The 115,343-nt window shown below is 59.2% G+C and carries 97 protein-coding genes, 3 tRNA genes, 3 pseudogenes and 2 riboswitches (1 of these 105 cut by a window edge); of the genes and pseudogenes, 51 read left to right on the forward strand and 52 right to left on the reverse strand.

The features are described from left to right. Nucleotides 1-58: 58 nt before the first annotated feature. Nucleotides 59-376, reverse strand: coding sequence for an SCP2 sterol-binding domain-containing protein (locus FEE99_RS16390; protein WP_041478695.1), 318 nt, complete (start codon nucleotides 374-376; stop codon nucleotides 59-61). Between the two features lie 63 nt (nucleotides 377-439). Continuing rightward, the gene (locus FEE99_RS16395; protein WP_041478696.1) at nucleotides 440-1,150 is read right to left on the reverse strand and encodes a histidine phosphatase family protein; all 711 of its coding nucleotides are present in this window, start codon (nucleotides 1,148-1,150) and stop codon (nucleotides 440-442) included. A gap of 204 nt (nucleotides 1,151-1,354) precedes the next feature. On the opposite strand from FEE99_RS16395, the gene sohB reads away from it, so the two are divergent. Next, nucleotides 1,355-2,386, forward strand: coding sequence for a protease SohB (sohB, locus tag FEE99_RS16400; RefSeq protein ID WP_016774479.1), 1,032 nt, complete (start codon nucleotides 1,355-1,357; stop codon nucleotides 2,384-2,386). A gap of 65 nt (nucleotides 2,387-2,451) precedes the next feature. On the opposite strand, the gene FEE99_RS16405 is transcribed toward sohB, so the two are convergent. From FEE99_RS16405 to FEE99_RS16415, 3 genes are all read right to left on the reverse strand, one after another. Next, nucleotides 2,452-2,946 (reverse strand): DUF934 domain-containing protein, encoded by a 495-nt coding sequence (locus FEE99_RS16405; protein ID WP_041478697.1) that lies wholly within the window; start codon nucleotides 2,944-2,946, stop codon nucleotides 2,452-2,454. Next, a complete protein-coding gene (locus FEE99_RS16410) occupies nucleotides 2,930-4,588 on the reverse strand; it encodes a nitrite/sulfite reductase (protein ID WP_041478698.1) in 1,659 nt (552 codons plus the stop codon). Before FEE99_RS16410 ends, FEE99_RS16405 begins: the two co-directional genes overlap by 17 nt. A 472-nt stretch (nucleotides 4,589-5,060) precedes the next feature. Next, on the reverse strand, nucleotides 5,061-5,279 hold the full coding sequence (locus FEE99_RS16415) for a DUF2970 domain-containing protein (RefSeq protein WP_041478699.1): 219 nt from the start codon (nucleotides 5,277-5,279) through the stop codon (nucleotides 5,061-5,063). 156 nt (nucleotides 5,280-5,435) lie between these two features. On the opposite strand from FEE99_RS16415, the gene FEE99_RS16420 reads away from it, so the two are divergent. After that, nucleotides 5,436-12,791 (forward strand): NEL-type E3 ubiquitin ligase domain-containing protein, encoded by a 7,356-nt coding sequence (locus FEE99_RS16420; protein ID WP_081932483.1) that lies wholly within the window; start codon nucleotides 5,436-5,438, stop codon nucleotides 12,789-12,791. Nucleotides 12,792-12,837: 46 nt separating this feature from the next. Here FEE99_RS16420 and metH read toward each other — a convergent pair whose 3' ends face one another. Further along, on the reverse strand, nucleotides 12,838-16,548 hold the full coding sequence (gene metH / locus FEE99_RS16425; protein ID WP_041478700.1) for a methionine synthase: 3,711 nt from the start codon (nucleotides 16,546-16,548) through the stop codon (nucleotides 12,838-12,840). 155 nt (nucleotides 16,549-16,703) lie between these two features. On the opposite strand from metH, the gene FEE99_RS16430 reads away from it, so the two are divergent. Together FEE99_RS16430 and nfuA are read left to right on the forward strand one after the other, a co-directional pair. Then, nucleotides 16,704-18,998 carry a fatty acid cis/trans isomerase gene (locus FEE99_RS16430; protein ID WP_041478795.1) on the forward strand — a complete coding sequence of 765 codons (2,295 nt, stop codon included), beginning with the start codon at nucleotides 16,704-16,706 and terminating at the stop codon, nucleotides 18,996-18,998. Between the two features lie 104 nt (nucleotides 18,999-19,102). Beyond that, a complete protein-coding gene (gene nfuA, locus FEE99_RS16435) occupies nucleotides 19,103-19,687 on the forward strand; it encodes a Fe-S biogenesis protein NfuA (protein ID WP_003225494.1) in 585 nt (194 codons plus the stop codon). 143 nt (nucleotides 19,688-19,830) lie between these two features. Here nfuA and cobM read toward each other — a convergent pair whose 3' ends face one another. From cobM to FEE99_RS16455, 4 genes are all read right to left on the reverse strand, one after another. After that, nucleotides 19,831-20,577 (reverse strand): precorrin-4 C(11)-methyltransferase, encoded by a 747-nt coding sequence (gene cobM / locus FEE99_RS16440; protein ID WP_041478701.1) that lies wholly within the window; start codon nucleotides 20,575-20,577, stop codon nucleotides 19,831-19,833. A gap of 78 nt (nucleotides 20,578-20,655) precedes the next feature. After that, on the reverse strand, nucleotides 20,656-21,069 hold the full coding sequence (locus tag FEE99_RS16445) for a cobalamin biosynthesis protein (RefSeq protein WP_041478702.1): 414 nt from the start codon (nucleotides 21,067-21,069) through the stop codon (nucleotides 20,656-20,658). Then, nucleotides 21,066-21,767 (reverse strand): CbtA family protein, encoded by a 702-nt coding sequence (locus FEE99_RS16450; protein ID WP_016774485.1) that lies wholly within the window; start codon nucleotides 21,765-21,767, stop codon nucleotides 21,066-21,068. The genes FEE99_RS16445 and FEE99_RS16450 overlap by 4 nt, the downstream gene beginning before the upstream one ends. 11 nt (nucleotides 21,768-21,778) lie before the next feature. Next, the gene (locus tag FEE99_RS16455) at nucleotides 21,779-21,976 is read right to left on the reverse strand and encodes a CbtB domain-containing protein (RefSeq protein ID WP_041478703.1); all 198 of its coding nucleotides are present in this window, start codon (nucleotides 21,974-21,976) and stop codon (nucleotides 21,779-21,781) included. Between the two features lie 123 nt (nucleotides 21,977-22,099). Further along, a riboswitch (cobalamin riboswitch) is annotated at nucleotides 22,100-22,318 on the reverse strand. Nucleotides 22,319-23,068: 750 nt separating this feature from the next. Next, a riboswitch (cobalamin riboswitch) is annotated at nucleotides 23,069-23,280 on the forward strand. A 101-nt stretch (nucleotides 23,281-23,381) separates the two neighbouring features. Between FEE99_RS16455 and cobW the strand changes: the two genes are divergently transcribed. From cobW to FEE99_RS16480, 5 genes are all read left to right on the forward strand, one after another. Beyond that, nucleotides 23,382-24,452 carry a cobalamin biosynthesis protein CobW gene (cobW, locus tag FEE99_RS16460; RefSeq protein WP_041478704.1) on the forward strand — a complete coding sequence of 357 codons (1,071 nt, stop codon included), beginning with the start codon at nucleotides 23,382-23,384 and terminating at the stop codon, nucleotides 24,450-24,452. Between the two features lie 3 nt (nucleotides 24,453-24,455). Next, nucleotides 24,456-28,304 carry a cobaltochelatase subunit CobN gene (gene cobN, locus FEE99_RS16465; protein WP_041478705.1) on the forward strand — a complete coding sequence of 1,283 codons (3,849 nt, stop codon included), beginning with the start codon at nucleotides 24,456-24,458 and terminating at the stop codon, nucleotides 28,302-28,304. Between the two features lie 143 nt (nucleotides 28,305-28,447). Next, nucleotides 28,448-29,458, forward strand: coding sequence for an ATP-binding protein (locus FEE99_RS16470; RefSeq protein ID WP_041478707.1), 1,011 nt, complete (start codon nucleotides 28,448-28,450; stop codon nucleotides 29,456-29,458). Continuing rightward, entirely contained in the window at nucleotides 29,431-30,123 is a 693-nt protein-coding gene (locus FEE99_RS16475) for a vWA domain-containing protein (protein WP_143979040.1), read from the forward strand. The genes FEE99_RS16470 and FEE99_RS16475 overlap by 28 nt, the downstream gene beginning before the upstream one ends. Before the next feature lie 357 nt (nucleotides 30,124-30,480). Next, nucleotides 30,481-32,040, forward strand: coding sequence for a TerC family protein (locus tag FEE99_RS16480; protein WP_041478708.1), 1,560 nt, complete (start codon nucleotides 30,481-30,483; stop codon nucleotides 32,038-32,040). A gap of 136 nt (nucleotides 32,041-32,176) precedes the next feature. On the opposite strand, the gene FEE99_RS16485 is transcribed toward FEE99_RS16480, so the two are convergent. Further along, complete coding sequence (locus FEE99_RS16485; RefSeq protein WP_041478709.1) at nucleotides 32,177-32,608, reverse strand: thioredoxin family protein; 432 nt, start codon at nucleotides 32,606-32,608, stop codon at nucleotides 32,177-32,179. Between the two features lie 248 nt (nucleotides 32,609-32,856). Between FEE99_RS16485 and FEE99_RS16490 the strand changes: the two are divergent. The 10 genes and pseudogenes from FEE99_RS16490 to FEE99_RS16535 all read left to right on the forward strand — a co-directional run bounded on the left by FEE99_RS16490 (nucleotide 32,857) and on the right by FEE99_RS16535 (nucleotide 40,302). Further along, nucleotides 32,857-33,104: pseudogene (locus FEE99_RS16490) on the forward strand (type II toxin-antitoxin system Phd/YefM family antitoxin). Continuing rightward, on the forward strand, nucleotides 33,094-33,375 hold the full coding sequence (locus FEE99_RS16495) for a type II toxin-antitoxin system RelE family toxin (RefSeq protein WP_039758603.1): 282 nt from the start codon (nucleotides 33,094-33,096) through the stop codon (nucleotides 33,373-33,375). Before FEE99_RS16490 ends, FEE99_RS16495 begins: the two are co-directional and overlap by 11 nt. 280 nt (nucleotides 33,376-33,655) lie before the next feature. Further along, nucleotides 33,656-34,504, forward strand: a complete 849-nt coding sequence (locus tag FEE99_RS16500) for a transporter substrate-binding domain-containing protein (protein WP_041478710.1) — start codon at nucleotides 33,656-33,658, stop codon at nucleotides 34,502-34,504. Between the two features lie 51 nt (nucleotides 34,505-34,555). Continuing rightward, nucleotides 34,556-35,218, forward strand: coding sequence for an amino acid ABC transporter permease (locus FEE99_RS16505; RefSeq protein ID WP_024012746.1), 663 nt, complete (start codon nucleotides 34,556-34,558; stop codon nucleotides 35,216-35,218). A 9-nt stretch (nucleotides 35,219-35,227) separates the two neighbouring features. Continuing rightward, complete coding sequence (locus FEE99_RS16510; protein ID WP_041478712.1) at nucleotides 35,228-35,890, forward strand: amino acid ABC transporter permease; 663 nt, start codon at nucleotides 35,228-35,230, stop codon at nucleotides 35,888-35,890. Next, nucleotides 35,887-36,678, forward strand: coding sequence for an amino acid ABC transporter ATP-binding protein (locus tag FEE99_RS16515; protein WP_041478713.1), 792 nt, complete (start codon nucleotides 35,887-35,889; stop codon nucleotides 36,676-36,678). Before FEE99_RS16510 ends, FEE99_RS16515 begins: the two co-directional genes overlap by 4 nt. A gap of 31 nt (nucleotides 36,679-36,709) precedes the next feature. After that, nucleotides 36,710-37,099: a RidA family protein gene (locus FEE99_RS16520; protein WP_016774497.1), complete on the forward strand. Its 390-nt coding sequence runs from the start codon at nucleotides 36,710-36,712 to the stop codon at nucleotides 37,097-37,099. 129 nt (nucleotides 37,100-37,228) lie between these two features. Further along, nucleotides 37,229-37,993 carry an IclR family transcriptional regulator gene (locus tag FEE99_RS16525; protein WP_041478714.1) on the forward strand — a complete coding sequence of 255 codons (765 nt, stop codon included), beginning with the start codon at nucleotides 37,229-37,231 and terminating at the stop codon, nucleotides 37,991-37,993. Between the two features lie 38 nt (nucleotides 37,994-38,031). After that, nucleotides 38,032-39,246, forward strand: coding sequence for an amino acid deaminase (locus FEE99_RS16530; protein WP_041478715.1), 1,215 nt, complete (start codon nucleotides 38,032-38,034; stop codon nucleotides 39,244-39,246). 132 nt (nucleotides 39,247-39,378) lie between these two features. Further along, entirely contained in the window at nucleotides 39,379-40,302 is a 924-nt protein-coding gene (locus FEE99_RS16535) for a 2-dehydro-3-deoxygluconokinase (protein ID WP_041478716.1), read from the forward strand. Nucleotides 40,303-40,417: 115 nt separating this feature from the next. On the opposite strand, the gene FEE99_RS16540 is transcribed toward FEE99_RS16535, so the two are convergent. Continuing rightward, entirely contained in the window at nucleotides 40,418-40,693 is a 276-nt protein-coding gene (locus FEE99_RS16540; RefSeq protein WP_007912322.1) for a peptidylprolyl isomerase, read from the reverse strand. Between the two features lie 52 nt (nucleotides 40,694-40,745). Continuing rightward, complete coding sequence (locus tag FEE99_RS16545; RefSeq protein ID WP_041478717.1) at nucleotides 40,746-43,283, reverse strand: PAS domain-containing hybrid sensor histidine kinase/response regulator; 2,538 nt, start codon at nucleotides 43,281-43,283, stop codon at nucleotides 40,746-40,748. A gap of 109 nt (nucleotides 43,284-43,392) precedes the next feature. On the opposite strand from FEE99_RS16545, the gene FEE99_RS16550 reads away from it, so the two are divergent. After that, nucleotides 43,393-44,502 (forward strand): PilT/PilU family type 4a pilus ATPase, encoded by a 1,110-nt coding sequence (locus tag FEE99_RS16550; RefSeq protein ID WP_041478719.1) that lies wholly within the window; start codon nucleotides 43,393-43,395, stop codon nucleotides 44,500-44,502. A 141-nt stretch (nucleotides 44,503-44,643) separates the two neighbouring features. Then, entirely contained in the window at nucleotides 44,644-48,333 is a 3,690-nt protein-coding gene (locus FEE99_RS16555) for a hypothetical protein (RefSeq protein WP_143979038.1), read from the forward strand. Nucleotides 48,334-48,351: 18 nt separating this feature from the next. Here the strand turns inward: FEE99_RS16555 and FEE99_RS16560 are convergent, their stop codons facing one another. From FEE99_RS16560 to FEE99_RS16605, 10 genes are all read right to left on the reverse strand, one after another. Next, nucleotides 48,352-50,325 (reverse strand): acetoacetate--CoA ligase, encoded by a 1,974-nt coding sequence (locus FEE99_RS16560; RefSeq protein ID WP_041478721.1) that lies wholly within the window; start codon nucleotides 50,323-50,325, stop codon nucleotides 48,352-48,354. A gap of 150 nt (nucleotides 50,326-50,475) precedes the next feature. Continuing rightward, nucleotides 50,476-51,249, reverse strand: coding sequence for a 3-hydroxybutyrate dehydrogenase (gene hbdH, locus FEE99_RS16565; RefSeq protein ID WP_041478722.1), 774 nt, complete (start codon nucleotides 51,247-51,249; stop codon nucleotides 50,476-50,478). Nucleotides 51,250-51,256: 7 nt separating this feature from the next. Beyond that, entirely contained in the window at nucleotides 51,257-52,648 is a 1,392-nt protein-coding gene (locus FEE99_RS16570) for a GntP family permease (protein WP_041478724.1), read from the reverse strand. A 272-nt stretch (nucleotides 52,649-52,920) separates the two neighbouring features. Then, a complete protein-coding gene (locus FEE99_RS16575; RefSeq protein ID WP_041478726.1) occupies nucleotides 52,921-54,336 on the reverse strand; it encodes a sigma-54 interaction domain-containing protein in 1,416 nt (471 codons plus the stop codon). A gap of 132 nt (nucleotides 54,337-54,468) precedes the next feature. Then, the gene (locus FEE99_RS16580; RefSeq protein ID WP_041478728.1) at nucleotides 54,469-56,043 is read right to left on the reverse strand and encodes an ABC transporter ATP-binding protein; all 1,575 of its coding nucleotides are present in this window, start codon (nucleotides 56,041-56,043) and stop codon (nucleotides 54,469-54,471) included. Between the two features lie 9 nt (nucleotides 56,044-56,052). Further along, nucleotides 56,053-57,075 (reverse strand): ABC transporter permease, encoded by a 1,023-nt coding sequence (locus FEE99_RS16585; RefSeq protein WP_041478730.1) that lies wholly within the window; start codon nucleotides 57,073-57,075, stop codon nucleotides 56,053-56,055. Then, a complete protein-coding gene (locus FEE99_RS16590) occupies nucleotides 57,075-58,136 on the reverse strand; it encodes a microcin C ABC transporter permease YejB (protein WP_041478731.1) in 1,062 nt (353 codons plus the stop codon). Before FEE99_RS16590 ends, FEE99_RS16585 begins: the two co-directional genes overlap by 1 nt. Beyond that, on the reverse strand, nucleotides 58,136-60,004 hold the full coding sequence (locus tag FEE99_RS16595; protein ID WP_041478732.1) for an extracellular solute-binding protein: 1,869 nt from the start codon (nucleotides 60,002-60,004) through the stop codon (nucleotides 58,136-58,138). Before FEE99_RS16595 ends, FEE99_RS16590 begins: the two co-directional genes overlap by 1 nt. A 131-nt stretch (nucleotides 60,005-60,135) precedes the next feature. Continuing rightward, nucleotides 60,136-60,417 (reverse strand): peptidylprolyl isomerase, encoded by a 282-nt coding sequence (locus tag FEE99_RS16600; protein ID WP_041478733.1) that lies wholly within the window; start codon nucleotides 60,415-60,417, stop codon nucleotides 60,136-60,138. Nucleotides 60,418-60,512: 95 nt separating this feature from the next. Further along, nucleotides 60,513-61,382, reverse strand: coding sequence for an esterase/lipase family protein (locus FEE99_RS16605; RefSeq protein WP_041478797.1), 870 nt, complete (start codon nucleotides 61,380-61,382; stop codon nucleotides 60,513-60,515). A gap of 334 nt (nucleotides 61,383-61,716) precedes the next feature. On the opposite strand from FEE99_RS16605, the gene FEE99_RS16610 reads away from it, so the two are divergent. Beyond that, on the forward strand, nucleotides 61,717-62,796 hold the full coding sequence (locus tag FEE99_RS16610) for a hypothetical protein (RefSeq protein ID WP_041478734.1): 1,080 nt from the start codon (nucleotides 61,717-61,719) through the stop codon (nucleotides 62,794-62,796). Nucleotides 62,797-62,850: 54 nt separating this feature from the next. On the opposite strand, the gene FEE99_RS16615 is transcribed toward FEE99_RS16610, so the two are convergent. Further along, a complete protein-coding gene (locus FEE99_RS16615; protein ID WP_041478735.1) occupies nucleotides 62,851-63,924 on the reverse strand; it encodes a 3-deoxy-7-phosphoheptulonate synthase in 1,074 nt (357 codons plus the stop codon). Between the two features lie 605 nt (nucleotides 63,925-64,529). Between FEE99_RS16615 and FEE99_RS16620 the strand changes: the two genes are divergently transcribed. From FEE99_RS16620 to FEE99_RS16645, 6 genes are all read left to right on the forward strand, one after another. Continuing rightward, nucleotides 64,530-64,973, forward strand: coding sequence for a GNAT family N-acetyltransferase (locus FEE99_RS16620; protein ID WP_041478736.1), 444 nt, complete (start codon nucleotides 64,530-64,532; stop codon nucleotides 64,971-64,973). A 127-nt stretch (nucleotides 64,974-65,100) separates the two neighbouring features. After that, nucleotides 65,101-65,742, forward strand: coding sequence for a response regulator transcription factor GacA (gene gacA / locus FEE99_RS16625; RefSeq protein WP_024012761.1), 642 nt, complete (start codon nucleotides 65,101-65,103; stop codon nucleotides 65,740-65,742). Between the two features lie 2 nt (nucleotides 65,743-65,744). Beyond that, nucleotides 65,745-67,568 (forward strand): excinuclease ABC subunit UvrC, encoded by a 1,824-nt coding sequence (gene uvrC / locus FEE99_RS16630; RefSeq protein ID WP_041478737.1) that lies wholly within the window; start codon nucleotides 65,745-65,747, stop codon nucleotides 67,566-67,568. A 32-nt stretch (nucleotides 67,569-67,600) separates the two neighbouring features. Further along, entirely contained in the window at nucleotides 67,601-68,161 is a 561-nt protein-coding gene (gene pgsA, locus FEE99_RS16635; protein ID WP_041478738.1) for a CDP-diacylglycerol--glycerol-3-phosphate 3-phosphatidyltransferase, read from the forward strand. Nucleotides 68,162-68,221: 60 nt separating this feature from the next. Then, nucleotides 68,222-68,297, forward strand: a tRNA-Gly gene (locus FEE99_RS16640). A gap of 46 nt (nucleotides 68,298-68,343) precedes the next feature. Then, a tRNA-Cys gene (locus FEE99_RS16645) sits at nucleotides 68,344-68,417 on the forward strand. A gap of 85 nt (nucleotides 68,418-68,502) precedes the next feature. Here FEE99_RS16645 and FEE99_RS16650 read toward each other — a convergent pair. Next, a complete protein-coding gene (locus FEE99_RS16650) occupies nucleotides 68,503-69,036 on the reverse strand; it encodes a GAF domain-containing protein (RefSeq protein WP_167351314.1) in 534 nt (177 codons plus the stop codon). Nucleotides 69,037-69,526: 490 nt separating this feature from the next. Here FEE99_RS16650 and FEE99_RS16655 point away from each other — a divergent pair. Beyond that, nucleotides 69,527-69,613, forward strand: a tRNA-Leu gene (locus tag FEE99_RS16655). Between the two features lie 82 nt (nucleotides 69,614-69,695). Here the strand turns inward: FEE99_RS16655 and FEE99_RS16660 are convergent. Both FEE99_RS16660 and FEE99_RS16665 read right to left on the reverse strand, forming a co-directional pair. Beyond that, nucleotides 69,696-69,842 (reverse strand): annotated as a pseudogene (locus tag FEE99_RS16660) (integrase); the annotation flags it as partial. 31 nt (nucleotides 69,843-69,873) lie between these two features. Continuing rightward, nucleotides 69,874-70,479, reverse strand: coding sequence for a hypothetical protein (locus FEE99_RS16665; RefSeq protein WP_052392171.1), 606 nt, complete (start codon nucleotides 70,477-70,479; stop codon nucleotides 69,874-69,876). 131 nt (nucleotides 70,480-70,610) lie between these two features. Between FEE99_RS16665 and FEE99_RS16670 the strand changes: the two genes are divergently transcribed. Beyond that, nucleotides 70,611-70,961: a hypothetical protein gene (locus tag FEE99_RS16670; protein ID WP_041478739.1), complete on the forward strand. Its 351-nt coding sequence runs from the start codon at nucleotides 70,611-70,613 to the stop codon at nucleotides 70,959-70,961. A 192-nt stretch (nucleotides 70,962-71,153) separates the two neighbouring features. Here the strand turns inward: FEE99_RS16670 and FEE99_RS16675 are convergent, their stop codons facing one another. The 3 genes from FEE99_RS16675 to FEE99_RS16685 form a co-directional block, all read right to left on the reverse strand. After that, complete coding sequence (locus FEE99_RS16675) at nucleotides 71,154-71,351, reverse strand: hypothetical protein (protein WP_041478740.1); 198 nt, start codon at nucleotides 71,349-71,351, stop codon at nucleotides 71,154-71,156. A gap of 456 nt (nucleotides 71,352-71,807) precedes the next feature. Continuing rightward, the gene (locus tag FEE99_RS16680) at nucleotides 71,808-72,389 is read right to left on the reverse strand and encodes a hypothetical protein (protein WP_041478741.1); all 582 of its coding nucleotides are present in this window, start codon (nucleotides 72,387-72,389) and stop codon (nucleotides 71,808-71,810) included. Between the two features lie 16 nt (nucleotides 72,390-72,405). Continuing rightward, complete coding sequence (locus FEE99_RS16685) at nucleotides 72,406-73,128, reverse strand: XRE family transcriptional regulator (RefSeq protein WP_041478742.1); 723 nt, start codon at nucleotides 73,126-73,128, stop codon at nucleotides 72,406-72,408. A gap of 455 nt (nucleotides 73,129-73,583) precedes the next feature. Here FEE99_RS16685 and FEE99_RS16690 point away from each other — a divergent pair. Beyond that, nucleotides 73,584-73,948: pseudogene (locus tag FEE99_RS16690) on the forward strand (phage tail protein). Nucleotides 73,949-74,731: 783 nt separating this feature from the next. On the opposite strand, the gene FEE99_RS16695 reads toward FEE99_RS16690, so the two are convergent. Next, nucleotides 74,732-75,658 (reverse strand): universal stress protein, encoded by a 927-nt coding sequence (locus FEE99_RS16695; RefSeq protein ID WP_041478744.1) that lies wholly within the window; start codon nucleotides 75,656-75,658, stop codon nucleotides 74,732-74,734. Nucleotides 75,659-75,913: 255 nt separating this feature from the next. Between FEE99_RS16695 and FEE99_RS16700 the strand changes: the two genes are divergently transcribed. The 4 genes from FEE99_RS16700 (at nucleotide 75,914) to FEE99_RS16715 (ending at nucleotide 79,560) form a co-directional block, all read left to right on the forward strand. After that, complete coding sequence (locus FEE99_RS16700) at nucleotides 75,914-76,987, forward strand: NAD(P)-dependent alcohol dehydrogenase (RefSeq protein WP_041478745.1); 1,074 nt, start codon at nucleotides 75,914-75,916, stop codon at nucleotides 76,985-76,987. A gap of 35 nt (nucleotides 76,988-77,022) precedes the next feature. Continuing rightward, a complete protein-coding gene (locus FEE99_RS16705) occupies nucleotides 77,023-77,247 on the forward strand; it encodes a hypothetical protein (protein ID WP_041478746.1) in 225 nt (74 codons plus the stop codon). 47 nt (nucleotides 77,248-77,294) lie between these two features. Then, nucleotides 77,295-78,536, forward strand: coding sequence for an MgtC/SapB family protein (locus FEE99_RS16710; RefSeq protein ID WP_041478747.1), 1,242 nt, complete (start codon nucleotides 77,295-77,297; stop codon nucleotides 78,534-78,536). Between the two features lie 100 nt (nucleotides 78,537-78,636). Further along, nucleotides 78,637-79,560 (forward strand): universal stress protein, encoded by a 924-nt coding sequence (locus FEE99_RS16715; protein WP_041478748.1) that lies wholly within the window; start codon nucleotides 78,637-78,639, stop codon nucleotides 79,558-79,560. 53 nt (nucleotides 79,561-79,613) lie between these two features. On the opposite strand, the gene FEE99_RS16720 is transcribed toward FEE99_RS16715, so the two are convergent. Then, a complete protein-coding gene (locus FEE99_RS16720; RefSeq protein ID WP_041478749.1) occupies nucleotides 79,614-80,177 on the reverse strand; it encodes a GNAT family N-acetyltransferase in 564 nt (187 codons plus the stop codon). Between the two features lie 212 nt (nucleotides 80,178-80,389). On the opposite strand from FEE99_RS16720, the gene FEE99_RS16725 reads away from it, so the two are divergent. Next, nucleotides 80,390-81,301, forward strand: coding sequence for a universal stress protein (locus tag FEE99_RS16725; protein WP_041478750.1), 912 nt, complete (start codon nucleotides 80,390-80,392; stop codon nucleotides 81,299-81,301). A gap of 41 nt (nucleotides 81,302-81,342) precedes the next feature. Here FEE99_RS16725 and FEE99_RS16730 read toward each other — a convergent pair whose 3' ends face one another. From FEE99_RS16730 to fnr, 3 genes are all read right to left on the reverse strand, one after another. Next, on the reverse strand, nucleotides 81,343-82,248 hold the full coding sequence (locus tag FEE99_RS16730; RefSeq protein WP_041478751.1) for an amino acid ABC transporter substrate-binding protein: 906 nt from the start codon (nucleotides 82,246-82,248) through the stop codon (nucleotides 81,343-81,345). 49 nt (nucleotides 82,249-82,297) lie between these two features. Continuing rightward, complete coding sequence (gene potE, locus FEE99_RS16735; RefSeq protein ID WP_041478752.1) at nucleotides 82,298-83,638, reverse strand: putrescine-ornithine antiporter; 1,341 nt, start codon at nucleotides 83,636-83,638, stop codon at nucleotides 82,298-82,300. 202 nt (nucleotides 83,639-83,840) lie between these two features. Then, the gene (gene fnr, locus FEE99_RS16740) at nucleotides 83,841-84,581 is read right to left on the reverse strand and encodes a fumarate/nitrate reduction transcriptional regulator Fnr (RefSeq protein ID WP_041478753.1); all 741 of its coding nucleotides are present in this window, start codon (nucleotides 84,579-84,581) and stop codon (nucleotides 83,841-83,843) included. A 241-nt stretch (nucleotides 84,582-84,822) separates the two neighbouring features. Between fnr and FEE99_RS16745 the strand changes: the two genes are divergently transcribed. Beyond that, nucleotides 84,823-87,192 carry a phosphoketolase family protein gene (locus tag FEE99_RS16745; protein WP_041478754.1) on the forward strand — a complete coding sequence of 790 codons (2,370 nt, stop codon included), beginning with the start codon at nucleotides 84,823-84,825 and terminating at the stop codon, nucleotides 87,190-87,192. A 112-nt stretch (nucleotides 87,193-87,304) separates the two neighbouring features. Here FEE99_RS16745 and FEE99_RS16750 read toward each other — a convergent pair whose 3' ends face one another. Continuing rightward, the gene (locus tag FEE99_RS16750) at nucleotides 87,305-87,952 is read right to left on the reverse strand and encodes a BON domain-containing protein (RefSeq protein ID WP_041478755.1); all 648 of its coding nucleotides are present in this window, start codon (nucleotides 87,950-87,952) and stop codon (nucleotides 87,305-87,307) included. A gap of 225 nt (nucleotides 87,953-88,177) precedes the next feature. On the opposite strand from FEE99_RS16750, the gene FEE99_RS16755 reads away from it, so the two are divergent. Further along, nucleotides 88,178-88,417, forward strand: a complete 240-nt coding sequence (locus tag FEE99_RS16755) for an Lpp/OprI family alanine-zipper lipoprotein (protein ID WP_041478756.1) — start codon at nucleotides 88,178-88,180, stop codon at nucleotides 88,415-88,417. Between the two features lie 74 nt (nucleotides 88,418-88,491). Beyond that, a complete protein-coding gene (locus FEE99_RS16760; protein ID WP_052392172.1) occupies nucleotides 88,492-89,463 on the forward strand; it encodes a universal stress protein in 972 nt (323 codons plus the stop codon). Here the strand turns inward: FEE99_RS16760 and FEE99_RS16765 are convergent. Next, nucleotides 89,457-89,690, reverse strand: coding sequence for a hypothetical protein (locus FEE99_RS16765; protein ID WP_041478757.1), 234 nt, complete (start codon nucleotides 89,688-89,690; stop codon nucleotides 89,457-89,459). The genes FEE99_RS16760 and FEE99_RS16765 overlap by 7 nt on opposite strands. Before the next feature lie 422 nt (nucleotides 89,691-90,112). On the opposite strand from FEE99_RS16765, the gene FEE99_RS16770 reads away from it, so the two are divergent. Next, on the forward strand, nucleotides 90,113-91,000 hold the full coding sequence (locus tag FEE99_RS16770; RefSeq protein ID WP_041478758.1) for a universal stress protein: 888 nt from the start codon (nucleotides 90,113-90,115) through the stop codon (nucleotides 90,998-91,000). An 18-nt stretch (nucleotides 91,001-91,018) separates the two neighbouring features. On the opposite strand, the gene FEE99_RS16775 is transcribed toward FEE99_RS16770, so the two are convergent. Genes FEE99_RS16775 through FEE99_RS16810 form a run of 8 tightly spaced genes read right to left on the reverse strand, consistent with a single transcriptional unit; the run spans nucleotide 91,019 to nucleotide 97,528 of the window. Continuing rightward, entirely contained in the window at nucleotides 91,019-91,222 is a 204-nt protein-coding gene (locus FEE99_RS16775) for a hypothetical protein (protein WP_052392173.1), read from the reverse strand. 8 nt (nucleotides 91,223-91,230) lie between these two features. Continuing rightward, complete coding sequence (locus FEE99_RS16780) at nucleotides 91,231-92,601, reverse strand: ATP-binding protein (RefSeq protein WP_041478759.1); 1,371 nt, start codon at nucleotides 92,599-92,601, stop codon at nucleotides 91,231-91,233. Then, complete coding sequence (locus FEE99_RS16785; RefSeq protein WP_016774538.1) at nucleotides 92,598-93,260, reverse strand: response regulator; 663 nt, start codon at nucleotides 93,258-93,260, stop codon at nucleotides 92,598-92,600. Before FEE99_RS16785 ends, FEE99_RS16780 begins: the two co-directional genes overlap by 4 nt. An 11-nt stretch (nucleotides 93,261-93,271) precedes the next feature. Next, the gene (locus tag FEE99_RS16790) at nucleotides 93,272-93,916 is read right to left on the reverse strand and encodes a tetratricopeptide repeat protein (RefSeq protein WP_041478760.1); all 645 of its coding nucleotides are present in this window, start codon (nucleotides 93,914-93,916) and stop codon (nucleotides 93,272-93,274) included. Continuing rightward, on the reverse strand, nucleotides 93,913-94,722 hold the full coding sequence (locus tag FEE99_RS16795; RefSeq protein WP_041478761.1) for an SDR family oxidoreductase: 810 nt from the start codon (nucleotides 94,720-94,722) through the stop codon (nucleotides 93,913-93,915). Before FEE99_RS16795 ends, FEE99_RS16790 begins: the two co-directional genes overlap by 4 nt. Next, nucleotides 94,709-95,383 carry a TenA family transcriptional regulator gene (locus tag FEE99_RS16800; protein ID WP_041478762.1) on the reverse strand — a complete coding sequence of 225 codons (675 nt, stop codon included), beginning with the start codon at nucleotides 95,381-95,383 and terminating at the stop codon, nucleotides 94,709-94,711. Before FEE99_RS16800 ends, FEE99_RS16795 begins: the two co-directional genes overlap by 14 nt. After that, nucleotides 95,383-96,861, reverse strand: a complete 1,479-nt coding sequence (locus FEE99_RS16805; RefSeq protein ID WP_041478763.1) for an AMP-binding protein — start codon at nucleotides 96,859-96,861, stop codon at nucleotides 95,383-95,385. The genes FEE99_RS16800 and FEE99_RS16805 overlap by 1 nt, the downstream gene beginning before the upstream one ends. After that, nucleotides 96,851-97,528: a thermostable hemolysin gene (locus tag FEE99_RS16810; protein WP_041478764.1), complete on the reverse strand. Its 678-nt coding sequence runs from the start codon at nucleotides 97,526-97,528 to the stop codon at nucleotides 96,851-96,853. Before FEE99_RS16810 ends, FEE99_RS16805 begins: the two co-directional genes overlap by 11 nt. 206 nt (nucleotides 97,529-97,734) lie before the next feature. Between FEE99_RS16810 and FEE99_RS16815 the strand changes: the two genes are divergently transcribed. Both FEE99_RS16815 and FEE99_RS16820 read left to right on the forward strand, forming a co-directional pair. Then, a complete protein-coding gene (locus FEE99_RS16815; RefSeq protein WP_041478765.1) occupies nucleotides 97,735-98,286 on the forward strand; it encodes a cytochrome b in 552 nt (183 codons plus the stop codon). A 132-nt stretch (nucleotides 98,287-98,418) separates the two neighbouring features. Next, on the forward strand, nucleotides 98,419-98,547 hold the full coding sequence (locus FEE99_RS16820; protein WP_024012797.1) for a hypothetical protein: 129 nt from the start codon (nucleotides 98,419-98,421) through the stop codon (nucleotides 98,545-98,547). Between the two features lie 7 nt (nucleotides 98,548-98,554). Here FEE99_RS16820 and FEE99_RS16825 read toward each other — a convergent pair whose 3' ends face one another. From FEE99_RS16825 to FEE99_RS16850, 6 genes are all read right to left on the reverse strand, one after another. Beyond that, nucleotides 98,555-99,913 carry an MFS transporter gene (locus FEE99_RS16825; RefSeq protein ID WP_335340681.1) on the reverse strand — a complete coding sequence of 453 codons (1,359 nt, stop codon included), beginning with the start codon at nucleotides 99,911-99,913 and terminating at the stop codon, nucleotides 98,555-98,557. Nucleotides 99,914-100,178: 265 nt separating this feature from the next. Next, nucleotides 100,179-100,853, reverse strand: coding sequence for a polysaccharide lyase family 7 protein (locus tag FEE99_RS16830; RefSeq protein ID WP_041478767.1), 675 nt, complete (start codon nucleotides 100,851-100,853; stop codon nucleotides 100,179-100,181). 27 nt (nucleotides 100,854-100,880) lie between these two features. Further along, nucleotides 100,881-102,065, reverse strand: coding sequence for an MFS transporter (locus tag FEE99_RS16835; RefSeq protein ID WP_041478768.1), 1,185 nt, complete (start codon nucleotides 102,063-102,065; stop codon nucleotides 100,881-100,883). A gap of 232 nt (nucleotides 102,066-102,297) precedes the next feature. Then, the gene (locus tag FEE99_RS16840; protein ID WP_081932489.1) at nucleotides 102,298-103,128 is read right to left on the reverse strand and encodes a family 16 glycosylhydrolase; all 831 of its coding nucleotides are present in this window, start codon (nucleotides 103,126-103,128) and stop codon (nucleotides 102,298-102,300) included. Between the two features lie 80 nt (nucleotides 103,129-103,208). Then, nucleotides 103,209-103,418 (reverse strand): hypothetical protein, encoded by a 210-nt coding sequence (locus FEE99_RS16845; RefSeq protein WP_041478769.1) that lies wholly within the window; start codon nucleotides 103,416-103,418, stop codon nucleotides 103,209-103,211. Nucleotides 103,419-103,512: 94 nt separating this feature from the next. Beyond that, nucleotides 103,513-104,439: an alpha/beta hydrolase gene (locus tag FEE99_RS16850; protein WP_041478770.1), complete on the reverse strand. Its 927-nt coding sequence runs from the start codon at nucleotides 104,437-104,439 to the stop codon at nucleotides 103,513-103,515. Nucleotides 104,440-104,557: 118 nt separating this feature from the next. On the opposite strand from FEE99_RS16850, the gene FEE99_RS16855 reads away from it, so the two are divergent. From FEE99_RS16855 to FEE99_RS16895, 9 genes are all read left to right on the forward strand, one after another. Next, entirely contained in the window at nucleotides 104,558-105,463 is a 906-nt protein-coding gene (locus FEE99_RS16855; protein WP_041478771.1) for a LysR family transcriptional regulator, read from the forward strand. 202 nt (nucleotides 105,464-105,665) lie between these two features. Continuing rightward, a complete protein-coding gene (locus tag FEE99_RS16860; protein WP_052392174.1) occupies nucleotides 105,666-106,913 on the forward strand; it encodes an ABC transporter substrate-binding protein in 1,248 nt (415 codons plus the stop codon). A gap of 77 nt (nucleotides 106,914-106,990) precedes the next feature. Further along, the gene (locus FEE99_RS16865; RefSeq protein WP_024012825.1) at nucleotides 106,991-107,866 is read left to right on the forward strand and encodes a branched-chain amino acid ABC transporter permease; all 876 of its coding nucleotides are present in this window, start codon (nucleotides 106,991-106,993) and stop codon (nucleotides 107,864-107,866) included. A gap of 11 nt (nucleotides 107,867-107,877) precedes the next feature. Next, on the forward strand, nucleotides 107,878-109,659 hold the full coding sequence (locus tag FEE99_RS16870) for a branched-chain amino acid ABC transporter ATP-binding protein/permease (protein ID WP_208601935.1): 1,782 nt from the start codon (nucleotides 107,878-107,880) through the stop codon (nucleotides 109,657-109,659). After that, the gene (locus FEE99_RS16875; protein ID WP_041478773.1) at nucleotides 109,652-110,356 is read left to right on the forward strand and encodes an ABC transporter ATP-binding protein; all 705 of its coding nucleotides are present in this window, start codon (nucleotides 109,652-109,654) and stop codon (nucleotides 110,354-110,356) included. The genes FEE99_RS16870 and FEE99_RS16875 overlap by 8 nt, the downstream gene beginning before the upstream one ends. A gap of 33 nt (nucleotides 110,357-110,389) precedes the next feature. Continuing rightward, a complete protein-coding gene (locus tag FEE99_RS16880; protein ID WP_041478774.1) occupies nucleotides 110,390-111,160 on the forward strand; it encodes an SDR family oxidoreductase in 771 nt (256 codons plus the stop codon). Nucleotides 111,161-111,184: 24 nt separating this feature from the next. Continuing rightward, the gene (locus FEE99_RS16885) at nucleotides 111,185-112,309 is read left to right on the forward strand and encodes a glycerol dehydrogenase (RefSeq protein WP_041478775.1); all 1,125 of its coding nucleotides are present in this window, start codon (nucleotides 111,185-111,187) and stop codon (nucleotides 112,307-112,309) included. A gap of 130 nt (nucleotides 112,310-112,439) precedes the next feature. Further along, complete coding sequence (locus FEE99_RS16890; protein WP_024012829.1) at nucleotides 112,440-112,976, forward strand: 2,4'-dihydroxyacetophenone dioxygenase family protein; 537 nt, start codon at nucleotides 112,440-112,442, stop codon at nucleotides 112,974-112,976. 87 nt (nucleotides 112,977-113,063) lie between these two features. Beyond that, complete coding sequence (locus FEE99_RS16895) at nucleotides 113,064-113,969, forward strand: LysR family transcriptional regulator (RefSeq protein ID WP_016774575.1); 906 nt, start codon at nucleotides 113,064-113,066, stop codon at nucleotides 113,967-113,969. A gap of 122 nt (nucleotides 113,970-114,091) precedes the next feature. Here the strand turns inward: FEE99_RS16895 and FEE99_RS16900 are convergent, their stop codons facing one another. Further along, nucleotides 114,092-115,343: the 3' portion of a fimbria/pilus outer membrane usher protein gene (locus FEE99_RS16900; RefSeq protein WP_041478804.1), read on the reverse strand. The gene runs 1,208 nt beyond the window's last position; the window shows 1,252 of its 2,460 coding nt (coding positions 1,209-2,460); the start codon falls outside the window, past its right edge — the gene reads right to left on this strand; it ends in the stop codon at nucleotides 114,092-114,094.

The raw sequence follows: 115,343 nt of genomic DNA on the forward strand, positions 1-115,343 counted from the left end.
ATGGTTGAAACGACAAATCCCGCCAATAAGCGGGATTTGTGTTTTACCAAGAAGCTTCTTACGAAGGGAACAGCTCGGACAGTTTCATCGACAGCATCATGTCGCCTTCAACGCGCAGCTTGCCGCTCATGAAGGCCTGCATGCCGTCGGTCTCGCCGCTGACGATACCTTTCAGGGTTTCGCTATCCAGCACCAGCGTGCAGTTGGCGTCCGGGTTTTCGCCTTCCTGAATGTTGCATGTGCCGTCTTTGACGATCAGTGCGTATTGCTTGTCTTCGTCGGTGATGTTGAAACCGAAGACCAGATCCAGACCGGCAGCGGCGGCTGGGTTGAACTTGGCTTGCATTGCTTTTACGGCATCAGCTACGGAGGTCATGGTTCGATCCTTTCTTGGTCATGGGAGCTGGGTGGTTACAGCCAGGGTCACAGTAAGCCGGACTCAGCGAAAAGTGATGAGTTCCGGGGCCTTCAGCAGTTGCAGGTGTGCGTGACTGTTGAAGGAAGCCAGGGCCACCTCGCGACCACGAAACTTCAATTGGTTGAGCGAGGTGTTGACGATTTGCCAGTTCAATTCAAAGGCCTGTCTGGCAGGCATTTGCGTAATCAGGTGGAGCAGGGCAGTGATGGTGCCGCCGGAGGTGAACACGGCAATTTTCTGGTTCTTTTCCGCCAGATCGAGGATGCGGTGCAAACCGGCCTGAACCCTCTCGACGAAGCCCAGCCAGCTTTCCAGTCCGGGTGTGTCGTAGGTGCCGGCAAGCCAGCGCTCGACGATCAGGGCGAAGATTCGCTGGAATTCACCGCGGTTCTGCGCGGCGTTGCGCAGGATGTCGAGGGCTTCCGGCTCTTCCGGCAGCATGGCCGGGAGCAGGGCGCGGATCACCGCGTCGGCGTCAAATTCGTTGAAAGCGGAATCGGTTTCGAGGACTGGAACCGGCAGGCCTCTGGCGCTGAATTGCTCCAGTGCACTGCTGGCGGTGTGCTGTTGGCGGCGCAGATCACCGGCAAGGCAACGATCGAAGCTGATACCAAGGTCGGCGAGGTGCTGGCCGAGAATTTCTGCCTGACGCACACCGGTCGGCGACAGGACGTCGTAATCGTCTGCACCAAAGGAGGCCTGGCCATGTCGTATCAAGTAGATGCTGCCCACGTCCGCGTCGTCCCGGTACGTTGAAGGTCAGGCGAGGTTATGAGGATGGCGTAAGGCTGTCAATGAAAAAACATACGCTTGTTTGAAATGCCCGTTACAGGCGTGTTGCCAGAGGTTTCACGGCTGGCCGACGAGCCGACGCATGGGTATGCTGGAGCCATTCCGCGTGTAATACACCGTCACGCATTGCTTTGAGGAGTCTCTGTGGATTTTTTCACCGAATACGCCAGCTTTCTGGCCAAGACCGTCACACTGGTGATCGCGATTCTGGTGGTGCTCGCCAGTTTCGCCGCGTTGCGCAGCAAAGGCCGGCGCAAATCGGCAGGGCAGTTGCAGGTCAGCAAGCTCAACGATTTCTACAAGGGGCTGCGTGAACGCCTTGAGCAGACCTTGCTCGACAAGGATCAGCTCAAGGCATTGCGCAAGGGCGAAGCGAAAACGGAAAAAAGCGCGAAGAAACAGAAGAACAAGCCTGAGACCAAATCCCGGGTGTTCGTGCTCGACTTCGACGGCGATATCAAGGCTTCCGCCACCGAGAGCCTGCGCCACGAGATCACCGCACTGCTGACCCTGGCCACGCCGAAGGACGAAGTAGTCCTGCGTCTGGAAAGTGGCGGCGGCATGGTGCACAGCTACGGTCTGGCGTCGTCTCAACTGGCGCGAATCCGTGATGCGGGCGTGCCACTGACCGTTTGTATCGACAAGGTCGCAGCCAGTGGCGGTTACATGATGGCCTGCATCGGCGACAAGATCATCAGTGCACCGTTCGCCATCCTTGGTTCGATCGGCGTGGTCGCGCAATTGCCTAACGTCAATCGCCTGCTGAAAAAGCACGATATCGATTTCGAAGTGCTGACCGCTGGTGAGTACAAGCGCACCCTGACCGTGTTTGGCGAAAACACCGAAAAGGGCCGCGAGAAGTTCCAGGAAGACCTCGACATCACCCATCGCTTGTTCAAAAACTTCGTCGCCCGTTATCGCCCGCAACTGGCGATCGATGAGGTGGCGACCGGTGAGGTGTGGCTCGGTATCGCTGCGCTGGAAAACCAATTGGTGGACGAGCTCAAGACCAGCGATGAATACCTGGCGCAGAAAGCCAAACAGGCTGAGGTTTATCACCTGCACTATGCCGAGCGCAAAAGCCTGCAGGAACGCATCGGCATGGCCGCCAGCGGTTCGGTAGACCGCGTGCTGTTGAGCTGGTGGAGTCGTCTTACTCAGCAACGTTTCTGGTAAACACCAGGCATAAAAAAACGCCGGTCAATGACCGGCGTTTTTGTGTCCGCAATAAACCCGCTGGCTTAGCGCCGACGGAACAGCGGCAGCGGTTCGTCACTGGCGGCCTGGTAGGTCACCGAGAAGTCCTTCAGACCTTCCAGTGCTTCGTACGGGTCTTTATCCGCGCGAATGGCAAAAGCGTCGAAGCCACAGCGGTGCATGTAGAACAGCTGGTCCCGCAGCACGTCGCCAATCGCGCGCAGCTCGCCTTTGAAACCATAACGGTCACGCAGCAGACGGGCATTGGAGTAACTGCGGCCATCGGTGAACGCCGGGAAATTCAGCGCGATTACCTGGAACTCACCGACGTCTTCACCGATTTCTTCGGCTTCCTCGTCAGCATCCAGCCACACGCCCAGACCGCCGTCGCGGGCCTTGAGCATGCGGCTGTGCTCGCGCCACAACTGCAGAGGAACGATCAGATCGTCGCAGTTGCTGATCTCATCGATGTTGAAATCCTTCGGCAACAGGTGCCAGGTTTCGTCGACGACTTCGTTGTTCTTAATGATTCGCTGCATAGACGCGTTCCTTGAAGAGGTCGATGCCAATACGCTGATAAGTGTCGATGAAGCGCTCGTCTTCGGTACGTTGTTCAACGTACACGTCGATCAGCTTCGAGATCACGTCAGGCATGGCTTCCTGTGCGAAGGACGGGCCGAGGATCTTGCCCAGGCTCGCATCACGGCTGGCGCTGCCGCCGAGGGAGACCTGGTAGAACTCTTCGCCTTTCTTGTCCACACCGAGGATGCCGATGTGGCCAACGTGGTGGTGACCGCAGGCGTTCATGCAGCCGGAGATGTTCAGGTCCAGTTCGCCAATGTCGAACAGGTAATCCAGGTCATCGAAACGGCGCTGGATCGATTCGGCAATCGGGATCGATTTGGCGTTGGCCAGCGAGCAGAAGTCACCACCGGGGCAGCAGATGATGTCAGTCAGCAGGCCGATGTTCGGCGTGGCGAAACCGCCTTCACGCAACTCGCCCCATAGGGTGAACAACTGGCTCTGCTCGACATCGGCGAGAATGATGTTCTGCTCGTGGGAAGTGCGCAGTTGGCCGAAGCTGTAGCGCTCGGCCAGATCGGCGACGGCGTCGAGCTGCTTGTCGGTAATGTCGCCCGGGGCAACGCCGGTCGGCTTCAAGGACAGCGTCACAGCGACATAGCCCGGTTTTTTGTGCGCCAGGGTGTTGCGGCTGCGCCAGCGGGCGAAACCCGGATGCTCTTTGTCCAGATCGGCCAGTTGCGCGGTCTGGTTGTCGAGGGTCTTGTAGTCCGGATCGACGAAGTGCTTGGCGACGCGATGCAGTTCGGCCTCGGTCAGCGTAGTCTGGCCACCGCGCAGGTGCTCCATTTCCGCGTCGACTTTCTGCGCGAACACCTCAGGCGTGAGCGCCTTGACGAGGATCTTGATCCGCGCCTTGTATTTGTTGTCGCGACGGCCGTAGCGGTTGTACACCCGCAGGATGGCGTCGAGATAGCTCAGCAGGTCTTGCCACGGCAGGAATTCATTGATGAATGCGCCAACCACCGGCGTACGACCGAGGCCACCGCCGACCAGCACTCGGAAGCCCAGCTCGCCGGCAGCGTTATGGACAGGTTCCAGACCGATATCGTGGACTTCAATGGCAGCGCGGTCACTGGTCGAACCGTTGACGGCGATCTTGAATTTGCGCGGCAGGTAGGCGAATTCCGGGTGGAACGTGGTCCACTGACGGACGATTTCGCACCATGGACGCGGGTCGATCACTTCATCGGCGGCGACGCCGGCAAACTGGTCGGTGGTGACGTTGCGCAGGCAGTTGCCGCTGGTCTGGATGGCGTGCATCTGCACGGTCGCGAGTTCAGCAAGGATGTCCGGGATGTCTTCAACCGCCGGCCAGTTGAACTGCACGTTCTGCCGCGTACTGATGTGGGCATAGCCCTTGTCGTAGTCGCGGGCGATCTTCGCCATCATGCGCACCTGGCGCGAAGTCAGCTGGCCGTAAGGCACGGCCACGCGCAACATCGGCGCGAAACGCTGGATATACAGGCCATTTTGCAGGCGCAGGGGGCGGAATTCTTCTTCGCTCAGCTCACCTGCCAGATAGCGTCGGGTCTGATCACGGAACTGCTTGACGCGGTCCTCGATGATCCGCTGATCGTACTCGTCGTATACGTACATATAAGTCCTGTTCTCAGGCTTGGGCTTCTCGGAAAACGCTGCGTTTTCGCTTGCTGGAGTCCGATATTGCCTCTGCAATTCTGCGCGCACGGCCGCGCACTCCGTCACGGAGCCGGGGCAATATACCCGTTTGCAGTTATGCGCAAAAGTGATGTTTGAGTATATGTAAAGAACCAAATCGCCTAACGCGAATGCCGGTCATCTAATCCACATTTGTCGTGCGGACAATCATCGTCTTAACTGTGATCGAGTCTTTGTGCAATCACCGATAAAACCGACAAGAGGCGATGCAATGAGCAACCCGACCAAAGCCAGAAAAAGCGACAGCAGTGTCGACGCGTGGGCCATTTTGTTTCTGATCATACTCGTAGTAGGAACAGCGGTCTTCTGGGTCAGTCACCAGTAACATCCGCGCTTCCGGGCCGTTCTCCCAAGGCCCGGATAACCTGTGGCAGATGCCTGTTCAGTGCCATCACACCCCGGCCAGATACAGCACCAGCTTGACGATGGCAAACAGCGTCAGGCCGAACACCGCCGTGAACAAAACTCCCAGAATCACAAAGTGACTGGGTTTGCCGTGGGTAAAATCCCTTTCCCGGTTCTTGCCGCTCTGCACCCCGAAAGCCGCCGCCATGACGCTGTGCAGCATCTGCCAGAAACTCGGCGGTTTGTTGTCGATTGGATCGTCCATAAATCCCTCTGCGAAAAGTCATCCTCCTGAAGCATAGCCAATCCGCTGGGTCCGGAATGCATCGAAGCAGCCCGGACAAGTTTGAGCGATACCCGGATAACGCAGAAGCACTAACGCGACATGGTTTGCTGACCGCTCCATCAAAAAGGAGTGACCATGAACGTTATCCCGCCCAAACCAGTGTCGGCGCTGCCTGCGTCGACCGCTCAGCCGGCAGACCCCGGTCGGTCAGTAAAGCTCATTGCAACGCAAAGCCTGCACGGCGAGTTTCTCGAGACATCGATCCCGCAATGGTTGACCAGCGCTTTGCCGCATCGGCGCGAAGCGCTCAAGGCGGTCCCGACCGCGTTACCGGCCTGGTATCAGCATGCGACGCCGGCCCAACGTAAAACCCTCGACGAGACTTTCAAGGCCAGCGTTATCGCCCAGAACAGTCTCGACAAGAGCATGGCGAAATTCGTGGATGTCGAAACATTCGCCAGGCCGTTATTGATCAAAGCCTTGAAGGACCAATACGCGCTGGAAATCGATGTAGACAAAACCCTGTTATGTTTACGGCGCCCGGTCGAAATGGGTATTCAGAGAACCGTATTGGCCTCGTTCGAGGTTCTCAAGATCACGCTGCTGGAAGCCTCGCTGCACAACTTCGAAGCTGACGAATGCGAGGGGACCTATCATTCGAGCTCCGGTTTTGTTGTGGCGACGCCTGCTGCGGACACATTCAAGCACGTCGACACAGGCCTCACGGTCAGCCAGTTTTTGCACCTTTGCCGCAATCTGGATATCGGCCAGCAATACCAGACATACCTGGAGGGTTTTTTTCATCCGGGGGACGCGGTGGCAGAGGCGGTGCTCAGCGAACGCTTCATCGCCAGCCAGAAGGCAGCGATGCGCGCCGCAGCCGAACAGGCGCTATTGCGCAATGACATCGAGGCGGCAGATCACGCGATGATCCTCTCGGTCATCGACGGCGAAATGCACCCGTGGATGGGGCGCAAGCAAGTCTGGTTCCAGGACCTCGGCCTGATGAAAAAAAGGCTGACCGGGTGCGTGGCTTTCGTCATCTGCGAAAAATACCGTTACACCGATGAACTGATCCTTTACATCCCCAACGACCCGGAACATCCGCTCAAGCGCTACACGTTCGAGCAAATGCGCGAAGAGCTCAAGCGCTTGCTCACCGCACGTGATGCGTCGCAACAGACCAGCGCAGAGCCCACCACCTACCAGCGTTTTTTCAGTCAGTTCCTGCCCTATGATCAGCGCCCGTACTATTTCAGCCAGTTCAGGCAAAAGGCAGCCGACTCAGCGGGCGATGCTTGGGATCTGCTGCGCTCGCCATGGCTGTCGGTGCTTCAGGGCTTGGCCGGCGGTTCAGCCTTTACCCGGATTCAGCAGGTACCACCCGAACGCCAGGTCAAATGGGAGCCAGTGGCGGATCCTTACATCGCGCCGTCAACCGTTGGACGCAAGGGGCGAGGGCTTTGGGCGCTCAACGAGGACTTGTGGCAATACCTTTATGCGCAGAATCGCGCCAAGGTGTTGGCCGACGCGCGAAGCCACGCGGTACCCACTGCCGATGTCGATGCGAACGCACGAGATGCCAAACTGGCCCATCTGATGCAGATCGGCATGCTGGGCTTGAATCTGGTGTCTATGTTCGTGCCTGTGTTGGGTGAAGTGATGATGGTGGTGATGGCCGGGCAATTGCTCTCTGAAACGCTCGAGGGCGCAATTGAATGGGCCGAGGGCGACCGTCGTGCGGCCAAGGATCATTTGATCGATGTGGCAGAAAACCTCGCGCAGATTGCGCTGATGGCAGGTGTGAGCGCGGGAGTGCGGAAAATCGCCAGCGCCCAAGCCGTGCCGGTCATTGAAAGGCTGCATCCGGTGAAGTTGCCCAACGGCGAAACTCGACTGTGGAAACCCGACCTGAAGGCTTACGAGTCCGCTGTCGCGCTGCCAGTCAGTCCTGGTCCGAACAGTGCCGGCCAGCATGTGCTTGACGGCAAAACCTATATTCGCCAGAGCGGCAAGGTCTACGAGCAGTTTTTCGATGAATCGATCGGCAAATGGCGGCTCAGGCATCCGACCGACATCAACGCCTGGCAGCCGGTGCTCGACAGCAATGGACGCGGAGCCTGGCGTCATTCGCTGGAGCGTCCGCAGGATTGGGATCGTCTGACCCTGCTGCGGCGTATTGGCCATGCAACCGAAGCTTTCTCCGATGAACAGCTGATCAAGGCTGCCGATATCAGCGGTGTCAGTGACGCCGCCCTGCGCAAGATGCACATCGATTCTGCGCTACCGCCACCGGAACTGACCCAGGCCATGCGCATGATGCAAGCAGACGGCGACGCGGCGTTGGTCGTTGAGCAGTTGCGCGGGACAAAACCGATCGATGATCTGTACCTCTATGCATTGCCGCTGATCACCGAAATGCCGCGCTGGCCGGAGAACCGGGTGCTGGAAGTCTTCGACGGCGAGCAATTGTCCGGCAAGTCCGTCAGGTATGGCTCCGCGCGGCGGTTTCGCGACGTCGGCGTCAAGCCACCCATTCAGATATCGCGGGCCGATATCTTCAGCGGTGAACTGCCAGCACGTATTCTCGCAGCGCTGGACGAGGCAGAAATCACTTGGCTTCTCGGCGAGCAGGGAGCACGCGTGGGCGATGCCCGACCTGCAGAGTTTGGCAAGCAGATCGCCGAATACGCAGACACCCGCCAGCCGGCGATTTACGACAGCATTTATCTGGGGAGCGACCCCGTTGATCCGCAGGTTGTGCGTTTGCAGAAGGCCTGCCCCGGACTCAGTGAGCCGGCGGCGCAAACGGTGCTGGCCCATGGTCGCCCCGATGATCTTGAGCGGCTCGGCTCAGGGCAACGAGTACCGTTGCGCCTGCTGGAGGAAGCCCGCTGGTACGCGCATCAGAGTCGACAGGTAGCGGCCTATGCCGGTCTGCGTAGCGAAAACGTCGCTTCTGCGGACAGCCGGCGTCTGGCGTTGCACACGCTCGAGCAATTGGCGGGGTGGCCCGACAGTATTCGCATTGAGGTTCGCGAAGGCCATGGCGCCGGCATGCTGCTTGACAGCATCGGCAGTGAAACAGCCGGCGAGAAAAAATACCTGATCAAAAAAGGCGTTCAGTTTCAAGCATTCAACGAACGCGGCGAGGCACTCAACAGCCTGCCTCGCAACGGCGACAACTTTTACTCGTCGATCATGCATGCCCTGCCTGATCACGCGCGCCGCAGCCTCGGTGTGCCTGAGGTCGGGCAGTCTGCCGGGTTGCAAGCAAAGATCATCGATTACGCCGACCAGCACCAGGCAGACGCACCCGCGCTGCTGGCGCCGCAGGTCAAGTGGATAAAGCCGCCGGTGCGGGTGAACGCTACCTTGATCGGTTATCCCGCCAGTGGACGCGGCGCGGGATCGGCACCGAACCTGCTGGCTCATGTGCAGGATCTCTACCCGCAACTGAGCGACGAACTGGCGCACGGCTTCCTACTTGACCAATACCGGGCAGGAAAAGACAACCGCGCCATTTTCGAGCTGTTGCAATCACGTCGGCGTGAGTGGGAACAACTGAAGGCGACGCTGGATGAATGGGCAGGCGCAGCGGCTGCGGCGCCCTGGGAACGCTCCGGAACAAATTACAGGTTTCTCGCCGCGCAAGCGCTGAAAGCCTGCTGGCGCAACGCTTTGTCCACTGGGCTCGCGGGTGCCGATCAGCTGTCGATTCTCACCTACGATCCTCTGCCAGAGCTGACCGCCGACTTTGCTCATGTGCGTGAACTTTCGATTGGTGGTGGGGGCCTGACCGACGCCAATGCTGACGCCTTCCTGGCGCGATTTGCCAACGTCGAAAAGTTATCGCTGGGAGAGCGAGGCAGTCTGTTTGGCGCGTACATGGAGCAGGAGCAGTCATTGACGACCTTGCCCCTGAGCGTGACGCGCATGTCTGGGTTGAAGAAGCTCAAGTTACGAACCCCAGCCAGGGTGATGGCTGCCGATCTGGCGACAAGATTGCGCAGCTTGACCGCCGTTGAGGAGCTTCATCTTGATTTTCCCGGCGGCGCAGGCAGCCCGCTTGACCTGGATCTGGCTCCCCTTGAACGACTGAAGAAACTCAAGATTGAAGCGCCGGGCCTGACGCAGTGGCCGGCTTATGTGGAGCGACTGCCTGAGCTGGAACGTCTGGATCTGACGCAGACCGCCATCGCTTCCCTTCCACAGACCCTCTATGTCGGGCACGAGAAACTCTGGGCTGGTTTGTCCCTGGACTGGTCGAAGTTTTCCCATGAAGCGTTCAAACCTGCTTACGACTACGTGAAAAGCTACATGGGGGAGTGGGGGCATCTGGTTGATCTGGACTCGATGGTCCGCCGCTACTGCGCCGGGGAACTGCAGTTCCTCACAGGCGAGGCCGGCCGTCTCAATCCATTACCTCAGCGCATCATGAGCCTGTGGAACACCCCGGAAACCCGGCTCAAGGCCGTGGAGATTCTACGAGTGGAGCACAGCGCAATTTTCCGCCAGTTCTACGAGGCCACCGCATCCGGAGGATTGCGTAATGCGACGCCGGCAGCACGCTGGCAGACGCCACCCAATGCCCGGGTGGTTCGTGCCCTGGAAAAAAACTGGCGCGCCGCCATACGCAGGCGTTATCGCTTGAATGACGATGTTCGTCCGTTCAATGCGATGGACTGGACATCCGGCAGCGATCTCGACGACGCAAGTGTGTTTGAGCTGGTCGACACCGCTTGGGCGCAGGGCGCGGAGTCGGTCAGTGAGCTGCCGCAATTGCCGGCCGGTACGTTTGCTCATGTGCAAAACGTACGGCTGGACCGGTTGACTGTGCCGATCGAACAGATTCGCGGCTTTCTCCAGGCATTCAGCGGCATCACAAGCCTGGAAATCACCTCCTGCGGATTGAGCCAAGTGCCGGTCCGGCCAGCCGATTTGCCGCAGCTTGCACAGCTGGACCTGTCTTTCAACCGTATTGTCGTGACCCCTGAGGTTCAAGGCCAATTCGACGCGCTGAGCAGTCTGGAACATCTCAATGCCCGGCTCAATCGGCTCGACACATTGGACGTTTCTCGCCTGACCGGGCTGAAGACACTGAATCTTAGCTCAAGCGGGCTCAATGAATGGCCCAAGGGGGCGGAGAACCTGGCGCATTTGCAGGCCTTGGATTTGCGTCATAACACCATCGGTTCGCTCCCCGAACACGTGCTGGCCAACGACGCGGTGCTGCTCAAGACCCGCCTGTTGAACAACCTCTTCAGTGGCAACGGCGAAGCGAGCTTAAGGGCGGCGCAGACACGTATTGAAAAGGCCCTGGGTTTGCCCGACGGCGCTTTGCAACGGTTCGAATCGCAATCGGCATCGTTACTCGCCAGTTCCAGCAGTGCCACGCCTGACACGGCACTGAATCGCGCCGCTCATCTATTGCCGCTGCCATCTGCCATGGCCATTACGCAAGGCGCCGACATGCGCCGTACCGTGGTGGAAATCTTTCCGTCACTTTCGCTTGAAAATGCCCAGGCCAGCGTTGAGCGTTTACGCAATGAGGGTCTGTCCACTGAGCAGATGGTGGGCAGACTGACCCAGTGGCGAGCGAGTAACGAGACGTTGACGCGTGAGTTGAACGGCTGGATCTTCAATCCGGCGCGAGGGTCTGGTGAAAGGGCATCGCCATCTGCAAGGTTCTTCGACGCGACCAGGATCCGCGCTTGCTGGCGGGACGGGCTTACTGGCCATACCGAATCCGCCGGGCGGACGCTGAGACTTTCTGCGAGCGGCATGGGTGATCTACCCGTGTTGTCAAACGTGTTTTCCCATGTGCGAACGCTGGACCTGACCGGGGCAAAATTTTCCGTCGAGAGTTTCAATCTCTTCTGTCCGGCGTTTCCGGAGTTGACCACTCTGATGCTCAATGGCAATGGACTGGTACATCTGCCGGAAGCTGTCGGCAGTCTGAACCGGCTCGAGCGGCTGGAATTGAGTGGTAACCGCCTGGCCGTGGCGCAAAGCGTGTATCAGCACGCGAGCGGGGCGCGGCTGCGCTGGCTCGACCTCAGCCACAATCAGCTGGAAGAGTTCAGCGCCAGAACCTTCAGCCGTCTGGAAACCCTCAACCTCGCCCAGAACGGTCTGGATTTCTGGCCTGAAGGCGTACTTGAACTGGCCCCTCTGCAAAGGCTGGACCTGTCGGGCAACAACATCATGGTCTTCCCGGACCGGCTATTGGGCGGCAATCACGAGGCGCTTGTGGCGGGCACCGATCTGTCGGAAAACTCGCTGTCACTTAACGCATTTGAGCAGATCAGGGACTACAGCTTCGCGCATGGCGCAGGTGATGTGCTCGGCTACACGCCCGAGTCATTGCAGCGTTTGATCGCCGAGCGTATGAGCGACTCGGAAAGCGATACCAGTTCCGAATCGGATTCGGACTCGGGCTCGGGCTCGGGCGCCGATAGCGAGGACGGCGATGATCCGCGTGGCGGAGGTGGTGGGGCTAGCAGGTCCGTGGATGCGCATGCCGCTGTGGAAGCAGCGGAGGTGATTGCCAATCCGGCGCAGAATGTGGCGGCTCCGGCGATGGAAACCTGGATGACCTATACCCCTGCAGATGCGCGTGCAGCGCGGCAAGCGCTATGGCTGCAATTGGCTCGACAGGCCAATCATGAGGCGTTCTTTCATTTGCTCTCGACCTTGCCCGACACCTTGGAGTTCAGGTTTGCCGGCGCCGAACTGACCCATCGGGTCTGGCAGGTGATCCAGGCTGCCACGCAAAGCGCTGAACTGCGCGAGCTGTTGTTCCTCAACGCCGAAACCCACGGCACGTGCCCCGATGGCCGGATCCTGTCGTTCAGCGAACTGGAAACCCGCGTCTATGAGTTCAACGCCCTGCGCGACATTCCGCGGCATCGTCCGTTGCAACGCGGCAGAGCGTTGCTTGATCTGACTCGACGGCTGTTCCGCCTGGAAAGAGTGGATCGATTGGCCGAAGCCGCCGCCAGGAACAAGGATCGCGCGGAAGTCCGCCTGCAATACCGCATCGGCATGACACGCGACTGGCCGGACGACCTGGAGTTGCCGGCGCAACCCGAACACATGTTGTACGCCTCACCGATTCGCGGGCAGCGATTGCTCGACGCGCGAGCCTCGGTTCTCGCGGACGAGGCATCACCGCTGTTTCTGGAAGATCTGATTGCGCGGGACTACTGGATCCGCTATCTGCAGGATCGCCACGTCGCGGCGTTCGAGGCACTCGAGCGCGACGCCACCCAGCGGCACGAAGCGGTCGAGGATGCCTACCCCGATAAAGAAAACAGCAATTATCTGGACGCGATGAGAGTGCTTGAAATCGAAAGGGCGGAGGCGCGTATCGAGAAGCTCAAGGCTTTGACTCGCACAGAACTGGAGCGCTTGGCGTCGCCGGAGGAGGGGGCGCTGCTATCGGCCCCGTCTTCCCCGAAACCCGGACCTTCGTGGCGCCGCGACTGATTGATCGAGCAGACCTGGGAGCAGGGCGCTCCCAGGTCTGCTCGACTCAGCTGTCGTAACCCAGATTCGGCGCCAGCCAACGCTCGGTCACGCTCAGATCCTGTCCCTTGCGTGCGGTGTAGCTTTGCACCTGATCCTTGTCGATCTTGCCCACCGCAAAGTATTGCGCCTGCGGATGGGCAAAGTACCAGCCGCTGACCGCTGCGGCGGGGAACATTGCGTAGTGTTCGGTGAGGAACACGCCACTGCGCCCGGCGCGCATTTCCGCAGCCTCTGGATCGAGCAGGGTGAACAGCGCGGCTTTCTCGGTGTGATCCGGGCAGGCCGGGTAGCCGGGAGCGGGGCGGATGCCACGGTATTGCTCTTTGATCAGTGCATCGTTGTCGAGGGTTTCATCCTTGGCGTAACCCCAATGTTCTTTACGCACTTGCTGGTGCAGCCATTCGGCGCAGGCCTCGGCCAAGCGGTCGGCGAGGGCCTTGACCATGATCGAGTTGTAGTCGTCGCCAGCGTCCTGATAAGCCTTGGCCACTTCTTCGGCGCCGATACCGGCGGTGGTAATGAAGCCGCCGACGTAGTCGGTGACTTCGCTGTCTTTGGGCGCAACGAAGTCGGCGAGGCAGAAGTTCGGTTTGCCGTCGGTCTTGATGATCTGCTGGCGCAAGTGATGCAGCTTGGCCAATGGCTTGCCGTTATCGTCGTACAGCTCGATGTCGTCTTCGTTGACCTGATTGGCCGGCCAGAAACCGAACACCGCACGGGCGCTGATCAGCTTTTCGTCGATCAGCTTGGTGAGCATTTCCCGGGCGTCCTTGTACAGCGCAGTGGCGGCTTCACCGACCACTTCATCTTCGAGGATGCGCGGGAACTTGCCGGCCAGGTCCCAGGAAATGAAGAAAGGCGTCCAGTCGATGTACTCGGCCAGCACGTTCAAATCGATATTGTCGAGCACCTTGCTGCCGGTGAAGGTCGGTACCACTGGCTGATAATTGGCCCAGTCGAATTGCGGCTTCTTGGCGATGGCGGCGGCATAGCTCAGGCGTTCGGTGCGGGCGCTGCGATTGGAAGTGCGCTCGCGCACGTCGATGTATTCCAGGCGCGTCTTCTCGACGAAACCGGCCTTGAGCTCCTTGGACAGCAACTGGGTTGCCACGCCGACGGCGCGCGAGGCGTCGGTCACGTAGACCACGGCATCGTTGCTGTACTTCGGCTCGATCTTCACCGCAGTGTGCGCCTTGGAGGTGGTCGCGCCACCGATCATCAGCGGCAGATGGAAATCCTGACGCTGCATTTCGCGGGCAACGTGAACCATCTCGTCCAGCGACGGCGTGATCAGGCCGGAAAGGCCGATGATGTCGCACTTTTCTTCTTTGGCGACCTGCAGGATCTTCTCGGCCGGGACCATCACGCCGAGGTCGACGATGTCATAGCCGTTGCAACCGAGCACCACGCCGACGATGTTCTTGCCGATGTCGTGCACGTCGCCCTTGACTGTGGCCATGAGGATCTTGCCCTTGGCTTCCGGCTTGTCGCCTTTCTCCAGTTCGATGAACGGGATCAAGTGCGCCACGGCCTGCTTCATCACGCGCGCGGATTTCACCACTTGCGGGAGGAACATTTTGCCGGCGCCGAACAGGTCGCCGACGATGTTCATGCCGGACATCAACGGGCCTTCGATCACTTCGATCGGCCGCGCAAACGACTGGCGGGATTCTTCGGTGTCTTCGACGATGTGCGTCGTAATGCCCTTGACCAGCGCATGTTCCAGACGCTTGTTGACGTCCCAGTTGCGCCATTCTTCGGTCTCGGCTTCCTTGACGCTGCCGTCGCCCTTGTACTTGTCAGCGATGGCGAGGAGGGCGTCGGTGCCGTCCGGGGTGCGATTGAGGATCACGTCTTCGACCGCGTCGCGCAGCTCGACCGGGATCTGATCGTAAATCTCCAGCTGGCCGGCATTGACGATGCCCATGGTCAGCCCGGCGCGGATCGCGTAGAGCAGGAACACCGAGTGAATCGCCTCACGCACCGGGTTGTTGCCACGGAACGAGAACGACACGTTGGACACCCCGCCGGAGCTCAGCGCGTACGGCAGCTCGTCGCGGATGTAGGCGCAGGCATTGATGAAGTCGACGGCGTAGTTGTTGTGCTCTTCGATGCCTGTAGCGACGGCGAAGATGTTCGGGTCGAAGATGATGTCTTCCGGCGGGAAGCCGACTTCGTTGACCAGAATGTCGTAGGAGCGTTTGCAGATTTCCTTTTTGCGCGCTTCGGTGTCGGCCTGGCCGGCTTCGTCGAAGGCCATCACCACCACCGCAGCGCCGTAGCGCTTGCACAGCTTGGCGTGGTGGATGAACTGCTCGACGCCTTCTTTCATGCTGATCGAGTTGACGATGCCCTTGCCCTGGATGCACTTGAGGCCGGCTTCGATGACTTCCCATTTCGACGAGTCGATCATGATTGGCACGCGCGAGATATCCGGTTCGCCGGCGATCAGATTGAGGAAGGTCACCATGGCCTTCTTCGAATCGAGCATGCCCTCGTCCATGTTGATGTCGATGATCTGCGCGCCGGCCTCGACCTGCTGCAGCGCGACTTCGAGGGCTTCGGTGTAGTTGTCTTCACGGATCAGGCGGGCGAATTTTGCCGAACCGGTGATGTTGGTGCGCTCGCCGACGTTGACGAACAGCGAGCTGCGATCAATGGTGAACGGCTCCAGACCCGAAAGGCGGCAGGCCTTGGGAATGTCCGGAATCTGCCGCGGCGCGTAACCGGCCACGGCTTTGGCGATGGCTTCGATGTGCCCCGGTGTGGTACCGCAGCAACCGCCGACGATGTTGAGGAAACCGCTCTGGGCGAACTCTTCGATGACTTTCGCGGTTTGCGACGGCAGTTCGTCGTACTCGCCGAATTCATTGGGCAGGCCGGCGTTCGGGTGCGCCGAAACGTGGGTGCTGGCCTTGTTCGACAGCTCTTCCAGGTACGGGCGCAGTTCGCTGGCGCCGAGGGCGCAGTTCAAACCCACGGAGATCGGCTTGGCGTGAGCCACCGAGTTCCAGAACGCCTCGGTGGTCTGGCCGGACAGGGTTCGACCGGAGGCGTCGGTGATGGTCCCGGAAATCATGATCGGCAATTCGAGGTGCAGCTCTTCGAACACACCTTGTACGGCGAAGATCGCGGCTTTGGCGTTGAGGGTGTCGAAAATGGTTTCGATCAGAATCAGATCGGCGCCGCCCTCGATCAGGCCTTTGGTGGCTTCGGTGTAGTTTTCCACCAACTCATCGAAGGTCACGTTGCGGTAGCCGGGGTTGTTGACGTCGGGCGACAGTGAGCAGGTGCGGCTGGTCGGGCCGAGCACGCCGGCCACGAAGCGCGGCTTGGCCGGGTTTTCGGCGGTCTTGGCGTCGGCAATCTTGCGCGCCAGACGTGCGCCTTCTACGTTTAACTCGTAGGCCAGCTCTTCCATGCCGTAATCGGCCATGGAAATGCGCGTGGCGTTGAAGGTGTTGGTTTCGAGAATGTCGGCGCCGGCGTCCAGGTAGGCTTTTTCGATGCCGCCGATCACGTCCGGACGGGTGATCACCAGCAGGTCGTTGTTGCCCTTGACGTCGCTCGGCCAGTCCGCGAAGCGTTTGCCGCGATAATCCTGCTCTTCGAGCTTGTAGCTCTGGATCATCGTGCCCATCCCGCCGTCGAGAATCAGGATGCGCTCTTTGAGGGCTTGCTTGAGAGCTTGAAGGCGGACGCTGCGATCGGACATGTGGACTACTCGGAAAGACCATTACGAAGGAGCGCGATCATAGCAAACCTGTGCGCTTTTGGAGCATGTGCAGCTTTTGCATGAATATCGCTCATGTTGGTACGAGCGTCATAACGGTAGAATCGCAGCCTTTTTTTATCATCGAGATCAGCAGCATGCCGCACCGCTTCATCAGTTTATGGTTGCTGGTCCTGAGCGGGAGCGTTGCGGCGCAAGATCCTGCCATTTCTTCTTCCATCTCCTACAGCCGAGATATCCAACCGATCTTCACCGAGAAGTGCGTAGCCTGCCATGCGTGCTATGACTCGGCCTGTCAGCTCAATCTCGGCAGTGGCGAAGGCGCCGCCCGTGGCGCGAGCAAGATGCCGGTGTACGACGGCGAACGCACCCAGGCGGCACCGACCACGCGATTGTTTTACGACGCCTTCGGCAAGCGCGCCTGGCAGCAGAAAGACTTCTATTCGGTGCTCGACGCCCAGGGCAGTCAGGCCGCGCTGATGGCGCGGATGCTTGAACTCGGCCACAAGACGCCGCTGACGCCGAACGCCAAGCTGCCAGAAGAGATTGTTCTTGGGCTCAATCGCAACAATCTATGCGCAATGCCTGCGGAGTTCGACGGATATGCCGGCGCGCACCCGAAAGAGGGTATGCCGCTGGCCGTCACCGGTCTGACCGACCAGCAATACCAGACCTTGCAGCGCTGGCTGGCGTCTGGCGCGCCGATTGATGAGCAGAGCCTGGCGCCGACTGCCAAAGAGGCCATGCAGATCCTGCAGTGGGAGAACCTGCTCAATGCTCCCGGTGCTCGGCAAAGTCTGGTCGGGCGCTGGCTGTTCGAGCACTGGTATCTGGCGCACATCTATTTCAAGGACGGCGAGCCGGGGCATTATTTCCAGTGGGTGCGTTCGCGCACGCCGAGCGGCCAGCCGATTGATCTGATCGCCACTCGCCGCCCCAACGACGACCCGGGCACGCAGGTGTATTACCGCTTGTGGCCGGTGCAAGGGGTGATCGTGCACAAGACGCACATCACTTATCCGCTGAGCGCGGCGAAAATGGCCCGGATCAAGAGCCTGTTCTACAGCGGCAACTGGCAGGTCAACGCGTTACCGGGTTACGGGCCGCAGAGCCGTGCCAATCCGTTTGCCACCTTCGAGGCGATTCCGGCGCAGGCGCGCTATCAGTTCATGCTCGATAACGCTGAATACTTCGTCCGCACCTTCATTCGTGGGCCGGTGTGCCGTGGGCAGATCGCGACTGACGTGATCCGCGACAACTTCTGGGCGCTGTTCCAGGCGCCGGAACATGATCTCTATATCACCGACCCGAATTACCGCGGCCAGGCCACGCCGTTGCTGGCGATGCCAGGGCAGAACGACGATGTCGGCAGCGTGCTGAGCCTGTGGCGCGACTACCGCGACAAGCGCAACGAATACGAAGCCTTGCGCCGCGACAGCTACGCCGATCTGCCGGCGCCGAGCTGGTCGACGCTGTGGGCCGGCAACGACAACGCCTTGCTGAGCATTTTCCGCCACTTCGACAGCGCTTCGGTGACCAAGGGGCTGATCGGAGAGGTGCCGCAAACCATGTGGCTGTTCGACTATCCACTGCTCGAGCGCACCTATTATCAGCTCGCAGTCAACTTCGACGTGTTCGGCAACGTCTCCCATCAAGCGCAGACCCGTCTGTATTTCGACCTGATCCGTAACGGCGCCGAGCAGAACTTCCTGCGCCTGATGCCCGCCGACTCACGTGAGGATTACCTCAACGATTGGTACCAGGACGGCGGCCAATTCAAGATGTGGCTCGATTATGAGGCGATCGACGACGACAAACCGACCGCATTGAAGCTCGACGAAAAAGACCCGAAACATGATTTCGCCATGCAGTTGCTGGCGCGCTACGGTGATCTGAACGCGCGGCCAGACCCGATCAATCGTTGCGACGGCGCTTATTGCTCGCGACCGAATATCGATCCGGCGTTGCAGAATGCCGAGCAGGCTTTGAGCCGTCTGGCCTCGCGCCCGGCAGCGGGACTGAAAGTCATCGACCAGATGCCCGAAGCGACCTTGCTGCGTGTCGAAACCGCCAGCGGCAAGCGCGAGGTCTACAGCGTGCTGCGCAACCGCGCCCACAGCAACGTGGCGTTTCTGCTCGGTGAATCGCTGCGCTATCAGTCGGGGCTCGACACCTTGACGATCTATCCGGGCGTACTCACCAGTTACCCGAATTTCATGTTCAACGTCCCGGCCGAGCAGGTGCCGGCGTTTGTCGATGCGATGGAAAACGCCAGGGATGCCAATCGGTTCGAAAAGATCGTCGAGCGCTGGGGCATTCGGCGCAGTCATCCGCAGTTCTGGCTGTATTTCCACGATCTGAGCCAGTACATCCATGAAACCGACCCGGTGGAAGAGGGCGTGCTGGATATGAACCGGTACGAGAATCTTTGAGTATTCGCAGGCGTGTGCCCGGGATTCTTTCCCGACAAAAATACTAGGACTTTGTCAGCCGCGCCGATTGGCGTAAACTGCGCCCACGCCTGCGAGGAGTTTTTATGACCGCTATTACCATTACCGACGCCGCCCATGATTACCTGGCTGATCTGCTCTCCAAGCAGAACACCCCGGGCATCGGCATCCGTGTCTTCATCACCCAGCCTGGTACCCAGTACGCCGAAACCTGCATTGCCTACTGCAAGCCGGGCGAAGAGAAGCCTGAAGATACCGCGCTGGGGCTGAAAAGCTTCACCGCCTACATCGATTCGTTCAGCGAAGCGTTTCTCGATGACGCGGTCGTTGATTACGCCACCGACCGCATGGGCGGCCAGCTGACCATCAAGGCGCCAAATGCCAAAGTGCCGATGGTCAATGCCGACAGCCCGGTCAACGAGCGCATCAACTACTACCTGCAAACCGAGATCAACCCGGGGCTGGCCAGCCACGGCGGTCAGGTCAGCCTGATCGATGTGGTCGAGGACGGCATCGCCGTGTTGCAGTTCGGCGGCGGTTGCCAGGGCTGCGGCCAGGCTGACGTAACCTTGAAGGAAGGCATCGAGCGCACTCTGCTCGAGCGCATTCCTGAGCTCAAGGGCGTTCGCGACGTGACCGACCACACGCAGAAAGAAAACGCCTACTACTAAGGTGTTCGCTGCGAGCATGAAAAACGGCGCCCCGTGAGCGCCGTTTTTTTATGGGCAACTTTTGCCGCCCCATTCGCGAGCAGGCTCGCTGCCACATTGAAATGCAATGACCTGTGGGAGCGAGCCTGCTCGCGAAGGCGTCTTCAAGGCCGATAAAGATGCGCATGCCCGGCGCGATACAACGATGATTCGCCAAACACCTCGCTGCCCAGCACCCTGCCAACCAGAATCAGCGCCGTACGCCGAAAGCCTTTGGCCTCGACCTTGTCGGCAATGTCCGCCAATGTACCTACCACCCAGTCCTGATCCGGCCATGTCGCGCGGTGAATAACGGCAATCGGGCAGTCCGCGCCGTAATGCGGCAGCAGTTCAACCAGTATCTTTTCCAGATGATTGACCCCCAGATGAATGGCCATGGTCGCGCCGTGCTGCGCAAGGCTGGCCAGCTCCTCGCCGGCGGGCATCGCGGTCTTGTCGGCGTAACGGGTCAGGATCACGCTTTGCGAAATGTCCGGCAGAGTGAGCTCTGTGCCCAGCAGCGCTGCGCATGCCGCTGTGGCGGTCACGCCCGGAATGATCTCGAAAGGAATGCTCAGCTCACGCAAGTGGCGGATCTGCTCACCAATCGCGCCGTACAGACTTGGATCTCCTGAATGCACACGGGCCACATCCTGACCTTGGGCATGGGCAGTCCTGATCTGATCGATGATCTGTTCCAGGTGCAGTTCAGCGCTATTGACCACGATTTCGGCCTGATGACCTTCCAGCACCGCGGCGGGTACCAGCGAGCCGGCATAAATGATCACCGGGCAGCTGCGAATCAGCCGTTGGCCTTTGACGGTGATGAGTTCCGGGTCGCCGGGGCCGGCGCCGATGAAGTAGACAGTCATCGTTGAATCCTTGTGAAGAGGCGCAGCCACACTGCAGATGAAGCGTGCTCATGATCGATGGCGGGGATTATCGGGATTTTATGCAGCGCCGGCCAATGCCAGGGTGGCCTGCGCATATTTCTGCCGGGGAATCAGAAGTTTCGCCGGCGCCTGAATCAGTTGCTCGGCCAGCGCCAGCGCGGCGCTTTCCGCCACGCCGTAGCAGCCGGTGCGCTCAAAGGTGATTTGCGATTGATGGCTGAGGCGCTGCTGATAGGGCGCCAGCTCGGCACTGTTGAAATACTGCAGCGGCAGATTCAACTGTGTGGCCAGTTCCAGCAACCCCGGTTCGTCGCGCTTGAGATCGATACTCGCCAGAGCCTTGACCGCTCGCAGTTCGATGCGGTGTGCCTGCAAAGCCTGGTCGAGTAATGCACGCAGCGTACTGGCCGGGCAGCCGCGCTGGCAGCCGAGGCCGACCACGAAGGTCGGCGCTGCGCGGTCATTGGTCATGCCTGATATCGGCCTGCGCTCTTGCGGCGGAACAACCATGCACTGATCAAGCCCAAGGCCAGCCAGAACGCGACGTTGGTCAGCTGCGAAGCGATTTTGAACTGGGTTTCCAGTGCCTCTGGAGCGAGCATCGAATGCACCTGCGGTTGCGGCGCGCCGATCACATGCGGCACGGCGAGAATCGCCACACCGAGAAGCTTCATCAGCCAGTGACGACTGAAGGCGATCAGTGCCAGGCCGACGGCGGTCGAAGCGGCAGTGCCGATCCACCAGATCTGCCGCGAAGCGAGGTCGGCGGCGGCTGTGCCCGGCAACTCAGGAGGCAGGCCCAGGGTCGGCGCAAGAACGAACGTGGCATAACCGGCCAGACCCCAGAGCAGCCCTTGCGAGGTCTTGGTCGGCGCGCGCAAGGTGTACAGGCCGGCGAGCATCAGGGCGAAACCCACCGCCACCACCAGATTACCGCCAGTGGTCGAGACCACACGCTGCCAGCCGTCTTCCGGCTCCCAGGCTTCGCCATCATGGCTGTGGGCGGCGGTGCCGGCGGCGTGTTCGTGGACTTGCGCGACCGGTTCGGATTTCTCGAAGGTTTCGGCCTGCAGAATCAACGGTGATACCCAGAAACTCTGCAGCAGGGTCAGTAGCAGGGCGGCCAGCAAGCCGGTGAAGCCTGCGGTTTGCGCGATACGCTTGATCATTTCGGCAGGCCTCAGTGGCACGGGAACGCGGCGCTGTGGCGGGTATCGTGGGCGGCGTTGTGCACCGCTTCGATGTGCGAGAAACCGGCGAACCAGACCAGGCTGGCGCCGAGGATCGAGGCAAAGAGGGCGGCGGCGACGCGTTGGCCGAGTGTGGTGCTGCTGGAAATGGGGTCAGTGTGGCTGACAGTGTTACTGATGATCGACATAGCGCTTCCCTCTGAAATGTCAGCGGGTAAACAGAGCGCATGAAAATCCCTGCGGGCCGGGCACGCAGGGATTTCGAACAGCGCCCGCCCACCGCGGGTTTGTTTGTGTTCAGCGGCGCTTGCGCGTGCTGGGTGTTGCGGGCCGGTCTCCGGGCTCGCGAGGGGTTGGCTGGTCGCCGACCTGCAAGCATCACCTTCCCATGCCGGGGCACAGTGGATCTGACGCTTCGCTCGCTTACCGTTGCGGGGGCAGCACCGGACTGACATGGCTTTGAGTAAAGCACATGATTCACCGGTTTCCCGTTTCACCCTGTGAGGGGCACCCGTAACAAGGTGTGCAGGAGAACATGGGTTTGGGTTTTTAGTCAATTTCCGGGAGTTTTCGGTACTGCAGTGGGGGTATTTTTCTGATGTTTTTGTGTGTATATCCGTTGCTGCGGGTGTTGCTGATTACGGTTTCGCCCTTACGGCGAGGCACTTTTTCCAAGCGCCGAAAAAGTACCCAAAAAGGCTTGCTCCTACGTTCGGCCCTCGCAGGCTCGGGTTCCTTCGCTGCGGGATCGATCCGGGCGCAGCGGCTCCGGTTTGCTTCGCTGCACCTCCTTCCGCTGTGTTCGACTTCGTCGAACGGTCGCTGTGCTCCCACGCCCGGATCAATCCCTCCACTCAGCCTTCCGACGTCGCCGGTGGATCAAGATCAAGAGCACTCGAGCTAACGCTCATTGTTGAGTGGGGCGGCTTCGCCGCGGGCAGCTGCGCTGCTTTGCGTTTGCTTTGTAGGCGAGCCTGCTCGCGAAGGCGGCCTGACAGCCGACCTGTTCTTGAGCTGGTACGCGATCCAACTGTAGGAGCTGCCGAAGGCTGCGATCTTTTGATCTGGCTTCTGCTTTTGCTTCGGCTCTTGATCTTTTGCCCCTTCGGCAGGCTTCGTTATGGGATCGCTCCGGGTGTGGCAGCGCAGCTACCGTACGACGCAGTCGTACATCTGGAAAAGTGAGTCGCTGGAGCGAAACCGCCCGCAGCTGCACCCGTAGCAACGGATATGCCCCCGAACTCAAACTCAACGCCCATTGACCCACGACGGACCCATGCGTAGCCTTGCGCTTTCGAGGTTCTTCGGCACTCGCCGAAGCTAAGAAGGGAACGCGGTCAAAGCCGCGGCTGCCCCCGCAACTGTGAACGGTGATGTTCGTTGCCACGCCACTGCTAGCTCAACCGATGAGCCAGCGGGAAGGCGCAATGGACGCCAGGCCCAGCGCCTGAACGCCGTCAGCCAGGAGACCTGCCTCGTCACAGATTCTCACTACAACCGGGCGGGGTGATCCGGTGGCGAATGCTTCCGGCGTGCACGCGCGCTGCCGGTTCTCGTCCCGTATGCCCGCCGCTTGCCAAACAGGGCATACCGATGAAAACACTGGCCAAACTCCCCGTCACCATCGTCACCGGTTTCCTCGGTTCGGGCAAAACCACGCTGCTGCGGCACATGCTCGACAACGCTCAGGGCCGGCGCATCGCGGTGATCGTCAACGAGTTTGGCGAGCTCGGCATCGACGGTGAAATCCTCAAGCAATGCACCATCGGCTGCACCGAAGAAGAGGCCAGCGGCCGCGTTTATGAGCTGGCCAACGGCTGCCTGTGCTGCACCGTGCAGGAAGAATTCTTCCCGGTGATGCGCGAACTGGTCGCCCGTCGCGGTGACCTCGATCACATTCTCATCGAAACCTCCGGCCTGGCTCTGCCCAAGCCGTTGGTGCAAGCCTTCCAGTGGCCGGAAATTCGCAGTGCCTGCACCGTCGACGCAGTCATCACCGTGGTCGATAGCCCGGCGGTCGCCGCAGGCACATTCGCTGCGTTCCCGGATCAGGTCGATGCCCAGCGCAAGCTCGATCCGAACCTTGATCACGAATCGCCACTGCATGAACTGTTCGCCGATCAACTGGCCAGCGCTGACCTGGTGATCCTCAACAAAGCCGACCAGACCAGCCCGGAAGATCTGGCTCGCGTACGCGCTGAAGTCGCCGAAGAGCTGCCGCCAGCGGTAAAAATCATCGAAGCCAGCAATGGCCGCCTGCCGCTCGACGTGCTGATCGGTCTCGGTGCCGGCTCTGAAGAGCATATCGACAGCCGCCACAGCCATCACGATCATCACCACGACGGTGATGACGATCACGACGACCACGATCACGACGCCTTCGATTCGATCTCCATCGAATTGCCGCAAGCCGACGAAAGCTTGCTGCTCGACGCGCTGACGCAACTGGTGGTGCAGCACGGCATCCTGCGGGTCAAAGGCTTCGCGGCGATTCCGAACAAGCCGATGCGCCTGTTGATCCAGGGCGTGGGCACGCGTTTCGATAAGCATTTCGACCGTCAGTGGGGTGCCGACGAAGCGCGGGTGACGCGTCTGGTGCTGATCGGTCAGGAGCTTGATGCGGCACAACTCGAAGCGCAATTGCGCGCTGCGCTCAGCGTTTAAGCCATGCACCTGCTCAGGACCCAGCCGGGCGGATTCGTCTCGGACGACAACATTGCCGACCTCGGACAAACCCCCGCCGAGCTGGTGATCCTGTGCAGCGGCGATTCCAGCCTGGCGCTGCTCGCCGAGGCTGCGCAGCAACTGCCCGATGATTATCCGAGCCTGCGTCTGGCCAACCCGATGCAGGTCCAGAATCATGCCTCTGTCGATCTGTATGTCGACGAAGTGCTGCGCCACGCCAAGGTCATTCTGATCTCACTGCACGGCGGCATCGCCTATTGGCGCTACGGTGTCGAGCGGCTGGTCGAGTTGTCCGAACGCGGCGTGCAACTGATTCTGGTGCCCGGCGATGACCGCCCGGACCCCGAGCTCAGCGACTTGAGCACGGTCAGCGCCGACGTGCGCGATCGACTCTGGCAATTCCTGCGTCAGGGCGGCATGGGCAATGCACTGGATTTCTTCCGTTGCCTGGGCAACCAATGGTTCGCCCGCGATTACCCGTGGAGCGAGCCGCAAACCCTGCCGCGCACGGCGATTTATCACCCACAGAAAAACAGCGCTGCCCTGAGCGACTGGCAAGCCGAATGGCTGCCCGATCAACCGGTGGCGGCGCTGTTGTTTTATCGCTCGCATTTGCAGGCTGCGAACACCGCGTTCATCGATGTGTTCTGCCAGCGCTTGCAGGCGGCGGGACTCAATCCGCTGCCGATCGCAGTGGCCAGTCTGAAAGAGCCCGGCTGCCTGTCGGTGGTCGAGGGCTGGCTCGACGAGATCGCGGCGGGGGTGATTCTCAACACTACCGGTTTTGCCCAATCGAGCCCCGAAGCACCGCATTTGCGCCCGTTTCGCCGCAACATTCCGGTGATTCAAGCGATCTGCGCTCAGGACAACGAGCCTGGCTGGCGCGACAGCGAGCAGGGCCTCGGACCACGTGATCTGGCGATGCACATTGCTTTGCCGGAACTCGACGGGCGCATCATCAGCCGCCCCATCAGTTTCAAGGATCTGGCCTGGCGCAGCGAGCGCAGCCAGTCCGATGTGGTCTGTTATCGCGCCCAACCTGAACGCATGGATTTCGTTGCCGAACTGGCGCGGCGCTGGGTCGCTTTGGCACGCGTGCCGAACGGCGAAAAACGTATCGCGCTGATTCTCGCCAACTACCCGACCCGCGACGGCCGCATTGGCAACGGTGTCGGCCTCGATACGCCAGCGGCGGCGCTGAACATCCTGCGCGCTTTGCGCGAAGAGGGTTATCCGGTCACGGCCGAGTTGCCCGATAGTGGCACCGAGCTGATCCAGCAATTGCTCGGTGGTGTCAGCAACGACCTCGACAGTCTCGACCTGCGCCCGTGCCAGCAAAGCCTGGCGATGGACGATTACCTGGCAATGTTCAATGCGCTGCCGCAGGCGAATCGCGCCGCGGTACTCGAGCGTTGGGGATCGCCACACAACGATCCGATGTGTCGCGACGGTCGCTTGATGATCGCCGGTCTGCGTTTCGGTCTGACCTTTGTCGGCATCCAGCCCGCCCGCGGTTACCAGGTCGATCCGAGCGCGGTTTATCACGACCCGGATCTAGTCCCGCCGCACGGCTATCTGGCGTTCTATTTCTGGTTGCGCAACACCTACGGCGCCCACGGCGTGATCCACGTCGGCAAGCACGGCAATCTCGAATGGCTGCCGGGCAAAGGTGTTGGGCTGTCGGAAAACTGCTGGCCCGACGCATTGCTCGGGCCGCTGCCAAATATCTATCCGTTTATCGTCAACGACCCGGGCGAGGGCGCCCAGGCCAAGCGGCGCACGCAGGCGGTGATCATCGACCACCTGATGCCACCGCTGACCCGCGCCGAAACCTATGGGCCGCTACGCAATCTGGAGTTGCTGGCCGACGAATATTACGAGGCGCAACTGCTCGATCCGCGCCGTGCCCGCGAGTTGCAGCGCGACATTCTGCAATTGGTGCGGGACACGCAAATCGACCGCGAATTGCAACTGGATGCCGCGCTGAACAGCGATGCCGATGCGGCGATCTGGTTGCCGCGTCTGGACACTTATCTGTGCGATCTGAAGGAATCGCAGATTCGTGATGGGTTGCACATCTTTGGCGAGTCGCCGAGCGGGCGTTTGCGTATCGACACGTTGCTGGCATTGCTGCGCATCCCGCGCGGTGACGGCAAGGGCGCGCAGTCGAGTCTGCTGCGAGCACTGGCCAAAGCATTTGAACTGGGTTTTGATCCGCTGGATTGCGCGTTGGCCGAGCCGTGGAGCGGACCGCGTCCGACCGAGTTGCAGGCCATCAGCGAAGAAGTATGGCGCACCGCCGGCGACGCCCGCGAACGCCTCGAGCTCTTCGCCGCAGACCTGATCCTCCAAGCACTGAATGTCCCCTGTGGGAGCGAGCCTGCTCGCGAAAGCGGTGTGTCAGGTAAATCATTGTTGAATGACACACCGAGTTCGCGAGCAGGCTCGCTCCCACAAGGGCCGGGTTGGGCTGAGGTTGATTCGATACTCGAGCAGCTGCGCGAAGTCGTCGCCCCACGGCTCGACGCTTGCGGTCCCGCCGAAATGCGCGGTCTGCTCGACGCCCTCAGCGGTCGTTTCGTCCCGGCCGGCCCCAGCGGTGCGCCCAGCCGTGGCCGCCTCGACGTGTTGCCCACCGGGCGCAACTTCTATTCGGTGGACGTGCGAAATCTGCCGACCACCACCGCGTGGCGCATCGGATTCCAGTCGGCAACGCTGATTCTCGAACGACACTTGCAGGATCACGGCGATCACTTGCGCCACCTCGGCTTGTCCGTGTGGGGCACCGCAACCATGCGCACCGGCGGCGACGACATCGCTCAGGCCATGGCTTTGATGGGCGTGCGTCCGGTCTGGGCCACGGGCAGTCAGCGCGTGGATGATTTCGAGATTCTGCCGCTGAGCCTGCTCGATCGTCCGCGGGTCGACGTGACGCTGCGGGTTTCGGGGTTTTTCCGTGATGCGTTTGCCAATCTCATCCGCCTGTTCGACGCCGCCGTGCAAGCAGTGGCCGCACTGGACGAGCCGGATGACTTGAATCCACTCGCCGCCAAGGTGCGCGCCGAACGCGAGGCGCTGTTGCAGTCGGGCGTCGATGAAGATACCGCGCGGCGTCAAGCCGGGTGGCGCATCTTCGGCGCGAAACCGGGGGCGTATGGCGCCGGGGTGCAAGGCGCTATCGATGGACGTCTGTGGCAGTCGCGCGAAGACCTCGCCGAGGTCTACCTGAACTGGGGCGCCTATGCTTACGGCGGTGCCGACGAGGGCACGGCCGCCCGCGCGCAATTCAGCCAGCGCCTGAGCCAGGTGCAAGCCGTGCTGCAAAACCAGGACAACCGCGAGCATGACTTGCTCGATTCCAACGATTACTACCAGTTCCAGGGCGGCATGCTCGCGGCGGTGGAGACTCTGCGCGGCGAAGCGGCGGCCAGTTATCACGGCGATCACAGCCAGCCGGATCTGCCGAAGATTCGTACATTAAAGGAAGAATTGAACCGCGTGGTGCGCTCGCGCGCGGCGAATCCGAAGTGGATCGACGGGGTCAAGCGTCACGGCTACAAAGGCGCGTTCGAACTGGCGGCGACGGTTGATAATCTGTTCGCCTTCGATGCGACTACGCAATTGATCGACGACCATCAATATGCGTTGCTGGCGGAGGCATATTTGCTCGATCCGGCGACCCGGGATTTTGTTCGTGAGCACAATCCCCATGCGCTGCGCGACATGACCGAACGCATGCTCGAAGCGCAGCAGCGCGGGATGTGGCAGGAGCCGGGGGCTTATAAGGAAGCGCTTGAAAACCTCCTGCTGGACATTGAAGAAGACACCTGAGAGAACGCGATCCCCTGTAGGAGTGAGCCTGCTCGCGATAGCGATAGTTCGGCAAACCCATAAGTTGACTGATACACCGCCATCGCGAGCAGGCTCACTCCTGCAATTGAAAACCTTTCACCGACCATGAACGAGTATCCAAGATGACTGACACCCCGCATTTCCCGCTCTCCGCCGTGGTCGGCGCCGATGACTTGAAACTCGCCCTGTGCCTGACCGCCATCGACCCGAAAATCGGCGGCGTACTTATAGAAGGCCCGCGCGGCATGGCCAAGTCGACGCTGGCGAGGGGCCTGGCGGACCTGCTCGCCAGCGGCCAATTTGTCACGTTGCCATTGGGCGCAACTGAAGAGCGCCTGGTCGGCACCCTCGATCTCGACGCTGCCCTGAGCGGCGCTCGCGCGCAGTTTTCGCCCGGTGTCCTGGCCAAGGCTGACGGTGGCGTGCTCTATGTCGATGAAGTCAATCTGCTGCCCGACCACTTGGTCGACCTGCTGCTCGATGTCGCCGCCAGCGGCACCAACCTGATCGAGCGTGACGGCATCTCCCATCGGCATTCGGCCAAATTCGTTCTGATCGGCACCATGAACCCGGAAGAGGGCGAGCTGCGGCCGCAACTGCTTGACCGCTTCGGCTTGAACGTTGCCCTCAGCGGCCACACCGCGCCCGCCGAACGTGGACAGATCATTCGCCGGCGGCTGGATTTCGACAGCGATCCGCAAGGGTTCTGCGCGCAATGGGCGAGCGAGCAACACATCCTGCGTTCGCGCTGTGAAAGCGCCCGCGAGCGCTTGGCAGCCATCCCGCTGGATGATGCGGCATTGGCGTTGATTACCGAGCGTTGTTTCGCCGCCGGCGTCGATGGCTTGCGCGCTGATCTGGTGTGGTTGCGCGCGGCTCGCGCCCATGCGGCGTGGCGTGGGGCCGATGCGATTGCTGAAGAGGATATCGACGCGGTGGCCGAATTTGCCCTGCGCCATCGCCGTCGCGAACAACCTTCATCCAGCGCCCAATCACAAGCGCAATCTCCGTCAGGCACAGACAGCAAATCCGGCGAAGGCCAGGGCCAGTGGGGCGAGATGCCGGCAACGGCGCAAACCACCGGTGCCCGCCGCGAAGTTCCGAGCTGGCCGCCACAGGCAAAAAAGCCCTAGGCATTCGCCCCCGATCCGACGCGGGGGCGAATGCCAGACCCCGTGCCGGACAACTCGATAATGGTCGTCAGGGCCAACGCCAGAGCGCCAGCAGCGGTTCGGTGAACTGGCCGGGCACGCTGCTCAACGGCCGCCCTCAGCGCCGCGCCGATTTGTTGTTTCAACAGCGCACCCGCTCATCCCATGAAATCTGGCTGGTGATCGTCGACGCGTCGGCTTCGACCCGTCGCCATCAGGCCTTGAGCGATGCCAAGGGCCTGCTCGCGCAGTTGTTCGACGATGCTTACCACCAGCGGGCGCGGCTGGCGTTGCTGACCGCCAGTGGTTCTGCGCCGAAATGGCAGGTGCAAGGCTTGAAGGCCTCAAGCGGCCTGAGCATCTGGCTTGACGGTCTGGGCGCTGGTGGCGGCACGCCGTTGCTCGCGGCGCTGGAGCAGGCGCAGCAATGGCTGACGGTTAGACGCAAGCGCTTTCCCGCCGAACAGCAACGCTGTCTGATCGTGACCGATGGTCGCTTGAAAGAGCTGTCGGGGTTGCCGGTGCTGGCGTGCCCGGGATTGCTGATCGACATCGAACGCGGGCCGATTCGACTGGGCCGGGCGAAGGATCTGGCGACCGCGCTGCAAGCGCAGTATCAGCATATCGATGAGCTGGGTCTACGCTGAAATCCGCCGCACCGCTCGCACCCTGTGGGAGCGAGCCTGCTCGCGAAGGCTTTTTCGGCAACGCTGAAAGTCTCCGATCAAGGTCATTCATACAGATTTTGAAATGATTTACCGCTGTGGAGCGGACCAGTCGACCCTGTACGCTCGAAGGCCTCTTTTCATTCAGGATCTACATGAACACCCTCTCGGAGCCTCCCAGTCAGCACTCTCCAGCGCAACGTTGCGCGGTCTTGATCCTTTCGCAGCATCCCGTTTTCCGACCCCCGACTATGGTTGATAACGCGGCTCTTGAGCCTTCGCGTTGCGCTTCGCCGTGTCCGGCCGCCTGAATTCACTGAAGAGAGATCGAGACGTTTTATGGAATGGTTAGCGGATCCCACGGCCTGGTTAGGCCTGTTGACTCTGATCGTGCTGGAACTGGTGCTGGGTATCGACAACCTGGTGTTCATCGCAATTCTTGCCGACAAACTGCCGCCGCATCAGCGTGATCGTGCGCGGATCATCGGCTTGTCGCTGGCGTTGATCATGCGCCTGGGCCTGTTGGCGAGCATTTCTTGGCTGGTTACGCTCACGCAGCCGTTGTTCGAGGTGTTCGACAAGAGCTTCTCCGGCCGCGACCTGATCATGCTGTTCGGTGGCGTGTTCCTGTTGTTCAAGGCGACGATGGAGTTGCATGAGCGCCTCGAAGGCCATGTCGGCGAGCGCTCGACCAACACGACCTACGCGCTGTTCTGGCCGATCGTGGCGCAGATCGTGGTGCTCGACGCCGTGTTCTCGCTCGACGCGGTGATTACCGCTGTGGGCATGGTCGATGAACTGGCGGTGATGATGATCGCCGTGATCATTTCCATCGGCCTGATGATCGTCGCCAGCAAGCCGCTGACCCGCTTCGTCAACGCACATCCGACCGTGATCATGCTGTGCCTGGGCTTCCTGATGATGATCGGTTTTGCCCTGACCGCCGAAGGTCTGGGCTTCCATATCCCGAAAGGTTACCTGTACGCGGCCATCGGTTTCTCGATCCTGATTGAGGTGTTCAACCAGATCGCCCGGGCTCGGCGCAAACGTTCGATGCAGGGCGTGCGGCCAATGCGTGAGCGCACGGCCCATGCGGTGATGCGTCTGCTCGGCGGGCGCAAACTGGCGGCGGAGGAGGTTGGCGAGGAAATCTCCGACCTGCTCGATAACGGTGAAGCGCCGGTGGCCGAGCTGTTCGACCGTCGTGAGCGGGTGATGATCAGCGGTGTGCTGCAACTGGCGGAACGGCCGATTCGCAACCTGATGACGGTGCGCGCCGACGTTGACCTGATTGATCTTGCGGATGACGCCGAAACCATTCGCACGAAGTTGATGCATTCGTCCTACTCGCGCTTGCCGTTGATTCGCGATGGCGCGGTGGACGAGCCGCTGGGCTTCGTACACAAGAAGGAACTGCTCAAGGAATATCTGGCGGGCAACGAGCCGAACCTGGAGCATCTGGCTCGCAAGACCGTCAATCTGCTCGACAGTTACTCAATCCTCAATGCCCTGGAGCAGATGCGCGCGGCGTCAACGCACATTGCCTTCGTGGTCAATGAATTTGGCGATTTTGTCGGCGTACTGACCATGACCGACATCCTCGAATCGATCGCTGGCGAACTACCCGATGCCAGCGAAATCGAAGGCCCGGACGTGGTCGAAGAGCGCGGCGGGTTTCTGGTCAGCGGCGCGCTGCCCTTGGCTCGCGTTCGCCAGCGTACCGGCTTCGATGCCGAGCCGACGGAGGACTATCAGACCATGGCCGGGTTGGTGATGAGTCTGCTGGATCGCTTGCCGATGACCGGCGATCAACTGGAATACGAGGGCTGGCAATTGACTGTCAAAGCGGTGGAAGAGCGGCGGGTGACGCGGGTGTTGCTGGAGCGCGCTGCCGCGTAATCCTTGCGTTTTCTAAAAGCTGTGCCGGCCTTTTTGCGAGCGGGCTCGCTGCCACATTGCAACGCGGTTCAATGTGGCAGCTAGCCTGCTCGCGAAGGCAATTTGGCAGGCACTCCATACCTCTGAGGAGGCTCGTTCAGTACATCCTCCGTAGGCGCCCATGTGGGACGGTACGCAAAGTACGAAGTGTCTGACGCAGCCAAGGCAGATCATGCATTCGTTTACGCGCGGCAAAGGGGGCTTTGGCCTTGCCGATGTGCACGGCGAAATCCCGTGCGAGGGTTTCTTCAGTGCCGATACCTTTGAGCTTTTTCAGCAGCCTGCCGTTTTTATAGAACAGCACTGTTGGCGTGCCCGTGACATTCGGGTGCTTGGGCGATTGGCTGGTGTTGAGCATGTAGACATTGGCACGCAATCGATAAGGCTCGGCAATCTGCCGAAAGATCGGCCCGGCCCATTCGCAGGCGGGGCAATGTTCATTGGCGAAATAAAGAATGACCGGACGCCAGGTTTTCAGGGCTTTGCGGTAAACCGGGGCCAGCGCGGAAGTTGTGTTGGTGACGTTCATCGAAGGGTCCTTTTCAACGAGCGGGTAGGCTCCTTGACGTTAAAGGAGTAGGGGCGTCGCGGTCTACTGTCAGAAATTACAGGTGGGGTGCGTAACCACGAGATTAATCCCACAAGAACGCCAGATAGACCTGACAACCAATGCGGGAACCTCACAAGAAACCGCGTGGTAACCTCAATGCATTGCGCCGAGCATCACTTGGAGTGCTATTTTGAGCACTAATCAGAGCACTTCAAGAGGCACAGTTCATGACGCACATTGTTCTTTCTCACGTCGTAGCGAGTATTTCCGAATTGAAAAAAACCCTATGGGTACAGTGGCAGCTGGTGGGGGCCGGTCTGTGGCGATCCTTAATCGAAACGAACCGGCCTTCTACTGTGTTCCTGCCAAGGAATATGAAGCAATGATGGAGCGCCTGGAGGATCTGGAACTGATCGCCCTTTGCAAGGAGCGAGAAAACGATCCGACCATCAAGGTATCCATTGATGACCTATGAACTGGAATTTTCTGAAAAGGCTTGGAAGGAGTGGCGAAAGCTTGGGTCGGAGCTCAGAGAGCAGTTCAAAAATAAACTTGTTGAAAGGCTGGCAAATCCCCACGTTCCGGCGGCTCGTCTGAAAGGATTGAGTAACGCCTATAAAATCAAGCTTCGAAGCGCTGGATATCGGTTGGTCTATCGGGTCAGGGACGAGGTACTGGTCGTTACGGTGATAGCGGTCGGAAAACGGCAGGGTGGTGATGTCTACAGGCAGGCGCTAAAGCGCTGATACCGGGTCTTGTTCAACTGTCACCCTGATTCGCACCACAACGGCGCGATCTGACCCAAGTTGGGAACGCATTACCCCTTTCCTGGCTTTGTCAGGTGTTGCCTTCGCTCCTGGTCGGGCCAAACCCTTTGGTCGACGAACCATATCTTGTTGATTCCAAAAGCGTTCAACGCAGTTACAGATTTCGCGAGATTCCTGTGGCACACTTTCTGCTGTCTATTCCGTAGTAACAAACCGTATTCCGGTATAGCGGAATAAACACAATTGTGGAGTGCTTGCCATGCGTCGCCATCCTTCGTTGTTCAAAGCGTGTGTTTTTGTCCTTGCGGCTTCTTCCTCGGTCATGGGTCTGGCCCAGGCGGCCGACAGCAAGCTCGACAGTGTTCTCGCCCGTGGCAAGTTGATCGTGGGCACCGGCAGCACCAACGCGCCGTGGCACTTTCAGGGCGCGGACGGCAAGTTGCAGGGTTTTGATATCGACATCGCCAGGATGGTGGCCAAGGGACTGTTCAACGACCCGAGTAAAGTCGAGTTCGTGGTGCAGTCGTCCGATGCGCGGATTCCCAATCTGCTGACCGACAAGGTCGACATGAGCTGCCAGTTCATCACCGTCACCGCCAGCCGTGCCCAGCAAGTGGCATTCACTCTGCCGTACTACCGCGAAGGCGTCGGCCTGCTGTTGCCGAATAACAGCAAGTACAAGGAAATCGAAGACCTGCAGGCGGCGGGCGATGACGTTACCGTTGCGGTGCTGCAAAACGTCTACGCCGAAGAATTGGTGCATCAGGCATTGCCCAAGGCCAAGGTCGATCAGTACGACAGCGTCGACCTGATGTATCAGGCAGTGAACTCTGGCCGTGCCGATGCCGCCGCAACCGATCAGTCGTCGGTCAAATACCTGATGGTGCAGAACCCGGGCCGCTACCGCAGCCCGAGCTATGCCTGGAGCCCGCAGACTTACGCCTGCGCAGTCAAACGTGGCGATCAGGACTGGCTGAACTTCGTAAACACCGCGCTGCATGAAGCCATGACCGGGGTTGAGTTCCCGACCTACGCCGCCTCCTTCAAGCAATGGTTCGGTGTCGATCTGCCGTCGCCCGCGATCGGTTTCCCAGTCGAATTCAAATGATCCCGTGAGAGTGGGGCGATTTCAGTCGCCCCGCTCAAGGTACTGCTGACCATGAATTATCAGTTGAACTTTGCCGCCGTGTGGCGCGATTTCGACACCTTGCTGGCAGGGCTCGGGCTGGGCTTGCAGCTGGCGCTGGTGTCGATCGCCATCGGCTGCGTGATCGGCCTGCTGATGGCGTTTGCCTTGCTCTCCAAACATCGCGCCTTGCGGGTGCTGGCCTCGGTGTACGTCACGGTGGTGCGCAACACGCCAATCCTGGTGTTGATTCTGTTGATCTACTTTGCGCTGCCCAGCCTTGGCATTCGTCTGGACAAGATTCCTTCGTTCATCATCACGCTGTCGCTGTATGCCGGCGCGTACCTGACCGAAGTCTTCCGTGGCGGCTTGCTTAGCATTCCCAAAGGTCAGCGCGAAGCCGGGCTGGCAATCGGTCTCGGTGAATGGCAGGTCAAGGCTTACGTCACCGTGCCGGTGATGCTGCGCAATGTGCTGCCGGCGCTGTCGAACAACTTCATTTCGCTGTTCAAGGACACCTCGCTGGCGGCTGCGATTGCGGTGCCGGAGCTGACCTATTACGCGCGCAAGATCAACGTCGAGAGCTACCGGGTGATCGAAACCTGGCTGGTGACCACGGCGTTGTATGTCGCGGCCTGTTACCTCATTGCCATGCTGCTGCGTTACCTCGAGCAGCGTCTGGCGATCCGCCGATAGGAGGCTGCGATGTACCAATCTCCCAGTTGGTTGCATGAATTGTGGCTCGCCCGCGAGCCGTTGTGGCAGGGCTTTCTGACCAGTGTGCAGGTCTCGGCGTTGGCCATTGTGTTGGGCACCATGCTCGGCGTGGTTGCCGGCCTGGTCCTGACTTACGGCAGATTCTGGATGCGCGCGCCGTTTCGGCTGTACGTCGATCTGATTCGCGGCACGCCAGTGTTTGTATTGGTGCTGGCCTGCTTTTATATGGCGCCGGCGCTCGGTTGGCAGATCAGCGCGTTTCAGGCCGGAGCCTTGGGCCTGACGCTGTTCTGCGGCTCGCACGTTGCCGAAATCGTGCGCGGCGCCTTGCAAGCCCTGCCGCGCGGGCAGATGGAGGCGGGCAAAGCCATCGGCCTGACGTTCTACCAATCCCTCGGCTACGTGCTGTTGCCTCAGGCGCTGCGGCAGATCCTGCCGACCTGGGTCAATTCGTCGACCGAAATCGTCAAGGCTTCGACCTTGCTCTCGGTGATCGGCGTCGCCGAATTGCTGCTCAGCACACAACAGATCATCGCCCGAAACTTCATGACCCTGGAGTTCTACCTGTTCGCCGGTTTTCTGTTCTTCGTCATCAACTACGGCATCGAGTTACTCGGCCGGCACATTGAAAAGCGGGTGGCCTTGCCATGACTCAAGCTCAAGTTGCTTCACAGAATCAGGCGCTGCTGGACATTCGCGGCCTGCACAAACAGTACGGCGCGGTGGAAGTGCTCAAGGGTGTCGACCTGAGCATGCAGCGTGGCAACGTCGTTACGCTGATCGGCTCCAGTGGCTCGGGCAAGACCACGCTGCTGCGTTGCGTGAACATGCTCGAAGAGTTTCAGGGCGGGCAGATTCTGCTCGACGGCGAATCCATCGGCTATGACGAGGTCAACGGTAAACGCGTACGTCACCCGGAAAAGGTCATTGCCCGCCATCGCGCGATGACCGGCATGGCGTTCCAGCAATTCAACCTGTTTCCGCACCTGACCGCGTTGCAGAACGTCACCTTGGGCCTGCTCAAGGTGAAGAAGATGCACAAGGACGAAGCCGTGGTGCTTGCCGAAAAATGGTTGGAGCGTGTCGGCCTGCTGGAGCGGCGCAATCACTTTCCCGGTCAGTTGTCCGGCGGTCAGCAACAGCGCGTAGCGATTGCCCGGGCGATTGCGATGAACCCGAGCCTGATGCTCTTTGACGAAGTCACCTCGGCCCTCGACCCGGAACTGGTTGGCGAGGTGCTCAACGTGATCAAGGGGCTGGCCGAGGACGGCATGACCATGTTGCTGGTGACCCACGAAATGCGTTTCGCTTTCGAGGTCTCGGACAAGATCGTTTTCATGAATCAAGGGCGAATCGAAGAGCAGGGGCCTCCCAAGGAACTGTTCGAACGCCCGCAATCGCCGCGTCTGGCGGAATTTCTCAAAAGCACGCGGTTTTGAATCTGCACTTTTGCAATCAGGAGAAACACCCATGAGCATTACGCGTTACGGCACCGGCAGCACCGCCGCCGGCGGCCAGCCTCGTCCATTCGCCCGCGCAGTCGAAGCGGATGGCTGGCTGCATGTGTCCGGCCAGGTACCGGCGGTGGATGGCGAGATCATCGTCGGCGGCATCGTCGAACAGACCCACCAGACCATGAAGAACCTGATCGCGATTCTTGAAGAGGCCGGTTATGGCCTTGAGGACGTGGTTCGCGCCGGCGTATGGCTGGACGATCCACGGGATTTCAGCAGCTTCAACAAAGTCTTCGCCGAGTATTTCAAACCCGAACACGCCCCGGCGCGGGCCTGCGTGCAGGCGAGCATGATGGTTGATTGCAAGGTTGAGATCGACTGCATTGCCTACAAGAAGAAGGCCTGATACACCGCGGCTCTTGTAGGAGCTGCCGAAGGCTGCGATCTTTTGGCATTTTTGGATGCGCCAGAAAGGCAAGATCAAAAGATCGCAGCCTGCGGCAGCTCCTACAGGAAATATCGAGTGAGTAATGACATGACCGAAGACACCATCAAGCGCCGGGCACGTGGTCTGGACCGGGCGTTCGATATCCTCGATTTTCTCAAGGAAATCGGCCAGCCCTTGCGCCCCAACGACATCGCCAACGGCATCGGCGGCCCGAAATCCACGGTCTACGAGCTGGTCGCATCCTTGCTGGAACGGCGGATTCTCGAGCCGGTGGGCAAGGATGGCCACGTCTACCTTGGCCGCCAGTTGTACTTCCTCGGCCAAGCGCATCTGCGCCATTTCGACCTCAGCCGCGAGGCCGATCACGCCTTGCAGGAGATCGTCAGCCAGACCCGCGAAACCGCGCAGATGTGCCTGCTCAACGGGCGCAAATACACGGTGGCGTTGATGAAGGAGGGCGAGCGGCATTTCCGCATCTCATCGGATATCGGCGAAAACGCGCCGATCCCGTGGACCGCCTCCGGGCGCCTGCTGCTCGCGCATTTAAGCGATCAGCAGATCATCGACCTGATCGACGAGGACGACTACATCCTGCCCGACGGCGAACGTCTGCCACTGGAACGCTTTCTGGCGGAGATTCGTCAGGCCGGTATCGATGGCTTCTTTTCCTTCGACAGCGTCGCCGACACGTTCACCCATTGCTTCGCCGCGCCGGTGAAAGACCCGCAAGGCGTGGCCATTTGCACGTTGTGCATCGTCGCCCCACGCGCCGATGCGAAAAACAATTACAACGACTATCGCCGGGTGCTGATCGAGAGCGCCAACAGCCTCGCCCGGCGGATCAACGAATAACCGCGGCTGCCTGCGGCCGCGACTGTGAGGATTGGACCATGACCACTGCCATCAACTCTGCCGTAGAAAAAGGTGACGCCTCCCTCGGCGCGCAACTGACCCGCGACGTCAGCCTGCCGGCGCTGGTGCTGCACCGCGAGGCGCTGGAGCACAACATTCGCTGGATGCAGAAATTTGTCAGCGACAGCGGCGCCGAACTCGCGCCCCACGGCAAAACCAGCATGACTCCGGCATTGTTCAAGCGTCAGCTCGACGCCGGCGCCTGGGGTATCACCCTCGCCAGCGCCACCCAGACCCGCGCGGCTTATGCCCACGGCGTGCGTCGCGTGCTGATGGCCAATCAACTGGTCGGCACGCCGAACATGGCGTTGATTGCCGATCTGCTTGCCGATCCGACGTTCGATTTCTATTGCATGGTCGATCACCCGGACAACGTCGCCGACCTCGGGGCTTACTTCGCTTCCCGTGGGGTCAAGCTCAACGTGATGATCGAATATGGCGTGGTCGGCGGGCGCTGCGGGTGCCGCAGCGAGCAGGAAGTCATCGAGCTGGCCAAGGCCATCGATGCGCAACCGGCGCTGGCACTGACCGGCATTGAAGGTTACGAAGGCGTGATTCATGGCGATCATGCGGTCAGTGGCATTCGCCAGTTCGCCGCATCGCTGGTGCGCCTGGCGGTGCAGCTGCAGGACAGCGGCGCTTTCGCCATTGCCAAACCGATCATCACCGCATCGGGTTCAGCCTGGTATGACCTGATCGCCGAATCCTTCGAAACCCAGAACGCCGCTGGCCGCTTCCTCAGTGTGTTGCGCCCGGGCAGTTATGTCGCGCACGACCACGGCATCTACAAAGAGGCGCAGTGCTGCGTGCTCGACCGTCGCAGCGATCTGCACGAAGGCCTGCGCCCGGCGCTGGAAGTCTGGGCTCATGTGCAGTCGCTGCCGGAACCGGGTTTCGCGGTGATCGCCCTGGGCAAGCGCGACGTCGCATTCGACGCCGGTTTGCCGGTGCCGTTGTTGCGCTACAAGGCCGGTGTGGTGCCGGCGACAGGTGATGATATCGGTGCGTGCAAGGTCACGGCGGTGATGGATCAGCATGCGTTCATGACTGTGGCGCCGGGTGTAGAACTGCGGGTCGGCGACATCATTTCCTTTGGTACTTCGCATCCATGCCTGACGTTTGACAAATGGCGGGTGGGGTTGCTGGTGGATGAGCAGATGGCGGTCATCGAGACCATGGAGACTTGCTTCTAAGGCTTGAGATTGCGTTGCGGCGGCTAATCGCGAGCAGGCTCGCTCCCACAGAGGACGCATTTGAATGTGGGAGCGAGCCTGCTCGCGAAGACGCCCGCTTAGCCACCACTGAACCACCCGAGATCCCACCCGATGAAAATCCTCCGCAACACCCCACGCATCGCCCTGATCGGCGAATGCATGATCGAACTGCAACAACGTGCCGACGGCAGTCTGCAGCAAAGCTTCGGTGGCGATACTCTCAATACGGCCGTGTACCTGTCCCGCGCCCTGGGCGACAAGGCGCAAGTCGACTACGTCACCGCGCTGGGCGATGACAGTTTCAGTGACGCAATGTGCCAGATCTGGCGCAGCGAAGGCATCGGCCTCGATCTGGTGCAGCGCTTGCCTGGTCGGCTTCCCGGTTTGTATTGCATACAGACCGACGCCAACGGCGAGCGGCGTTTCCTGTACTGGCGCAATGAAGCGGCGGTGCGCGATTGCTTCACTACCCCTGCGGCCGAGCCGATTCTCGCGGCCTTGCCGGACTACGACGTGCTGTATTTCAGCGGGATCACCCTCGCCGTACTTGGCATGCAAGGCCGTGCCCGCCTGATCAAGACGTTGAGCGAAGCCCGGCAGCGCGATGCGCACATCGTTTTCGACAACAACTACCGCCCACGCTTGTGGGCTTCTGTTGAAGAGGCCCGCGCGGCATATCGCAGCGTCTTGCCCTATGTCGATCTGGCGTTGCTCACCGTGGATGACGAACAGGCGTTGTTCGGGTTTGCCGATTGCGCTGAGGTGTTTGCGACGTATGCACAGATAGGCACGCCAGAAGTGGTGCTCAAGCGTGGCGCCGAGGCGTGCCTGATTCGTTGTCAGGGGGAGGCGTTTGAGGTGCCGGCGCAAAAGGTCGACAAGGTTGTCGACACCACGGCGGCGGGGGATTCGTTCAGTGCGGCGTATCTGGCCCGGCGTTTGCTCGGCGGCAGCCCGGCAGAGGCGGCCCAAGCGGGACATGAATTGGCCAGTCGGGTAATACAGGTGCCAGGAGCGCTGATCCCCAAAGCCTGAAATGCACTCCCTGTAGGAGCTGCCGAAGGCTGCGATCTTTTGATCTGGATCCGCAAAAGCAAGATCAAAAGATCACAGCCTCGTTGCACTCGTCAGCTCCTACAGCGAGCAGCGATCAATCCCGATAAAACACCTGCACCAGGTGATAACCAAACTTGCTTTTGATCGGCCCATGCACGGTGCGCAGTGGTTTCTTGAAAATCACCGCATCAATCGCGCCGACCATCTGTCCTGGGCGTACTTCGCCCAGATCACCGCCGCGTTTGCCGGACGGGCAGGTGGAAAACTTCTTCGCCAGCACATCGAATGCTTCGCCCTTGGCGATGCGCTGTTTGAGTTGTTCGGCCTCTTCGGCGGTTTTCACCAGAATGTGGCGGGCTTGGGCTTTCATCGTGCAATACCTGATAACGGGGTGACAGCGGGGCGCGCGATTATGCCTCAAGTCACGGGGTCGGGTTGCTCAACTTGCGAATCTTGCTCGCCAACACTTCCAGGACAAAAGGCTTGGCGACCATGTCCATGCCCTCTTCAAGAAAGCCCTGGCGCTCGGCAGCAATCTGCGCGTAACCGGTCATGAACAGCACTTTAAGGCCGGGACGATGCTGGCGCGCAATTTCCGCCAACTGGCGACCGTTCATGCCGGGCAGCCCGACATCGGTGACCAGCAGATCGACACGTTGCGCGGACTCGAACAAGGGCAGGGCGATTTTGGCGTTTGCCGCTTCGAAGGTTTTGTAGCCCAGCTCCCTCAGCAGATCGAGCACCAGCATGCGCACCGCCGCGTCATCCTCGACCACGATTGCGGTTTCGCCAGAAGATGAAGCAGCAATCGGTTCGGCTTTCTTCACAGATGAGGTTTCCGGCGTCGGCTCAAGCAAGCGCGGCAAGTACAGGCGCACGCAAGTACCTTGCCCCGGCACGCTGTCGAGGCTGACGTGACCACCGGATTGCTGGGCGAAACCGTAGATCATCGACAGCCCGAGCCCGGTGCCCTGGCCGATCGGCTTGGTGGTGAAGAACGGATCGAACGCTTTGGAGCGAATTGACGGAGTCATGCCGGTGCCGTTATCGCTGACCGCGAGCATGACGTATTCCCCGGCCTTGACCGGTTCGAGAATGGTGATGTCGCTGCTGTCGAGGTAGACGTTGGCAGTCTGGATCAGCAACGTGCCGCCTTCGGGCATCGCGTCGCGGGCGTTGATCACCAGATTGAGCAAGGCATTTTCCAGCTGGCTGACGTCGGTGCTCACCGGCCAAACGTCTTCGGGCAGGCGCAGTTGCAGATCAATCGGATCGCCTTTGGTGCGGCGGATCAGATCTTCCAGCGAGTGCACCAGCTCATTGACGTTCAGTTGCTTGCGGTCCAGCGACTGGCGCCGCGAGAACGCCAGCAAGCGATGCGTGAGCGCCGCCGCGCGATTGGCCGATGACACGGCCGCTTCGGTAAAACGGCCGATCTCGTCGGCACGACCATTGGCGATGTAGCGCTGCATCAAGTCCAGACTGCCGATAATGCCGGTGAGCATGTTGTTGAAGTCGTGGGCGATGCCCCCCGTCAGCTGGCCGACGGCTTCCATCTTCTGCGCGTGGCGCAAGGCATCTTCGGCGCGCTCGCGTTCGAACATCTCGTTCTGCAAACGCTCGTTGGCCTGAGCCAGTTGCTCGGTGCGCGCGCTGACCCGCTCTTCGAGGGTCTCGTTGAGATTACGCAGGGCTTCTTCGGTTTTCTTGCGCTCGGTCTCGTCGATGACAAAGATGTAGAAGCCGTTCACTGCACCGTCCGCACCATGTCGCGGCAGATAATTCATGAGGGCATGACGGGTGCTGCCGTCGCGGTGGGGGGTATAGAAACTGAAGGAACAGGCGCGCCCGGCCAGCGCTTCGGCGATGTACGGTGCACGCAGGAAATACGCCTCTTCGCCGATGACTTCGCGAATCTTGCGCCCGTACAACTCTTGCGGTGTGAGGCCGTACCAGTCGAGATACGCTGCGTTGTTCAAGCGAAAACGTTCTTCGGCGTCGACATAGCTGATCAGGATCGGCATGGCGTTGATGATCAACTGCAATTCGGTCTGGCTCTGACGCAGCGCTTGTTCGGTGTGTTTGCGTTCGGTCAGGTCCAGCGCCGCGCCGAGAAAGCGCATCGGCCGACCATGATGATCCTTGTAGCAACGCCCGCGCGCGAACACCCAGCGCAGCGTGCCATCGGCCTGCAACAAGCGATATTCCTCAGCGTACTCGGTGCCGTGGGTGATGCAGTGCTTGATGCCGCGCGCAACCATTGCGCGGTCTTCGGGGTGCACCCCGTGCATATATTCGCTGATCGGCAATTGCCCGGCCTTGCTCGGATCAACGCCATGCAGTTCGGCAAAATGCGCATCGGCAATGAATCGGTCTTCGCCAATGTCCCAGTCCCACGTTCCGACGGCGTCGGCGGCGGCAAGGGCCAGTTGCAGACGCTCTTCGGACTGGCGCTGAGCCTTGAGGCTTTCCTCGGAACGGCGCTGCAACTCCAGGGCAATACGGCGGCGCTCGTTGGTCTCAATGGCAGTGATCAGAATGCCGGCGACCTGTGCGGTTTCATCACGAATCGGACTGTAGGTCAGGTCCAGCCAGAAATCGGTTTTTTTGCCGTCCCGCTGTACGCTGAAACGCTGCTCGCTGAAGCTGCGCACCTGACCCTGCAGCACCGCTTGGTAGATCGGCTCGGCAAAATCCCGCACTTCCGGCCAGATCTCATGCGTTGGCTGGCCGAAGGCTTCGGGATGCTTGCTGCCGGCGAGCAGGGCGAAGCCATTGTTGTAGATCTGCGTGAGTTGCGGCCCCCACAACAGCAGCATCGGCATCGGCGAATGAATCACGATGTCCACCGCTGTGCGCAGGCTCTGCGGCCAGGTGCCGGCGGCGCCCAGCGGACTGCGGCTCCAGTCGGTGCGGGCGATCAGGGCCTGGGCGTCATCGGTGGTGGGTACAGCATTCATGTTTCAATCCTGAGCGTGGTTCGGTGAGACGGGGTCTATCATTGTTGCAGGAGCCGCGCCAAGCGTAGGCCAAATCTGCTCATTCAATGCTTCGCGGGTGCTTTCAGCCATGGAAATCGATGCACTGTTGTCAACATTGTCGCAAAAAAACGGTTCGGATCTCTTCCTTTCCACCGGCGCACCACCGAGCGCTCGCATTGATGGTGTGCTGACGGCGCTCAGCGATCAGCCATTCAAACCTGGCGAAACCGCGGCCATCGCCACCTCCCTGATGGACGCCGAGCAGCGCCGGGAGTTCGACCGGGATCTTGAAATGAACCTGGCAATCTCCCGAACGGGCGTCGGCCGGTTCCGGGTGAACATTTTCAAGCAGCGCAACGACGTTTCGATCGTTATCCGCAACGTCAAGCTCGACATCCCGCGGTTCGAAGACTTGAAACTGCCGCCGGTGTTGCTGGAAACGGTGATGCTCAAACGTGGCCTGATTCTTTTTGTCGGCGCTACCAGTTCGGGCAAGTCGACCTCCCTGGCGGCGCTGATCGATCATCGCAACCGCCACAGTGCCGGACACATTGTTACCATCGAAGACCCGATCGAATATATCCATCGGCACAAGCGCTCGATCATCAATCAGCGTGAGGTTGGCGTCGATACGCGCAGCTTTCATGCTGCACTGAAGAACACTTTACGCCAGGCACCGGACGTCGTCCTGATTGGTGAGATCCGTGACCGCGAAACCATGGAGCACGCGCTCTCGTTTGCCGATACAGGGCATCTGGTGTTGTCGACATTACATGCGACCAACGCCAATCAGGCGCTGGATCGCATCATCAATATGTTTCCCGAGGAGAAGCGCGAGCAGCTGTTGCAGACATTGGGCAACAACCTGAAAGCCTTTATCTCGCAGCGCTTGGTACGCACTGTCGACGGCCAGCGCAGGGCGGCCGTGGAAGTGTTATTAGGTACGCCGACTGTTGCTGATGCGCTCCGTCGCAATGAGTTGGCTGAGTTGAAAAGTATCATGGAGAAATCCGAAGACTCAGGCATGCAGACATTCGATGCTGCACTGTTACAGTTAGTCCTTGCGCGTGTTATTACAGTAGAAGAAGCTTTGAAAAACGCGGATTCGACAAACAACTTACGGTTAGGCATCAAGCTTAAACTTGATTCTTCAATCAACGAAAAAGCATCGACAGGGGATTGGGGGTTGGTGGAGTAAGTTTCGTGTCTGTAGGCTGCTGAGCGGTCAGGTGATAGATGTTTGAAATCTAGACTAATACTTGGCTAGTTGTGGTTTCGCCTGTTTTTATTAGATTTGCGATCTCGATAGCAAGTCCATGTAAATAAACAGGTCAATGAAATGAAAAATCGATGTGGTGCAGGTGCTCTTTCCAAATTGAGCGCTGCCGATAATGTGCGTTGTTCTGCCGCAGATGAATTAGAACGAATGGCACTTCTAGGTCAGTTGAAAAGATTTCTTGTTGAAGCTCCGGAAGACGTTGCACGGGATATTTCAAACGACGACCAAAAGATTATCTGGCTCTCGCCTGAATCCTCTTTTGGACGTTTACAAAAACCGGCCAGCGAGATGCTTCAGGATCTGATGAGCTTACTCGGTTCTGGCACCTACAGTAGGGTTACGTCTTCGGGTGAAATTCACATATACGTTACTCATGAAGGGTGGATGGATGTATCGGATAACGTCAAGAGTAATCCCGACGCGAATGAGAAGTTCGAGAAGTTAGTCGCTATTGCAGCAGGTCTTGGTGGATTCGTTCACCTTGATAACGCAGTGCTGTTGTCGCAGTGGTTGCGTTTTCACGGGTTCAACGTGCCGGATGACAGAGAAAAACTAGAAAGCTTGATTGGCTTTTTGGAGTGGAAGTGGCCTGAAGGAGATAATTTTGGTAATTACTGGGGGCAGATAACTGGGCTAAATGATACGTCGATCACCTTGACACCACAGCAGTGTGCAGAGATTCGCGCGGTGACGAGTAAACTTTTCCCTGCGAATGAGAATCTACTTAACACAATCTTCAGAAGCGTCAGACCGTATAACACTACTACCGTTAATTGGGACAGCGCTAACGAGGTCGTTGCAATGCTGGTTCGTCATCCAGCGTCGCAGAAAATTGCCAAGGAATACGTCATTGCACTGGACTGGTGGGGGGCGAAGGATTCCGAGGAAATCAGTAGTGACGATCTAGCTCAGGTATTGCTCACCGCAATAATTTTGCAGTTGGATTCATCCATAGGCGTTACTGGCAAGCGCAACTGCATCGGAACCTTTGATATATACGATTCGAGCACCATGGCTGATAGGCCGTTATATGCCATACGTGAAAATTTTGAGGCTTACCTTGTAGCAAAGGGCCATTCGCACTCGATTATTCCTCTCGCTTCCCACCTGCTCCTGGCTCATGTAGCGCCTTGTCTCTTGGTTAAAAATCTGCCCCAAGAGCTTTACGCTGGCTCGATCGGCTGGGTGACGTTTTGCCAGGCGGTGAGCTTTATCGAGATCAATTGTCGAGGCGTCTCTCGCTTCATGACATATGAACAAGTCATGAAGTTTGCAAGCATGGAAACGGTCAGCCCGGTACTGGGGGAGCTGCAAGGTATTACTGCGATCGACCCTATCATTGACTGGGCATTGATGAATGAAGTCATCACTCATGAGCAGCTGAACATGTCTGCTCTTACAGCAGCTCAAGACGCTTTGAATGCGTATAAAACGCACGTGGATGATATTGTTTTGGGAATCAAGGCATTTGGGGCGGCTCCGCCCAATCGGAAACGACTGGCGATGACTGCATTGAAGCAGGCGGTTGCTGATTTTGATGTTATTGAACAACCTCTTTTGCGTCCTGAGACTTATTCTGCAATGAGAGTGTCGATGCTTGATCTTCATATCGAAGGGGTGCTGACGTCCGGAACATGGGATTGGAATAAAGAGCCCGGCATTTTCGATAAGTATCCGCAGCTTTTGGCCTTGCCTGCCATCAAACCAGCATTCGAAGCTGAACTCGTTAGCTATCACTGCAATATTCATAAGGCGATGGCTTCAAACATAAAGCTGGCGATAGCAGGAATGCCTCGAGCCGATCGAGATGTCTTTGCCTCAAGCGAGATCACGTTTTTTACTGTACGTCCTTCGGTTGCAGAGGTTTACTATCCATCATCGGCTAACTATAACTTGGTCGGCGCGGGTAATCAGCCACCCAAAAATATCGAAGTTCAGCTCAAGAGAGACCAGGCGGTGGGGCGGTTCGGCGTAATTATGATAGCTTCCTTCGGGAATAATCAGACTTTATGCTATGAAATGTTTACCTTGCTGGGGGAGTGCAGAAGAAACGATGAGCTAGGCAAATTGATTATTTATACCCAAAAAATGAACATGCCTGGAAGGGTTGAATATACAGGGAAGCCCAATGATGCATTTTTCCCTTTGCCTCCCACGCATAACGTTCCAACTGATTTCGATAGCTATATTGTCGGAAAAAAGCCGTCGCCGAATGCCTCTGGGATTATGGTTATAGAGAAACTTGGCACTGTTATCGCTCCGACTTCTGCGTCGCGGGTCGTTCGGAATCATTATCAGTTTTTCGTAAATGAGCATATCGAAAATATTGCCCAATTTGTTGTGAAGAACAGACCTTTGGGCAGCCTCCAGGATTTCAGGGAAGTCTTCACCGAATACACTGATAAAGAGCGTGCGGAGAACACTTATAACGAGGTGCTGACGTATATTATTGACCTGTGTGTCCCGTTCAAGAAATGTATCGAAGACTTGGCTTCCGGAAATAGAAATCAGGTGGTTGACGGAATTTACGCGTGCACGATGGATGCTATCGGTATTTTCTTCACTGTACTGGGTGCCCCGGCTAAAATTCTGCATATCGCAGCCAAAACAGTTTCGTTGACGGCAAAAATCGGCAGCCTCGTCAGGTTTGGCATTTCTCTGACAGTCTCGACTTTCAATCCGATTGATGGATTGCCAACTGCTGGATACCAAGCGTCGAAAGCATTGTTCAAAAGCGTCATGCATTTGGGCGCGTCGGGCGCAAAGGTTGTGGAATCTGCCGTTGTCCAGATGAGCAGACTGACCGGTACGGCGCGGGAATTTCACAAGCTGGCGAATGCTACCGATGTTGGTTTCGGGAGGTGGCGCCCGCTTGGAAGCACCGCGTCTTCTTTCAATGTCTGTGCCATCAAGAAAAGCAGTGAGTGGTACGCGGCCAATCGGCTAGGTAAGCCGTGGGGAAAACGACTCGTCAATTTCGACCTGCAAGAGAAGTTTAGTCTGCCATTACTGCAGAAACCGGTTCCGGGTGTTTTTACAGCTCACATTCTCGAGCGCAGTCTGCCACTGGCCCGTTTCAAAATAGACAGCGCAATTGAAATGCTGGGCTCGCCGGCGCTGAATTTCAAAACCGACCCCGCGATTGGATTGTTTTTTGGCAGTACCGCGGCGGCGCGTGACGAATTGTCCAATCTGCTAAGCGCCATCAGGCTGGATTTCGGCGGAACGTCCGCCAGTAATTTCCTGTTGGATAGTCTGAAACTAGATGATGGCGTCATTGAGGTAAATCCATTCGATTACAGTAAATGGAAGAGCGCAGGAGCTACAGATAAAAAGCGTGTTCAGTACATGACGGTCAATACACGTAACTTCAACCAGCGATTCAGCCTGACAGGTTACGGCGAAATCGCTGATGACCTCATCCACGAAATGATTCGGGTCAACCCCGCCAAGACCAGTCTGATCACTGCCGAGGGGGCGACCCGAGATGGTAAGGTCGGTTTGGATGTGGCGCCTTTACTAAACTTGGCAAAGGGACGCTTGCCCCGATCTGAGCCTATCACTGGCAGTTTTCACGAAAGTGCTCAAGCGCTCCTCAATGCAGACTCGCTGATGCTCGTTATTGCCTTGCTCAGTTTGTTGAAAACAAACGAAGCGTTGTTTTCGCTGAATCTCAGCATCATGCGCGCAGCGATCGAAGCCAGTGGAGATCAGCCCCTCACCGGTGAAGTTGTAATACAGCTGAATTGAGGCTGCGCCAGACGAAATTCAGTGTTGAATAACTTCGGTCATGGCCAGTTCGCGCCGATCCCGAAACTGCTCCAGCGCTTCGGGATTGGCCAGTGCATCGGTATTTTTCACTGGCCTCCCATGCACGACATCGCGCACCGCCAGCTCTACGACTTTGCCGCTGATGGTGCGCGGTATATCGGTTACTGCGACGATGCGTGCGGGAACATGCCTGGGTGTGGTATTGGCGCGGATCACTTCGCGGATTCGCTGTTCAAGCCCTTCATCCAGCTCGACGCCGTCGCGCAAACGCACGAACAACACGACGCGCACATCCTCCTGCCATTGCTGACCGATGGCGACGCTGTCCAGCACTTCACTGATTTTCTCGACCTGCCGATAAATCTCCGCCGTGCCGATGCGCACGCCGCCCGGATTCAACACCGCATCCGAGCGGCCATGGATCATCATTGCGCCATCGGACAATTGCTCGGCGTAATCACCCTGCGCCCATACACCGGGGAACTGGCTGAAATAAGACTGGTGCAGTTTTGAGCCGTCGGGGTCATTCCACAAGCCGATCGGCATCGCCGGGAAGTGCCGCGTGCAGACCAGTTCACCTTTCTCACCGATCACCGGCTGGCCAGCGTCGTTCCACACCTCGACGGCCATGCCCAGGCTCTTGCCCATGATTTCCCCGCGCCGTACCGCTGACAGCGGATTGCCATTGACGAAGCACGAAACGATGTCGGTGCCACCGGACATCGAGGCCAGACACACCTCGGTTTTGAAGTCGCGATAAACGAAATCGTAGCTTTGCGGTGACAAAGCCGAGCCTGTGCACAGCAGGGTTTTCAAACTGCTCAAATCATGGCTTTCCCGTGGCCTGGCGCCGCTGCTTTCCAGCGTCGCGAGGAATTTCGGACTGGTGCCAAACACGCTGATGCGTTCATCGTCGATCAGGTCGAGCAGGCGCTGGTGATCCGGGTGGAACGGCGAGCCGTCGTAGAGCACCACGGCGCTGCCCACTGCGAGTGCCGAGACCAGCCAGTTCCACATCATCCAGCCGCAGGTCGTGTAGTAGAACAAACGGTCACCGGGACTGAGGTCGCAGTGCAAACCATGTTCCTTGACGTGTTGCAGCAGCACGCCGCCGGTGCTGTGGACGATGCATTTCGGCACGCCAGTGGTGCCGCTGGAGTACAGCACGTAGAGCGGATGATTGAACGGCACCGGGGTGAAATCCGGTTCACCGCCGGGTTGATAGAAGTCTTCCCAGAAGCAGACATCAGCGTGGGTTTGGTAATCCTCGATGCGCGCTTGCGGACGGGCGTACGGGACGATGATCAACTGCTGCAGCGACGGCAGCTGTGTCAGGATTTCGTTGAGCTTGGCGGTTTGATCCAGGGTTTTTCCGGCGTATTGATAACCGGCACAGGTGAGCAGCACTTTCGGTTCGATCTGGCCAAAGCGATCGATCACGCCGTGGGTGCCGAAGTCGGGCGACGAGCAGGACCAGATCGCACCGAGGCTGGTAGTGGCCAGCATCGCCACCAGGGTTTGCCAGGTGTTGGGCATGCAAGCCGCCACGCGATCACCCCGGCCAACGCCCGCCGCGCGCAGGCTCGCCTGAAACCCGGCGACCTGTTCGGCCAACTCGGCCCAGGTCAGTTGTTCGCGCTGACCATTCTCTGCAACTGCGATCACGGCCACGGCATCGTCGCGGCGGCGCAACAGGTGTTCGGCGAAGTTCAGGGTCGCGCCCGGGAACCACTCGGCGCTGGGCATTTCTGCACCTTCACGCAAGATGGCGTCTGGCTGAGTGTGGAAGCGGATGTCGAAGAAATCGACGATCGCCTGCCAGAACGCCGGGCGCTGATCGATGCTCCATTGGTGCAGGGCAGGGTAGCCGTCGAGCTTGAGCGAATGCCGCTGATTGATATCGCGCCGGAAGGCATCCATACGCGAACCGGCGATACGCTGGGTGTCGGGTTGCCAGAGAATGTCGGACATGGGCTTGCCTCTTCTTATCGGATTCGTACAGGCCAGGGAGATCATTCCCTGTGGGAGCGAGCCTGCTCGCGAAAGCGTTGTCTCAGTATCCCGAACTGTGTCTGATAAACCGCATTCGCGAGCAGGCTCGCTCCCACAATGGCCAGGTGTTTATTGCGCCAACCAGCCACCATCAATGTTCCACGCCGCGCCGCGCACCTGGCTGCCGGCTTCGCTGCACAAGAACAGCACCAGCTCACCCAGATGCTGCGGTGTGACAAACTCCAGCGAGGGCTGTTTTTCCGCCAGCAGATCATGCTGCGCCTGCTGCGGATCGACCCCCTTGGCCGCGCGATCGTCGATCTGCTTCTGCACCAGCGGCGTCAACACCCAGCCCGGACAGATCGCATTGCAGGTGACATTGCTGGTCGCGGTTTCCAGCCCGACCACTTTGGTCAGGCCGATCACGCCATGCTTGGCGGCAACGTACGCGGCTTTGCCGGTGGAGCCGACCTGGCCATGCACCGAGGCGATATTGATGATGCGCCCCCAGTTCTTGCGGCGCATGCCCGGCAGACTCAAACGGGAGCTGTGGAACACCGATGACAGGTTGATCGCAATGATCGAATCCCAGCGCTCAACCGGAAACTCTTCTACCGCCGCAACGTGCTGAATGCCAGCGTTGTTGACCAGAATGTCGACGCCGCCAAACTCGCGCTCGGCGTAGGCGACCATGTCGGCAATCTGCGCCGGGTCGCTGACATCGGCGGGATGATGGCCGACCTTGCCGCCGAACTGAGCGACTTCGGCGATCACCTTCGAAGCATCGCCGAAGCCATTGAGAATCAGGTTGGCGCCAGCTTTCGCGAGAGTCAGCGCGATGCCCAGGCCGATACCGCTGGTGGAGCCGGTCACCAAAGCTGTCTTGCCGGAAAGAGTGGTCATGAATACCTCACACAATACCAGTGGCGTAGAAAGTGCCGATCACCACGAAAACCGCGAGGGTCTTGATCAGCGTAATACAGAAAATGTCTTTGTAGGCTTCGCGGTGGGTCAATCCGGTCACCGCCAGCAGGGTGATCACCGCGCCGTTGTGCGGTAGGGTGTCCATGCCGCCACTGGCCATCGCGGCCACGCGGTGCAGCACTTCCAGCGGGATATTCGCCGCATGTGCTGCACTGATGAACTGCTCGGACATCGCCGCCAGCGCAATGCTCATGCCGCCCGAGGCCGAACCGGTGATGCCGGCGAGCAGCGTCACGGTGATCGCTTCGTTGACCAACGGATTGGGAATCTGCTTGAGCCAGTCGGCCAGCACCAGAAAGCCCGGCAGCGAAGCGATTACCGCACCAAAGCCGTATTCAGACGCGGTGTTCATGGCCGCGAGCAACGCACCGCTGACCGCACTTTTGCTGCCTTCGGCGAGCTTGCTTTTAATCGCCTTAAAGCCGAACGCCAGCACCATGAGGATGCCGACCAGCAACGCCGCCTGCACCGCCCAGATCGCCGTGAGCTTGGCGATTTCGGTAGTGACCGGCGCGGCCATGCCCGGCAGTGCGAGGCTGTGGGTCTTGCCATACCACTGCGGAATCCACTGGGTGAACAGCAGGTTCATGATGCCCACGGCCAGCAATGGCGACAGGGCAATCCACGGGTTGGGCAGCTTCAGGTCTTCGGCAGTTTCCGGTTCGTTGCGCAGTTCAGTGCCGTAGCCTTCGCCGGCACGTTGCGCCTTGTTGCGTTGGCGCTGCAGAAACAGCATGCCGGCGCAGAACACGAAAATCGTGCCGATCACCCCCAGCCACGGCGCCGCCCATGCGGTGGTGTTGAAGAAGGTGCTGGGAATGATGTTCTGGATCTGCGGCGTGCCGGGCAGCGCGTCCATGGTGAACGAGAATGCACCGAGGGCAATGGTTGCCGGAATCAAACGCTTGGGGATATTGCTCTGGCGGAACATCTCCGCTGCAAACGGGTAAACAGCGAAGACAACGACGAACAACGACACGCCGCCATAAGTGAGCAGGGCGCACACCAGCACGATCACCAGCATTGCTTGTCTGGTGCCGAGCAGGCGAATCGCAGCGGCGACGATCGAGCGCGAGAAACCGGACAGCTCGATGAGCTTGCCGAACACCGCGCCGAGCAGAAATACCGGGAAATAGAGCTTGATGAAACCGACCATCTTGTCCATGAACACCCCGGTGAACGCGGGGGCGACGGCGGACGGATCGGTCAGCAGCACCGCGCCGAGAGCAGCGATCGGGGCGAAGAGGATGACGCTGTAGCCACGGTAGGCGGCGAGCATCAGCAGCGTCAGGGCTGCCAAGGCAATGATCACACTCATGGTGTGTCTCTCCAGATTGTTATTTTTGTGGGTGAAACGGGTGTGGAGAGGTGTTAGCGATTACTGTGCCAAATACCTAACATGTTGATATCTATAGATATTTCATGAGGGAGTGGGATTGCGCTGAAGAATTTGTCTCGTTTGTGAGACCGAAAAGATCGCAACCTTCGGCAGCTCCTACAAGGAAATACGTATCTACCCTGTAGGAGCTGCCGAAGGCTGCGATCTGTTGATCTTTAAAAGCCGATCCAAGATATGAGATCAGTGTCTCTTTATGTAGACTCGACAATCCCCAGCGCAGCCATTTTCTTGTACAGCGTCGACCGTCCCAGACCCAGCCGAACCGCAGCCTCCGGCACTTTCCCCGCGCATTGCGCCAGGGTAGATTCGATCAACTGCCGATCAAAGCGCGCCCGCGCCTGCGCGAATGTCTCCCGAGCCGATGCGTGCGTGCTTTGCTCGGACGTTCGCTCAACCGGAGTAAGCGTGCCAATCGCGCCGCGAATATCCTGCTCGGTCAGCATCAGATCATCACTGAGCAACGCCGCCCGCTCCAGCACATTACGCAACTCACGGATGTTGCCTGGCCAGGCATGCTGGCCGAGCAACGCCAGCGCGTCGCGGTGCAGTTCATGCTGGCTGCGCAGCTCTTCGAGAATCGCCTCGCTCAGCGCCGGCAAATCGTCGAGACGTTCGCGCAGCGGCGGCACCTGGATCGGCAGCACATTGAGGCGGTAGTACAAATCGGCGCGAAATTCGCCGCGCTTGATCGCCGCCTGCAAATCCGTCGACGTCGCGGCGATTACCCGCACATCGCTCTGAATCACTTCATTGGAGCCGACCGGCTCGAACTCCTTTTCCTGCAACACGCGCAGCAGTTTGCTTTGCAGCGGTAGCGGCATATCGCCGATCTCGTCGAGAAACAGCGTGCCACCCTGAGCGATCTGCAGTTTGCCGGTGCGGCCCTTGCGGTCGGCGCCGGTAAAGGCGCCGGGTGCCGTGCCAAAGAACTCGGCCTCCAGCAGCGCCTCGGGAATTGCCGCGCTGTTGATGCTGACGAAGGCTTTGTGCGCGCGCGGCGAAGCGCTGTGAATGGCTTGTGCGAGTAACTCTTTGCCAGTGCCGGTTTCTCCCAGCAGCAACACGGGCGAATCAGCGCTGGCGCTTCGTCGCGCACGTCGTTTGACTTCAAGGCTGGCGGCGCTGGTACCGATGAAATGGGCGAAGTTGTATTTGGTCTGCCGCGCACGCAGCAGTGAGCGGGTCGAGGCGAGTTCTTCCTGCATGCTCAGGTAACGCTTGAGCATCGGCGACAGCGTGCGCAACTCGTCGAACAGGGCAAAACCGATGGCGCCGATCACGCTGCCGGCATCGTCGTGGATCGGCAGGCGCATCACCACCAGCGGCTCCTTTGGCGTGTCCTGCATGTCCAGCAGAATCGGCCGACCGGTGCGCACCACCTCGCGCAGCAAACTCCCGGGGATCACGCTTTCGCAAGGCTTGCCGATAGCGCCTGCCGCCGATTCGAGACCAAAGCGCCGGGCATAGCGTTCGTTCATCCAGACGATGTTCGCATCGCGATCGACAATCACCGTGCCCTCACTGGATTGCTCGATGATCTCGAACAGCGAACGGATCGCCAGAGTGCGGACTCGTTGGTAGTCCTTGAGGCTGTCGGTGGTGTTCATGGAGGCTGGTCCTGATTGTTTATTGCCGGTACCGATCCCTTCGCGAGCAGGCTCGCTCTCACAGGGGCCTGCATTCCAAATGTGGGAGCGAGCTTGCTCGCGAATGCCGCGCCGCGAATCAGCAGAAAATACCTACCCCGGATGCGCCGCCGCCAGCAGCTCTTTGGTGTAGGGATGCTGCGGGTTGTCAAACACGTCGTGACTGGCACCACGCTCGACCACCTGACCGTCCTTGATCACGATCATGTCATGCGCCAACGCGCGCACCACCGCCAGATCATGACTGATGAACAGGTAGGTCAAACCGTATTTCTCCTGCAGATCACGGAGCAGGGCGACCACTTGTTTCTGCACGGTGCGGTCGAGCGCAGAGGTCGGTTCGTCAAGCAAAATCAGCGCGGGTTTGAGCACCAACGCCCGGGCAATGGCGATGCGTTGGCGCTGGCCACCGGAAAACTCATGGGGATAACGGTGGCGGCTCTCGGGGTCGAGGCCAACTTCCCTGAGCACGCGAATCACTTGCTCATCGCACTCATTGGCCGTCGACTCGAAATGCACTTCGAGGCCTTCGCTGATGATCTGTGCCACCGACATGCGCGGGCTCAGGCTGCCAAACGGGTCCTGAAACACCACCTGCATCTGCCGCCGCCACGGCCGCAGCTGCTTTTGATTGAGGCCGTCCAGCGCTTCGCCCTGAAAGCGAATGCTGCCCTCGGAATCCAGCAAGCGCAGGATCGCCTGACCCAGCGTCGACTTGCCCGAACCGGACTCGCCAACAATGCCCAAGGTCTTGCCGCGCTGGATATTCAGGCTGATGCCATCGACAGCGCGCAGATACTGCTTGCGCCTGAACAGCCCGCCGCTGACCTGGAAATTGACGCGCAAGTCAGCGACTTCCAGTACATTTTCACGTTCGTCACGGGGCAGGGCTTCACCTTCCGGCTCAGCGTTCAACAGCACGCAGCTGTAAGGGTGTTTGGGTTCGGTGAACAGGGTTTCGCAGGGTGCCTGCTCGACGATCTCGCCAGCCTTCATCACACACACCCGCTGCGCGATGCTGCGCACCAGATTGAGATCGTGACTGATCAGCAGCAGCGACATGCCTAGCCGCTGTTGCAGGGACTTGAGCAGCAAGAGAATCTTGCGCTGCACGGTGACATCCAGTGCCGTTGTCGGCTCGTCGGCAATCAACAACTCCGGTTCGCAGGCCAGGGCCATGGCGATCATCACCCGTTGCCGTTGCCCACCAGAGAGTTGATGCGGATAGGCTTTCAGGCGTTCCTTGGGTTTTTGAATGCCGACCAGTCCGAGCAATTCGAGAATGCGCTGCTGCGCTTGCTTGCCGCCGAGGCCGCGGTGCAGCAACAGGGTCTCGCCGATCTGCTTTTCGATGGTGTGCAGCGGATTGAGCGAAGTCATCGGTTCCTGAAAGATCATGGCGATGCGATTGCCGCGCAGCTCGCGCAAGACCTTCGGATCAGCACCGAGCAACTCCTGCCCGCGATAGCGGATGCTGCCACGGGTTTGCGCCTCGCTCTCAGGCAGCAGTTGCAGGATCGAATGCGCGGTCACCGATTTCCCCGAGCCCGATTCGCCCACCAGAGCCAGGCACTCACCGGGGCGGATATCCAGGCACAGGTCACGCACCACAGTCTGACCATGGAAGGCGACATTGAGGTTGCGGATTTCAATCAGGTTTTCAGTCATGGTCACGCTTCAGGATCGAGGGTCAAAAGCGTCACGTAGCGCTTCGCCGATGAATACCAACAAGGAGAGGATCAGCGCCAGGGTAAAGAACGCGGTCAACCCGAGCCACGGTGCTTGCAGGTTCTGCTTGCCCTGACCGATCAGTTCGCCCAGCGAGGCACTGCCGGCCGGCATGCCGAAGCCTAGAAAATCCAGCGCGGTCAGCGTTGAAATCGCCCCGGTCAGAATGAACGGCAGATAACTGAGCGTCGCGTTCATTGCGTTGGGCAGGATGTGCCGGAAGATCACCTTGCGGTCAGTCAGGCCCAGGGCACGCGCTGCCTTGACGTATTCCAGATTGCGCCCGCGCAGGAACTCGGCGCGCACCACGTCCACCAGCGCCAACCATGAAAACAGCGCCATGATCCCCAGCAGCCACCAGAAATTCGGCTCGACGAACCCGGAGAGGATGATCAGCAGATACAGCACCGGCAGCCCCGACCAGACTTCCAGCACGCGTTGTCCGAGCAGGTCGACCCAGCCACCGTAATACCCCTGCAATGCGCCGGCGGCGATACCGATCAGCGCACTGACAAAAGTCAGCATCAGGGCAAACAGAATCGACACCCGAGCACCAAAGATGACCCGCGCCAGCACATCGCGCGCCTGATCGTCGGTGCCCAGCCAGTTCACCGAAGTCGGCGGACTTGGCGCCGGTTTGTTCAGATCATAGTTGGGGGTGTCGTCGCTGAACGGAATCGGCGGGAACAGCAACCAGCCACCGTCCTTGCGTATCAGATTCTGCACGTACTCGCTGCGATAATCGGCCTGAAACGGCAGTTGCCCGCCGAACTCCTGTTCGGTATGGCGCTTGAACACCGGGAAGTACCACTGGCCCTGATAACTGACCATCAACGGTTTGTCGTTGGCGATCAACTCGCCACCCAGCGTCAGGATGAACAGGCCGATGAACAGCCACAGCGACCACCAGCCACGACGGTTTTTCTTGAAACGTTCGAAACGGCGACGACCCAAAGGCGAGAGCTTGAACATCAGGCATTCCTCGCGGCGAAGTCGATACGCGGGTCGACCAGGGTGTAGCACAGGTCGCCGATCAGTTTTATCAGCAGGCCGAACAGGGTGAAGATGAACAGTGAACCGAACACCACCGGATAATCCCGCGATACCGCTGCTTCGTAACTCATGCGCCCAAGGCCATCGAGGGAGAAGATCACTTCGATCAGCAGTGAGCCGGCGAAGAACACACTGATGAACGCCTGAGGTATCCCCGAGACCACCAACAGCATGGCGTTGCGAAACACGTGTCCGTACAGCACGCGGCGTTCGCTCAAGCCTTTGGCGCGGGCAGTTACTACGTACTGTCGGGTGATTTCATTGAGGAACGAGTTTTTTGTAAGTATCGTCAGCGTCGCGAATCCACCGATCACCAGCGCCGTGACCGGGAGCACCAGATGCCAGAAGTAATCGGCGATCTTGCCCAGTGTCGACAGCGATTCGAAGTTGTCCGACACCAGCCCGCGCACCGGAAACCAGTTCAGCGAAGTGCCTCCGGCGAATACGACGATCAGGAACATCGCGAACAGAAACGCCGGCATGGCGTAACCGATGATGATCGCCGTGCTGCTCCAGATATCGAAATGGCTGCCGTGGTGCACAGCCTTGCGGATGCCCAGCGGGATCGACACCAGATAGGTGATCAGCGTCGCCCACAGCCCGAGCGAAATGGTCACCGGCATCTTTTCCAGAATCAGGTCGGTGACTGTTGCTCCACGGAAGAAGCTCTTGCCGAAGTCCAGTTGCGCGTAATTCTTCAGCATCAGCCACAGACGCTCGTGGGCCGGTTTGTCGAAGCCGTACTGCTTTTCGATGTCCTTGATCAGCTGCGGATCGAGGCCACGGCTGGCGCGCGAGGCAGTGCTCGAGGTCTCGCTGGCACCGCCGCCGACACTGGCACCGCCAATGCCTTGCAGGTGGGCGATGGCTTGTTCGACCGGTCCGCCGGGCGCGGCCTGAATGATCACGAAATTGACCAGCAGGATGATCACCAGCGTCGGAATGATCAGCAGCAGGCGCCGCAGTATGTAACCCCACATCAGTGCGGCCCTCCGGGTCTGCTGCGACTGATTTTCTGGGCGGTCATTTGCTGATTGGTCAGCGGCGTGCGGCTGATTTCCCACCAGCTCTCGATGGCTTCGTCGTTGCTCGCCTGCACCGTGGGAATGCCGAAGCGGTTCCACCAGACGGTCGAGGTGCCTGGCGGGTAGTAATTGGGAATCCAGTAGTAGTTCCATTGCAGTACCCGGTCCAGCGCATGGGCGTAATGCAGCATGTCCGATTGGGTCGAGGCGCGGATCAGGCCGTTGATCAAAGTGTCGACTGCCGGATTTTTCAGCACCATGTAGTTGTTTGCGCCCGGGTCGTTGGCCGCTGCCGAGCCGAAGTAGTTGAGCAACTCGCCGCCCGGAGAAGTGGTAACGGGATAGCCGGTGACGATCATGTCGTAGTCGCGACTCATCAGGCGATTGACGTATTGCGAGGCGTCGATGCGGCGGATATTGAGCTCGATGCCGATCTGTTTCAGCGTGCGTTTGTAAGGCAACAGCAGGCGATCCATGCCGTTCTGGCTGACCAGAAAAGTGAAGCTCAGCGGTTCGCCGGCGCTGTTGACCAACTGGTCGCCATCCGGTTTCCAGCCGGCCTGTTCGAGCAGTTGCAGGGCTTGCAACTGCTTGTCACGGATGATGCCGCTGCCATCGGTCTTCGGCGCTTCGAAGACTTTGGTGAACACTTCTTCGGGAATCTGATCGCGCAGTGGTTCAAGGATTTTCAGTTCCTGTGCGTCGGGCAACTGTCGGGCGGCGAGGTCGGTGTTGGAGAAGTAACTCTGCTGGCGGATATAGACGTTACGCATCATCTGCCGGTTGCTCCATTCGAAATCCCAGAGCATCGCCAGTGCCTGGCGCACGCGGCGGTCCTGGAACATCGGCTTTTGCAGGTTGAACACGAAACCCTGGGCCGATTGCGGCGCTTCAGTGGCGAGGTGGGCCTTCTGCAAACGGCCATCGCTGAGGGCAGGGCTGTCGTAGCCGATCGAGTAGCCGGTCGCGGAAAACTCGCGGTTGTAGTCATAGGCGCCACCACGCAGCACCTGGCGGGCGACATCGGTGTCGCCGAAGTACTCGATGCTGAAATGGTCGAAGTTGTACAGGCCGCGGCTGACCGGCAGGTCCTTGCCCCACCAGTCGCCATTGCGTTCGAACGTGATACTGCGCCCGGAGTCGACCTTGCCAACCCGGTACGGCCCACTGCCCAGCGGCGGTTCATAACCACCGCCGCTGGCGAAATCGCGACTCTTCCACCAGTGTTCGGGGAACACCGGCAGGGTCGCGATATCCAGGGGCAGGGTGCGGTTTTCGTTACTTTTGAAGTCGAAGCGCACGGTCAGCGGTGCCTCGATTTCGACGCCTTTGACGTCGGCAAACTGGGTGCGATAACGCAGGCTGCCTTGGGTCATCAGCAGGTTGTAGGTGTAGCGAACGTCTTCGGCAGTGATCGGTTTGCCATCGGCAAAGCGCGCCTTCGGGTTGATGAAGAAACGTAGCGAAAGACCATCGTCCGAACGTTCCATCTTCTGCGCAACCAGACCATAGACGGTGTAAGGCTCGTCCAGCGAGCGCTGGGCCAGCGGCGAATACAGCAGGCCGTCGATCTGCGTCACGCCGATGCCTTTGTCGATATAAGGCAGCAAATGGTCGAAGTGGCCGATTTCGATGGCCGAGCGCCGCATCGTCCCGCCCTTCGGCGCTTGCGGATTGGTGTAGTCGAAATGGCTGAAACCGGCGGGGTATTTGGCCGGTTCGCCGTAAACGGTCAGTGCGTGTTGCGGGGCAGCGTTCACGCCAGCGGCGCCAATGAGAAAGGCGAGGGCGGTGAGCATCAGTGTGGGAAAAACCAGTCGCATCGTCAGCCTTGGAACGCAAAATCGATAAGCGCAAGTTGTACGCGAGCCGCGCGCCACTCGCCAGCCGTATGTGTAACTGAAACACAACGGCCCACCAGAAGGCGGGCCGTTGTCAGCAATCGGACGACGAATCAGTCCTGACGGCTGGTGACTTCCAGCAGGTGATAACCGAACTGGGTTTTTACCGGGCCTTGCACGACGTTGATCGGCGCGCTGAATACCACGGTGTCGAATTCCTTGACCATCTGGCCTGGACCGAACGAGCCCAGATCGCCGCCCTGACGGCTGGACGGGCAGGTGGAGTTGGCTTTGGCGACTTCAGCAAAATCGGCGCCGGCTTCGATCTGAGCCTTGAGTTCGTTGCACTTGTCTTCGCTGGAAACCAGGATGTGGCGGGCAGTGGCTTTGGCCATGGGGAATTCTCCGAACTGTTTCAATAAAAGGTGGAGCGTACCGGAATCAGTCGGCGAATTCTCGGCAAAGTTCCATTCTGCGTTCCTTGCCCGATTCATAGATCCGCCGCTTGCAGACGCTGGGCATGTTCGACGTACAGGTCGATCGGATCCGGCGAGGGCGCTTTTGTGCCCGCGCTCCGCCGCAGGCTGGCCAAATGATCCATTGGGTAATCGGAGCGGATCACTTGGCCGAGATGGCTACTGAAGCGTCCGACAAAACCATCATTCTGCTGGGGTTCGGTGGTGAAATATTGCGACAGGACCCGGCAGGTTGCTTGAACCGGATCCAGCACTGGCAACGTGGATTGCGCAACAACCCCGCTCCACGAGTAGTAGCGCACGCCGTTGACTTGCTCAGGACCATGCCCGCCCCAGGTTTGCGGCAGTCCCTGGGGAAATTTGTCATTGAATTGACCGACGCCGACCGTGGTCAATGCGTTGAGTGCGGCTAACGCATTCTGCGGCAATGTCACGCTGCCGCTCAGTAGTGACAGCAAGTCGGCAAATTGTGTCGCCACGTTCTGTGCGACGGCTTCGGGAAGCTTGCCTGGAATCAGTGCCCTGCGCAGGAAGTCGGCGAGCTCCGAGCCATGGTTCGGGCCACTGACGGAGGTGACCGAAGCAACGACGCCTGGTGCAAGCGCCGCCGCATAGCGTGCAGCGAGTGCGCCTTGACTGTGTCCTATTAGGTTGACTTTCTTCGCGCCTGTGCCTCGCAGCACGCAAGCAATCTGTGACAGCAGTTGCTCGCCCCTCATTTCATTGTCGTGGGTGGCCGAAAGGTGTGGAACAAACAATCGACAGCCGGCCGTTTTCAGCACGGACTTGACGTCATGGAACAGCTCGCAATGACCGATACGCTCGAACCCGAACAGACCGTGGACCAACAGGATGGGATAACGAGTTGTAGCATTCCGTTGCATGTTCTTACCTTTTTCGTAGAAGTTCATCGGGAAATCACCGGGCCACTCTAAAACACTCATCCCGTTGAAGAAGTACGAAGAGGCTTCACATTGCGTTTGAAAATGGACTACGAGGCGTACGAAATTTCGGAGAGCTGTGAAATCCGAATCGGAAGTTCAATGGGTCGTTTGTCGGCATAACCGCGTGACCTCTGATGTTGCCTACTTTGCGAGTAGCGGTTACGCCGTTGTCGCGGTGGATTCGGCTGACATCCGGAACGTTCAAAGAGGTCCTCAATGTAGATGTCAGTGTCGTCATTCGGGGCGGCACGTTTTCCAGGGAGTGGAAGCGAAAATGAATAGCCATGAAATCGAGTTTTGCTGGCGGATGCGCCAGCCGATGGTTGCCGAAGTGTCTATCGAACCTCTGGTCGCGCCAACGATTGACGGGCTCCAAGGGAGCGTGTTGGATCCTTCGCTGGCCAAGGCCATCGTTCGCATTTCCCCTTATGCCAACATGAGCTGCGGCGATCAGATCGTGCTGTCTTGGGAGGGGCTGGATATCGAAGGCTTTGCCTATCAATACGAGAGTGTTCGATTCATCAGCCAGGTCCAGGTTGGCAAAGACGTCATCTTCGTCATCAAGGCGATGCATGTCGCTGCGCTGGACGGGGGCTCGCTGGAGGTTTACTGGACACTGCAAAGTGCGTCCGCGCCCAAGGCAGTGGAATCTGCTCGCCTGCAACTGTCTGTCGGGGACGTTGGACCGCATCTGTTGGCGCCCCAAATAGAAGGCGCTGTAAACGGAGCGCTGGAGCCGTCGCGAGTGGTCGAAGGCACCCTGGTGACCCTGCAGCCTTACGCTCGGATGTCAGCGGGCGACCGGATCATGCTGTCGTGGCATGGAGATGCTTCGCCTGAAATATTCACCGACTCGTTGAAGGTCGAGGCCTGCGCCGTCGCGCAAAGCCTGTCGTTCTGGGTGCCGGCCAGCTACGTCGAAGCGCATCGTGGTGGCGAGGTGGTGGTCGCCTACCGTGTTGAACAATGCTGTGGAGCCATCCGAACCTCGGAGCCTGCGACGGTTTTCATTGGGCCGGCATTGCGTGCTGAACTGGCCGCGCCGGATATTGTTGGGGCGATCGATGATGTGCTGTCGGTGAAGGACTCGATAGAGGGGGTTTCCATTCTGATTGAAGACCCGCAGGTGCAGGAAGACGAGTTGGTCTATCTCAAGTGCGATGGTGATTTTTTCAGTCATCGCGATGATCTTGAAATCACTCGGGAGACGGCCGGGCAACCGGTGAGTTTCATTGTTCCCCATCGGTTCTGGCGCGAGCACCACGGCACGACGGTGGAGATTGCCTACACCATCGAACGTCTGGACGATACCAGTCAGCAATCTGCCGTGAGGCGGATCAGCATAGTGGCATAACCTGGGGAAGGTCAGCCCTCCGCGCTTCGTATGGAATGGGAGGGCGATCTGCGATCAGGCCCTGGCGTTAGCGAGGCGCCGTGCGGCGTCGGTCAGCAAATGTTCCGTTGCGTCAAAGCCGAGGCAGCCATCGGTGATCGATACGCCGTAGCGTAGAGAGGTGCTCAGCGGCTGGCAGCCTTCGAACAGATGAGATTCCAGCATCGCGCCGATCAGCGAGTGGTTGCCACGCAGGCGTTGTTCAAGCACCTCGTTGAAGACGGCTGGCTGGCGCAGGGGATCCTTGCCGCTATTGGCATGGCTGCAATCGACCATGATCCGGCTGGGGATCTTCAGTCGGCTGAGTTCGGCGCTGATGTTGGCTACGCTGGTTGCATCGTAGTTCGGCCCTTGATGGCCACCGCGCAGCACAATGTGGGTGTCAGCGTTGCCGGCTGTCTGCACGATCGCTGGATGCCCTTGGCTGTCCACGCCGAAGTGCCGATGCGGATGGGCTGCCGAGCGCATGGCGTCGACAGCAATGGCGGCGCCGCCGTCGGTGCCGTTCTTTAAGCCCACGGGCATGTTCAAGCCACTGGCCATTTCGCGGTGGATCTGCGACTCGGTGGTGCGGGCTCCAATGGCCACCCAGCTCAGCAGGTCATCAAAGTAGCTGGCGGCCATGGGTTGCAGGAGTTCGGTAGCGACCGGTAGTCCAAGCTGGATCATTTCCAGCATCAGTTCGCGCGACAGCGTCAGGCCGGTAGCCATGTCGTCAGTGCCGTCCAAATGCGGATCGTAGGCCAGACCTTTCCAGCCAACTGTCGTACGCGGCTTTTCAACGTACGCCCGCATCACCAGCAGCATTTCACCGCTGACTTCCTCGGCCAGTCGAGCAAGTTTGCTGGCGTACTCAATCGCTGATTGCGGGTCATGGATAGAGCAGGGGCCAACGATGACCAGCAGGCGTGGGTCTTCACCGTCAAGGATGGCGCGCACCGCCTGGCGATGAGTGTTGACCTGTTGATGCAGGGAATGGCTGAGCGGCAATTGCTGTTTGAGCTGCAACGAGCTGGGCAGACGCAGGGTCAGCGCTTCGTTGGCAGAATCGATTGTGGACAGCGGCAAAGCGGAAACTGAAGAGTTCATGTTCGGTCTTCCTGGGCGGATGGCGGGTCTTTCCCGCGCAATCGGCCCTACTGGGGTGTTCGACAAATGGCCGTACTGGCTAGGCATGTGTGTTTGCCACCTGTGGGTGACCGATCGGAGGCGGCAGGCTGTCCCGAGCGGAGGCTGGTAAATCGCCAGGCGCTAAAGCTGTCGTAACGGTAATAAGTGGCGTAGTTCATGGTGTAATCCTCGAAATGTGGTGTGTCGCTGAAAGTGATGGGCCTGAAAAAACAAAACCCCCGGTCGGGAGGCCGACCGGGGGTTGAGAAATCTCTGGTAGGCGACCCGTTATCATGGGCGCCGTTTGGGTATCAGGCGCGCCAGTGGCTAAACCAATACCCAAAATAAAAGTTGTCTGGAGCGCAGGCGTCGTTCACCCGGGCAGCCGCTATCGAGCGCGACGCGCTGGCGATGCAAGACTGTGAAGGGGCGTTGAACATGGTCTGTCTCCGATGAATGCGCCGAGCTTACTCGACGCTGATACGCGTCAGCAATCAGAAAATGCTATTGCCCGCCGCTCGAAACGCCTATCACTGGCAAACCATGCGGGTGAAGGGCAACTTTGCAGTCATGGAGAAAGCTGAATGAGTTATCGAATCCGGCATGCCACCCGTGATGATCTTGCTTTTGCGCGGGATCTGACCTGTCGCAACATGCTGCGCTATTACATTGACCACGACCTGTTGTGGCAGGACGAGGCGTTCGACGCAGGCTGGCAGTATCGTGACAACTGGATGATCCTCCAGGATGAACTGGCGATCGGTTTTTTCAGTCTGAGCCAGGATGCGCGGGCGCTGTACATACGCGAATTGCAGATTGATCATCTCTGGCAAGGGCAGGGCGCCGGTTCCTGGGCCATTGGTCAAGTTACCGAAATGGCTCGTCAGGCAAGACGACCGGCACTGCGACTGACAGTGTTTGACAATAACCCGGCACAAGAACTGTATGCGCGCAAAGGACTGCGCATGGTGGGCAGGGATGAGTGTTTCCTCAGGATGCAACTCGATTTGAGTACAGCTGTGCTCTGAAACCCACGGCCGGCAAGCCCTGAATGATGAATTGAAACTTTTTAAATGCGGCTTTCCGCTAGGTCTGTCTGGCACTTTTTGCTAAGGTGTCCGGCATCCCAATAAGACCATATCGCGAGGTGTCTGCTTGATTAGGGTGCTAGTGGTCGACGACCATGATCTCGTTCGCACAGGCATTACACGAATGCTGGCCGATATCGACGGCCTGCAGGTGGTGGGTCAGGCCGAGTCAGGTGAAGAGTCCCTGATCAAGGCCCGTGAGTTGAAGCCTGACGTAGTGCTCATGGACGTCAAGATGCCCGGCATCGGCGGCCTCGAAGCCACACGGAAACTGCTGCGCAGCCACCCGGACATCAAGGTGGTTGCCGTTACGGTGTGCGAGGAAGACCCTTTCCCGACGCGTTTGCTGCAGGCCGGCGCCGCCGGTTACCTGACCAAGGGCGCGGGTCTGCCGGAAATGGTTCAGGCCATTCGTCTGGTCTTCGCCGGGCAGCGTTACATCAGTCCGCAGATCGCTCAGCAGTTGGCAATCAAATCATTCCAGCCCACCAATGATTCGCCGTTCGATGCGTTGTCCGAGCGGGAAATCCAGATTGCGTTGATGATTGTCGGTTGCCAGAAGGTCCAGATCATTTCCGACAAGTTGTGCCTGTCGCCGAAAACCGTGAATACCTACCGCTATCGCATTTTCGAGAAGCTTTCGATCAGCAGCGACGTCGAGTTGACACTGCTCGCGGTGCGTCACGGCATGGTGGATGCCAGCGCCTGACCATGACCGAGACATTTGATTCCAGTGCTTTCCTGTCGACCGTCAGCGGTCGGCCCGGCGTCTATCGCATGTTCGACAGCGAAGCGCGCCTGCTCTATGTCGGCAAAGCGAAAAACCTGAAGAAACGTCTGGCGAGCTACTTTCGCAAGACCGGGCTGGCGCCGAAGACGGCCGCACTGGTCGGCCGTATCGCTCAGGTCGAGACGACCATCACCGCCAACGAAACCGAAGCGCTGCTGCTGGAGCAGACGCTGATCAAGGAGTGGCGCCCGCCGTACAACATCCTGCTGCGCGACGATAAATCCTATCCGTACGTGTTTCTCTCCGACGGGCAGTTTCCGCGCCTGAGCATCCATCGAGGGGCAAAAAAGGCCAAGGGCAAGTATTTCGGCCCATATCCGAGTGCCGGTGCCATACGCGAAAGCCTGAGCATCCTGCAAAAAACCTTTTTCGTTCGCCAGTGCGAAGACAGCTATTACAGGAACCGCACCCGTCCGTGCCTGCAATACCAGATCAAACGCTGCAAGGCGCCGTGCGTGGGGTTGGTCGAGCCTGACGTCTACGCCGAAGACGTGCGCCACTCGGTGATGTTCCTCGAAGGTCGCAGCCATGCGCTGACCAACGAGCTGTCCACGGCGATGGAAGAGGCAGCGATCAATCTCGAGTTCGAGCGCGCGGCCGAATTGCGTGACCAGATCGGATTGCTGCGCCGGGTACAGGACCAGCAGAGCATGGAAGGCGGAACCGGCGATATCGACGTGATTGCCGCATTCGTCAACCCCGGCGGCGCCTGTGTTCACCTGATCAGCGTGCGCGGCGGGCGAGTGCTGGGCAGCAAGAATTTTTTCCCGCAGGTCGGCATCGAGGAAAACGTTTCCGAAGTCATGGCGGCGTTTCTCGGCCAGTACTACATCAGCAGCCCCGAGCGCGATTTGCCGAGCGAACTGATCGTGAATGTGGTTCACGAAGATTTTCCAGCGCTGATCGAAGGGATTCATACCTTGCGCGGCCGCGAATTGGCCATCAGTCACCGGGTGCGCGGTACCCGTGCGCGCTGGCAGCAACTGGCCGTGACCAACGCTGAGCAAGCGTTGGGCGCGCGTCTGGCCAACCGTCAGCACACCGCCGCGCGATTCGACGCGCTGGCCGAAGTGCTGAATCTGGATGAGCCGCCGCAACGTTTGGAATGCTACGACATCAGTCATTCCAGCGGCGAAGCGACGGTTGCCTCCTGCGTGGTGTTCGGGCCGGAAGGCGCGATCAAGTCGGATTACCGCCGCTACAACATCGAAGGCGTCACTGCCGGCGACGATTATGCGGCCATGCACCAGGCGCTGACCCGCAGGTTCAGCAAACTCAAGGACGGAGAGGGCAAGTTGCCGGACATCCTGCTGGTTGACGGTGGCAAGGGCCAATTGTCGATGGCCCGCGATGTGCTCAACGAACTGGCCGTGCCGGATCTGATCCTGTTGGGCGTCGCCAAAGGCGCCACGCGCAAGGCCGGTTTCGAAACGTTGTATCTGAATGATGCAGCGCACGAGTTCACCTTGCGCGGCGATTCGCCCGCGTTGCACCTGATTCAGCAGATCCGCGATGAGGCACACCGCTTTGCAATTACGGGGCATCGCGCCCGTCGCGGCAAGACCCGCCGAACCTCGACGCTTGAGGGTGTCGCAGGGGTAGGGCCGACGCGCCGCCGTGACCTATTGAAACATTTTGGTGGATTGCAGGAGCTGTCTCGTGCAAGCATCGAAGAGATCGCCAAAGCCCCGGGGATCAGTAAAAAGCTCGCTGAGTCGATTTATGCGAACCTGCATAGTGAGTAGAATGCCCCTTCACCTCGTAGCCAGTTGTGCCGATGAATATCCCTAATCTGATTACCGTTCTACGCGTCCTGCTCATCCCGATCTTCATATTGCTGTTCTATCTGCCTTACCAATGGAGTTACATGGCCTCCGCTTCGGTTTTTGCCTTTGCGGCTGCAACCGACTGGCTCGATGGTTATCTGGCGCGCCGATTGGAGCAAAGCACACCGTTCGGGGCGTTTCTCGATCCGGTCGCCGACAAGCTGATGGTCGCTGTTGCCCTGGTCTTGCTGGTGCAGGAACACGGCAATCTCTGGCTCACGCTGCCCGCAGCAGTCATCATCGGTCGCGAGATCGTGATTTCGGCGCTGCGCGAATGGATGGCCGAACTCGGCGCCCGGGCACAGGTTGCCGTTTCCAATCTCGGCAAATGGAAAACAGCGGCGCAAATGCTCGCGCTGGTGATTCTGCTGGCTCATCCAAAGGCATTGAGCTTCTGGGTCGTGCTCGGTTATACACTGCTGATCGTCTCGGCAGGGCTGACCCTGTGGTCGATGGTTCAATACCTTCGCGCCGCCTGGCCGCACCTGAAGACCGATGTCGAAAAGAAATAAAAGTTTTTTGAATCAAGGGGTTGACGGGGCTTCTTAATTCTATAGAATGCGCCACACCAAGCGGGAATAGCTCAGTTGGTAGAGCACGACCTTGCCAAGGTCGGGGTCGCGAGTTCGAGTCTCGTTTCCCGCTCCAATTTGTACAGTGTTTGTTGTTGCGCTACTGACAGCAAATACTTTGAGGCCGAGTAGCAAAATGGTTATGCAGTGGATTGCAAATCCACCTACGCCGGTTCGATTCCGACCTCGGCCTCCACTATCAAACGCCCCGTAGATCAATGATCTACGGGGCTTTTTGTTGCTTGTGAAAAAGTGCGGTATTCCGCATCGTTTACGCAGGGTCACTCAGTCAGACACGCTCCGGTCTGGATGTGGCTGGCACCTTCCACCGTCAGATTCGAGAAAAAGATGCAGCCAATAAGGCGTGCGAATAACGTCAGTGTGTCCGCAAGATCCGGGTTATCAAACAGAACGGCCCTTGAATCCAGAGCACAGAGGGCACCCCAGAGTCTTCCGTCCGGCAGGAAAACAGGCGCGCCTGCGTAGCTTTCAATTGAATACTGCTTCACCACAGGACGTGACGAAAGTCGTCCATCCTTGCTGATTTGTGGAAGGAAGAGGGCTTGAGGATTTCGTCGAAACTCACTGCAGAGCGTAGTTTCCAGATCCAGCGTATCGCCGACGTTTATTCCCAGTTCAATCGGATCGTATGCCGAACAGACGATCCATTCCGTTTCCGTGAATTTTGCGATTCCGGCAAAGCGTGTACCGGTCAGACGGGTGACAAGCTGCAGGATATTGGTGGTCGCTTCGATCTCGGCGATCGCCGAGCGCTCCTCTTGGCTTAAAGACGCTTTTAGAACGGTGTCACTCATTTGCATGGAATCAAATCTCCTGATTGCTTGTACATCCCTGAGCTCTGCTCTGGTGACGTTCTGTGAGGCGTGATCGTGGTTGAAGGGGGCGTGCTGATACCCTTTGGAATATTGATTTCGGCGCCAACCTTTAGCGTAGACATCCCGTCCAGACTTGGGTTGCCTGCTCATAATCTCAATCGATGAAACATCTGTCACCCGTGCAGCCAAGGTGATGGTGAGCATCTGAATCTTTTGAGTTTATCGCCACAATTTCCAGTCTGGTTGCTGCGATTTGCCAGTTACCTCGGCCTCTACTTCAAGCAAACTCCGTAGCTCCCTGATTTCTGAGGCTTTTTGATTTTCTGCGGTCAGCGATATTTAGTTCTCAAATCGCGCACTCCAAACTTGCTTCACCGGGACGTGATGTATATATTCCCCGCTCGGCTTTTCAAGCGGTCATCCTGTGAGGATCCAACCGCAAGGCTGAACAGAGCAATACCGCGCTACCGCCCGAATGGCGAAACTGGTAGACGCATGGGACTTAAAATCCCCCGCTCGTAAGGGCGTGCCGGTTCGATTCCGGCTTCGGGCACCATCTTAAATCAAGGGTTTGCGGGCGAAAGCTGATGCAAACCCTTGTTTGTTTCTGGTCCGCTATTTTGAACTTGGTCCGCAATTCACTTGGTAGGCATGACCTTTTTGCCTTTTCGATTGCGGATGTACTGCTCGGTCATAACCACCGTCGTATGCCCAAGTTGATCTCTGGCTTGCAAGATATCGCCACTGGATTCAGCCTTATGGTCAGTACCAATGGAAGCCAGAAGAAGAGGGTGCAGCCGATTGCGCACTTGGTGATCATGGCGACAGCTCCAATTCTGCTGGCGCTGTTGCGGCCAGGGTTTGGACGGCCAAGGCGTACACGTCCGGGGGCTGCTTGTCGAAGGCCGGCAGATGTTCAGTTTCGATCCAGGTACCGCGCACGGCGCCCTTTGCCAGCCATGCCGGTTTGCTTCCCGGTGCCTGCGTCCACGCGCTAACGCCGATGCCGTGGCTGGCGATCTGTTTGGCGGTGATGAAGCCTTGGCGCCGGAGCTGGGCCAGCACCTTCAACGCTGACTCTTTCCACGGTGTCAGGCGCACAGGGGATGGCACGCCAGCCGGCACCTGGCAGCGCTCAGGCGGGTTCCAGTCGAACATGTACCAGTCGTAGAAAGGCTTGTGCCCGCTTACCTCCAGCAGAGAATGGTCGAGGCTGAAGGTCAGGCAGTTTCCTTGTCGGGTCCAGCTCTGTCTCGGCACCATCACTCTGACGCCGAGGTGTTCCAGCATCTTCACGATGCCTTTGCTGGCATCGGTGATTTTGCTCACGATCACCAGCCGATAATCTGGGCCGGCGCGCCCGTAAAGGTCGTCGCCGCGACAGGGCAGGATCTGGTCGGCAACTTTGGCGTTCAACTGCATCTTGGCCTCGACGCCGAGGGGAGTGCATTCGGGTGGTGTCGGGGGAGGATGACTAAATCGCTAAAGGAACCAGCGAGCTTGGCCGATACGTCTTGGCATCAATGCCAAATAATTGAGATCTGGAGATCTGAATGTTTCTGAGTAAAGTTCGCAGTGCGACAGCCATCGCGGTGATTGCCCTCGCTTATGCTGTCCCAGCTTCGGCTACCACCGACGTTGTCGCAGACCACAACACTGCGGTTATGGCTGTCGCATCCACCCAGGCGTGCGCAAAGAAACATCCAGAAGCAGGTATCACTCTAGAAAAATTCCTGACGGAGCAGAAAGAGGGCATGACTGACGAGATGGCGAAACACATCCGTGATGTTGCTACAAATCCTCGGTACGAAATGGAAGTGAAGCAGTCGACTGAATTTTTCAATTCCAAAGGCGGCCAGGATTTGCTGGAAAGCCTCTGCGGTGGATTGATTACTGCTAAGTAATTGCCTCGCTTTCTTACTTTGCTGAGAGCGATGCCTGATGCATGTCGGCGGTTACAGGCCGCTGTCTTTCCGCATCGGGGTGTGATCTGGCCGGGGCTCAACCGGCATTCGGCCGAAGGGGTAGCCCTGAAGGCGACCGGTTGGCACATCCGCTGCCCGAGACTTAGCCTCAGATCACACCCTGATGCGCTCTCATAGAGAGGATCGGGCAGCAGCCTTGCAATCAGCCGCCGTCATTCGATGGCCGTCTTCGCACTCAACTACGCGCACGCCGCTAGTGAGTCGACGTTCAGCGTTGAGCCTGTTCGCCTCTCGGATGCAGGCGTTCAAGTCGGCGTCGGCGAAGACCTGCCGCTCTCCGCGCAGGGTGATGTGGATGATTTTGTTCATTGTCTTGCCCTCGGTTGTTTTCCCAATGCCCCCGTCACCAGGTGCATCACTGAAAAATCCCGTGTTTCTCCGCACCTGCTTACCAGGTCATTCACTCAGTTCGGTCAACACCTCGTCCGCCGTCGCAGTGGGCTGCGCGTGGGCAGGCTTTCGGGCCTGTCGGATCGCCGGTCGCCGGTAGAGGCAAGTGCCGTTTTGTTCATCGGTTTACTGACCTCCCACCGATGGAGCCGGGAGTGACCTAACCGGACTGGCCGGGTAGTGGTTCATGGCGCGGGTTTTTAAAGAGCGGCGGGTCTGTCGACCCTGGCGCCGGATTGCTTTGGCGTTGAGGCAGGCTACAACAAAAATTGTAATGTGCAGGCGTGAGTTGTAATTATTTTTGCAGTTATGCATGGGAGGATTTCCTGCAGGCGTAAAAAAGCCCGCGCTTGGCGGGCTTTGTAGGGCACTAGATTATTTTGCGCGAGAGGCCCATCGGGTATGTGTCCAGTAAGTAGATCGGCTTAGGCCGGGCGCTTTCGAATACTCGGCCCCGTTCTTCAGTTCGATCTCCATTCGGTCATCGCGCATTTGTACAACCGTCCACGAGGTATTTTGACTGATATCCATCTGCTCAAAGCATAATCCGCGCGTGACCATAACGGCGCTCAACGCATAATCGCCATGTGTGTAGCTGGAATAAGCTCGATCAAAATCGTCAGGAGTGATGCAGCCGAAAGCCTCTATGTCGAGATGAATTAGATCTTTCGCCTTCAGCTTATAGGCGACAGATTTTTGCTGAACAGGAACCGCTGAGCTAGCGGAGGTCTCGCGGTAGACGAATGCACAAAGGGTCACGCAAACCAGGAAGGCACACAGAATCACTGTCCAGTGAGTGCCTAAAATTTTCAGAAGAGGTTTCTCGTCGGGCCGCGAGTGGCAAACACCACCCTCCACTGCCTGCGAAGGAACATCAGCACCGCAGTGCTTACACTTGATGGCCTCGGCTTTGATCGTTTCTGCGCAATAGGGGCAGGCTTTTACCGCTTCTTCCATGTTGAAGCCTCTGAATTCAATTCGCGCGGGAGTACATCGCCCACCAAAAAACATGTCCAAGAATCGCTATCTGCTGCTCCTGGATCTGCTCGAAGGTGTAGTTCTCGTCCGGATGTTCGTCGTGGTTGAAGCTGCGAAGCTTGATGCCCGTCGGAGTCCGGTAAACCTGCTTCACACGAAGCTGACCCTTATGGTTCACCGCATACATCTCGCCATCGACGATATCGCCGAGCGAGTTTTTGCCCATGTTGACGCCCACTGTGGCGCCATCCCGCAGCACCGGCATCATGCTGTTGCCGCTCACCGTCACGCACTTGGCGTTGCTGAATTGAACGCCGTTGTTGCGTAAATCCTTCTTGAAGAAGCGAAGCCTTGCACTGTCGCTTTCTTCTATCGCGAATCGCCCAGTGCCCGCCGCCAGTTCGACTTCCTTGAGGAAGGGGACGTAGACCTCGTCGTCGCCAGGTGGCGTCTCGTCATCCCACGTTTCGATTGAGCCCAATGAAGTGTCGGCAGTGCGGCTCTGACTTTCGAGCGGGCCAGCCTCGCCCATCAGATAGGCGACCGAAACTCCAAGCACGTCGCTCAGCATTTTGATCTTCGGGTTTCTCGGGACAGTTCGCCCGGATTCCCAGGCTTGGACGGATTGCGGGCTCACATCGAGCTTTCGCGCCAGCTCGGACTGATTTAGCCCAGCAGCCTCTCGGGCCGCAGCGATTCGGGAGGAGGTAATAGTCATGGCAGCGAGAATACAACTCGAACTTGTAGCTAGCACTGCAATTATAAATTGTAGTTTCGATTTGAAACCTGTAACTTTGCGTTGTAATTACCAGTTTAACGAGGACGCTATGGAACAGAACGCACATCGGGAGGTGGTTCTGATGCGCACAAAGCTATCACCTAGCAGAATGGATGCAAGTCTTGAGGTCGTGCGTGTTGGTGATGTTCTAACCGTGAATGGTGAAGTCTTCAATTTTAAAACGTGGGCGAAGGCGACACGTTGCCTAGTGCCGCGATCAAATCGTCATGGTTTGCAGGCGATGTCAGCCGCGTCGACGGGGAGCTTGAGCTTACTCTGATCCTTCCGCTCCCGATCAATTACAGCCCAGAGCAGGCATTCCCGTCGCCGCTTGAGGATGTGCGTGACGGCCCGATTCCCCTACCCATGCCTCTGCCAGAGCCTGGAGAACAAGCATGAACATCGACTGGACTCAACTGATTACCAAGGCCATGAAGGACGCCGCCATTCAGGCCGCTGAATTGGCAACCGCGAAGGGACTGCTCGCCTCACGAAATGCACAGGCGATTGCCCAGATCTCGCGAATTCAAGACCGCATCGATACGATCAATTTCGGCATTGATATCGGTGAAGCCGCGGCAGAAGACGAGGCCGAGCAGGCCGCACTGACGTTGAACCTGAAAGCGTGGAAGAGCTATAAGTTTGCACTGGGCAAGGTCACTGTCAGCCGACCTGGTATCAGGCGCCGATATGGCCGATCGAACCGCCCATCCCGGAAATCATTGCTGCGCCGCTGCTGAGTGAGTCAAATGAGCTCTGAACGGATCGAATGCCGATACACGAAATGAGCGAATTTGGGTGCGTTAATAAACGCTGCTCATTAATCAGATGAAGTTTATGCTGGTCCTGCGGAGCGCCGGCGTACTCGCCGACGCCCCTTAAGGGACACCGTTCACGGACTAAGCAAGTACAGGCTCCCGAGTGCCGGCTTTGGAAGCTAGATATCTTTTGGACTTCTCAATGCCTCGCTTCCGGAGTGGCGTTTCGATAAGTCGGTAGTTCAGCTCAGCGAAGACTGCGATTAGGATAATAGCGGTTACGCAAAATCTAATATTGTAATGAGAGTTGAACTCGAATCCTGCCCCTTCAATTCGCGACCAGATTTCTCTGGTCAGCCAAAATGACGGGTTGTGAACAAGATATATTGCGAAAGATCGCGCGCCGACATATGCCAAGATACTTCTGATTTTCCCCTCTGGGAATAAGTATCCGCCTTGATATGATCCCAGCCAGACGGTGATCGTGCAGAGCAAAGTAACCATTGTGAAAACGAAGGGAATTACGCCTCCATTAGACGGAGTCACCAAAATCGCGCCTATCAAGGCGCTTGATTCTGGCGCGGGACTTAAAATCCCCCGCTCGTAAGTGCGTGCCGGTTCGATTCCGGCTTCGGGCACCATAAATATCAAGGGCTTGCATGATATATGTCATGCAAGCCCTTATTTTTTGTGCCGTGGAAATGTTTTCCACGCTCCTGACTGGCCATTGCGTCGCCGTCTGGTGCCTGAAATTCCACTCCTTTCTTCAGCGTCGACTGCATCCATCAGCGAGTAAGTGTTTCCGGCGCTACCACCCATACGCTACAGGGCATTTTGTACAACAAATGCTCGACCGTGCTGCCAACCAGTCGGCCTATTCCTCGATGAGTGACGCGGCCCATTACGATCACATCAATGTCGTAAGCATCGGCATAGCTGGAAAGCACCTTCGCGGGATCGCCCACAATCATGTGCTGGTTTTCTGCCGGAATGTTGTTGCGTGCAGCCAGCGCCTGGAAAGCTTCGCCTTGGGCGTCGAACAGTTTCTTGGCTGCGCTGGAAGAAAAGATCGCGGACGCGTTATTGAAGCCGAATTCGGCAGCGCTGATCGATGACAGGTCATGGGCATAAATCACGTCCAGGCTGCCATTGCAGACACTGGCCAGTCTTGCTGCTTCGCGCAGGATGCGATCGTTGAGGCCCTGGTATTGGCCCTCACGATGGAAAGGGTCGACCGCCGCGACGATTCGGCGTGGCAGAGCGTTTTGAGCGTGGCTGACAAAATGCAGCGGCACCGGGCATTCGCGCAACAGGTGGATATCCAGCGGCGTGAACATCAGCCGCGACAGAAGTGATTCGTGCTCCAGAGCCTTTATAAGGGCGGCCATCGGCTGTTCCTTCAAATGGATAAGGATCTCCTTCAAAGGATTGTCCACCCAGACGACCTCGGTGGTGACGGTCACCCCGATCTTGCGCAGCGGCCGGGCCTGGTCTTCGAGCCATTGATGATGGCGTTCGACATAGCCCAGACGCATCTGCTCCAGGGCTTGCTCGTTGACCATTCCTGCGGTCGCCAGGCCCTCCAGATAATCAAACGCGACAATATGCAGTGCGGCATCAGACGCTTTGGCCAGTGCGGCGGCGCGGTCGAACGCCGGACTGTTTTTCATCAGCGGCGACACGACCAGCATGAAACGCGATTGCTCAGACATGACAGAACTCCCGAGGTAGTCACCCAAGCATTGCGCTGCATGCCTGGAGTGAGTAGTGGCGCATGCGCTTATCCTGGAGCAAGTCAGCAGGGCGGGGTTGATATTTATCAACCAGACATCAGCGCGTGGTCGTGAGCGGATGTACGGTCGAGCAAGACCACTGATCCTCGGATAGTTGACCATTATCAACTACGACCCTGTCGCCGCGGCTCAAGCTCTGCTCTGCACTCACCTGTCGGCGGAGGGAAAGTCATCATGGCCACCATGAAAGCGGCAATATTCATTGAAAAAAACCGCATCGTGCTCGATGACAAGCCGATTCCCGAGGTCGGGCCGCTGGATGCGTTGATCCGCGTGACCACCACCACCATTTGCGGCACCGACGTACATATCCTGCGCGGCGAATACCCTGTGGCAAGAGGACTGATCATCGGCCACGAACCGGTCGGCATCATTGAGCGATTGGGCTCGCAAGTACGCGGTTTTATCGAAGGGCAGCGAGTGATCGCCGGTGCCATCACCCCCAGCGGGCACAGTTACGCGTGCCTGTGTGGCTGCGGCTCGCAGGACGGCCCGGACACCCGGCACGGCTTCAAGGCCATTGGCGGCTGGAAGTTTGGCAACACGATCGACGGTTGCCAGGCCGAGTACGTGTTGGTGCCGGATGCACAGGCCAACCTGTGCCCGATCCCTGATGAGTTGAGCGATGAACAGGTGCTGATGTGCCCGGACATCATGTCCACCGGGTTCTCGGGGGCCGAGCGGGGCGAGATCGCCATCGGCGACGCTGTCGCAGTATTTGCATTGGGTCCCATCGGCCTCTGCGCCGTGGCCGGAGCGCGCCTGAAGGGCGCCACCACGATTATCGGTGTCGACGCGGTGCCCGAACGCATGGCCATGGCGCGCCAACTGGGCGCGACCCATACCGTCAATTTCAAGGACGGCAATGTGGTGGAGCAGATCATGGCGTTGACCGATGGCCGTGGCGTGGATGTGTCCATCGAAGCACTGGGCACCCAAGGCACGTTCGAGTCGGCATTGCGTGTGCTGCGCCCGGGCGGGCGCTTGTCCAGCCTCGGGGTGTATTCCAGCGATCTGCACATCCCGCTCGGCGCGTTTGCCGCCGGACTGGGCGATTACAGCATCGTTTCCACCCTGTGCCCCGGCGGCAAGGAGCGCATGCGGCGCCTGATGGCGGTGGTGCAGAGCGGCGCCGTCGATCTGTCACCGCTGGTGACTCACCGTTTCAGACTGGACGACATCGAGCAGGCGTATGAGTTGTTCGCTCATCAACGCGACGGGGTCATGAAAGTCGCAATCACTCCTTGAAAGCACCTTGGCGTGCCGCTGAAACCGGGGTTTGCATGAACATCAACATCGCTGAAAAACACGCTCCCCATGGCTGGGTCGTGCACATGGATGACTGGGATGTGGGCTTCAGGAGCCTCAAGGCTGCGCAGGAGTTTGTCGAGGTGCTTGAGGCCCGTATCAACGCTCCTCATGAGTGGCCGAATGCGTTTGCCCAGCCGTTGCCAGCGAGGCCGGCAACGGCTCGCCGCATCAGCGCAAGTGCTGAATGCTCGCCATAAGCCAAGTGCAGAGCAGGGTGCGCAAACCCTGCGGGACGCTACCCATCATGAATGAGGTTTTTGATCTGTCCGGCGCCGCTGCGGCGTTGGGGATCGGCATGCTCATCGGTCTTGAGCGTGAACGGCACAAGGGCACTGGCGATGCGCGACACTGCGCCGGCTTGCGCACGTTCGCCATTACCGCGCTGTTGGGGTATGTCGCGCTACAGGTCGGCGGTGGCCTGCTGCTGGGGATTGTCGCCGGCTGTGTCACGTTGCTGACCAGCGTTGCGTACTGGCGTAGTCAAAGCGACGACCCTGGGCTGACCAGCGAGGTGGCGTTGATCACCGTGCTGATCCTGGGCGCGTTGTGCGCAACCGCGCCGGCGCTGGCCATTGCCCTTGGCGTGGTGATCGCGGGCCTTTTGGCCTATCGCCAGACGCTGCATCACTTTGCCAACAGCCAGTTGTCCGACGCGGAAATGCGTGATGGCCTGATCTTGCTGATCGCCGCGCTGGTAATACTGCCATTGGCACCGGACCGATATATCGGCCCGTACGCCGCGATCAATCTGCGCACCATTTGTACCGTGACGGTGTTGCTGATGCTGGTCGGCGCGTTTGGCCACATTGCCGTGCGCGCGTTGGGCTCGCGCTATGGCTACGTCATCAGCGCGATTGCATCCGGCTTCGCCTCCAGTACCGTGACGATCGCGACCATGGGCCAACGCCTTGCCCATGAGCCGGGCAACATCCGCATCCTCAGCGCCGCTGCGATTTTCTCCAATCTGGCAACGGTGATACAGGTCGGACTGATCCTCATGATGGTTGATCCGAATCTGCTGAACAGTGTATGGACGCCACTGCTTTTCGGCCTGATCGCTACGTTGTTGTACGGCGCCTGCCTGATGTTTCCCGACCCCACGCGAGGGAGCCGCAGCAAACCGGTCGATACGGTAGGGGCGTTCAATCTGAAACTCGCGGTCATCGTGACATTGACGCTTACCGGCATCACATTCGTCTCCTCGGCCATGCTCAGCCACTTTGGTCAGGCAGGCTTGTGGCTTACCGCAATGCTTTCGGGCTTTGCCGATGCGCACTCTGCCACAGCGTCCATCGCAAGCCTGGCCAAGGCGGGCCAGGTGCCTTATGACTCGACAGTCGTGCCAGCGCTGATTGCCGTCAGCAGTAACTCGTTGAGCAAATGCGTGGTGGCGTGGGTCAGCGGCGGCAGGCGTTTCGCTGCCTGCGTGATCCCGGGCCAGGTATTGCTGACCTTGGCCATGTGGGCGGGCACTGTGCTGTTTTGAGCGCAATCGGTGCTCTTGCTGACAAAGATCAAGCTGCCAGTGGCCACAGCATTCACCCTGAAGACTGTTTCTCCTGGCTGGCCGCATGCCGAGGTATCCCATGTCACAGATTCCGCGTTTACTGTTGATCGCTCCCTGCGCCATGGAGCACACGCCTGCGTTCGAGCGCGCGGCTGCGCTGGCCCAGGCCATGCAGTTGCCGCTGCACATCGTGGCCTTCGACTACTTGCAGGCGCTGGCAGTGGCAGGGCTGTTTGCCCCCGAGCAGATCCGCCTCGCCCGCGATGGTTATCTGCGCACTCACCGGCAGTGGCTCGCAGAGCAGGCTTCAGTGCTGGCGAGGCATCAGATCATGGTCACCAGCGAGGTGATGTGGGTCCAGGATCCCTTCGCCGAGATCCTGCAGTTCATCAACGAGATGCCGTTGCTATTGATCATCAAGGATGTGCAGCACGAGTCCGTGCTGGAGCGTATTTTCTACACCCCGCTGGACTGGCAACTGTTACGCGATTGCCCGGTGCCGGTGCATCTGGTGACCGACGACACCCATCCGCGCCCACGCCGTGTGCTGGCCATTGTCGATGTCTTGCGCAGCGAAGAGCAGGACTGCCTGTTCAACGATCAAATCATCGATGCCGCCGCCCAACTGGCCGTGCAGTGCGATGCCAGTCTTGATGTGGTGCATGTTTACGACTGGACGGCGGTTTACGCCACGGACATGGGGTTCGGCGCACTGCCATTGGCCACCGGGATCCATGAAACGCTGGGCACTGCGCAGCATGAGGCATTTACGGCCCTGGCCGAGCGCCACGGCGTCCCGGCCTCATGCCGGCACTTCATTGAGGGCGCACCGGTGCGCAGTATCTGCGAGTTCGCCATCAACAAGCAGATCGACGTCATTGTCATGGGCACAGTGCAGCACCACGGCTTGAGCAAGTTGTTAGGCGCCACCGCCGAACAGCTGCTGCATCGGGCACCTTGCAGTGTGTTGGCGATCAAGCCGCAACCCACACTGCAATCCTGAAACACGATCGCCCCGAGGTGAATCGTTGGCCGACTCACCTCGGGGCGATTCATTTACAGGTCAAGACGATGAATGACCTGGCGTGCGTCGTCAGGATCATTGTGGGTCTCGAAGCCCAGGCTTTTGGCCAGATCGCGCATCGCCGCGTTACTGGCGGCATCGACCGAGTACATCTGGCGGAATCCGTTGTGGCGGGCTGCCTTGATCAAGTGTTCCATCAGCAACGTGCCCAAGCCCAAGTGCTGCCATTCATCGGCGACCGTCACCGCGCACTCGCATTGATGTCCGCCTGTGCCGGCATAGCGGCTGATGCCGATTTCGATCAACTTGCCGTTCTCGTGAACCAGTGCAATGAAGGCGGTGCGCTGTTTGTTATCGGTGTCCATCAACTGGTCGAGCAGAGCGGTGCCGGGTTCGCCGATCTGGGCGAGAAAACGCATGTGCCTGGATTCGGGGGACAGGCGCTTGATGAAGTCGTATTCGCGCAGGCGATCCTTCTCCGTGAGCGGCCGGATCAATACATGGCGGCCGTCCTTGAGCGCCTCAATCCAGTATTGACCGGAAACCGCCGCATAAGCGGCCACGGCCTGATCGTTGTGGTCTTTGACGGTGAGCATGATCATTCTCCATCCGGTTCGAAAGGCTGGTGGACGGTGAAAAAGCGTCCGCTTGCCTTCCTTCTACGCGGTTGCTCACGGCGACATCTGATCTACATCAGACGCCTCTTTCATTGACCCTGGCTTGATGTAAATCAACGCCGGGCAAGGGCGAGCGGGCGCAGTCTTGAAGCCTGCCGGCCCATCGCGCCGGTGCCGAGCGGAGGTGTGTGATGGGCCAATATGAACGTCTGTTGCTGGTCGCCGACCAGACGCTGCATCAATCGGCGGCGATGCTGCGTGCCATCGCGCTGGCCAAGGCGAGCGGGGCGGCGCTGGATGTGCGGGCCTTCGTCGATCCGGTGCCGATCACCCATCTGTGGGAGGAAAAAATCGATGACGTGGATGCTCAGCGCTATCAGCGGCGCTACCGTCGCTGGGTGGCCGATGAGCTCGAGCAGCTCAGCAACCAGGGGCTGGACGGCACCGTTGATGTGGTCTTTTCCAGCCATCCGCTGCTGGACATCCTCAAGACCGTCCATGTGCTCAAGCCCGACCTGTTGATCAAGGATGTGCGACTGGAACCGGCGCTCAAGCGCGTGTTCATCACGCCGCTCGATTGTCACCTGCTGCGTGAGTGTCCGATCCCCGTGCATCTGGTCAATCAGATTCGCTATGCGTTGCCGCATCGTGTCGTCGCGGCCGTTGACCCGTTTGATCCAGATACCCAAATCAATGGCTTGAACGACGTCATCATACGATCGGCGAACGCTTTGGCGTTGCAATGCGACGTGCCGTTACACCTGCTCTGCGCCTACGATTTGTCCGCCGCTTTCAACGGCGATGCACCAATGATCAACGGTGGCTGGAACGAAGATCTGGCGAACGAGCTGCGTCAGACACTGCATCAGGCTTTTGTCGCCCTTGCCGATCGTCACGGTGTGCCACCTGAGCGTCGACACTTCGTCATGGGCCATCCAGTGCAGGTCATCAATGAGTTTGTCGAGCAGTACCTGGCCGACGTGGTGGTGATGGGCACGGTTCATCGAGTGGGCATCGAACGCGTGATCGGCAGCACCACCGAGCGCGCCTTGTATTCGGTGCCGGGGAGCATTCTGGCGGTGAGGAAAGAGCCTGTGCGGTGAGCATGATCGCAGCGTAGCGAGCCAGCCTGTTCGCTGGCCCGCTAGGGGATTGCATAGATCTTGAAAAGCTTCCTGGCCGCATCGCCGGCGCCGCCCAGATGTTTGTCGAATGCCTGTTCAATTTCGCCGGATCGGTACATTTCACTCAGCGCCGTGTCGACCAGCAGACGGAAATCCTCATCCTCTCGATCCACTGCCATCGCCGTCGGTGCGTACTCGAAAATCCGCTCCAGCAGCACCAGGTTGCCCGATGGATAATTTCTGGTCAGCAGATGCTTGAGCAGCATGCGTTCAGCGAAAAACGCATCGGCTTTGCCATTGGCAACCAGATTCAGACCGGCTTCTGCGTTCTCTACGGTGACCAGCGTGGCGACCACACCCAGCAATCGCATCTGCTGTTGTATCCACGTCTCGGTGACCCCGCCGGCGATGGCGGCATACGTCTGGTTGGCCAGACCACGGTTCACCGTGGCTCGCCACGTTGGCCCGGTATGGGCCACTCTGCCATTCAGCACATTGAGCAAGGTTTCGGAAGCATCCTGGCGCACCACGGCCGAGAGCCCGGCGGTGTAAATCGGCACCGAGTAGCTGACGACCCTGCGCCGCGCCAGCGTGGGTGGGGTCGGCGTACAAAGAATGTCGATCCTGCCGGAACTGACGGCGCTCATCTCGTCGTTGAGCGAGACCGGTTGGTACTGGATTTTCAACGCCGGCAGATTCAGATCGATCCTGACCTTCTCGGCTATTTTCAGGCAGAGATCGATGGCATAACCGCTGGCTTTATCGGCGGCCTGATCACTGAACGGCATGAAGTCAGGCACGTAGCCAAGGGTGATCGCTTGACTGGCCCGGATGCGCTCCAGCGTGTTGCCATGAGCGATTACCGGTAGCAGCGCAATCAGGCAGACGAGCAGCAGGTGGTGGGCTCTGATCAGTTTCACGTTCATGCGCGCGGTTCCTCGAATTCAGATATCTGTGCTGTACCGAAGACTTCGATCAAGGGTTATCAGGCCGGGGGCCGACAGGCGCAGGGGCAGCGACAAAACGTTTGGCGAGGAAACCGTAAAGCAGGTAGCCGAACACCAGGACCAGGATGCCGCCGAACACCGCGTCCTTGCCGCAGGCATACAGCGCATACAACGAATAGGCCACGGCAACCACTAACAGCAGGGAATTGCGCGTGTATACGGCGGCGCTGACTCTGGCTTTGTACATCATGACCAGCAGCCCGGTGGCTGCCGTCACGTAGGGAATCAGGTTGGTCACCGCGGCGAGGCTGACGAGTTTTCCAAACTGCGCACTCGCGTTCGGCGAAATGGTCGACAGCGCCATCAAGGTCTGCAGGACGCCGCAGACCAGCATCCCGACGATGGGGGCGTTGCGTGCGCTGACCTTGCAGAACAGTTTTGGAAACATGCCCTGATCAGCGGTCACCTTGGCCGTTTGCGCCAACGTGAACTGCCAGCCCAGCAGCGAGCCAACACAGGCCATTACCGCGAGCGCCATGATGATGTTGCCGACCAGGGGATTGAACATGTGTGCATAAACGAGCGCGAAAGGAGCAGATGAGTTGGTCAGTTCGGCGTTGGGAATAATGCCCTGAATGACCGTCGTCGAGAGCACATAGACCACCGCGGCGCCCAATGTCCCGAACAGACAGGCCAGCGGTACGGTGCGCTTGGGGTTTTCCACCGCATCTGAGGCCTGGGCTGCCGACTCCATGCCGAGAAACGCCCAGAGTGTCAGGGGAATCGCTTTGCTGATGGCCTCGGATATCGGCAGTTGATTCGGGTTCCAGGCGGCGATGATCAGATCGGGTTTGAACCAGAACCAACCGATGATGCTCAAGCCCGCTACAGGAATGATCACCCCCCACACCGTAACCGCACCAATCCTGCCGGTGATGCCTGGGCCGCCGAAATTCGCCACGGTGGTCAGCCAGAGCAGGCCGACCGTTCCAACGAATAAAGGAATGGCGCCGCTTCCCAGCCAAGGCATGAACGACGTCATGTAGCCCACTGCGGAAATGGCCACCGCCACGTTGGCGATGGCCAGCGACAGGAAGTACAGGTAAGAGCACAGAAAAAAGCCTGACTTTGCATGCGCCTCTTCGGTGTAGGCGGATAACCCGCCAGAGCGCAGGCAGAAGATGCCGCACTGGGAAAAGCAATACGCGATGGCCATCGAGCCGACAGCGGTGACGATCCATGACAGCAATGAAACAGCCCCGAGTTGGGCCATGCTCGTCGGCAACATGATGATGCCTGAGCCCATCATGTTCACCGTCACCAGTGTGGTGAGCCCCATGAGGCTCATTTTCTTGCTTGAGTCGGCCATCGGAGTTCCCTCGATTTGCGCAACGCATCACCGCTCAGCCGACGCACAAGGTTTCGCCGGCATCGGCAGTACGCAGCTTTTCAAGCGACGTTCAACGGTTAGAAAGACAGGTGATTTCAAGTGCATCGAAACAGCGCGCCCATCGCTTCGATATGGCTTGCCCGAGGGATGGCGAAGGCATGGCAGGAACTCATGGACGGGCTCAATGCTGCTGGCGGTTGCAGCCCGACACCATCTGCTTGAGGCCGTCCATGTTGCGGATTTTTACGTCGCGCGCGGTGATTTCCACCAGGCCCTGATCGCGCAAGTGGGCAATGCCGCGGCAAATGGTTTCCAGACGCAGCCCAAGGTAGGAGCCGATTTCTTCGCGGCGCATTTTCAGCACGAACTCTTTCGAGGAATAGCCTCGGGAGCTGAGGCGTTGTGAAAGGTTGAGCAGGAAAGCCGCGAGGCGCTCATCTGAGTTCATGTTGCCCATGAGCATCAACATGCTGTGATCGCGCACGATTTCCCGGCTCAGCAACTTGTTGAGGTTGTGCTGCAGCGATGGCAGGCTTTGCGCGAGTTTTTCCAGCTGTGCGAAGTGAATCGGACAGACTTCGCTGTCTTCCAGCGCATACGCAGTACACGCGTGTTGATCGATGCTGATGGCGTCCAGCCCGAGCATTTCGCCGGGAATATGAAAACCGGTCACTTGCTCGCGGCCATCGACGGAGACCACGCTGGTCTTGAACGAACCTATTCGCACAGCGTACAGAGAGCGCAGCGGGTCCCCGGTCCGGTAGAGAGCGACACCTTTCTTCACCTTGTATCGCTGCACGATCAGCGTATCGAGTCGATCAACCTCCGGGCCAGTCAGACCGAGCGGCAGGCACAATTCAACCACGCTGCAATTGGAACAGGCAGTTTTGAGAATCGGCGGGGAAGAAAGAGCTTCAAGCATGGGAAGGGCACCTCTGGGGGTGTCATAAGCATAGATGTCGTGGCGGCGCACATGCTTTTCATTCGGCCTTCCCGCGTGATAACGGACGGACGGAGTACCCGGATTACCGAGAGATGGGCAACTTCGGCTCTATTGAGCTCCAAGGACGGTGTTCAAATCTGATGTAGGTCAAGTCTTTCGCATTTGCAGGCTCCCAGAATCGGCGGATGACAACATTCATCAGACTTTCGCGGAGCGTGTCATGGGTGATTATCTCGATGCTGAGCAACTGCAAGGGCTGGACGCTTATTGGCGGGCCTCGAACTACCTCGCCGTGGGACAGATCTACCTGAAAGACAACCCGCTGTTGCGCAAGCCATTGACGCTGGCCCATATCAAGCCGCGATTGCTGGGCCATTGGGGGACCACGCCGGGGCTGAATCTGATCTATACCCATCTCAATCGGGTGATCAAGCATTACGATCTGAACATGCTGTTCGTCGCAGGACCCGGGCACGGCGGGCCTGCGGTGGTGGCACAAACCTGGCTGGAAGGGACTTACACCGAGTGCTACCCGGCGGTGGAGCGCAATATCAACGGCCTGCAACGCCTTTTTCGGCAGTTTTCCTGGCCGTACGGGATTTCCAGCCATGTGTCGGCGCAGGTGCCGGGGTCGATCCACGAAGGCGGCGAATTGGGGTATAGCCTGGCCCATGCCTACGGGGCGGCATTCGATAACCCAGATCTGATCGTCGCCTGCGTGATTGGTGACGGCGAGGCCGAAACCGGCACACTGGCCGCCAGCTGGCATTCCAACAAGTTTCTCGATCCGGCGCGTGACGGCGCGGTGCTGCCGATCCTGCATCTGAACGGCTACAAGATCGCCAATCCGACCATTCTGTCCTGCATCAGCGAGGACGAACTGTCGGCCTTGATGTATGGCTATGGCTACGATCCTTACTTTGTCGAAGGCGACGAGCCGCAGCGGGTGCATCAAGACCTGGCCCGTACTCTGGACACCATCATCGGCAAGATCCGCGACATCCAGTATCAGGCGCGTCAGGCTTCGGCCTCTGTTGAACGGCCGTTATGGCCCATGCTGATATTGCGCACCCCCAAAGGCTGGACCGGTCCCAAATTTGTCGACGGTCATCGCGTCGAGGGTACATGGCGCGCCCACCAAGTGCCCTTGGCGGATTTCCGCAACGCGCTGCACGTGCGGCAGCTGGAGGACTGGATGCACAGCTACCGTCCAGACGAACTGTTTGACGACAGCGGCGCTTTGCTCCCGGAACTGGCCGCGCTGGCTCCCACCGGCCGGCGCCGCATGAGTGCCAACCCCCACGGCAACGGCGGCCTGCTGTTGCAGCCGCTCGATCTGCCGCGCTTTACCGGTCATGGCGTGAATCTGCCGGCACCGGGTGCCTTGCGCGCCGAAGCTACCCGAGTGCTGGGTACGTACTTGCGCGACGTAATGAAGGGCAACCTGCAGTCGGGCAATTTTCGCTTGTTCGGCCCTGACGAAACCGCCTCCAATCGACTGGACGCAGTGTACGAGGTCACCGCCAAGGCCTGGATGGAGCCTTTGCAGAAGGAGGATGTCAACCTGGCGCCTGACGGCCGAGTGATGGAGATTCTCAGCGAGCAAGTGTGTGAAGGTTGGCTTGAGGGTTATCTGCTGACCGGCCGCCATGGCTTGCTGTCGTGCTATGAGGCCTTTATCCATATTGTCGATTCCATGGTCAGTCAGCATGCCAAATGGCTGAAGACGGCCGCCGAGGTACCTTGGCGCGAACCCATTGCATCGTTGAATTTTCTGCTCACATCACACGTCTGGCGCCAGGATCACAACGGTTTTTCTCATCAGGATCCGGGCTTTATCGATCTGCTGGCGAACAAAAAATCCGCCATCGTGCGCATTTACCTGCCGCCGGATGCCAACTGTTTGCTGTCCGTGGTTGACCACTGCCTGAACAGCCGTAACTACATCAATGTCGTCGTCGCCGGCAAACAACCGGAATGGCAATGGCTGGACATCGATGCGGCGGTGCGTCATTGCCATGCCGGGATTGGCCGGTGGGAATGGGCCAGCCACGACGATGAGCAACCTGAAGTGGTCATGGCCTGCGCCGGCGACGTGCCGACCCTGGAAACCCTGGCGGCGGTGACGCTGTTGCGCAGCCATGTCCCGGACTTGCGGGTGAGAGTGGTCAATGTGGTGGATCTGATGGTGCTGCAGCCTGGATCGCAGCACCCTCACGGCCTGTCCGACAGCGCGTTCGATGAACTTTTTACCATCGACCGGCCGGTGATCTTCGCCTTCCACGGATATCCTGCGTTGATTCATCGACTGCTGTACAAACGCACCAATCACGACAATTTTCATGTGCGTGGCTTCAAGGAGGAGGGCGCCACCACCACCCCGTTCGACATGGCGGTCATCAATAACCTGGACCGCTACCAATTGGCACTGGATGTGATCGAGCGCGTTCCCAGGTTCCATGAGCAGGTGGAGACCGCGAGGGCGCGTTATTGGTCAATGATGGAAAAACACAAGCTGTACCTCATCGAGCATGGCGAAGATCTGCCCGAAGTGCGGAACTGGCAGTGGACACCCGCCGTTGTCCACTGAGTGATGACTTGCTCTTCCAGCATGTCTGCATTTCGCGGAACAAGATCACGACGGTGGTCGTGATTCTCCAGTGCCAGGCGGGGATGAAAGCCGGTGCAAATCGAAGCTTCAGTCACGCCAGCAACAAATGGTCTTCCACTTTCGTCACGCCAGGTACCGACCACGCCGCCCGTTCTGCAATCTGGCGCTCTCGCCACAGATGAACGCGGCCTTCGAGCGTTACGACATCGCCGTCGACTTTGACCCGAATCTTGTGCGCGTGTAATTCGGCGTTGCGTTTGAGCGCCGCCTCGATACGCTCCTGAATATCGAAGACGTCAACCCGAGGGCGCAGCACCAGACGATTGTTCACGCCAGTGACTCCCGACAGCTTGCGGACCGAACGTTCCACGGTTTCCTTCTGGTATTGCCAGTCCACTTCACCTTCCAGCGTGACGCGCCCGTGTTGCACAGTAATTTTCAGATCGCCTTCGGGAACGTCAGAGCTCCACTGGATGATTCTCAAGGCACGTTCGGCGATGGTGTCGTCCGCGGTTCCGCCGTTGTTCTTGAGTTTGACCTCGATTTCCTGTGCCAGCGCGCGCACACCCTTGACGCTTTTTACTACCCGCTCTGCACTGACTTTCTGTGCAAGGGTATTGACGTGCCCGGAGAGGGTGACCACACCGTTATCCACACTGACACCAATGTTGGCGGCATTGATGTCTGGCTGGAATTCGAGTTCCTCCAGGATGGTTTTACGCAAGTCCAAATCGCTCATGACGGCGTTCTCTCTTTTGGGTGACGGTCCACGCCGGCGAATGCCGCGCACTGTTTTTTCTACGCCTGAATGGCGTAGATACATTGCGATAGATCAACTGCTTCCGTTTGCTCAACCCTTTGTTCAATGCCGTCATTGGTTGACAAATATCAGAGTGGGCAACGGGCAGCGCCTGATACTCGGATCATCGATTCAGCAACGCTGCGAGCAACCAAGGGGAAAACCATGAACACGCGTTTGTCCATCATCCTGCTGAGTATCCTGGTGGCTACAACCTCCGGTTGCAGCCACCACCATCGCCATGCCCAGGAGATGGATGCGCGACTTGAGTCTGCCGAAGACAACGCGGCAACGGCGCGTTTGCGGGCTGACGAAGCGATGTTGAAAGCCGAACAGGCGCAGCGTGCTGCCGATGAAGCCAATGAGCGCGCCAGGCGAATGGTCGAAAAGGCAACAGGCAAGTAGTCGGCGATCTATCAAACCGGACACGGACGTCGAGCTGGCCCCCGGCCGGCAAAGCATTGCCAGGAAAACACGTGATGTTCAGGCTCAAACGAATTCTGTTGATCGCACCTGCCGAAATGACCCGCACCCCGGCGTTTGATCGCGCCCAGGCACTTGCTAGGGCCAGTGGCGCGTTGCTGCACATCGTAGCGTTCGATCATGTCCAGTCCTTGGCGTTGGCCGGTCTGTTCGATCACGACGCCATGGCGCAAGCGCGTGAAGGCTATTTGCAGATGCATCGCCAGTGGCTGGAGCAGCAGGCCCGGTTTCAGCGTGGCGCCGGCGTGCAAGTCAGCACCGAAGTGGTCTGGGCCAGGGCCACGCCGGCGCATGTACTTGAGTACATCAATGACTTTCATGTCGATCTGGTGATCAAGGACGCTCACCATGTTTCAGCGCTCAATCAAACGTTTCACCAGCCGTTGGACTGGCTATTGGTACGAGATTGTCCCGCCTGCCTGCATCTGGTCACCGAGGCCGCACATCCGAAACCCTTGAAGATACTGGCGGCCATTGACCTGTCGCATCTCGAGGATCTGACCCAAGGGCTCAACGACCGGATACTTGGAGTTGCATCGACATTGGCAGCGAAATGCGATGCCTCGCTGCACTTGTTGAATGTGAGCAACTGGTCAGTGGTGGGTGATGCGGCGATGAGCGTGCCGAACTTGGGTCTGGATCACAGTTTGCGCGATGCGATCAACGACACTCAGCAGGAAGCCTTCGATACGCTGGCCGAGCGCTATGGTCTCGATGAAGAGCATAGCCACTTGCTCTCGGGTGTCCCGTACCGGGTGATCGAAGACTTCGCCCGGCAGAACGCGTTCGACCTGCTGGTGCTCGGCATCTGTCACCATCAAGCGCTGGACGGCTTCATCGGCGGCACGGCCGAATGCCTGATGAACCGAGCTCCTTGCAGCTTGTTGATGGTCAAGGCAATCCCTGTCACAGCCTGTCCGGTCATCGCAGCAGTTGATGATAATCGGTTGGGGGTAATCAATCAGTGACTGCGCCCGCCGTGTGCGTAATGCCATTGTTGCCAGGCGTGCCGATATTTCTCATCGGCGCGTTTCCTCGCTTCGCTGAACTTGTGCATGGTGTCTGGAGAAAACGGCTCTTCAAGGACGGCATAGGCCTGTTCGCTGAGCCGATCGGCTTCGTGAAACAGTGCGCCACTGTCATCGATTGCGTCGCGGACATTGGCGGTTGTGATGGCTGGATCATTGATGACCATATCTTGAACCTCGCAAAGCAAGAATGAGGGTGGGTTGCGGACCTGTCACCCTGTGGCCGCATCTGTAACTTTCACGCGTTCGAGCAGCTTGTGACTGTCCCTGATCCGAGATGCGGGCGCAGCCGAGTCATGACTCTATTTCGATCCGGTTTGTCGTCGCAGCGATTGATCCAGATCAATGTCGCTCGCCGGTTTCATCGCCGCTTTGTCGGTTTTCCAGGCGTTTGCGCAAGGGTGGTGGACAAGCCTCGATATTCAGGTTTTTCAGGGGGAGGACGAGCACCAGGGGCCTTGCATATGACATTTATCAAGGACGTCGCCGGGCTGTGGCGCAACCTCGATTGACGTTGTTGTCTGATTCTTTCGGCCCGGGTCAGCTGCGAGTGACATGAGCGCAGATGTCCCTCTCTCTGGAGACAAACATGAGCCAATATCAACACTTGTTGCTGATCATCAACCCGGCCCTGCGCCATTCTCCGGCGATAAGCCAGGCCGCCGCCCTGGCTAAAGCCAGCGGCGCGTCGCTGCATATCGCAGCGTTGATCAAATGGTGGGATTTCCTGTCGCTGCTGGAGGAAGGGGATCGGGCAAGGGCCCGTGCGGCCTATTTGCAGGACCATCACGAGTGGCTGGCAAGCCAGGCTGCCAGCCTGCGAGCCGAAGGTTTGCGGGTGACGACGGAGGTTGGTTGGTCCGAAGACATGAAACGGGAGATCCTCGATCACGTCACCGTGAACCAGCCCGACTTGCTGATCAAGGAAGTGCAGCACGAATCCTTACTCAAACGCGCTTTGTTTACCCCATTGGATTGGCAGCTGCTGCGTGATTGTCCGGTGCCGGTCTACTTGTTGGGCGCTGCTGGCCCGGGTCTGCCGCGCAAGGTCGTAGCGGCAGTCGATGTAGCTGCAAGCGAAGATGATGGGGGCGCTCTCAATGACCGGATCGTCGAACAGGCCACATCCTTCGCCACTCAGTTTGGTGCAGAGTTGCACCTGTTATATGCCTATGACGTCTCGCAAAACTATCTGGATGAAGTGGTGAACAACTGGACGGTTTCGGAACTGATGAATGCCCGGCGCCAGGAACTGCAAGCGCATTACAGCGCTTTGGCGAGGAGATTCGGTGTGATGGCCGAGCACAGGCATAGCAGGGAGGGACATCCCGTGGCGGCGATCAGTGAGTTTGCCGATGAGCACGATGTGGACGTGATTGTGATGGGCAGGGTTCAACGTCACGGGCTGGAAAAACTGCTGGGAAGTACCACCGAACATATTCTGTACCAGGTTCCCTGCAGCGTACTGGCTGTCTAGCGCAAACGCTGGTGCACCCTACAAAGTCAGCGTACCGGCCCACAAGATCCGGCCAGCGTAAATCGCGGCGGCCCAGATGATGATCAACACACCCGTTTCCAGCCCGCTGAGCGGCTTACCCTGACGCGTTTTCAGCGTGCCCAGGTAAATCAACGAGCCAGGCGCGTAGAGTAGAGCGCTGAGCAGCAGGTATTTGGGGCCGGCGGCATACAGCTGAATCAATCGGATGATTACTCCCCTGCCGGAATCGATAACGTCGCCCTCAAACCGCCCTCTGCGCGGTTTGTCAGTTCAATCCGTCCGTTCAGTCGCATCGCGATGGTGTTGACAATGGTCAACCCCAATCCGGCGCCATGCGCCGTGCCACGGCTGTAGAAACGCTCGAACAATCGCTCTCTGGCTGATTCATCGATTCCCGGCCCTTGATCGTCGACCGTCAAATGACAGAAGCCATCAGACTTGCTCAGGTGCACGGTGATCGCACCGTGTTCGGGGGAGAAATTCGCCGCGTTGGTGATCAGGTTATTCAGCGCGATATCGATGGCGGCGGGGTCGGCGAGGACATGAAACGGTTGGTCGCTGACCTCGAAGATCAATTCAAGGTGTTTGCTCAGTAACCACGGTGTCAATTGCACCAGGCTGTTGCGTACGGTTTCGCTGAGATCAATGCGTTGCAGTGGCGGCGGGTTGGGTTTGGGTTCAAGACGCGCCATGGTCAGCAGTTGGTTGACCAGCCGGCTGGTGCGGTCGACTCCGGAGATCAGAAATTCCAGCGACTCACGACGCTCCTCTTCGGTCCCGGCCTCTTGCAGATTTTGCGCATGCACCCGCAGCACCGCCAGCGGCGTGCGCATTTCGTGCGCGGCATCGGCGATGAAGCGACGCTCCCGGCCGAGCACTTCCTGAATCTGCGCGAGCATGCGATTGAGCGCTGCCTGCATTGGCTCCAGCTCACTGGGCAGGGGCGTCAGTTGCAGCGGCTCAAGTGAACCACTGTGACGGGCGCGCAGAGTCGCCGCCATGTCTGCCAGCGGCTTGAGCCCCCAGCCAATGGCCAGCCAGATCATCGCGGCGAGGATCAGGCTGCCGAGCATGTTCGGCCACAGCGTGTGGCGTACGATGCGGTCGACCAGGTCGGTGCGCACATCGTCGCGCTCGCCGACCCAGATGCGCAGGCCGTTCTGCTTGTCTTCCAGCATGAACGCTCGCCATTGCCGACCTTTCAGATCGACAATGTCGCTGAAGCCCGTTCTCGTCGGCGGCGCAGTGAAGGAGGGCGCACTGGCGGTATGTACCAGCACCTCGCCTTGCGGGTTCCACACCTGGAAGGCGATTTTGCTTTCGTAAGGATGTCCGTCAACCCGGGGCTTGGCTTCCCCGAGAGCCTGATTGAACGCCTGATACAACTGCGCGTGCTCGGTACTCGCCATCGGCATACGCATCACGCCCTGCAGCAGGCGTGCGTTCTGCGCCAATTGCGCGTCGTAGACCTCGGCGATTTCATGGTTGCTGTCATGCACGTTGAAGAGGCTGAGTACCGCCAGACCGGCCAGCAACAGGCCGATGATCAGGGTCAGCGTGCGCCGGCGGATCGAGGTCATCGACGTTCCTCCACCAGATAACCCACGCCGCGGATGGTGCGGATCAGGTCGGTGGAGAACTTCTTGCGCAGGTGATGAATGTGCACTTCGAGGGTGTTGCTTTCCGCTTCTTCGTTCCAGCCGTAGAGCAACTGGATCAATTGATCGCGGGTCATCACCCGCCCCGGCGGCGACAGCAGTTCGTGCAGCAACTGATATTCCTTGGGGGTGAGCGCGACCGGTTGGCCTTGATAACTGACCTGCTGGGTGCCGGGGTTGAGGCTGATGCCGGCGTGTTCGATCAGCGCCTGAGCGCGCCCGGCACTGCGGCGCAACAAGGCGCGCAGACGGGCTTTGAGTTCGGCGAGGTCGAACGGCTTGACCAGATAATCGTCAGCACCGGCGTCGAGTCCGGCAATTCGGTCTTCGGTGGCATCGCGCGCGGTGAGAATCAATACCGGCAGGTTCGAACCGCTGTCACGCAGACGACGCAACACTTCAAGGCCATCCATGCGCGGCAGACCGAGGTCCAGCACGGCGACATCAAACGTTTCGCTGAGCAGTGCATGCAAGGCGCTGCTGCCGTCCTTGAGCCAGTCGACGGTGTATCCCTCGCGACCCAACGCCTGATAGATGCCTTCACCCAGCGCTACGTCATCCTCGATCAGTAATAAACGCACGCGCACTCCTTTCAGTCGAGTTTCTTGTTCACGTCCACCAGCAAGGCGTCGATCTCTTTACGACGTCCGGCGTCGGCACTTTCGCGGCCCGCACGGGGTGCGGCCTGTCTGGCCTTGATCAGCGCTGCCTTGGCTTCAGCGTAGCGCTTCTGACGGTAGAGATGGTCGCCCCAGAAGTACAGACTGTCGATGCCATCAGGGTTGAGCTGCAGGGCTTGTTTGAGCAATTGCTCGGCCTTGTCGCTGTCGCCAAAGCCGATCGGCCAGCCCGGTACCCGATCGTACAATGCAGCGAGGCTGGTGTATGCCGAGCCTTGCAGGGCTTTAGGGTCAAGGGTCAGGGATTTTTCCAGGTCCGCTTTGGCGTCCTTGGCTTTGCCCAGGGCACCGAGCCCGCCCTCGGCACCGGCCCAACTGCTGGTGACGATGCCTTTCCAGATCCAGGCTTCGGCCACATTCGGACGTTGCGTGGTGAACGCGTTGGCTTCGCTGGCCAATTGCTCGAACGCCGCGGCGCGCTGCTTTTCCGCGACCTCGTATTGAATGTGCGCCCAGTTCTGCTGGATGCCGGTGAGACGTTGCTGATCAGCCGGCTCAAGTGCCCAGACACTTTGACTGAGGGCGGCAAACAGCAGGCATGTGGAGAGTTTTTTCATGGCTTTGAAGCCTCGTTGTCAGGTTTTTCACTGAGACGGCGGATCAGTGGCAATTGCTTGCGCAGGCCGCGATCCACCAGATGCGGAAGTAAGCTGTTCAAACGGACGAAAAATCGCTCTGGCCAGCCCAAATACAGATCCCGACGGTCGCCGGCAATCGCATGCATCACTGCTGACGCCACGGTCTGCGGATCGTCAACGCTGGCCTTCAGGGCATCGTTCAAGGCTTGCGCGGCGGCGCTGTTCATCGAGGTACGAGTTGCCCGGGGCGCTACATACAACACGCTGACCCGCGTGTCGGCCAGCTCGCGGCGCAACGCCTCGGAGAATCCGCGCAGGGCGAATTTGCTCGCGCAATAACTGGCGTAACCTGGGTAGCCGATCGAGCCATAGGTCGAGCCGACGTTGACCACCATCGCGCTGTCAGCCTGCTTGAGCTGCGGCAACAGCATTTTGGTCAGGCAGATTGGCGCGCTGATGTTCACCGCAAGCATCGCGTTGATGTCACTGTCATCGAGCTGTTCGAGCATGGCGAAGTGATTGACCCCGGCGGCGTTGATCAGCAGGTTGATGCCGCCGATGGCGTCGGCGGCGGCCAACACTTTGCGGCGATCGCTGAGGAAGGTCAGATCGGCGGCGACCCAGCACAGGTTCTGCGGATACCGCTCAAGCAGCGGCAACAGCGCCTCTTGATGCCGCGCCACGGCCAATACCCTGGCACCGGCGGCGCACAAGGCACTGGCGATGGCCAGGCCGATGCCGCCACTGGCACCTGTCAGCACCACGCGGGCTTCATGCAGCTGCATGTTGAGCCTCAGCATCGCGCGGCAGATCACGGAACATGTCGGTGTAGAGGCGATAGACGACTTTCGAGGCATGAATGACCGCCGCTTGATCGTCAGGGTCTTCCAGCTGATTCATCAACCGCCGATAGGTCTGCATGTGCTCGATGTCGAGCGCGCCGTGGGAGCTCAGATAGCTGAATGCCGTTTCCGGCAGCGCCAGGCGATCGCGAATGCTCCCCGCCGCGTGGGTCGCCAGGGCAATGCTGGTGCCTTCGAGCACGTTTACCATGCCGAACAGACCCACCGGATTGCCCCGGGCGATCAGATCGTAGAGAAAACTGACCATCAGCTCGATTGACAATGACGGCTGACCATCGCGCACGGCGTCGCGATCACCACCACAGGCGGCAATGTCGTTGAGTACCCACTGCTCGTGGCCGTATTCATCTTCAATGTATTCGCACACCGCTTTGCGCAGCCATTCCAGGCGCGTCGGCAGGCGTGCACCGCAAGCCATCATCAGCGGCACGGTGTGGCGCACGTGGTAGTAAGCCTGGGCAAGAAAGGCCCGATAGCTGTCGAGGCTGACCTTGCCTTGCAACGCATCGACGATGATCGGCAGGTTGAACAGCTCGTGGCGTTCGCGTTGTGTGGCTTCTTGCAGGGTGTCGAAAAAACTCATTATGCGGATTCCTCGAAAGTGGCGGATTCGGTCAGTTGCGTGTGGTACTGCGCGATGATGGCGTCGCGGCGCGGCCGGCCATTGGCGGTGAGCAGGCCGTTGGCGGCGGTGAAGGGCTGCGCCAGGCGCGTCCACTGATGCACCTGGGCGTAATCGGGCAACGCCTCGTTCGCTTCGGCGACGGCAGCGGCCAGCTCGGCATCGGTGCAGTCCGGACGATGCGGCCAGAGCAGGGCGTGGTTGTGCGGCATCGCCTCGCCATAGACGAACGCTTGAGCGATGTGGCGGCGCTGGGTCAGTTCCGACTCGACCCATTCCGGGTTGACGTTTCGCCCGTAGCTGGTGACGAATTGGTGTTTTTTGCGGCCCTTGAGATAGAGAAAACCTTCCGGATCGAACTCGCCCAGATCGCCACTCGGCCACCATTGATCGGTATAAGCCGGCTCCCCCAGATAACCGAGCAACACCGAACCCTTGATCAGCACTTCGCCGTCCTCGGCCAACCGCACCTCGATATGAGGCAGAGGGCGCCCGACGCTGCCCGGACGGCGCGCGCCGGGGCGATTGAGGCATACGACCGAGGCGCACTCGGACAAGCCGTATCCCTCGTAAACCGCTAACCCCACCCGTTGCGCGCGGTGCAGCAGATCCGCTGACACCCGCGCGCCACCGACCGCGGCGAAGAGCAAGGTTTGCGGATCGAAAGCCTTCTGTTCAGCGGCGCTGACCAGAACTTGCAGCAGCTGTGGCACGAGTATCAGGCTCTCCGGCGCACGCTTGGCCAGATAACCGAGCAGGCGCGCAACATCGATGCCGCTGGCACCTTGAATGCCGAGGGTTGTCTGGCTTGGCAGGCTCAACACCGCACCGGCGTATAGCGCGGCATAACAGCCCAGGTTCTCCAGCAGGATCGCCAAAGGCAACAGCGCCAGATGGTGCTCCGGTCCAGTGGCTGCGCTTGCCTGATCAAGCTCCCGGGCAACGCGCAAGAAGCTGTCGGCGCTCAGGCACACCCCTTTCGGCGTGCCGGTGGTCCCGGAGGTAAACGTGAGTTTCGCGGTGCCCGCCGGCATGCGACTCGGGCCATTGAACGAGCGACACCAGAATTCACCTCGTAATTCATAGCCCGCCGCCAGCAGCTCGGCTTGCAGTTGCGGCTCGGCGATCACCCGTTCGGCCTGGCTCTGCTCCAGACAATGGGCGCGCTGCGCGGCACTGAAAAACGGCGGCAGCGTTATGCAGGTCAAGCCTTCGAACAACACCGCCAGATCCCAAAGCATCGCGTCGACGCCGTTGTCCAGCGCCAGCGCGATCACCTGCACCTGCTCATCGCGCAGGCGCTCCTGGCGATACAACACCTCGGCATACAACGTGGCGTAATCTATTCTCAGCGTGTCGCCCCACAGGGCTGAGGCGTTGTCATTGCGCCGGGCATGGTCGCGCAGGGTTTCCTGGAAGCGTTGCAATTCAAGCGACATGGCAGGCTCCTTCAACGGAAGTCGGCAAACCCAGGCGAGTGAACAGGCCAATATTGCGCAGGTGAACGAATCCCGCGCGAATGTTGCCGACGTGCACCCAGGGTTTGCTTTCGTAATAACTGCCCCAGTGTTGACGCTCGTCACCCAGTCGCTGTGGATCAGCGGCGCACAATGTCACGGGCTTCAGACCCAGGCGATGGAAGCTGTTGACCAGCCCGATGTTGCCGGTGAAGGTCACCCATTCCAGGCCGCCCATGGCCAGCAGATAGGTGATGGCGATGATGCTCAGGCGCGCACTGCCGGTATCGCTGGCGGCGAGGTTGCCGACTTCGACAATGACCGTGCGATCCACTGCGCGACCGGCGGCGGCACTGATCAACGGCTCGATCGGTTCATCCAGATAGCGCTCGAGAAACAGTGCCTCCAGATGCGCTCGACGGACCCCGGCCACTGCGCACAACTGGCCATCGCTGTTGTGCATGCCGAACAGCTCGGGCATGAAATGGCGGATTTCGGCACCGTGAGCCGTGCGAAAACGCTGCTGGATAAAGGCTTCGAAGGGCGCGCGCAGCTCGTCCTCCGGCAACGCGTTTCTCAGCGTCATCGGCAACGATTCGGCCTGGCCGAAGTGCAGGGGCAGCGGGATGTTCCAGTCGAATTCGGGCATGGGCAGAACGCCTCCCTCAATGGGTTTGAGCGCAGTATCCAAGCCATTTCTTAACGAAGTCTGAAGATGAAAAACCGTTAACCGCAGCGCCGATCTTCAGACTCCCTTAAGGCTGGGCAAGCATGGTCAGCCTTGATTCAGGGCAACCGGATCGATAATTTCGAGCGAGATGATCGTCGCTCCACAACAATCACGAGGCGTTTCCTATGATTCGCGACACCGCTGTAACCCGTTATGGAAAACTCTCAATCATCCTGCATTGGCTGATGCTGGCGTTGTTCGTTGGTGTGTATGCGTGCGTCGAAATCAAAGGCTATATGCCCAAAGGCAGCGAAGCACGCGGCCTGCTGATGGGTATGCATGGGCTGTTTGGCGCAAGCATCTTCGCGTTGGTGTGGATTCGTCTGATCGGCCGCCTGACCCCGCGTCCGCCGATCATCCCCAAGCCGCCAGCGTGGCAGACCGCAATCGCGCACCTGACGCACCTGGCGCTGTATGGATTGATGATTGTCACACCGCTCCTCGCGTGGTTGATGCTCGCGGCGGGCGATAAGCCGTTTCCGTATTTCGGTTTCCATGTGCCGGCGCCGGTGGCTATTGATCCGGACCTGGCCAAACAGCTCAAGTACTGGCACGAATGGATTGGCAGTGCCGGCTACTGGCTGATCGGCCTGCACGCGCTGGCGGGGCTGTTCCACCATTACTGGGTGAAGGACAACACGTTGCAGAGGATGCTGATTGAGCGTACCCGTTCTTGAGGCAAGCATCTTGCGCTGTTCGCTGAAGGTAATGCTCGCCGTAACTGAAGCGCATGGCTGCGGTGGAGTTGAAAATCCGGAACTGCCAGCCCTCGCCGATGCCGAAACTGCATCGACAACGAGGGCAAAGCCATGACTGAAGAAAAAACCGAAGTGCCGCAAGAAGTTCCGGATCAAACCACCCCGGCGCATTCCACCGAAGAAGAGCGCGAGCGCTTGAAGGACTTCAACAAGGACGGCATCCCGCCGGGCAGTTGCTGATCAGCGGTCACCGTGGCTGCGTCACCAGTTCCCCGCTGATCGCATCCATCATCGCCGGATGCTCCTCAGCGGCCACGCGCAAATCCTCGGTGACCCGCAACTCCGCACCTGTCGGTGAATAGGTGGCTGCTGCCGTGAACGGTGCGGGGTTGGCCGGCACCGGGCGTTTGCCACGGCGCCAGAAGAAAAAGCTGACCATGCTCAGATTGACCACAGCGAAGACCCAGAACAGACCGTTGGCGCCGAACGAGTTCATCACCGGCGAGATCATCATCGGACTGATGGCCGAGCCCAGCGAGTTGATCAGCAGCAAACCCTGAATCATCGGCACCAGCGCTTCGGCCGGCGCGCGGTCGGCCGCGTGGCTGACGGCAACCGGGTACAGCGCGAACACGCCGCCACCGAGCAGAAACAGCATCGCCGCGAGCATTGTCGAAGACAGCGGCAGCAGCACAATCACCAGTGATAAGGCGGTGCACGCCACCGTCAGCAGCGTCAGCACCTGCAAGCGATCGGTGCGGTCGGACCAGCGTCCGACCGGATACTGCAGCAACATCGCGCCGAGAATCGTCCACGCCATCATGGTGCCGACTTCACCGACGTCCAGACCTCTGCGTTGCAGATACAGCGGCAACAAGGTGTAGATCGCCGCGATGGTCACCCCCGAGCCGAAACAGCCGACCAGCCCGGTCGGCGTCACGCCCAGCAGTTGCCGGGGCTTGAGCGGCTCGACCTGATCGAGCAGCGGCGACACACGCGGCAGGATCACGATCGGCAGCACCGACAGCGCAGCAAGCATGCCGGCAACCATGAACGGCGCGCTGTCGCTCATGCCGGTGATGGTCCCGAGCGTCGCCTGGCCCAAAACGCCAGCGCCATACAGGACGATCATGTACAGCGCGAGCAGGCGCCCGCGAATCTTCTCGTCACCGGCCAGCAGCAGCCAGCTCTCGATCACCAGAAACACACCCACCGTGGCCCAGCCATTGATCAGCCGCAGGACGAGCCAGCCCCAGGTGTCGTAGAACAGACCTTGCAACAGGATCGTCACCGCAATCAGCGAGGCAAAGCTCCCATAGGCACGAATGTGGCCGATGCGCAGAATCAGCCGGTCATTGAACACCGCGCCTAGCGTCAGGCCCATGAAGTAGGCCGAGGAAACAATCCCGATCATCGTCGCCGAGGCACCGGCGGCGTCCAGGCGTAGGGTGGTCAGGGAGGAAAGAAAACCGTTGCCCAGAGCAATAATGAACAGCCCGAGCAGGGGCGCCAGCGCCATGGCCAGCAAACGCGGAGACATAAAAACCTCAAGAAATGGTACAGCGCAACGTGCGCCTCTGCGCGTGCGGTTGCCAGGCTGGAACAGGTGTTGTGCAAGAGTCTGCCGATCGGGCAGGGCGGTGGCGTCGAACGACATGGCCAGCCCTGCAGATCGCGACTGTGACGAGACACGCGATGCCAGAGCGCGCGGGATTCTACGGCTTGCGCAGGATTTGCCAAGAGCTGAAGGCTGCGACGTTAGGACGCAGGCTGTTTTGAGGTTCGAGAGGAGGCTGAAAACCAATCATCGGGCTGAGCTCCGACAAGGGCCTGCATGCAAAAACTACGCAGGCCCTTGCTCGTTTCAGCGCCTAGGTATGCGAAATCAACAAATCACTGATGATGCAGATCGATCCATCCTCAGGCGGGGTGGCGTCGGTGTAGTCGATCTGGTTGTAGACGCCGCCGTGGAAATTGAACACCTGTGAGTTCCAGGTTGAGTCGAGCTGCAAATCACCTGATGTACCGACAACGCCGTTGTAGTCGACGGTGACGCGGGCCACGCCGGCAGAGTTGGCGCGAATGGTCACCTTGAATTTCGCGCCCAGCGGTACGCCCTTGAGCACCGTGGTGTTGACCGGGGTGGGCTGGTTGAAGCTCTGGCGGAAGCCCATGGTGATGTTGCCTTTCTGCCAGAACACTTTGATCACCGGGCTGTCGTCGTTTTTCACATGCATCTGCGAAATAACGACTTTCTGCGCAGAGTTGACCTTGGTCACGGTCATCTCCTGATAGTTGAGGTGGTCAGCGGCGCTGGCCAGCGACCAGTAGAACGATTCCTTCCATTCACAGCGGGTGCGGTGCGTGCTCTTGCTTGAGGCGCCTTTGGTTGGCGCGGACAGCTGCAGCGATCCGTCCGGCAGCACGGTGACGATGCTGGGAAATTGCGCAATGGCTTCGGCGCCGTTGAGCTCCAGTGCGACCGGATTGGTCGCCGAGACGGGTACCGGAGTGGAGAGGGTGAGATTGCTGATGTTTACGGCCATGGTTTGTACTCCTGACGATAAAAATCATTAGCGACCCAAGCCTTCGGTGGACTGGCACATCTGTCTGCGCGGACTTTCACCATCTCTTGGGCACAGCACCATGGCGGCGCAAGCGGCCGCCGCGAAAACACAAAGGGCAACGATTACGCCGGCAGCCTCCAGCACCGCGCCGAAAACCGGCGTGCCAGCGGTCTGACCGAGCGCCAGAAGCAGAAACGGAATGCCCAGTCCCAGGTCCGGGCGGTCCGGCAACAAACGAATGCCTTGCAGCAGATAAACGCCTGAAGAAACGATGTAGGCCGCGCCAAACAGGCACATCGCGGCGAGGCCCGATCCGGCGGAAACTGATGCGGCAGAAAGGCCCAATGTCCCGAGGGCGATCCCGGCAAGCGCCAGATGCTGCATCCGTGCGACACCGAAGCGGCCAGTGAGCACGCCGGTCATGCAGCCGCTGATTCCCGCAGCGCCCAATACCATCCACGCCCACGCAATCGCCTGATCGGAGAAACCAGCCTCACTGCGCAAAATATCGGCGCCGAATGTCCAGATCGCCGTGCTCGCCAGGCCCATCAGGAAAGCACTGGCGCACAAAGGCAGTACGCCGGGTCGACGCAGCATTGCCAGCGAGAAGTTCTGCGCGACGTCATGCTCGACCCGGCGCGGCACCGCAAACCAGAGCCAGAGCGTAACGCCGATGCCGATCAATCCGAACAGCGCGTACAGATGTCGCCACTGCCCGGCAGCCACTATCGCCGCCAAACCGGAAAAAACGATACCCGCTGCCGTTCCTGCATTGATAAATCCATTGGCCCGCGGACGTTCCGCATCAACAAGACGCGCCGCCACCGCGCTGGCCAATGGCGGCGAGGTCAGACCCGTGCTCAAACCCGCCAGCGCCACGCCGCAACCCAATGCCAACCCCGACCAAGCGATAACCACCAGGCCCATCCCCAGCGTCGCCGCTGCACCGGCAATCACCGTCAACCCGCGCGGACTGATTTTGCCATTGCAGACAAACGTCGCAACGATGCCCACACAGTAAGCGGCGAACGCACTGCCACCAATCCAGCCGGCAGCGGTCACGCTGAGGGCCAGATCCTGACGAATCTGCGGTAGCAGCAGTCCATAGGCGAAGCGCGCCAGGCCATAGGACAACGCCGTCAGCGCGAACGCTGCCGCGACAAGATTGAGGCTGCGCCGGTCAAGGCTCACGGTGAAATCGGATCGCTGGCAGGACAGGTTGTCTCGACCGCATGCTCCGGCCTGGAACAGATGCGATCGGAGTTGGAGGGGTCATTAGCCATGAGTGTCCTCGAGGATGTCTGTTGCTGGAGTGGTTACCGATTCTGATAACGGACTTGCACTGGGGTTTGATGATTTTCCAACACAGCCGATGGATGGTAGAGCAAAGGGCGAGGGCAGCTCTCGGTTGGCTTGGCGCACGTCAACCTTTGCGAGCAGGCTCGAGGGTTTTTTGCGGGTATCGAGGGGCGGGGGATGGCGCTTGGAGGGAGGCGAGATCGTGCAGAACCGCACGCCGGAAGAACTGCGCGAGCGTCAGGGAGTTTTCCGCACGCGGTGGCGGATGCAAGCGAGGGTACAAAACCGTTGAACACAGCACTACTGCGCTCCAGGTGCTGCCGGAACTCAGGTGTTGATCATTCTGCGGTCTGGCCCAGACATGGGCGTTCATGTTGTAAAGGCGATCAAAGGCTTCGTTGCGGGTCTTGCCGCCGATTTCGAAGATATCGATCTCCATGGCGTTGTCCGGCAGCCCGGTCCACGCCAGCCAGAAGGCACTGGAGCCGGCGGAATTCATCGGTTTCGCCCGGGCTTCGTAATAGCCGTACATGCCCCGTTCGTTGGTGCGCACCATCGCCGAGCTGTAATCCTTGTAGCCCAGGGCAACGTATTTTTCCGGCAAGGTCTGCTTGCGGAAGGTGATGTTCAGATTGCCGTTGCCGACCTTGGCGTTCTCCGGCAAAAACAGCGCCGGTTTGCGCCCGAGGGAATCGGTGCCGGTGGCGTTGTTGACGTGCCAGCGTTCGGCATCGAGGGCGCTGCCGTTAAATTCGTCGGACAGGCGCGTATCGAGCTTCCAGCCGCCGGCGTTGGCCTGATCCGACAGCGGCAGATCGGGCGTAACCGGGGTCGGAGTCGGCCCTAACGGGCCAACGCGGGTCCAGGCATCGGCCTGCTGCGGAATGGCGACCGCCCATTTCTGTGGCGATGTATTGAAGACCCGGGCCGACGTGTCGGCGCTGGCACGCTGCATCGACTTCAGCCCGCAGGTGCCGATCGAGCAGGGCGTGCAAGCGTTCGTGCAGTGGTATCGCGAGTTCTATCAGGTCTGATTCAGTGCAGCGTAACGGCCCTGCGACTTTTCCCGATGCGGATCCGGTCGAGGGCGCGGTTCAGCGCATCCAGCGCATCGAGCAGCGCCTTGGCCTCGGCTTCACGCCCGTCGCCCCACAGGCGTTCGGCCATTTTGTTCAAGGCCAGAATGGCGCGTTCGATGTCGGCTGCGCTGGCGGTGCTGTCAGGGGCTGGTGGTTTTTTCGGCATTCAGGGTTCCTCGGCGGTCGGCAAATCACCATACCGCCAAGGCGCCGAGCAATACAGCCAGAAGTGTCCCCGATCAGCAGCTAATGCTGTCTGGTCAGCGATTAGCCTCAGTCAACCCCGCCTCGATAAACCGCACCGAACTCTCCAGCGCCTGCTGCCCCTCGGCCAGCATGCCCGCGTAGAAATGCCAGGCGTGAAACATGCCGGGCCACACTTCAAGATTGACCCGGACGCGGTTGTCCGCCAGGTGATTGGCCAGACGCATGGCGTCACTGAGCATCAGTTCGTTTTCGCCGATCTGCACCAGAATCGGTGGCAGTCCGGTGACGTCGGCGAACACCGGCGACGCCAGCGGATGGTTGGCCAAGGTGTCGCCGAGAAAGGCTCGCGCGAGGATATCCAGCACTGGCTTGGAGTTCAGCGGATCAAGGCCTTCACGATTGCTCATGGAGGCGCCGGTGTGTTCGAGGTTGGCCCATGGCGAGATGGACGAACCCACTGCGGGCAAGGGCAAGCCTTTGGATTTTGCCGCGACCATCACGCTGACCACCATCGCGCCACCCGCCGACTCGCCAGCGAAGGCAATCTTGCTGGCGGCGATGTTCTGCTCGAGCAACCACTCATAGGCGCGCAAAGTGTCATCGATGGAGGCGGGGAATTGATGCTCGGGTGCGAGGCGGTAATCCGGCATGTACACCCGCGCGCCGAGCATTTTTGCGTAGTTGCCGCCGATGCCGTGGTAGCCGTCAGGTCGACCGACGATGTAGGCACCGCCGTGGATGTACATCAGCACCGCGTCGGTCTTGAGTTCATCCGGAGTCACCAGCGTAGCGGGCACGCCGCCCATGTCGACTGCTTCAAACCTCACGCCAGCCGGTGGTTGATTCTGCCCGAGCATTTTTGCGTAGGCATCGCGGATGTCGCTCATCTTTGTGGTGGTATCGGTGCCCTTGAGCACGGGTACCAGATCGCTGAGGCTGTTGGCCCAGGTTTGCACGGCTGCTTTTACTTCAGTGTTCATATGACCTCGATCATGCGTTGGTGATGGCTTAACTAATCGAGATGTTATGCTCATGATTGGGGAATAGGGTTCCCCATAACCGGTGCCAAGCCGCTTGAATGCCAAACCCGGAGGCCTCATGGAACTGCATAACCTGAACGACATCGCCGCCTTCGTCGCCTCGGTGGATACCGGAAGTTTTACGGCGGCTGCCAGGCAACTCGGGCTGACCCGCTCGGCCGTTGGTAAATCGATCGTGCGGCTTGAATCGCGTTTGCAGGTCCGCCTGCTCAACCGCACCACCCGCAGCCTGAGCCTGACCGACGATGGTCGGGTGCTGTATGAGCGATGTGTGGGCATCCTGCAGGATCTGGACGAGGTCGAAGATGCCTTGGCGTTCCGCCGTTCGACGCCCAGCGGCCGCTTGCGCATGAGCCTGCCGGTAGCACTGGGCCGGCTGCACGTTGTGCAGCACATCGAGCGCTGCCTGAGAGACTGGCCGTCGCTCGCCATCGACGCGACGTTTTCCGATCGGCTGGTCGACCTGATCGACGAGGGTTTCGATCTGGCGATTCGCATCGGTCCGCCCAAGGAAGACTCCGGACTACTCACGCGCACGGTGGCTTACCAGCAAATGATCACCTGTGCCTCGCCCGATTATCTGAAAGAACATCCGGCACCGCAGACACCCGAAGATCTGGCCGGGCATGCGTGCCTGCACTTCGTCAGCGGCGGCCGATTGCTGCCGTGGAATTTTCGCGTCAATGGTCAGCCTGTGCCGGTCATTCACGCCGGACGGCTGCAGATGGACAGCGCTGAAGCCTTGCATCAGGCGACTGCCGCCGGCCTCGGTATTGCGACGTTGCCATCCTATGTGGTCAACGATGACTTGCGCAGTGGCAAGCTCGTGCAGTTGCTCGCAGATTACGCCGAGGCTGCCGAGCCGATCCGGGTGATTTACCCGAGCAAGCGACACCTGTCGCCGAAGATTCGCCTGTTCATCGACAGGCTGGTGGAAGCGTGGTCGCCGGCGCCTTGGGACTGATCAGCCCGCCATAAGAGCTGTGCCGCAAATTCACAGCAGGTGTGCTTTTTCAGCTATATCCAGCCAATCTTGGCGAGCCGTACTCTTGCAAACAGTGGCGCAGAAACTTATGTGTCATCGCCACTGTAATCCGACGATGTCTGTGCTCGGCACGGATCATTTGAAGGAACAATAAAAACAATATCTGCGGGAGATGAATCCAATGAGACTCGCTCAAGAGGAAGCCGTGGCCGTGGCGGCTACCGCGAAAAGCTGGCTGAAAGCTGCCGGCATCCTGCTTTGCCTGTCCACCCCGGTCGCCGCGCTCGCGGACATCAGGATCGGTGCGCTTTATCCCCTGAGTGGATCCCTGGCGTTGCTGGGCGACGAGAGCTTCCGTGGCCTCGAACTGGCCGTCGCCGAACGAAATGCCTCGGGCGGTTTGAAGGGCGAGCCGATCAAATTGCTCAAGGCCGACGCAGTCGATGCGGGACAAGCGGTCGGTGCCGCGCGCCGGCTCACCTCTGTTGAGAACGTCACTGCTGTATTTGGCAGCTATTCCTCGGCGCTGTCATTTGCGGCCACGCAGGTGACGGAGATGGCGGGGGTGCCATTTTTCGAATTGGGTGCGGTGTCCGACCACATCACTGAGCGTGATCTGAGCTACGTGATGCGCAGCAACCCGACCGCCAGGAATTTTGCCGAAGGCACCATCACCGCCATCACGGAGATTGTCAGCCCATCGCTCAAGGTCGATCCGAAACAATTGAAGGTCGCGATCATCCACGAGGATGCGCTGTACGGTACGACCATCGCCGGGTTTCAGAAAAAAATCGCTCAGGAGCAAGGTCTGAATGTGGTCGAGGTACTACCGTATTCGGCCAAAGCGGTCGATCTCTCATCGCTGATCCTGCGTTTGAAAGGCGCCCAGGCGGATGTGGTATTGCAGACCAGTTATCAGAACGACACGACGCTGTTTTTCCGCCAGATCCGCGAAGCCGGTTTCAGGCCCAAAGCCGTTATCGGCGCCGGCGGCGGCTATTCCATGCAGGACACGGTCAAGGTCGTCGGCGCAGCCAATATGGAAGGCGTGCTCAATGTCGATTTCCCACAGTTCCAGACCAATGAAAACGGCGCTCCCGGTATCGGTGCGTTCGCCAAGGCATACAAGGATCGCTACGGCAGCGAACCGCGCTCGGGCCACAGCCTGATCAACTATGTCGGGGCGAAGATATTCCTCGATGCCATGGAAAACAGTACTTCGCTGGACGCCGATGCGATCCGTGCCTCGGTGGCAACCATCGATATTCCTCTCGGTGGCACGGCTGCCGGCATCGGTGCCAGGTTTGGCAAGAACGGCCAGAACCAGCGCGCCAATACGGCAATCATGCAGTGGCAGAACGGACTGCTGAAAACCGTTTACCCCCAGGCAGCCGCCGTTGCCCAAGCGCGTTTTTCCGACCAACCCTGATATCTGAACTCCGCAATCTGCTGAAGCTTGATCATTGAGCTTCACGGGTTCGTTCGTTCGCAAAGAGGGCGCCAACCGTGGAAATTTTCATCCAGCTCCTGTTAAACGGCTTATTGCTCGGTGGCACGTTGGCCATCATCAGCATCGGCCTGACTCTGATTTTCGGCATCGTGCGTGTGGTCAACTTCGCCCATGGCGAGTTTCTGATGATCGGCCTGTATGCCGTGTACTTGCTGAATTCGCACTTCGGCATCCACCCGTATATGGCGATCATTCCTGCGACGATCCTGTTGTTTGCCGCTGGTGCGGCAATGCAGCGTTTCATCATTCAGCCGTTGCTTGGCGCCGAGGGACATATCCAGATTTTCGCCACCGTCGGCGTCTCGATTGCCCTGATGAACGGCGCGTTGCTGATCTTCGGTGCCGACGTCATGACGGTGAAGAACATCAGCGTCGGTACCACGACCGTCAGCTTCGGCGCCTTTCGCGTCAGCAGCGGTCAGTTGATCACGTTTGTCGCGTCGCTCGCACTGGTCGCGGGGCTGCACTGGTTTTTGCAGAACACGTTTCTCGGCCGGGCCGTCCGCGCTACTGCACAGCATCGCAACGCGGCGCAACTGATGGGTGTCAACGTCAAGAACATCTATGTGTTTGCCTTCGGCCTGGGTTGCGCCTGCCTGGGCGTCGCCTCGGGACTGATCGCTCCGCAATATCCGGTCTTTCCAACCGTTGGCACTTTCTTCGTGCTGACGGCGTTTGTGATTGTGGTGCTGGGCGGCCTGGGCAGCCTGTCCGGCGCACTGATCGGTTCAATGCTGATCGGCATCGTCGACAGTCTCGCCGGTTACTACATCGCGCCGGACCTCAAGGAGGTCGTCTACTTCACGATTTTCCTGGGCATCCTGGTGTTTCGTCCGACAGGCCTTTTCGGCGCCGGTCGCGGGTCTGAGTGAGGAAAATGGTCATGAATATTTTGCACCCGCGTGTCTATGTCAGTGCACTGGCCCTGGCGCTGTTACTGATCATTCCATTGAGCGTTGGCTCGCCGTTCGTTTATCACCTGTTCATCCTCATATGCAGTTATGCGGCACTGGCCAGTGCCTGGAACATCGTCGGCGGGTTTGCCGGCCAGCTGTCGTTGGGGCATGCCGTGTTCTACGGGGTGGGCGCTTACACGACGACGCTGCTGATGATGAAACTGGGCATCAGTCCATGGATCGGCATGTTCGCTGGCGCAATCCTGTCGTCGATTGTCGCGGTGCTGATCAGTTGGCCGTGCTTCAGATTGCGCGGGCCGTTTTTTGCCTTGGCGACCATTGCGGTGTTGGAGGTCGTGCGTCTGGTGGCGATCAATCAGCATGACGTGACCGGTGGTGCGGCAGGGCTGGGCGTACCGCTGAAGCTCGGTTTCGAGTGGATGTTGTTCCGCCCGCGCTGGCCGTACCTGCTGATCGCCTTCGCGTTTCTGCTCATCACATTGGCAGTGTCGTGGAAGATCAAGAATTCCCGACTGGGTTATTACCTGATCGCCGTGCGTGAGCGTGAAGACGCCGCCCATGCGGTGGGCGTGAACTCGGTCAAGGTCAAGCTGATCGCCGTGGTGTTGTCCGCATTTATCACCAGCCTGGTCGGCAGCTTTCACGCGATGTACCTGACCTTCATCGAACCCGGCTCGATGTTTTCTCTCGAGATGTCGATTCAGATCGCCATGTTCGCGTTGATTGGTGGACTGGGCACGGTATCGGGACCGCTGATCGGCACTTTGCTGGTGCTGCCGCTGGCTGAACTGGCACGCGGCTGGCTTGGCGATCTGGGCAGCGGGGTGCACGGTCTGGTCTATGGCATCGTGCTGGTCGTGGTGGTGCTGACTATTCCGCAAGGCGTGGTGGGGCGTTTTGGGGCCCGGATATTTGCCTGGATCGACTCATTGCCCGGCGGCCGTCGTTCGATGGCAAATACAAAAGCACCGATCGGGTCGACCTTGGCGCATCCCCACTCGGCCACGCACGGTGAGCCGGTTCTGGTCGCAGAAAACCTGCACAAGTTCTTTGGCGGACTGCACGCCACCAACGATGTTTCGCTGAGCTTGGCCGAAGGCGAAATCGTGGGTGTGATCGGCCCGAACGGCGCCGGCAAAACTACGGTGTTCAACCAGCTCTCCGGGTTTCTTCTGCCATCCAAAGGCCAAGTGAAAGTGCGCCTGCTCAATGGCGACTGGGTCACCCCGAACAGCCCGGCCGAGTTCGCCCGGGCAGGCATTGGCCGGACCTTTCAGATCGTCCAGCCATTCGCTGATTTGAGTGTCTGCGAGAACATCATGCTCGGTGCATTCATGCACACCGCTGACGCGAAGGAGGCCAGGGCGATCGCCGAGCAAGTCGCCGAGCTGACCGAACTCACCGCGCTGCTCGACACCCGGGCGCGCAACTTGACGGTCGGCGGCATGAAGCGCCTGGAAATGGCCCGCGCTCTGGCGACCCGCCCGCGCATCCTGCTGCTCGACGAGGTCATGGCCGGCCTCAACCCGACGGATGTTGCCAAGGCCATCGCAGTGATTCGCCGGGTGCGTGATTCGGGCGTCAGCGTGTTGATGATCGAGCACCTGATGCAAGCCACCATGAGCCTTTCTGACCGCATCGTCGTGATCAGTTCCGGCACGCTGCTGATGCAGGGCGCGCCTCACGATGTGATCAACGATCCTCAGGTTATCGAAGCCTACCTCGGTAAGGAGTACAGCCATGCTTAAACTCGACAACGTCCACAGCGGCTATGGCGGTACGGAGATCCTTCGTGGCGTGTCGTTCGAGGTCAATGCCGGTGAGGTGGTGACTATCGTCGGCGCAAACGGCGCCGGCAAAACCACGACCCTGCGCAGCTTGTGCGGCATCGTCACACCGTCCCAAGGCACGATCGAATTCGAAGGCCAGCGCATCGATGGCAATCGCCCCGATCAGATTGTCGACGCGGGCCTGACACTGATACCGGAGGGGCGCCAGTTGTTTCCCTTCATCAGCGTGCGCGACAACCTCTTGATGGGCGCCTACAAACGCAGTGCACGAGCGTGCTACAGGCAGCGTCTGGACAATATTCTCGATCTGTTTCCGAGGGTGCGCGAACGCCTTGATCAGAACGCCGGGACACTGTCGGGCGGCGAACAACAAATGGTTGCCATCGCCCGGGGGCTGATGGCCGAGCCGAAATTGTTGATGTTTGATGAACCCTCGCTGGGCCTGTCGCCGCTGCTGGTGTCGCAGGTCTTCGAGATCATCAACAGGATTCTCCAGTTGGGCACCACCGTGTTGATCGTCGAGCAGAACATCGTTCATACGCTGCGCATTGCTCATCGAGGTTACGTGCTGGAGAACGGCGAAGTGGTGCTCAGCGGCACCGGCCAGGAACTGCTGGAGAACCCGCACGTCAAGCGTGCTTATCTGGGGCTCTGACCCAGTCCATTCATCTGCAAGTGAGAACAGCTCATGACTCATTCCAGACACGCCGGGCGCACCGTATTGGTCACCGGTGCCGGTGGCGGCATCGGTGCGGCGATCGCGCGGTTGTATTGCGAAGAAGGTGCAGCCGTGGCGCTGCTCGACGCTGATGCCGACAAGGTGCAACAGCAGGCCGAGGCGTTGCGTGATGCGGGTTTTGCGGTCGCGTGGGCGCAGGCTGATGTCGCGAGTTTTCAAGACTGCGCTGCTGCATGCGAGCGCGTGCAAGGTGAGCTCGGCCCCATCGATACGCTGATCAACAACGCCGGCATTTCGCCCAAACACCACGGCGCACCCGCGCCGATCTGGACCATGGCACCGGATGAGTGGCAGCGGGTTGTCGATATCAACCTCAATGGCTCCTTCAACCTGGTGCGAGTGCTCGTGCCCGGCATGGTCGAGCGCCGGTTCGGCCGCATCGTCAATATGTCTTCGGTGGCGGGCAGCGCGTTCTTGCCGATTGTCGCAGCGCACTACAGTGCGACCAAAGCCGCAATCATCGGCTTTACCCGCCACCTGGCCGGCGAACTCGGGCCGTTCGGTGTCACCGCCAATGCGCTGGCACCTGGACGAATCGAAACGCCATTGCTCAAGACCGTATCGGCCCAGGCCAATCAAGCCGTGGTCGACGAGACGCCGCTGCGCAGGCTGGGCACACCGCTTGAGGTGGCAAGGGCGGCGTGTTTTCTCACGTCGAGCGAAAGCGACTTCATTACCGGCCAGGTGGTTGATGTCGCGGGCGGCTGGTTGATGCGCTGATGACTTCTTGCGAGGACGTTTGTCATGGTTAAAACGATGGGATTTCCCGGGCGCTACGAGCAGGGTCCGAATGCATTGCAACAATTGGGCAGAGTGCTGAGCGACATGGGTCGATCACGGCCGCTGGTGCTTTGCGATGAGTTTGTCGCCCGGCATCTATGGCCGCAGGTTGGCGCCGCGTTGCAGGACCAGGGATTGGAGCCATTGCACATCGAGTTTCCCGGCGAGTGCACGCGCGCTGCGATTGCGCAGTTATCCGAGCAGGCATTGCTGCACGCCCCCGACACCATCATTGCGCTGGGCGGTGGCAAGACCATCGATACGGCGAAGGGGGTGGCGGCCAATCTCGACGTGCCGATCATTGTCTGCCCCACGATCGCTTCAAGTGACGCGCCAACGAGTCGGCTGATCGTGCTTTACGACGAAGAGCACAAAGTGGTGGGCGTGGAGTTCCTGAAGATGAATCCCGCTGCGGTGATTGTCGATACAGAGGTCATCGTTCAGGCGCCGGCACGGTTCTTCGCGGCCGGGATCGGCGATGCCATCAGCAAGAAATTCGAAGCCCGACAGTGCTACGCCGCCGGCGGCCACAACTCTTTCGGTACACCGCCGCTGCACACGGCATTGATGCTCACCAACCTGGTTTTCGACACGCTGATGCAGTACGGCGTCCCGGCTTATCAGGCGGTGTGTCGTCATGAACTCACCGATGATGTCGAGCGGGTCATCGAAGGCACCGTGCTGATTAGCGGTGTCGGTTTCGAGAGCGGTGGTTTGTCACTGTCCCATGCCCTGGTTCGGGGGCTGACCGCGATACCGGCGATGGCGTCGATGCTGCATGGCGAACTAGTGGCGTTCGGCACGCTGGTGCAGATGGCGGTGGAGGCGCGACCGGCCGAAGAGATTGAACAGGTCGCGCGTCTGCTGCACGCGGTGAAGCTGCCCGTGACGTTCGCTGAGCTGGGTCAGCGCACGCCATTGACGACGGCGCAGATCACTATCCTCGTGGACGCGACCTTATCGGCGGCATACGCCAGAAACATGCAACCGCCCTTGACCTACCAGCGCCTGGTGGAAGGATTGGCGGCGGCTGACAGCCTGGGTGCGCGGTTGATCAGAGGCTGCGCGAAGCCGCCCGCGATGCTGTGATCCTGCGTCACAACAGGTATGACCAAGTAGCTGTTTTCTCCCGTACAGCGACGCCATAACCTTTCCCTCAAGCGAAATCCTGGCGCAATCAAGTGCTGTGAATTCGTCAAAAAAACCGAGAGGCCTGACTATGAATACTCCTGTTAAACCTGATGAGCTCGCCATTGCGTACCAGTTGCCGCAAGTTCCATTCATGACGCCCGACATGGTGCACCCGGGCGTCATGACGCAGTGGCTCGAAGACGATGCGCTGTGGGTGCCGGTAACAAAATCTGTCTCCTTCAAGCCATTGCTGCTCAACACCAGCGGCGGCTATTACATCAACCTGTTGCGGGTGCGTCAGGCCGGCGTGCTGTCGCGTCACCGCCATACCGGCGGCGTGCATGCGATCGTGCTCAAGGGGCGCTGGTACTACCTGGAGCATGACTGGGTCGCGGAGGAGGGGTCTTTTGCCTATGAGCCGCCCGGTGAAACGCATACCCTGTTCGTCCCCGAGGATGTGAGTGAAATGATCACCTGGTTCCACGTGCAGGGTGGCTACACTTACGTCGATCCGCAGGGCGTTGCCGTGGGTTACGAAGATGTGTTCACCAAGCTTGAAGCCGCCCGAGCGCATTACAAGACGCTGGGTTTGCCGGACGACTACATCGAACAGTTCATTCGCTGACCCGGACCCCAGGAAAAAGCGCGCTTCGGCGCGCTTTTTCATAAGCGTTGAGACAACATGCCTTCAAGCTTTTCACCAGGACCGGCCATGGACAATTATTCGCAGCTGCTCGCTTTTATATGGTCTACCGAATGTGGAAGTTTTTCTGCTGCCGCGCGCGCCCATCACCTGACGCCATCAGCGGTCAGCAAACTGATCACCCGCCTGGAAGATCGCTTGCAGGTCCGGCTGTTCCAGCGCGGCTCACGCGTGCTGACGCTGACCGAGGAGGGCGCCGCTTACCTGCGCAGCGCCAAAGCCGTCGTTGAAGCCATGAACGAGGCGGACTCGCTGGCCGAGGCGTTGCCCTCCAGGGTCAGTGGCACCCTGCGCATCCACACCATGACCTCTTTCGCCAAACACCAGATCGTGCCGTGGCTACCGGAATTTCTGGATTTGTATCCCTCACTGGACGTTGAGATTCAACTCGGCGCGCAATTCGTCGATCACTTCGAGCAAGGGCTCGATATCGCCATCCACAGCGGCGTATTGCCCAGCTCATCACGCATTGCCAGACGCATCGGCGAATGTGAATGGCTGATCTGTGCCTCGCCGCAGTACCTGGCTGAACACGGCACACCAACCACACCCGCAGATTTGCTGAATCATCGTTGCTTCAATTTCAGCTTCGTCAGCCCGTGGAACAAATGGTCATTTTTGCAGGATGGAGACGGCGTCTCGGTACCGGTGACCGCCAGCGCGTCTTTTACTCAAGGCGATCTGTTGCGCGACATGGCGCTGTCAGGCGCTGGCGTGGTGAAGCTTGCGGACTTTCATATCGGGCTTGATGTAAAAGCGGGAACGCTGGTGCCGTTGCTTGAGGATTTCAAAACGGGTGTGGTCGAGCCGATCTACCTGCTTTACTCGGATCGCAAGCATTTGAGTCCACGGATACGAGTATTCATCGAGTTTTTTCAGAACAAGTGGCGTGAGCATCCGTGGAAGGTCTCCTGACGTTCAGCTCTGGGGGCAGCGTATTGATCAACGCGATGCTCAAACTGCGCATTAAAAATGCCCTGAATCATCAGGGCTGAGTTTTGGTTGAGGGGGCGTAGAGTGACAAGCTCGCGGTCGGTCTACTTCGCGCTCGAAGAGCAGGCCAACCGGTATTGCTCATAGTTCAAACCTTCGACCTTTTCCGGCAGCTTGTACGGCACGGGGCAGCTTTTGCCCTGCCACTTGATGGTGATGACACCGTGATCTTTGGTCACCAGCGCCAGGGCCTTGCCCGTCGGATCTGACAATGCCAGTTGTTTGCCGTCGCTATCCAACAGCACCGCGCCGAATGGAATCGGCTGGCCGTTGGCATCGTACAGTTCAAACTGGACGCGTCTGCCTTTGCTGCCTTCGAAGCGTGCAAGAACTATCGAACCTCGTCTTGGCACCAGTTGCTGGGTGGCATTGTCCAGCTCGATCTCACCGCCCAGGTTACGCGTGTCCAGCGTTACCCAGTTCACGCGGTACGGTTGCGCGTTAGGCAGAACCGCATAGCCGTTCAGGCCGGTTTTCACACCCGAATAGCTGCTGACTTCGACGCCCGACATGCCGGGCACTTCCACCAGACCGAACGTTTCACCGACGGTCTGGCCCATATTGATGCCGCCTGCATGGGCCACCAGCGATCCGGCGGCACTCAGGTTCTGTGATTCATAACCGTTGCCTCGGTTGTAACCCAGGCTCAGGTCGCCCATCGATGTGCGGGTACTCAGGCTCAGCGAGCCAGATCGATCGCCCTGGACACTGCGCCCGGTCTGCACGGAATAGTAGGTGTCGCTGTCCTCGGTCAGATAACCGTTGATCCCGGCTTGGGTGCTGGTACCGGTGTTCTGATGGTTACTGGAAATGTAGGCGCGCGGTGCGCGGGGTGTCGAACCGAGCGGAAACGAAATCGAGACGCTCAGTTGTGTGTCGTTGCTGGTGTCACCGCGCGCGCCGAACTCCTGGGTTTTGCTCAGGCTGATGTTGTAGTTCAGGTCGCGCCAATTGTTGTTGTAGCCGGCGGAAAAGCTGCGCGAGCCACCGCGATCCCAATAGCGCTGGTCACTGGCATTCAAATACAGCGAGCCGAACTGGCGCGCTTCGCCAAGGGTCTGGTTGACCGTGAGGTCGGTACGGGTTTTGGCATTGCCCGCGCGCCGCGTAGCGCCGGCGCTGGTGTCCTGCACATGGTCGGTCAGCGTGCGGTAACCCTCGGTCGAATAACGATAGGCGGCGAGGGTGAAGCTGGTATCGGTACCGGTGAAGGTCTTTGCATAGAGCGCGCGGACACTGCTGCCCTGGGTGGTTTTGCCGAATGTCTTGCTGGACGATTGCGTAACGTCCAGGGAC

Source organism: Pseudomonas sp. ef1 (assembly GCF_007293365.2).
In the GTDB taxonomy this organism is placed as follows: Bacteria; Pseudomonadota; Gammaproteobacteria; order Pseudomonadales; family Pseudomonadaceae; genus Aquipseudomonas; species Aquipseudomonas siliginis.

Excerpts from the sequence above, each read along its gene's own strand:
- FEE99_RS16620 (WP_041478736.1), top strand. The coding sequence starts at position 64,530 with ATGAGTTATCGAATCCGGCATGCCACCCGTGATGATCTTGCTTTTGCG.
- FEE99_RS16720 (WP_041478749.1), bottom strand. The coding sequence starts at position 80,177 with ATGCTCACCGTCAAAGACCACAACGATCAGGCCGTGGCCGCTTATGCG.
- FEE99_RS16710 (WP_041478747.1), top strand. The coding sequence starts at position 77,295 with ATGAATGAGGTTTTTGATCTGTCCGGCGCCGCTGCGGCGTTGGGGATC.
- FEE99_RS16810 (WP_041478764.1), bottom strand. The coding sequence starts at position 97,528 with ATGCCCGAATTCGACTGGAACATCCCGCTGCCCCTGCACTTCGGCCAG.
- nfuA (WP_003225494.1), top strand. The coding sequence starts at position 19,103 with ATGACCGCTATTACCATTACCGACGCCGCCCATGATTACCTGGCTGAT.
- FEE99_RS16895 (WP_016774575.1), top strand. The coding sequence starts at position 113,064 with ATGGACAATTATTCGCAGCTGCTCGCTTTTATATGGTCTACCGAATGT.
- FEE99_RS16480 (WP_041478708.1), top strand. The coding sequence starts at position 30,481 with ATGGAATGGTTAGCGGATCCCACGGCCTGGTTAGGCCTGTTGACTCTG.
- FEE99_RS16450 (WP_016774485.1), bottom strand. The coding sequence starts at position 21,767 with ATGATCAAGCGTATCGCGCAAACCGCAGGCTTCACCGGCTTGCTGGCC.
- FEE99_RS16590 (WP_041478731.1), bottom strand. The coding sequence starts at position 58,136 with ATGTGGGGTTACATACTGCGGCGCCTGCTGCTGATCATTCCGACGCTG.
- FEE99_RS16705 (WP_041478746.1), top strand. The coding sequence starts at position 77,023 with ATGAACATCAACATCGCTGAAAAACACGCTCCCCATGGCTGGGTCGTG.
- FEE99_RS16530 (WP_041478715.1), top strand. The coding sequence starts at position 38,032 with ATGACCACTGCCATCAACTCTGCCGTAGAAAAAGGTGACGCCTCCCTC.
- FEE99_RS16600 (WP_041478733.1), bottom strand. The coding sequence starts at position 60,417 with ATGGCCAAAGCCACTGCCCGCCACATCCTGGTTTCCAGCGAAGACAAG.
- FEE99_RS16840 (WP_081932489.1), bottom strand. The coding sequence starts at position 103,128 with ATGCAGCGTGCCAGCGCCGACACGTCGGCCCGGGTCTTCAATACATCG.
- FEE99_RS16670 (WP_041478739.1), top strand. The coding sequence starts at position 70,611 with ATGTTTCTGAGTAAAGTTCGCAGTGCGACAGCCATCGCGGTGATTGCC.
- FEE99_RS16875 (WP_041478773.1), top strand. The coding sequence starts at position 109,652 with ATGCTTAAACTCGACAACGTCCACAGCGGCTATGGCGGTACGGAGATC.
- FEE99_RS16665 (WP_052392171.1), bottom strand. The coding sequence starts at position 70,479 with ATGCAGTTGAACGCCAAAGTTGCCGACCAGATCCTGCCCTGTCGCGGC.
- FEE99_RS16650 (WP_167351314.1), bottom strand. The coding sequence starts at position 69,036 with ATGAGTGACACCGTTCTAAAAGCGTCTTTAAGCCAAGAGGAGCGCTCG.
- FEE99_RS16535 (WP_041478716.1), top strand. The coding sequence starts at position 39,379 with ATGAAAATCCTCCGCAACACCCCACGCATCGCCCTGATCGGCGAATGC.
- FEE99_RS16725 (WP_041478750.1), top strand. The coding sequence starts at position 80,390 with ATGGGCCAATATGAACGTCTGTTGCTGGTCGCCGACCAGACGCTGCAT.
- FEE99_RS16695 (WP_041478744.1), bottom strand. The coding sequence starts at position 75,658 with ATGTCTGAGCAATCGCGTTTCATGCTGGTCGTGTCGCCGCTGATGAAA.
- FEE99_RS16760 (WP_052392172.1), top strand. The coding sequence starts at position 88,492 with ATGTTCAGGCTCAAACGAATTCTGTTGATCGCACCTGCCGAAATGACC.
- FEE99_RS16860 (WP_052392174.1), top strand. The coding sequence starts at position 105,666 with ATGAGACTCGCTCAAGAGGAAGCCGTGGCCGTGGCGGCTACCGCGAAA.
- FEE99_RS16845 (WP_041478769.1), bottom strand. The coding sequence starts at position 103,418 with ATGCCGAAAAAACCACCAGCCCCTGACAGCACCGCCAGCGCAGCCGAC.
- uvrC (WP_041478737.1), top strand. The coding sequence starts at position 65,745 with ATGACCGAGACATTTGATTCCAGTGCTTTCCTGTCGACCGTCAGCGGT.
- FEE99_RS16800 (WP_041478762.1), bottom strand. The coding sequence starts at position 95,383 with ATGAGTTTTTTCGACACCCTGCAAGAAGCCACACAACGCGAACGCCAC.
- FEE99_RS16685 (WP_041478742.1), bottom strand. The coding sequence starts at position 73,128 with ATGACTATTACCTCCTCCCGAATCGCTGCGGCCCGAGAGGCTGCTGGG.
- FEE99_RS16605 (WP_041478797.1), bottom strand. The coding sequence starts at position 61,382 with ATGCAACGGAATGCTACAACTCGTTATCCCATCCTGTTGGTCCACGGT.
- FEE99_RS16505 (WP_024012746.1), top strand. The coding sequence starts at position 34,556 with ATGAATTATCAGTTGAACTTTGCCGCCGTGTGGCGCGATTTCGACACC.
- FEE99_RS16510 (WP_041478712.1), top strand. The coding sequence starts at position 35,228 with ATGTACCAATCTCCCAGTTGGTTGCATGAATTGTGGCTCGCCCGCGAG.
- FEE99_RS16545 (WP_041478717.1), bottom strand. The coding sequence starts at position 43,283 with ATGAATGCTGTACCCACCACCGATGACGCCCAGGCCCTGATCGCCCGC.
- FEE99_RS16765 (WP_041478757.1), bottom strand. The coding sequence starts at position 89,690 with ATGGTCATCAATGATCCAGCCATCACAACCGCCAATGTCCGCGACGCA.
- FEE99_RS16890 (WP_024012829.1), top strand. The coding sequence starts at position 112,440 with ATGAATACTCCTGTTAAACCTGATGAGCTCGCCATTGCGTACCAGTTG.
- pgsA (WP_041478738.1), top strand. The coding sequence starts at position 67,601 with ATGAATATCCCTAATCTGATTACCGTTCTACGCGTCCTGCTCATCCCG.
- FEE99_RS16560 (WP_041478721.1), bottom strand. The coding sequence starts at position 50,325 with ATGTCCGACATTCTCTGGCAACCCGACACCCAGCGTATCGCCGGTTCG.
- FEE99_RS16495 (WP_039758603.1), top strand. The coding sequence starts at position 33,094 with ATGACCTATGAACTGGAATTTTCTGAAAAGGCTTGGAAGGAGTGGCGA.
- FEE99_RS16830 (WP_041478767.1), bottom strand. The coding sequence starts at position 100,853 with ATGGCCGTAAACATCAGCAATCTCACCCTCTCCACTCCGGTACCCGTC.
- FEE99_RS16585 (WP_041478730.1), bottom strand. The coding sequence starts at position 57,075 with ATGTTCAAGCTCTCGCCTTTGGGTCGTCGCCGTTTCGAACGTTTCAAG.
- FEE99_RS16420 (WP_081932483.1), top strand. The coding sequence starts at position 5,436 with ATGAACGTTATCCCGCCCAAACCAGTGTCGGCGCTGCCTGCGTCGACC.
- FEE99_RS16430 (WP_041478795.1), top strand. The coding sequence starts at position 16,704 with ATGCCGCACCGCTTCATCAGTTTATGGTTGCTGGTCCTGAGCGGGAGC.
- FEE99_RS16755 (WP_041478756.1), top strand. The coding sequence starts at position 88,178 with ATGAACACGCGTTTGTCCATCATCCTGCTGAGTATCCTGGTGGCTACA.
- FEE99_RS16615 (WP_041478735.1), bottom strand. The coding sequence starts at position 63,924 with ATGAACTCTTCAGTTTCCGCTTTGCCGCTGTCCACAATCGATTCTGCC.
- FEE99_RS16500 (WP_041478710.1), top strand. The coding sequence starts at position 33,656 with ATGCGTCGCCATCCTTCGTTGTTCAAAGCGTGTGTTTTTGTCCTTGCG.
- FEE99_RS16700 (WP_041478745.1), top strand. The coding sequence starts at position 75,914 with ATGGCCACCATGAAAGCGGCAATATTCATTGAAAAAAACCGCATCGTG.
- FEE99_RS16550 (WP_041478719.1), top strand. The coding sequence starts at position 43,393 with ATGGAAATCGATGCACTGTTGTCAACATTGTCGCAAAAAAACGGTTCG.
- FEE99_RS16580 (WP_041478728.1), bottom strand. The coding sequence starts at position 56,043 with ATGACTGAAAACCTGATTGAAATCCGCAACCTCAATGTCGCCTTCCAT.
- FEE99_RS16745 (WP_041478754.1), top strand. The coding sequence starts at position 84,823 with ATGGGTGATTATCTCGATGCTGAGCAACTGCAAGGGCTGGACGCTTAT.
- FEE99_RS16850 (WP_041478770.1), bottom strand. The coding sequence starts at position 104,439 with ATGAACACTGAAGTAAAAGCAGCCGTGCAAACCTGGGCCAACAGCCTC.
- FEE99_RS16405 (WP_041478697.1), bottom strand. The coding sequence starts at position 2,946 with ATGCAGCGAATCATTAAGAACAACGAAGTCGTCGACGAAACCTGGCAC.
- FEE99_RS16855 (WP_041478771.1), top strand. The coding sequence starts at position 104,558 with ATGGAACTGCATAACCTGAACGACATCGCCGCCTTCGTCGCCTCGGTG.
- FEE99_RS16610 (WP_041478734.1), top strand. The coding sequence starts at position 61,717 with ATGAATAGCCATGAAATCGAGTTTTGCTGGCGGATGCGCCAGCCGATG.
- FEE99_RS16455 (WP_041478703.1), bottom strand. The coding sequence starts at position 21,976 with ATGTCGATCATCAGTAACACTGTCAGCCACACTGACCCCATTTCCAGC.
- FEE99_RS16870 (WP_208601935.1), top strand. The coding sequence starts at position 107,878 with ATGAATATTTTGCACCCGCGTGTCTATGTCAGTGCACTGGCCCTGGCG.
- cobN (WP_041478705.1), top strand. The coding sequence starts at position 24,456 with ATGCACCTGCTCAGGACCCAGCCGGGCGGATTCGTCTCGGACGACAAC.
- potE (WP_041478752.1), bottom strand. The coding sequence starts at position 83,638 with ATGGCCGACTCAAGCAAGAAAATGAGCCTCATGGGGCTCACCACACTG.
- FEE99_RS16780 (WP_041478759.1), bottom strand. The coding sequence starts at position 92,601 with ATGACCTCGATCCGCCGGCGCACGCTGACCCTGATCATCGGCCTGTTG.
- FEE99_RS16520 (WP_016774497.1), top strand. The coding sequence starts at position 36,710 with ATGAGCATTACGCGTTACGGCACCGGCAGCACCGCCGCCGGCGGCCAG.
- FEE99_RS16715 (WP_041478748.1), top strand. The coding sequence starts at position 78,637 with ATGTCACAGATTCCGCGTTTACTGTTGATCGCTCCCTGCGCCATGGAG.
- FEE99_RS16515 (WP_041478713.1), top strand. The coding sequence starts at position 35,887 with ATGACTCAAGCTCAAGTTGCTTCACAGAATCAGGCGCTGCTGGACATT.
- FEE99_RS16485 (WP_041478709.1), bottom strand. The coding sequence starts at position 32,608 with ATGAACGTCACCAACACAACTTCCGCGCTGGCCCCGGTTTACCGCAAA.
- FEE99_RS16770 (WP_041478758.1), top strand. The coding sequence starts at position 90,113 with ATGAGCCAATATCAACACTTGTTGCTGATCATCAACCCGGCCCTGCGC.
- FEE99_RS16540 (WP_007912322.1), bottom strand. The coding sequence starts at position 40,693 with ATGAAAGCCCAAGCCCGCCACATTCTGGTGAAAACCGCCGAAGAGGCC.
- FEE99_RS16415 (WP_041478699.1), bottom strand. The coding sequence starts at position 5,279 with ATGGACGATCCAATCGACAACAAACCGCCGAGTTTCTGGCAGATGCTG.
- FEE99_RS16525 (WP_041478714.1), top strand. The coding sequence starts at position 37,229 with ATGACCGAAGACACCATCAAGCGCCGGGCACGTGGTCTGGACCGGGCG.
- FEE99_RS16730 (WP_041478751.1), bottom strand. The coding sequence starts at position 82,248 with ATGAACGTGAAACTGATCAGAGCCCACCACCTGCTGCTCGTCTGCCTG.
- FEE99_RS16790 (WP_041478760.1), bottom strand. The coding sequence starts at position 93,916 with ATGAAAAAACTCTCCACATGCCTGCTGTTTGCCGCCCTCAGTCAAAGT.
- FEE99_RS16680 (WP_041478741.1), bottom strand. The coding sequence starts at position 72,389 with ATGGAAGAAGCGGTAAAAGCCTGCCCCTATTGCGCAGAAACGATCAAA.
- FEE99_RS16445 (WP_041478702.1), bottom strand. The coding sequence starts at position 21,069 with ATGACCAATGACCGCGCAGCGCCGACCTTCGTGGTCGGCCTCGGCTGC.
- FEE99_RS16595 (WP_041478732.1), bottom strand. The coding sequence starts at position 60,004 with ATGCGACTGGTTTTTCCCACACTGATGCTCACCGCCCTCGCCTTTCTC.
- FEE99_RS16575 (WP_041478726.1), bottom strand. The coding sequence starts at position 54,336 with ATGAACACCACCGACAGCCTCAAGGACTACCAACGAGTCCGCACTCTG.
- FEE99_RS16750 (WP_041478755.1), bottom strand. The coding sequence starts at position 87,952 with ATGAGCGATTTGGACTTGCGTAAAACCATCCTGGAGGAACTCGAATTC.
- FEE99_RS16410 (WP_041478698.1), bottom strand. The coding sequence starts at position 4,588 with ATGTACGTATACGACGAGTACGATCAGCGGATCATCGAGGACCGCGTC.
- FEE99_RS16570 (WP_041478724.1), bottom strand. The coding sequence starts at position 52,648 with ATGAGTGTGATCATTGCCTTGGCAGCCCTGACGCTGCTGATGCTCGCC.
- cobW (WP_041478704.1), top strand. The coding sequence starts at position 23,382 with ATGAAAACACTGGCCAAACTCCCCGTCACCATCGTCACCGGTTTCCTC.
- hbdH (WP_041478722.1), bottom strand. The coding sequence starts at position 51,249 with ATGACCACTCTTTCCGGCAAGACAGCTTTGGTGACCGGCTCCACCAGC.
- FEE99_RS16885 (WP_041478775.1), top strand. The coding sequence starts at position 111,185 with ATGGTTAAAACGATGGGATTTCCCGGGCGCTACGAGCAGGGTCCGAAT.
- cobM (WP_041478701.1), bottom strand. The coding sequence starts at position 20,577 with ATGACTGTCTACTTCATCGGCGCCGGCCCCGGCGACCCGGAACTCATC.
- FEE99_RS16470 (WP_041478707.1), top strand. The coding sequence starts at position 28,448 with ATGACTGACACCCCGCATTTCCCGCTCTCCGCCGTGGTCGGCGCCGAT.
- FEE99_RS16675 (WP_041478740.1), bottom strand. The coding sequence starts at position 71,351 with ATGAACAAAATCATCCACATCACCCTGCGCGGAGAGCGGCAGGTCTTC.
- metH (WP_041478700.1), bottom strand. The coding sequence starts at position 16,548 with ATGTCCGATCGCAGCGTCCGCCTTCAAGCTCTCAAGCAAGCCCTCAAA.
- FEE99_RS16815 (WP_041478765.1), top strand. The coding sequence starts at position 97,735 with ATGATTCGCGACACCGCTGTAACCCGTTATGGAAAACTCTCAATCATC.
- FEE99_RS16555 (WP_143979038.1), top strand. The coding sequence starts at position 44,644 with ATGAAAAATCGATGTGGTGCAGGTGCTCTTTCCAAATTGAGCGCTGCC.
- FEE99_RS16805 (WP_041478763.1), bottom strand. The coding sequence starts at position 96,861 with ATGTCGCTTGAATTGCAACGCTTCCAGGAAACCCTGCGCGACCATGCC.
- FEE99_RS16390 (WP_041478695.1), bottom strand. The coding sequence starts at position 376 with ATGACCTCCGTAGCTGATGCCGTAAAAGCAATGCAAGCCAAGTTCAAC.
- FEE99_RS16880 (WP_041478774.1), top strand. The coding sequence starts at position 110,390 with ATGACTCATTCCAGACACGCCGGGCGCACCGTATTGGTCACCGGTGCC.
- FEE99_RS16795 (WP_041478761.1), bottom strand. The coding sequence starts at position 94,722 with ATGCAGCTGCATGAAGCCCGCGTGGTGCTGACAGGTGCCAGTGGCGGC.
- fnr (WP_041478753.1), bottom strand. The coding sequence starts at position 84,581 with ATGCTTGAAGCTCTTTCTTCCCCGCCGATTCTCAAAACTGCCTGTTCC.
- FEE99_RS16820 (WP_024012797.1), top strand. The coding sequence starts at position 98,419 with ATGACTGAAGAAAAAACCGAAGTGCCGCAAGAAGTTCCGGATCAAACC.